The organism is Kaistia algarum (assembly GCF_026343945.1).
In the GTDB taxonomy this organism is placed as follows: Bacteria; Pseudomonadota; Alphaproteobacteria; order Rhizobiales; family Kaistiaceae; genus Kaistia; species Kaistia algarum.
In genome coordinates this window covers 1,850,429-1,963,052 of sequence record NZ_JAPKNJ010000001.1, presented here as the reverse complement: position 1 = coordinate 1,963,052, position 112,624 = coordinate 1,850,429, and the positions used below count along the sequence as shown (strand labels likewise).

Sequence of the window (112,624 nt, the reverse complement as noted above, 5' to 3'; positions counted from 1 at the left end):
CCCGTCCGGCGGATGGCGACAGCGAGGCCTGGCGGCCGGCCGAGGCCGCGGGCGGCGGCAGCCGCGTCCATGATTCGGTCGTGAACGTGCTGGGCAGCCGCATCCTCGGCGGCACCTATCGCCCCGGTGACATGCTGCCGCGCGAGGAAGAACTCTGCACCCTGCTGGGCGTCAGCCGCACCTCCATTCGCGAGGCGGTCAAGGTTCTGTCGGCCAAGGGTCTCGTCGAGGCAAGGCGCCGGGTCGGCGTGCGTGTGCTGCCGCGCGATGACTGGCGCCTGCTCGATCCCGTCGTGCTGAGCTGGCATCCCGATATCCAGAACGACACGGAGCTGGTCGCAGGCCTGCTGGAGGCGCGTCGCATCTTCGAGCCCGCCGCCGCCGAACTCGCAGCGCGGCGCGGCACCGGCTCGGATCTGGCGGCGATCGAAGCGGCGTTCAATGCGATGCGCGATTCGATCCCGCATGATCTCGAAGGCGTCTGCCGCGCCGACCTCGCCTTCCATCGCAGCCTGATCGGCGCCAGCCACAATGTCGTGTTGAAGGGGCTGGTTGGCATGCTGGAGGCGGCGCTCAGCGCCTCATTCCTGGTGACGAACCGGCTGATGGAGGCCCAGTCACGGGCGCTCGCCGCCCATCAAAGCGTGCTGGAGGCAATCCGCATGCGCGATACGGCTGGCGCGCGCGCGGCGATGAACCGCCTGCTCGACATCGCGGCCGACGATTTGCACGCCGGCTAGCGAAGGCGATGCCCCCAGCGGCGGACGAGGCATCCGTCCGGCCACGGCGGGGACGCTCAAGCGACGCCGTGAACCTCCGGCATTCCCCGCGCCGCCTTCAGCGCCTCCTGAAACGCCTTCGCGAAACTGTCGCGGTCGTCGGGGCCGAGGAAATCGCCGATGGCGAGCGCCTTGCCATGCGAGGTCAACGCCATGCGCATCACGCCCCATTCCGGGTGTCGATTGACCTCGAAGCGCGCCCAATAGGGGTTGAAGGCGAAGTCCTGCAGGCGCCCGTCCGGCGCGACGCGTCGCACGGTCAGGCTCTGCTGGGTCATCGTGACGATCTCCATCGCCCGGCCCGAATGATAGTTCATCCGGAAGGCGAACTGGATGGCGACGATGTCGAGGGCGAAGAAGACGGCGATCGGCCAATAGCCCATCGACCAGAACAGCAGCCCCCCTATAAAGCAGGTCGAGGCGATGAACATCAGCAGCAAGCCGAAGCCGCGCGGCGACAGCGAGCGGTGCGGCTTCAGCACGGCTTCGAAAAGGACATCCGGCGCAGGGTCCTGATTGCGATCGCTCATGACGGCAAAGTATAGAGGACTGATGGCGAAAGCGAAGACCCTTCCGACCGGAGCTCGCCGCCCCGGCCCTGCAAAAACGTCGCGGCGCGCGAGCCTGCTGTCGAAGGCCGAGATCGAGACCTTCTTTGCCCGCTTCGAGGCGCGCGACCCCGAGCCGAAGGGGGAACTGGAAAGCGTCAATCCGTTCACGCTGCTCGTCGCCGTCGTGCTCTCGGCGCAGGCGACCGACGCCGGCGTCAACAAGGCAACGCGCGCCCTGTTCGCGCTCGCCGACACGCCGGAAAAGATGGTGGCGCTCGGCGAAGATAGGATCCGCGACTTCATCAAGACGATCGGCCTCTTTCGCAACAAGGCGAAGAACGTCTACGCGCTGTCGCAACTGCTGATCGAGCGCCATGGCAGCGAAGTCCCACGCAGCCGCGAAGCGCTGGAGGCGCTACCCGGCGTCGGCCGCAAGACGGCCAATGTCGTCCTCAACATCGCCTTCGGCGACCCCACCATCGCCGTCGACACCCACATCTTCCGCGTCTCGAATCGGACGGGCCTGGCGCCGGGCAAGGACGTCGTGGTGGTCGAGGCGGGGCTGGAAAAGGTCGTGCCGAAGCCCTACCGCCTCCACGCGCATCACTGGCTGATCCTGCATGGAAGGTATGTCTGCAAAGCGCGGAAGCCGGACTGTGCGGTTTGTATCGTCCGGGATATTTGTCGGTGGGAGGGGAAGGTGGTGGGGTGAAGAGCGACGGTCTCCTTGAGCCCCCCCCTTGCGGGAGGGCCGAAAGTGCGCAAGCGGATTTGGGGAGGGGTCGCGGTGCTGGGCGTGGATCATTGCAGGCCCCGGCGGGCAGCCAGGCCGGTGCGAAAGCGACCCCTCCCCAATCCGGTTGCGCGGATTTGACCCTCCCGCAAGGGGAGGGTTGAAGGGGAGCGGGTGGTGAACTCTTGCGGCTCCAGACGGCAATACGATTGAACGGACGTCAGCTAACTTGCTTTCGATAGGCCCAACGCCAGACGGCGAAGCCGACAATGGCTCCCTGAACGGCGAGGAACAGGCCGGCTTCGGCAGCCGATTGCCAGCCAAGAATTGTCAGCCTCCCGCCCACAAACATCGCGTCAGACCCCCTGGCGTGATTATCCGCCAGCAGCCCGAACAACGCGAAGCCGACCGCAAAGCAAAGGCCGGCACCAAATAGAATGGCGGCGCGCGCATCCCGCCAATTCCGCCAGTGGAGAACGATCCAGATCGGCGCCGCGAGGAATGTCAGACCAAAAAGCCAGACGAAGGATGAGACCGTGAAGATATAGAAACCAAGGATGATATCGTTCACTGACACGGTGATGTCTCCGTGACCGAAGATTATCGACCAGGCCAGAACGCAAAGAGGAGACAATGCACCCCCGACCAGCGCGCCGAAGGCGAGCGCGGCGATGCTGCTGGCCGGATCCGTCCGGTAAACGATTCGCTCTGATCCTATGAGCGTCATTCCATGGCCGCGCCTCGATGAGCCTGCTGTGACGGATCGGAGCATAATCGAAGCGATCCTGGAATATTGCAGATTCAGACTCTCGCTTGAGCCAGCACCTTGAAGGCGGGTCGAAACCGCATGGCGGTTTCGGGGCGGGGTCAGCTTCGGCAAAGCCGAAGCCTCCTTGATGCCGGGGCCATAGACAAGCGGGAGCCCCCCGGATTCCCTCCCCCTTTCGGGGAGGGGCTGCGCAGCATAGTCGAAGCAATCTCGGAACTGCACGTCCCGCAGGTCTCTTACACACCTGGGCACATAACGAAGATCTGGCTGCGTCTCGGCGGTATCAGGCTGGGACTGCACCTTTTCGTGAGCGCATCAGATAGATAGCGCACGGCACGAGGATGACCGTCACCACCATGGAGACCGAGACGCCCCCGATGATCGCGCGCGCCAGCGGGGCATAGGATTCGCTTCCCGTGCCGAGCTTCAGCGCCATGGGCAGGAGCCCGGCCACGGTCGCCAGCGACGTCATCAGGATCGGCCTCATACGGGTCTTGACGCCCGCCAAGACTGCCTCGCGCAGGACGAGCCCCTGCCCGAGCAGCCGCGATGTGGCCTCCACGATCAGGATGCTGTCAGTCACCACGATGCCGATCATCATGATCACGCCCATGAGCGACATGATGTTGAGCGTGGTTCCCGTGAGCAGGAGCATCACGATCACCCCCGAGAGACCTGGCAGCACGGCGAGCAGGATGAACAGGGGATCGGTGAAGGAACGAAACTGCGCGACGAGCACGAGGTAGACGAGCAGGATGGCCAGCGCGATGCCCCATCCCAGCGAGGTGAAGGTTTCCTGCATCGTGGAGACCAGTCCCCGCATGACAACGCGCACGCCGGCCGGCGGCGGATTTTCCGCGATGAGCTGGTTGAGGGCGTGCGCCACTGGACCCAGCGCCTCGCCCTTGGTGGAGGCGTAGAGGTTGACGATGCGCTGAAGCTGGTAATGGTCGATCTCCGTGGGGCCTTCCAGCTTGGTGACGCTGGCCACGGAATCGAGGCGGACGGAAGCGCGGACGGGTATAGCCTTGAGGTCGTTGAGGTTGCGGACGCGGCCCTCGGGATACTGAACGCTCAGCAGATAGTCGATGCCGGTCGCCGGATCGATCCAGTAATTGGGCTGGATCATCGCGTTCGACACCAGCGCGGTCACCAAATTGCTGGTGGCATCCTTGGCGGTGACGCCCAGCATGCCGGACTGCGTGCGATCGACGGTCACCTGCAGGATCGGCGCCTCAAGGTCCTGGGGGATGATCATGTCGCCGATGCCGGGAATCGAGCGCGCCTTCGCCATGATCTTCTTGGCGTAGGCGAAGGCCGCTTTCTGGTCCTTGCCCGTGAACTGCAGGTCGATCGGCGCCGGCAGCCCCATGTTGAGAACGGAGTCCACGAGGCCGCCCGCCTGCAGATAGACGGAAAGCTCCGGAAGCTCGGCCGCGATCGCCTCCCGTGCAAGACCGAGGTACTCGTAGCTGCCGCGACGATGACCCTTGGCGAGGCTGACCTGTACGGTAGCCGTGTGCGAGCCCGAATTGCTGGTGTAGATCGCCGACAGATCGGCCGTGTTGCCGATGTTGGAGACGATCATGCCGAGGTCGGCGGCGGGCACGATCCGCCGGACGAGGAACTCGATCTTGGCAACCATCTTCTCGGTTTCCTCCACGCTGGTGCCGGGCTGCGCCTTCACGCTGACGACGAACTGCGACGGGTCGGTCCGGGGGAAATAGGAGGTCCCCAGAAAGGGGAGCAGCGCGAAACAGCCGACGCAGGCGAACAGGATCACCGCGACGACTGTCCGGGCACGGGTGAGAAGCTTGTCGAGGATACTTCCGAACCATTCGAGGAAGGCGCGGAAGACCCGGTCGAAGGAAGCCAGGAATCGTGCCCATAGCCGGGCGAGGCGGCCGCCTGTCTTCTCGCCGGCGGGAGCGCTCTTTATGAACAGCGCGCAGTAAAGCGGAACCACCGTCATCGCGACCAGGTAGGAGGCCGCAAGCGCGATGACGACGGCTGCGGCGAGGGAACCGAAGAAGTATCGGCTGACCCCGGCGAGCAGGGTCACAGGGAAGAAGACGATGCCTGTGGCCAGGGTCGCGGCCAGCACGGGCAAGGCAACCTCCTCGCCGCCCTTGATGGCGGCGGTCCCGGGATCGGCACCCTCCTCGAGGTGGCGGAAGATGTTCTCAAGCACCACGACGGAATTGTCGATGAGGCGCGAGAAGGCGAGCGCCAACCCGCCGAGCATCATGGAGTTCACCGTGCCGCCGGTCCATCCGATGATCATGAACGCCGCCAGCGCGGAGAGCGGAATCGAGAGGAAGACGGCAATGGTCGCCCGGACGTTGCCGAGGAAGACCAGGATCAGCATGACAGTCAGGGCGAGGCCGAGAATCCCCTCCTTCATCAGGGTTGCTATAGCGCCCGTGACAAAGGTGGACTGGTCGAAGACGACATTGGCCTTGAGGGAACGCGGCAGGCCGGTCAGATCCTCCACCGCCTTGCGAATGCCCTGCACCACCTCAATGGTGTTGGAATCGCCGCCCTGCTTGAGCACGGGAAGGTAGACCGAGCGTTGGCCGTTGATCCGGACGATGCTGGTCTGGATGGCCGCCCCGTCTTTCACCGCGGCGACATCCGCCACGATCACCTGCCCCGCCGGCAACGACTTCAACGGCGTCCGCCCAATCTCGGCCAGCGTATTGAGCTGCGAGTTCGCCTGGACGGTGTAGTCGATCGGGCCAATCGTCACGCTGCCCGCCGGCAGAATGGCGTTGGCGCCTTGCAGCGCCGTCACGACATCCATCGGGCTCAGCTGCCGCGATTCCAGCTTCATCGGGTCGACATAGACCATGATCTGCCGGTACTTGCCGCCGAAGGGCTGAGGGACCGAAGCCCCGGGCGCGCCGGCGACCTGGTTGCGGATGGAGAACTGGCCGAGGTCGCGCAGACGCGTCTCGTCGAGCCCCAGCCCGGAGAGCGTGATGAGGCAGACCGGCAGGGCGGAGGCGTCGAACTTCAGCACGACCGGAGGCAAAGTGCCGGCGGGTAGGCGCCGCAGGTTCGCCATGGCCAGGTTGGAGATCCCGCTGACCGCGCTATCGGCGTCGGTTCCGGGCTTGAACACGATCTTGATGAGGCTGACGCCGGGCAGGGAGCGGGACTCGATGCGGTCGATGCCACCGGCGAGCGTGAAGAACCGTTCGAACCGCCCGGTGATGCTCGCCTCGACCTGCTCGGGCGGCATGCCGGAATAGAAAGTAGCCACGACCACGACCGGGATCGGCGCCTCGGGGAACAGGTCCACGGGCATCCTGACCAGCGTCGTGATGCCCAAAACCACCAGCGCCAGGCACGCCACGAGCACAAGATACGGGTATCGGATAGCGAAGCGCGCCATGATGTCTATTCTCTGCCGCAGCGGCCGGGGGTTATTTTGCCGCGGGGTCTGGCAACTCGAGGGGAGCGACCTTCATGCCGGGCTCGAGTTCCGAGGCGTTGCCCAGCACGACCAGATCCGTGTCCGCGACACCGGACACGACTTGTATGAGGGACGGGGTCTCGACGCCCAGCTTCACGGGGCGCTGTTCCAGCAGGCCTGCCCCGGAGATGACCAGCACGCTCGGATCGTCGGGCGTCCGGATCGCCTGAACCGGAAGCGCCAGCGCGCCATTCGCCCGCTCAAGGGGGAAAGAGGCGATCGCGTAAAGACCCAGCGTGAGCGAGAGGTCGGGATTGGGTATGTCGACCTCGACATCCATCGTGCGGGTTGCGCTGGCGATCTGGTTGGAAGAGCGGGCGATCTTGCCCGTGATTTTGCGTTTCAAGACCGGGATGTCGATCTCGATCTCCTCGCCGATCCGGAATTTACCAAGCGCGGTCTCCGGAACGGGAAAGGAGGCCCGGAGAAAGTCGTCCTGCGCCAATGTCACCAGCGGCAGGCTCTGGGTGCTCGAATAGATGCCGGTCTGGACCAGCGTTCCCGTGTCGGCGTTGCGCTGGGTGATGACGCCCGAGAACGGCGCGAAAATGGACGTGTTGGAGACGTTCGGGGCGGAGGCTCCCGGCGCAGGGCTCCCGGGGGTCGCGGCCGCCGGCGTCGCGGTCGCGCCTTGCCCGGCGCCCATATCGGCGGACCCGAGCCCGCGGTTGGCGTCCTTGGCGGCCTGAAGCTGCCCTTCGAGGTTGATGACCTCCAGCGTGGCGATCAGGTCGCCGCCCTTGACGTGATCCCCGATGTCGACCCGGATATCCTTGACGTACCCCGCCACCAGCGAGTGAACCTGCACTTCCTGGCTGGGCATGAGGCTGCCCGTCACCTCGATGACCGAAGCGAGGTCCTTGCGCAGCGGGTGAACGACCGAGACGCTGGTAGCGGCGGGAGCCTCCTCCGGCCGCTCCGGTGCGCTCGGTAAAACGATGTACCCGACATACGCGAGGCATCCAAGAAGCGCCAGAACTACAAGACCCTTCATCAGGTCAACCTTGCCAACATCGAAGTGAGAGACAATCGGAGAACGCGCGGAGCGCTATCCTGCGGCGGCAGAATTAAACAAGCCGAATGTATTGTCCATCGCCTTCCAGCTTCGCCAAGGCACCGAAATCGATCGGATGGCTTGCCTTTTTGGCGCTCCGCTTCAGGGGCTTGGGTATCGGCATTTGATGGATCGTATCGAGGGCACAACCGTCCTGACCCCGATCTGGATCAATAGCCGCGCGCCATCGCCGCTGCGAAGATCGGGATCAGCAGGAAGATCGTCGCCTCGATGTGCAGATAACGGCGGACGCCGGATATTTCCGCCGCCGAGGGCAGGAAGCCTGGCTCGCGGGCCGCGCGCCGGTTCCAGGCGAGGATCGCGAGCGTCGGCTTGATCGACAGCAGCCCCACGATGAGAAAGGCAACCATCTTCGCCCAGAAGGAATGGCTTTCGACGTAATATTCATAGCCCTTCAGCCCGAAGAAGACGCGTGACACGCCGATGATCACGATCAGGCCGGCGACGATGCCATAGGCCATGTCGACCTTGGCGAGGCGGCGGAGACCGTCACGGGTGATGTCGCGCTTCAGCCAGACGAGCTCGACGGCGAGGATGGCGAAGAGGATGAAGATCAGCAGATGATGGGCAATCGCCAGCAGCAGATCGGTCAGCATGGGGGCTCCGGGGACACGCGTCTTGGAGCCGGAGACTAGGCGCTACAGCCAAGCGGCGATAGCGCTCAGACGCGAACCGGGTCGATCGGCCGCGATCCCGTAACGTATTTATGCAGATGCGTCATGAAGGCCGTGGCGAAGAGCGGAGTCAGCAGATTGACGATCGGGATCGCCAGAAACAGCGCGATGACGAAGCCACCGAGCATCACCGTCACCGCCTTCTCGCGCCGCAGCGCCCGCGCGCCCTCGACACCGACGAAACGAGCCGCGGCCGCTTCGAAGAATTCCCGCCCGAGCAGATAGCCATTGCCGATAAAGAAGGCGACGAGGTTGACGCCGGGGACGAGCAGCAGCACGAGACAGATGAGGTTGACGAGGATTACCGTCGCCGTGAAGCCGAGCGTGCCCAGGAGGCTGGCACCGAGCGAAAGGCCGCGCCCTGGCGGATCCTGCGGATAATGCTTCGCCTCGACGAGGCTCGCTATGTCGTCGGAGAACAGGCCGGCCATCAGCGCCGAGATCGGCGCGATCAGGAAGGCGAGCCCAACCAGGAAGCCGAGCCCCGAGACGATGGCGACTGAGGTCTCGATCCAGGGCTGGTCTGGCCAGGTGACGAAATGCGTTACGAGATATTGCAGACCGACCCAGGCGAGCACCAGCAGCAGCGCCGTCAGGCCGAGCGACTTCCACAGCACGGCGCGGAAGGGCGGCGTCAGGATCTCGGTGAGGGCAAGGAGGGCGGCGCTCAGCAAGGTTCATCTCCGGGAGCCGCCTCGGGATCGGACAGCGCCCCGGGATTTGGGCATGGAAAAGCCGTACCGCAAGGCCACAAAGCCACGCCGACGCAGTGCTTGGAATGGTTGCACGGCGAAGCACCCGCTGTATAGTCCGCCTCCGTCCCATCCTGCCGCCATGCGGCCCGCCTCGATCAGGAAACTCCATGACGGAAGCCCGCCACGACGTCCTCGGCATCGGCAATGCCATTGTCGACATCCTGGCGCGGGCGGAGGATGATTTCATCGTCGAGCAGAAATTGACCAAGGGCTCGATGCGGCTGGTCGACATGACCGAATCGAAGCGGCTCTACGAGGCGATGGGCCCGGCGATCGAGGCCTCGGGCGGCTCGGCCGGCAACACGATCGCCGGCATCGCCTCGCTCGGCGGCGCCTGCGCCTATGTCGGGAAGATCGCCGATGACGAGCTCGGTGCCGTCTATCGCCACGACATGCGGGCGATCGGCGCCCGCTTCGACGTGCCCGCGCTCGCCGCCGGAACGCTGCCGACCGCGCGCTCGATGATCTTCATCACGCCGGACGGCGAGCGGACGATGAACACCTATCTCGGCGCCTGCCATGCGCTGGGGCCGGACGATATCGACGAGGTGCTCGTTGCCGACACCAAGATCACCTATTTCGAAGGTTTTCTCTGGGACGCGCCGAGCGCCCGCGACGCCTTCCACAAGGCGGCGGGAATCGCCCACAAGGCCGGCCGGCAAGTGTCGCTGACGCTCTCCGATGCCTTCTGCGTCGACCGCTTCCGCACCGATTTCGGCCGCCTCCTGCGCGACGGCACGATCGACATCCTCTTTGCCAACGACGCCGAGCTGAAGGCGTTCTACGAGACGTCGAGCTTTGGCGCCGCGCTGGAGGCTCTGCGCTCGGAATGCCGGATCGCCGCGGTGACGGTCGGGGCCGAAGGCTCCTTCGTGGTGACGCCGGACGGCATCGAGCAGGTGCCGGCGACCGAGGTCGACCATGTCGTCGACACGACCGGCGCCGGCGATCTCTACGCTTCCGGCTTTCTTTACGGCGTCGCGCGCGGCTTTGAGTTGACGCAGGCAGCCGCGCTCGGCTCGCTGGTGGCGGCCGAAGTCATCACCCATGTCGGCCCGCGCCCGGCCGTCTCGCTGCTCGATCTCGCCCGCCAATCCGGCTATCCACTCTGAAATCCAACCTCGCGATTGACAAGCCGGCGGAGCACCCTTAAGCATCCGCCCCGAAGCCCAGATGGCGGAATTGGTAGACGCGCACGGTTCAGGTCCGTGTGACGCAAGTCGTGGAGGTTCGAGTCCTCTTCTGGGCACCATTTCCCTTACGCACCGTTGAAGTCCCTGATGTTTTCGGCATATCAGGGACTTAGTCCACCCCGACTGCTATACAGGGGTGCCAAACATGGTGCTGAGGATGGCCCGATCTACCAAACGTAACGGCTCTGCCAACAACCAGTTTGTCCGACGCGTTCCGGCCGATCTGGTGGCGCGAATGGCAGGCCGGAGCTTCCGGTTCAGCCTGCCGAGCGGCGAAGTTGGAACACCCGATATCGCGGTTCAAGCGAAGGCGGGAACGCTGATCGGCTTCTCGCTGCAAACCGCCGACAAATCCCTGACCAATCTGCGACATGCTGCCGTAGCGGCCCAAGTCGAGGCGCTGTTCAAGGCCGAGCGAACCGGGCCGGTCGAACTCTCGTTCAAGCAGATCCAAGCCCTCGCAGGAGTCGCCTATCGTCAACTCGTCTCGGCAAACGAGGACGAGCCGGGCCGTCCTCGGGATTGGCAACGGTTCCGAACGCTCTTAGGCGACGCTGCCGACTACCTTGATCCCGATGGCGACGGCAAAACGAGCCCGCGCTTCGATCCGAAGGCGGCTGAGCGCGCCTTGAAGTCGCTGTTCGACGCCGACGCTTTTCTGGCTTCGGAAGGCCTCCGTTTGAGCCCCAAGAGCCGGGCTGCCTTTGTCCAGGCCGTCGTTGCGGCGCTGTTCAAGGCCGCTGATCTGCTGAGCATCCGGGCGACCGGCGACTACAGTCCAGACCCGCATGTGACGCGCTATCCGGAATGGCAAGCGCCCGCGCCGGCTCCAGAACCCAAATCGAGCCAGGCCGTTCATCGGTCGCCCTCCGGCGCCGGAAACGTGACCCTGACAGGTCTTGTCGAGGGCTGGTGGATTGAGGCCAAGGCGACCGGGCGCAAGCCCAGCACGCATGAGAGCTACGCCAACACGATGGCGCGCTTCATCAAGCACCTCGGCCATGACGATGCGCTGAAGGTGACGCCCGAGGATGTGATTGCGTTCAAGGATGCCCGGCTGGCCGAGATCAACCCGAGGAACGGCAAGCCGATCTCGCCGAAGACCGTGAAGGGAAGCGATCTTGCGGGGCTGAAGGTCGTGTTCGACTGGGCTGTCGACAATCGGAAGCTCTGGAGCAACCCGGCCAAAGAGGTGACGCTGAAGATCGGCAAGACGAAGCGGATGCGCAATCCGGGCTTCACCGAGGAGGAGGCAACAACGATCCTCCGTCATGCCGCGAACCATCAACGCGGCGACGAGCGCGCGACCACGGCAGCCGCGAAACGCTGGGTTCCCTGGCTCTGCGCCTATACGGGCGGCCGTGTGGGCGAGCTGGCGCAGCTTCGGAAGCAGGATATCCGCCATGAGGCCGGCCGCTCGGTCATCCACATCACGCCTGATGCCGGGACCGTGAAGACGGACGAAGCGCGCGACGTGCCGCTCCACCCACATCTCGTCGAGCAAGGGTTTATCGACTTCGTCGACCGCGCGGAACCTGGTCCGTTGTTCCTGATCCCGGCCAAGGATGGCGATGTTCTCGGCCCCCTCCAGGGCCTCAAGAACCGTCTGGCCGAATTCGTGCGGCAGGTGGTGGCTGACCCGCGCGTCGCGCCGAACCATGGCTGGCGACATCGCTTCAAGAGCGTCTGCCGCGATGCCGGGATCGATCCGGGCGTGCGTGATGCCATCCAGGGCCATGCAGCGCGAACCGTGGCCGAGGCCTATGGCGAGGTTTCCATCACCGCCAAGGCCAACGCCATCGACAAGCTGCCGAGATACAAGATCGAAGGACCGCAGGATGCAGCGATTGCACCCGGCCCATCGACCGCCTAACAATTGCACGGGGGAGATTTCATGGCATCAGCGCAATCGAACAATGGCGGCGATCTCGGGTTCGAGGCTGAGCTGTTCAAGGCCGCCGACAAGCTGCGGGGCAATCTGGAGCCGTCCGAATACAAGCATGTCGCCCTCGGGCTGATCTTCCTCAAATACATCTCCGAGGCCTTCGAGGCGCAGCATGAGAAGCTCCAGGCGACGCCCTATGCCGATCCGGAGGACCCCGAGGAATATCTCGCCGCGCATGTGTTCTGGGTACCGCCCGAGGCGCGCTGGGCGCATCTCCAGGCGAACGCCAAGCGGCCCGAGATCAACTTCGTCGACGTCACCACCGGGCGCGAGCGCAAGGGCGACATTGGCGGGCTGATCGACAATGCCATGGAGGCCATCGAGCGGGCCAATGTGAAGGTCCTGAAGGACGTCCTGCCGAAGATCTATGGCCGGCCGCAACTCGACAGGACCATGCTGGGCGAACTGGTCGACCTCTTTTCCAATGTCGACATGAAGGCGAGCCATGGCGGGGCGCAGGACCTGCTCGGCCGCGCCTATGAATATTTCATCTCGCAGTTTGCCGGCGCCGAAGGACGGCGCGGCGGCGAGTTCTTCACGCCGCGTTCGGTGGTGCGGACCATCGTCGAGATGCTGGAGCCGACCAAGGGCCGTGTCTATGATCCCTGCTGCGGCTCGGGCGGGATGTTCGTGCAGTCCGAGACCTTCGTCGAGGTGCATCAGGGCCGGCGCAGCGACATCGCCATCTATGGCCAGGAGCGCAACCACACCACCTGGAAACTCTGCAAGATGAACCTCGCGGTGCGCGGCATCGACGCCGACATCGCCTGGAACAATGAGGGCTCGTTCCTTCGCGACGCCTTCCCGCAGCTGAAGTTCGACTATGTGATGGCGAACCCGCCCTTCAACGTGTCAGACTGGTGGCAGCCGCAGCTCGAAGGTGACGCGCGCTGGGCCTTCGGCACGCCGCCGCAGGGCAACGCCAATTTCGCCTGGCTGCAGCACATCCTCCACCACCTCGCCCCGCGCGGGACGGCGGGCGTGGTCCTCGCCAATGGCTCGATGTCGTCCCAGCAGTCCGGCGAGGGCGAGATCCGCAAGGCGATGGTCGAGCGCGACGTCGTCGATTGCATGGTCGCGCTGCCCGGCCAGCTCTTCTATTCGACCCAGATCCCGGCCTGCCTCTGGTTCCTGGCCCGCAACAAGAGCGCCAACGGCCACCGCGACCGGCGCGGCGAGATCCTGTTCATCGACGCTCGCAAGCTCGGCCGCATGGTGGACCGCACGCGGCGCGAGTTCTCGGCCGAGGATATCGCCAGGATCGCAGCGACCTATCATCGCTGGCGGAACAAGCCGGAGGCGAACGAGGCGGCTGGCGTCGAGCCCTATGCCGACGAACCGGGATTTTGTCGCTCGTCAACGCTGGAGGAGGTGCGCGGCCACGGCCATGTGCTGACGCCGGGGCGCTATGTCGGGGCTGAAGATGCGGAGGATGATGGCGTTTCGTTTGAGGAGCGGTTCGGGGCGCTGAGGGAGAAACTCACTGAGCAGTTCGCAGAGGGGGCTGCTTTGCAGGCCAAGATCGCTGTGGCCCTAAGCGGACTCCGGAAATGACCGCATTCCAGACTGTGCCGCTGAGCAAGGTAGCCAGGTTATTTTCTGGTGGAACGCCGCGCAAAACCCAGCCGAAACTTTGGGACGGCCGAGTGCCTTGGTTGACTCCCAAAGACATGGGACGGTGGACTGGCGAGACGGACCAGAGCGTTGCAACCGAAGCAATTGGCAACGGCACTCGGCTGGCTCCGGCTCACTCAAGCTTCGTTGCTGTTCGAGGGATGTCTCTGCACACCGAAATACGCGTGGTCTTTAGCGATACACCCCTCACCTTCAATCAGGACATCAAAGCCGTAGTCGCGAATAACGGAATCGATCCTCACTTTCTCTATTATGCCTTGTTGGCCAATAGAACTCAGCTACTCGAACGGGTGAGCGCAGCTGGCCATGGCACTGGTGTTCTCTCGACTGACCGTCTGGTGTCGCTGCCTATCCCGGATGTTCCCTTTGAAGAGCAGCAGATGCTCGCGAACCTCCTTATGGGCCTCGACGAGAAGATCGAGCTGAACCAGAGGTTGAACGAAGCGCTGGAGGCCATGGCGCAGGCGATCTTCCGCGACTGGTTCGTCGACTTCGGCCCCGTCCGCCGCAAGATCGAGGGCGCCACCGACCCGGTCGCCATCATGGGCGGCGTGACCACAGACCCCGCCCGAGCGGCTGAGCTTGCCGCGCTGTTCCCCGATGAACTTGGACTTGAGGGATTGCCGGAAGGTTGGGAATTACGACCACTCCGAGACAGTCTCGTGCTCCAGCGTGGATTTGACCTTCCGAAACCAGACCGGACCGACGGGGCCTATCCCGTTATCGCTGCAAGTGGCCCCAACGGAATGCATAACGAGTACAAAGTGCGGGCGCCCGGCGTGTGCACTGGACGAAGCGGGGTGTTAGGCAACGTCTTCTTAGTTCATCAGGATTTTTGGCCCCTCAATACCTCCCTTTGGGTCAAGGAGTTTCCTCGCTCAACGCCGATCTACGCATACCACCTGCTTCGAGGCCTGGACCTTCAGTCCTATAATGCGGGGTCCGCGGTGCCGACGCTCAATAGAAATCATGTGCACGAAGTGAATGTTGTCACGCCTCCGATGCCGGCTATCGCTCGGTTTGATGACCTCGCAGCGAGCCTGTACCAACTGGTAGACCACAATCTGTCCGAGAACCTTACCCTCGTCGACAGCCGCGACTATCTGCTGCCTCGATTGATGTCAGGCGAGGTGCGGATCTGGGAAGCAGAAGCACGAAAGCAGGCCGCAGAATGAACGCCGCCCTCTCCTCCGCTCGTGCCTGGTGTGTGCGCGCCGAAAGCGGGCGCTATGCAGAAGCATTTGTGCAGGGCGGCTATGTCGCCATTGGTTGGGGCGAAATTCCCGATCTGGCTGAGGACAAGGACCGGCAGAAGCTTGTCGAACGGTACCGACAGGCCTTCCCGGACCACAGCAATTATGTCGTTGGCCAGCAGACTGGGCAAATCGCGCGCTTCGTCATTGAGATGGCGGCTGGTGATCTCGTCATCACGCCAGACGCCAACACGGAACTGCTCCGGTGCGGGAGGGTCGAGGGTGCGTACTATTGGCAGCCTGACGATGCAGCCTGCCCCCTGCCGCATCGGCGCAGGGTGAACTGGTTCAAGAAACCTCTGATCCGCAGCAGTCTTTCCGTCCCGCTCCAGAACACGTTGCGCGCATCCCTGACCGTCTTCGGAATCTCGCAGGCGGATGAAGTGCTCTTGGCCACGGGGCAGGTCTCCGAGTTACCGCCTCGCGTTGCCGCAGCCTATGACCCCTATGGCGCAGTCCTCGAACAGGTACTGCGCCTCGATGACAAGGAGTTTGAAATCCTCGTCGGCCATCTTCTGACGGCCCTCGGTTTCGAAGGCTCCGAAGTCGTCGGGATGACGGGAGACGGGGGCGTGGATGCAACCGGCGAGCTGAATGCGTCCAACCTCGCCAAGGTGAAGATCTTCGTTCAGGCTAAGCGCTACAAGATTGGCAGCAAGATATCCGCCGGCACCGTTCGGGCGCTCCGCCAAGCCATTCCGTTCGGCGGGCAGGGCGCCTTCATCACGACGGCCGATTTCCAGAAACAAGCCTTGGAAGTTGCGGTCGAGTCGGGCTTTCCACGCATCGGCCTGATCAATGGCAGCCAGCTCGTCGACCTGCTCGTCGAGCACTGGGACGATATTCCAACTGAGTTTCAGGCGCGTCTCGGGCTCAAGCGAGGACTTGTTCTGGCGTGAGCGATTTGTGCGCGAGGCCCAGTCGCCGGAAGCACTGGAGCTGGAGGAGGCTTGCGAGTGAGCGTTGATCGAATGACTCTGAAGCGGGCCGTGGTGGGTGTGCTGGATGCAATTGCAAGTGAACACCCACTGCGCCACCAACCCAGTAAGGCGCGGCGTTACATCCTGGCGGCGCCCAGCGGTACGCCGCTTGAAATCATGTTCGAGCAAGACGTCGCTAGTCCGGTCAATTTGTGGATGGCGCTAAAGGCGGCCGGCCCACTGTCGTCGAAGGGCGCGGTTTCGATGGCATCATCTCTCCGAACAAGGACGGGGAGGCGCGGCAACGTCCTTTACGGTCGCCACAGTGCGCTGGAGCGGATGCCACAGCTTGGCGACGCGGACCTTGTGCGAATTTCTATCGACCGGTTTGAGGAGTTGGGGGTCGTTCTTGATCAGCTGTTCGCTGCGTCTGCCACACGCGTAGTCGTCTAGGAGGCTTGTAGCGGGGGCGATGAACGACTGGATTGACAACGGCTTCTCCGAGGACATCGTCGAGCATGCCGGGATCGAAGTCCTGAAGGAACTCGGCTGGTTCCATCTGCATGGCACCAGCATTGCCCCGGACGGGCCAGCGCCGCAGCGGCAAGCCTTTGCCGATGTCGTCCTGCTGCCGCGCCTGGAGCGCGCTCTGGAGGATCTGAACCCCGATGTTCCGGAGGCGGCGCGGAACGAGGCGATCCGACAGCTCCTGACCAGCCAGACGCCCTCGCTGGTCGAGGAAAACCGCCGCATCCATCAACTGATCGCCGATGGCATCGCGGTTGAATATCGCGGTTCCGACGGCCGCATCGCCTCGACCAAGGTCTGGCTCGTCGACTTCGCCGTTCCGGACGCCAATGACTGGCTCGTCGTCAACCAGTTCACCGTCGTCGAGGCCGGACAGAACCGCCGCGCCGATGTCGTGCTATTCGTCAATGGCCTGCCCTTGGCCGTGCTGGAGCTGAAGAATGCGGCTTCCGAGAACGCCAGCACGCACGGCGCCTTCAACCAGATCCAGACCTATATGAAGCGGATCCCGAGTCTCTTCCGCACCAATGGCGTGCTGGTGATCTCGGACGGCATCGAGGCGCGCATCGGCTCGCTGACGGCGGATTTCGAGCGCTTCATGCCCTGGCGGACGACGGACGGCGCGGACTTCGCCCATCGCGGCACGCCGGAACTCGACACGCTGCTGCGTGGCGTCTTCGAGAAGGGCAGGTTCCTGGCGCTGCTGCGCGATTTCACCGTCTTCGGCGACAGCGACAAGGGGCCGATCAAGATCCTTGCCGGCTATCACCAGTTCCACGGCGCGCGAAAGGCGCTGCACGAGGCGGTGGCGGCGACCCGGCCGGATGGCGACCGCAAGATTGGCGTGATCTGGCATACGCAGGGCTCGGGTAAGAGCCTCTTGATGGCCTTCTTCGCCGGCTTGGTGGTAAAGTCGTCGGAACTGGAAAACCCGACCATCGTCGTGCTGACGGATCGCAACGACCTCGACGACCAGCTCTTCTCGACCTTCGGCCTCTGCCGCGACCTAATCCGCCAGACGCCCGAGCAAGCCGAAACGCGGGAGGACCTCAAGCGGCTGCTCAATCGCAATGCGGGCGGCGTGATCTTCACCACCATCCAGAAATTCTCGCCCGAGCGCGGCGAGGAAGACTTCCCGGAGCTCTCCGGCCGGCGGAACATCATCGTCATGGCCGACGAGGCGCACCGGAGCCAGTACGGCTTCGACGCCAAACTCAACCAGCAGACCGGCGCGCGGCGCCACGGCTTCGCCCATTATATCCGGCAGGCGATGCCAAACGCATCCTTCATCGGCTTCACGGGCACGCCCATCGAGTCTGGCGATGTCAGCACGCCCGCCGTCTTCGGCGAATATATCGATATCTACGACATCAGCCGGGCGGTGGAGGACGGCGCCACCGTCCCGATCTATTACGAGAGCCGGCTCGCGCGGATCGAACTCGACGAGGACGAAAAGCCACTCATCGACGCCGAAATCGAGGCGATGGTCGAGGACGAGACGCTCACCGAAGCCGAGAAGGCCAAGGCAAAGTGGTCGACCGTCGAGGCGCTGGTAGGCTCGCACAAGCGGCTTTCGGAAGTTGCCGCCGACCTCGTGACGCATCTCGAAGCGCGCCTGGAGGCGCTCGACGGCAAGGCCATGGCGGTTTGCATGAGCCGCCGCATCTGCGTCGAACTCTACAATGAGATCGTGGCGCTGCGGCCGGACTGGCACTCCGAGGACGACAGCCAAGGCGCGATCAAGATCGTGATGACCGGGGCGGCCTCCGACCCGCTGAGCTGGCAACAGCATATCGGCAACAAGAAGCGCCGCGACGAACTGGCGAAGCGCGCGCGGGACCCGAACGACCCGCTGAAGCTGGTCATCGTCCGCGATATGTGGCTGACGGGCTTCGATGCCCCCTGTATGAACACGATGTACATCGACAAGCCGATGCGTGGACACGGGCTGATGCAGGCCATCGCACGCGTCAACCGCGTCTTCCGCGACAAGCCGGGCGGGCTCGTGGTCGACTATATCGGTATCGCCCAGAACCTGAAGGCGGCGCTCGGCCAATATACCCAGGCAGACCGCGAGCGGACCGGCATAGACGAGGAAGAGGCGGTTTCGGCCTTGATGGAGCGGTACGAGATCGTCCGGTCGATCTTCCACGGCTTCGATTATAGCGCCGGTATCACCGGCCAGCCGCTGCAACGCCTCGCCTGTCTGGCCGGCGCAGTGGACTGGGCCTTGAAGTGGGGCGAGCGCGAAGCGGCGAAGGCGGTCTCGCCAGAGGAGAAGAAGAAGGCGTTTCGTCGCTTCCAGGATCTGGTCCTGGAGCTGAGCAAGGCTTATGCGCTGGCCGGCGCCAGCCACGAGGCGCGCGCCATCCGCGACGAAGTGGGTTTCTTCCAGGCCGTTCGCGCGGCCATCGTGAAGAACAACGCCCATGGCAAACTTGGCATCGTGGGCAGGACGCTGGCGGTGCAACAGATCATCGACCGGGCCATCGCCTCGGCCGAGATCGTCGATATCCTCCAGGCGGCAGGCCTGAAGTCGCCCGACATCTCCATTCTATCCGACGAGTTCCTGCTCGAAGTGGCCGGCATGGAGAAGAAGAACCTCGCCCTCGACGCGCTTCGCAAGCTGCTAGCAGGTGAAATCCGGAGCCGCTCTCGGACGAACGTCGTGGAAAGCCGCGCTTTCTCCGAACGTCTCGAAGACGCCGTTGCGCGCTATCACGCAGGCGCGCTCTCGGCCGTCGAGATGATCCAGGAGCTGATTGCGCTCGCCAAGGACGTCCAGGCGGCCTATGCCCGCGGCGAAGAGAGCGGACTGTCGCCCGAGGAATTGGCCTTCTATGACGCGCTTGCGGAGCACGAGAAGGCCGTCGAGATCATGGGTAGCGAGGCGCTTCGTGTGATTGCGCACGAACTCGTCGAACAGCTCAGCAAGAATGCGACGGTCGACTGGCACCACCGCGAAAGCGCCCGAGCGCAGATGCGTATCCTGGTAAAGCGCATCCTACGCCGCTACGGCTATCCGCCGGATTTGTCCGACTTGGCCGTCCAGACCGTTCTGGCGCAGGCGGAAACGCTGTTGCGAGAGACGGCGTAGGCAGCAGCCTCGCGCCTATGCATATGCACGACCTAAGGGATGCACAGGCGCCCCCTCAGAAGTCCGGTTCCAATCCCTCGTCCTCTCGCTTGATCCTGTCGGCGTGGTGCTGCAGTTCGACCACCACGTCTGGCAGGTTCCGTCCGAAATAGATTGCGAGCGCGCGCCCGGCGATCTCCGGATTTCGTGACAGCTTGTTGGTGAACTCATGTGTGAGCCGGTCCGCATAGGCTTGGGCTTGTTGCTCCAGCCAATCATCGTGTGCGTCGGGGTCGAAAGGCTCATCACCAACACCGTTGGCGGCCTGTAGCGCCCTCCACCAGATATCGTAGTGGATCGCATCGACACCTAGCTTCTTTTTCGCTGTGCGCATGTTGGCGATGGTGCGCTCCGACACACTCGCCGCCTTGGCGGTCTCGGCCTTGGAGTACCCGCCCAACAGAACCAGCTTCCACGCATAGTTCTGCCGGGTTTGGCTATCCATCGGTAGCTTGGCCTTGCTGTTCGCGGCTCCAGCCGCCAATACGGCTTCCTCGACCGTGCCCGTGAATGTCTTGACCGGGATCAGTCCGTCGAACCCCGCCTGCTCATAGGCGAACATTCGGTGGTGGCCATCGATCAGATAGGGATCACTGCCGATCCACATTACCTCGACCGGCTCCAGCGCACCTTGGTTCTCCACAGCTCTCTTTAGGTCTTGGATGTGCTTCTCGTCGGTGCCATCCGAACCTCGTGGCTGGAACAATCCAGGAAGCGTCTTGATCGCATGCCAGGGTAGCTGATCGGGCAAATTCTCGGGCGAAGGCTGCTTGGCCTTCTCCTTCAACTCGGCCATGAGGCGCGAAGGTTCGAATACGTCGAGATTGTCGGCCGCCTCGGCCTCCATGGCCACGGCGGGTTCGGTCTGCGGCACGGCTTCTTCCATCACTGCAATTCCTTCATCGCTGCCGCGAGATCGCCGGCTCGGGCTTCGCGTTCCTTTCTGTCGCGCTCTTCAAGTCGCGCGAGGTGGACGCCAACACCACCAACGGCTTCGGCAATCCACTGTCCGATGATGGCCACGGACTTCGGCGGAATGTCCCGTTGGACACGCTTCAGGCGTCCGACGCTGCTGCCCGTCCATTCGGCTATATTCCCCTCCGAGAGCCCCCTTAGGCGGCGCACGAGCTGTGCCCTGAAGGCATCATCCGAGCGGAACCGCCTCGGGTCGTGATCTTGGAGAAGGAAGACCGCGAAGGCCGTCTCGATGAGATCGCGCGGCGAGAGCGTGTCCGCCAGCGCTGCCACCTGCTGAGCCGCAATCCGCTCATGACGGTTGCCCGGTAGGCCCCGCTGAGCCTGCGCGACGATGCCCCGCGCGTGGTCGGCAGCGGTCAGCCAACGGGCTTCGCAATGCGTCCAGGTGGCGTTCTCGGCATTCTTCTCGATGCGCGCGCGAACCAGCGCCACGAACGGCTTCAGCTCGGCCTTGGTGACGGCGCTCTGCTCAGGGTGCCCGTGGCGCCGCAGGTTGCTCTTGTGCGTCGGGCAGAAGAGGCCGTAGCGGGTCGTGCTCGCGGTGCATCCCGGCGCGCGACAGGGTCGGATCATGGGGCCTCAGGACGATTGCAGGATATTGGCATCCATCCCCGTGGAGACAGGCGCGAAAGGATCAAAAGCGGGGTGACGCCGTCGAGCAGCCCGACTAGACCGAGACCTCGGCTAGGGTCAATACCCGGTATCGGTGAGCGCTGTCGGGAGCGCTGGGCGGTGTTGCTGGCTGCGGCCAACGCCTTGGCCACATACATGCGCAGCAATGACACGTCGTCCGTGACCGTCCTTGTGGATATGGATGGAACCTCATCCGGCCATGCGGATCTGCGCCATGCATCCCCAAGGCAGCGGCGACACTCTTTCCCTTCCGGTTCACGAAGAAGGGCTGGCGGCCATCTCCCGCACGATCTTGTCGACCGTGCTGACGCCGATGCCGAGTTCCTTGGCAATCTTCACCTTGCCCTTGCCAGCCGCTCTCGCCTCCAGGACCTGGGCATGAACGCGCGACCACTCTGCGGCCTTCTTGCGGTCCTTCTCGGTGCCTCGCGCGGGCCTGCCGAGCTTGGTGCCGTTGGCCTTGGCGCGCGACAGTCCGGCATTGACGCGCTCGGTGATCATGGCGCGCTCGAACTCGGCGAACACTCCCATCATCTGGAACATCGCCTTGCCGGAGGATGTGGAGGTATCGAGGCCCTGGATGTGCAGGTAGAGGTCCACGCCCTTCTCGTGCAGATCCCGCAAGAGGCTGAGCAAATCCACCAGCGAGCGGCCGAGCCGGTCCACGCTCCAGGCGGCGACCAGGTCTACCTCGCGGCGGGTGACCGCCTTCATCATTGCGTCGAGCCCCGGCCGCTGGTCCCGACCCTTGGCGCCCGAAATACCGGCATCCTCGAACGTAGCCACGACCTCCCAGCCATGGCGCGCGGCCACGCCCTCCAGCTCCAGCCGCTGGTTCTCGACGGTCTGGCCCGAGGTGCTGACACGGAGATACAGGGCCACGCGCTTGGTCGTCTTCATCATCGGTCTCGTTCATCGGGAAGGGATGGCGGACGGTAGCGCCATGCCATACGAAAAACAAGTGATTATCGTATAATCTGGAAGGCCTCGACGGAGGCTCGGAATTGCTCGGCTTCGGCGTCTCGCTTTCTGAGGGGTTTTTCGTATCCCCCTGGCTCGACTTCCTCGCCTGAAGAGAGCGACACTCCTTCATCGAACGGGGGGAGTCGGATGCCGGAAACCAGCGTCTATGTCTTCTGTGTTGATGTCGGCAGTCCAAGGAACGTTGGCTGGGCGGACAACGAAGGCGAAACCGGTGGACCGGAGACATTTGCTGCCGCGCTATTCCGCGTCGCACTGCGTCTCCAGCGAGGCGAGTTGGTCGCGCTGGGCTTCGAAGCGCCGATTTGGACGCCGCGCCGCAGCGAGTTCGCCCGGATCACCTCAAGCCGCGGCGGCGCGGAACTCGTCCTCCGGCGGGCTTGGTCGGCCGGTGCGGGCTGCGGAGCGCTTGGCGCAGCGCTTGCCCTGATGCCTTGGTGCTTCTCTGCCTTGGCCGTCAATGGCGTCGTTCCCGCCACCACATCGGTGGAGCGATTTCGACAATGGAACTCGGGACTGTTCGTCTGGGAAGCGCTGGTGACTGGCGAGGCGAAAGGAACGGATCACCATCACGACGCATCATATGCCGTCGAGGCGTTCGTCAGCCGATTGGCCGACCTGCAGTCGGATGTTCCGGCCGAGCCGGCCATCAACCACGCTGCGGTGGCGCTCATGATCGCGGGCTTCCCCATCGCCCTCGAAGAACTCACGCAAGCTGGGCTGGTGATTGCCGCCGTCCCGAGGACTATCGCGATCCTCGGCGGCCATGCGCTGCAACCCGCTCCCGTTAGGACCGACCCGAAGGAGATGGAGGGGTAGGGACGGGGGGACAAGCTTCGAGTCCTGTCGAGGGCACCGTTCAGATTTTCGGCACGGAACAAAACGCTCCTTCCGTTTCCGCCATCGGCGGCCTCCGCTGCCGCAGCAAGCCGAGTTCGTTCGCGGGTTGCCGGCGCCCAACAGAACTGCTATACAACGCGGCGCGGACAGGCTTAATTCATCAGTTTTTTCAATAGCATGAGTGGGGATCTGCCCTTTCCTCTTCTGGGCACCATTCATTTTCTAGCGTCCTGATTTCTTTGGCGATTTCGGCAAAACGCCCGCACCCGAACGAAGGTGCGGGCGTTTTACGTTCTGGGATTGTCCCGGAAGCAGCGTCACCGCCGCGTCGAGGGACAGTTTCTTGCGCTCCGCCTTCTTTGTGTAGAGCGCGGCCATCTTGTTCGTCTTCCAACCGAAGATCGCCATGAGCTGGCGTTCCGACGCGCCGTTCTCGGCTGACCGGGTCGCGCCGGCCTTCCGAAGCCCGTGAGCGGCGCCCGGGCAGCCGGCGGCCGTGCAGGCCTTCCGAAACCAGTTGCCGAAGCTCTCTTTGACGAAGGGCGTGCCGTGAGCTGTCACGAGGAAGGCCAGGTCGCCCGTCTTCGTCCCATCGATCGATGCCTGCCGCGGCGGCAGCACGGGAATCGTGATCGCCTCGCTGTTCTTCTCGGCACGAAACTCAATGATGCCGTTGCGCACATGCTGCCGGCCGAGACGCACCACGTCGCCGCGACGGAGCCCGGTGTAGAGCAGCAGATCGAGTGCAAGGCGCTCCCGAGTGCCTAGCGGCCAATGCTGCTCGAAACGCTCGACCTCCTCCTCCGTCCAGGTGTGGAAGCCGTCGTCATCGTTCTCACCCTTCAGCAGCTTCACGCCGAGGGTCGGATCCTTGTCGACGAGCCCGCCCTGCTTCTCATCCGCCGCCCATTTGAAGAACGCCCGCATTGCCTTCAGGAAATTGTTGGCGGCGTGCGGGTGGTCCTTCCGACGCTCCCGCCCGGCGATGATCGTCTTGGCGGTGATTCGCGAAAGCGGCTCATCGCCAGCGGTTTCAACGACCTTGCGGAAGATGGCTTCATGCTGCCGGCGCGTCGCGTTGGAATAGCCTGCCCATGTCGAGCCCGCCCGATAGCGGTCGATCGCCCAGCGGAGCGTGCCGCGAGTGGCGCGACGATGCGCCGGCGCCGCCGACCCTTCCAGAGCCGCGCGATATTCCGCCCAGAATGCATCCGTGTCGTAGGGCTCCGCCAGCGGCGTGCGCAGCCCATGATCGCGGCGCACGTACCACTTGACCTTGCCGTGTCGCGAACGCTCGCGGTGCAAATAAGGCGGACGCTTCTTCATGCTGCGCCTCAAAGAACGATGGTCGAGCCATCGTCGTCGGTGGTATCCGGCGAAGATTGATGCGCCGGCGGCGTGATGCGGACGGGGACGATCGAGATGACGCCACCCGGCAAAATGTCGACGCGCCAGCCGTCTCCTGCCGCCTTGGCGGCGCGAAGGGCGCGGGAAACATCGGCCTGGACGAAGTTGGCGGCGCGGCGGGACATGGCGCCGCTACCCCGCGTTGCTCTGCCGGCAACGGCCGCTGGCAAAGTCGTTGAGGATGTCGAGCGGCGCGCGAATCGGCGAGGTGCGGCTGGGGTTGCTCTGGAAGGCGCCGGGCAGCTTGCCCTCATGGTGCAGCCGCCGAACGGTGCGCTCGGATAGATGCAAGCCGCAGTCCGCCAGGGCCTTGGTGATCGCGGGGATGCCGGAGACGATACGCCGATCAATGGCCATTTCTGCCGTTCCCTCTCTTCCTATCCGTTCATGCAACAGGATTGGTAAGGGCTACAGCATCTCCGTATTCGATCGGCGAAAGCACATTGCCTTGCGCATCTGTCTCGAATTCAACATGCACAAGTGCTCGCCCCGCCCGCTCGCCCATGGTCGAAGCTATCGCATTGAGATCGAGCACGATGACGGGCCCGGCATACTTGGCCTCGTTTGAAACTCCGCCGAAAGCCATGTCGAGGGATTCGTGCCAGACATGCGTTCCGTCAGCCCACCAGACGAAGAACCTCGCAGGGATGACGCGGCCATGGCCTCGCATGCGGAGGACCTGTCGGGCTAGATACTCGCCCTTTGCGGCCCAACCGCTTCCTAAGCCTTTCGGCAGTTCGATGCCGGCTGCCCCGAGGACGGCTTCGAGCAAACCCTCATCTTTGGCGCTCGGCGAGCGCTGAGCGGCAAGAGCCTGACGAACGTCTTCCGGATACCACTCGAAGGTCCGCAGGTGATCTCCCTCATAGGCATCCACCCACAGAAGCGCGTTCCAGAGGATACCGATTGCGCACCACTCAGCCACACCCCTCGAGTGAATCGGCCCGATACCGCGATCCGCAAGCAGCTTCATGACGAAGATTTCGGCGAGGGAGAAAGGATCGAAACGCGCGTGCCCTCCGACCACGGGAATAAAGCCACGGCGCCGCCAATCGCGCTGCATCATCGTGCTCAAGCCCGTGATCTTCTCAACTTCGGCCGGCGTGAAGGCGGTGAGGGTGTAAGAATGCATGGTGGTTCCCACGATCAATTGCGATGTAGATACCACGCTCTTAAAACCGCTGCAATCCCCACGTTCGCGTAGCATGACCTGTCTACACTGCTCGGGAGTTCGATTTCGCCGCAGCCGCGAGCATCTCCCCCTGCGTCAGGCGATAGCTCGGCGAGGTGTTGTCGACCCGGACCATGCGGTGGATTGCCAGCACAGCCTTCGCCGGAAAGCGAAGACGCAACTGTGGGTTGAACATCTCAACCTCGACCTCGGCAGGCGCGCCGGGATCGGGGGCGCGGCGATCGGCGATGAGGCGCTTCAACAGCACCTGGTGACCGCCGCGCGGCACCCAATCGCGGTGGAGGAAGAGCGCCACGAAATCGCCCGGCCGGACGGGCTCGCCTCGGCTGATCAGCACGCGGTCGCCATCCTTGACGACCGGATCGAGGCAACCGCCCTCGCCCGTCATGAAATATTGCGGCGGCAACAGCGCCGGCTCGATCGAGCTTCGGTTCGGCGCGCGGCACAGCGGGAAGATCGGCTCATCCTCGCTTGAGGCGTCACCGTCCTCTTCCAGCCATCCCTCGTCATCGCAGGCGGCGCCCTCGTCTTCGCAATCTTCCTCGCGGTCCTCGGTGTCGCCATGGCCGCCGGAAGGGCACCAGCCGAGCGACGGCTCGGATTCATCGCCATTCGCCTCGAGGTCGGGATCGCCGTCGATCTCGTCAAGCAGGCTGATCAGCCGGTCCATCTCGGCTTCGGCCTCGCGGCGCAGGGTGGCAAGAGCCGCGACGCCGCCGCGCATGCGGACAATCTCGTCAACCAGGAGCGGACGGGGCTGAAGGACAAGAGCGCGGGCCATCATGCGAGATCTCCGTCCAGCAGCGCGAAGACCGCCCGGAACATCGCCGCGATGGCGCCCTCGTTCGGCAGGCACGCGTCGTCGAATTCGGACTTGAAGGCTTCCATCGCGAGGCGGACGCCGTGCCGGGTCAGAGGCGCCGACGCGCCAAGCTCTTCATCGATCTCGTTGCAGCGGTCCCAGGCGGGAAGGGCGACTTCGTCCGGAATATTGCCCCCGATGGAGGATCCCGCCACAAGGCGGATAAGCGTCGCCCGCTCGCCGCAGAGGCGCGCCCAGGGGTCCGCGTCCATGTTGAGCTGGGCAAGGGCAGGACCGGCAGGGATCGGCGCCAGCGAGGCAGCGGCGACGGCTGGGAGGAGTTCGCGGCGGCTCAGCATGACCGAACCTCCCGCGCCTCGCTGGCTTCGGCCCCCGCCGTGGCGTCGATCGCCTGCAGGATATCCGCCAGCCCCTCGATCGCGTCCTCGACGCGCTGGCGCAAGCTCGTCGTCTCGACCATCTCGAACGTGCGGACATAGCTCGCCCGTTCGCGCAAATGCTTGTTCATGCGCGGCCTCATGTGGTAGAAAATCGTTGGCGCTAAACGAATAGCGTTGGCCTCAAGGATTTGTCAACGGAAATCGTGGATCAATGACGGAAAGCGTCTCTTTAGGCGTATCGCCAGCCCAATCTCGTGGCGCGAGGGGCCTCCTCGACTGGTCGCAGACCGCGCTGGCGGAGCGTGCCAATCTGAGCGAAAGCACGATCCGAGATTTCGAGAAGGGTCGACGCGTCCCAACGCTGAACAATCTGGCGGCGATTCGCCGTGCCCTTGAGGCCGCCGGCGTGATCTTCGTCGACGAGAATGGCGAAGGCCCGGGAGTGCGGCTTAGGAAAAGGGGAACCGCATAGCCATTCCGGCTTGAACACTATATACAGCGTTCTTTAAATATACGTTCCCGCAAAATTCAGCGTAGATACGGTATAACTCGGGGGGGCTACCCAATGTCTACCGAACAATCAGAAACAAGAACGATCATAACACTTTGCGATTACATCGACGATCAACTCGACAAATTGCTACATCTATCTTCTGGTGACAGAATAGAAGTCGATAATTTATATCTGTCTAATATATTTGGTATCGCTGACGATATAGACGAAATACTAGACATTGATTCTAACTGGTCAATTTTAAGGCGCGATATTAAACGGCACGCCTTGTACGGCGATGACGTCAGCGATAACTCAATAGCCGAGTGGGCCGCACTTTGTAGTCGCGCCTCCTTGTATTGGCAACAATTCTCTAGGTTGTATTCCGCTAGTGATGCTGCCGTTAATTCGTCCGAATCTATTTCTACAGAAACCCCTATAATAGATGGAAATACAAAACGCAGTTCAGTTAAGGTCGCCGGTAGTCGGTCTTCGGCATCGAGCAAAACCAGTTATGAGTCGAAGGGATTCAAACTTATGGGAGACCTCGCAAAATGCCTGTCCACCCATGAGGTCGGCCTCCTGAGGAAGCTCTGCTATGTGACGTATATCATCGAAGTATTGCGCGGCATACTGGATACCGCCTCGCAGTTCGTCCGTCTAGTCAACGTAAACTCCCGCAAATGATATAATTGACAAGAGTACAGCAAGTATGCGCCCCGGTGGCGAACGTGGTCTCACCTCCCCCGCCTACGGCTTTACCTCGTCCTCGCTAGTGTAGTCAGCTCAAGGGCTGGATGCGGTGCTGATTGCGGCCCGAACATCGCAGATCGCATAACCGGTGCCGCTTCGTAGGCGTAGGTTCCCCCCGATGGATATCGCGGCACGGGTCGCTCGCTGCCTGGCGCCGGCCGACAACCGGAGTGCCGACGCAAATTCAAATCTAGGAACGTCTTTCGGTCCGCATAGGGCGAACCAATCCTGCTTTACGAGCCAACCTTATCAGTCTCGTCCGTCAGATCCTCCACGTCATCATCCAAATCAAACCAGTCAAACTCTGAATATCTTCCCGATGATCGACCTTGTGTCATGGCCAGATATGGGCGATAGACGAAGGGAACCCAATAAGTCGTCTCTCCTTTTACGCGTCGTTCTTCGAAGAATCCGACGTCAACCAGCTCTTTGGCCGCTACCTCCGTCTCATCGATGCTCAGGGCCCACAAATCCGCCAAAGATGAAACCGTATGCTCAGTCTTCTGCTCGCGAAGAGCATCCACATACGGTCGCAGTCGCGGATATTCAGCAAATATTACTTTTGTAACGCGGTACTCAGATAGAGCGGGCATCGCTTCCTTGAAAGCGGTTCGATCGAACAAATATTCGCCTTCCGGTTCGATATCGCCACGCTCGATTCGTTTTGTCTGCACTTCGCTCAGCTTGTTCAAGAATAGGATCAGATCCCTTGGTTGCGTTTCATGACTTCCGTCAGCCGTTCGTCGAAGAAGCCAGTCAAGGGTCGTCGACTGTTTTTTGCCAACTTCAACTTGGTCTGGAAAAACTCTCTCAAAGAATTGATCCTGCAGATCCGACGACGAGAGTACATTGCTAACCGCGACATCGTACAGATCTATCACTTGCTTATTATTCAAGAGTCTTCTGACGATCAAATTTTTTAGAGATGGTTTGTCCCACTGTATATGTATATCTCTTGAAAAATGCGTAGCTTCTCGAAAACCGCCCTCCGTTATTCTTTTCCATATATCGGTGCGAAGAAATATTTTGGGTTTAATGCGCCCGAATGAGCGGATATCTCTGTAGGCGCGGAATAGCGATCTCAGTGCGTTGAATTCTAATTCAGATGCTTCATCGAATGCGACATCTAGGCGATCCAGCATTAGCCATACATCATAGCCGGCAGCATCAAACGCGTTGTTAGCAACTGACAACAGTTCGTCTACAGAAATTGTGCCTGCCTTCTGGGCAGCCATATCTGGTTCTTCGAAGACGATCTTGCCTGTGACCAAAGGGATGCCTGTTGAGGGGTCAACGGTAGCCGATCCTTCAATCGAACTGGGGCGGAACATTCGGGCAACATAACGTCTGACTGTTTTCAGCACGACGCCTAGTGCGGTCCTCTTCTCGGGAAGAAGATCGTGCTCTTTCAACGCCGAAACGAGCTCGCGTGATGCTGCATTATCGATTCCAAAATCGGCCACAACTCGGCCGAGCAGTGAAACAAAGTACAGCTTCCATATTCCCGCGAATTCTCGTTCGGTCGGTGGAGGGTCGCGCTCAAGATCTTTGAATGCCGGCGCCCCCTGCGGGTTTTCAGCAGCAATCACCAAGACACGTTTGTCGAATAAGTCGTCGTCATGATCCCGGATCAATACGTATAATGCGCTCTTCCCCGAACCCTTCGGGCCGTATATGATATCGATATCGCCGTTATATATTCGATTCCAAGCTTGCGTCTTGACGAAATAAGCTCGAAGAGTTTCTCTCTCCTCTTCGGCGACTTGATTGCCGAAGGATAGCTCCTTAAGGCAGCTGATTTTGGCGCCGGCTTTCATTTCGACCGTCCTTGATCTCCGACGCTTGATCCCGGGCAAATGCGATTGAGACGCGCCTGTCCTGCGTCCATTGAGTGTGTTGAGATATTGGGTCATCGTCAACCGTTGCTAGTTTTGAAGATGGTGGAATGGCTTTCTCAGAAATACGCCATCTCCCCAGACCACCCGTCCGCACTTTCATAGATCGAGTTTGACGAGCTGCCAGCAGCGCAGCGCGCCACGGCCATAGCCGTTGCCACGGCGCCGTCGATGCGGTCGCGGCTCTTGCCCTTGTGGAATGAGCGATTACCCGCCTTGTCGGTTTCCACGGCGATGTTGGCGAAGTTCCAGCGCAGCACGGGATGGCCGCCATGGCGGAGGTTGCGGCCGACGATCGCGCGCTCGAGTTCCTTGACCGCCGGCGCCATGGTCACCCAGCCTTGGCGCATCTCGACCACAGGAAGCCCATCCTCGCCGAGGTTCGCCATCATGTTGCGGGCGAGGTGCGGATCGAAGGCGATCTCCTGCACATCGAAGATTTCGCAAAGATCGCGGATTTTCGCCTCGACGGCGCGGAAGTCGACGACATTGCCCGGCGTCGCTGTGATGAAGCCGTCTTCGGCCCAGCCGGGATAGGGGACGCCGTCGCGATCGGCACGGCCGCGCAGATTGTCGGCCGGGCAGAAAAAGAACGGCCAGACGACATAGGCGCCTTCTCCGTCCTCCCAGCACGCGACGATGACGGTCAGGTCCGAGTTCGACGACAGATCGACGGCGAGCCAGCATGACCGATCCCGCATCTCGTCGAGGTCGACCGGATCGGCGCCCTCGTCATAGATCTGCATGTCGACAAAGGGATCGGCCGAGTGATCGAGCCAGACATTCAGGTGCAATTGCCGGAAGGCCTCGCGATCCGCCGGACGGCCTTCGGCCTCGCGCGCAAGCTGGCGAAGGCCCTCAATGTCGGGGAAGCCGTGCTCAAGGCCCGGATTGACGGCGTACCAGTTCGCCTCGTCGCGCCAGTCGGCATCGGCCGGCGTCTCGAACAGGATCGGCAGCGTCGCCGGATCGTCCTTCTCGCCGCGCGCCACCTGGCGAGCATAGTCGAAGACATCCCAGGCAACATTCTCCTGGCCGCGTCCGGCGGTCGAGATGACGACCATGAGCGAGCGCGGCACCTTGACGAGACCCGTGCGCAGAACGTCCCATAGATCCCGCTTCAGCCAGGCGTGCAGCTCGTCGGCAAGCACGAAGGAGGGCGTACCGCCATGCGCCCGGCCGGCGTCGCAGCTGATCGCCTTCAGGACCGAGCCGGTAAGCGGGTGCACCATGGAATGGCGATAGTCGGCGAAGCGCATGCGGCTGGCGATATGCTCGTCTTCCTGGACGATCCCGACCGCCTCGGCATAGGCGATACGCGCCTGTTCCCGGTCCGAGGCGGCGCAGATGACCTGGCCGCCGGCTATGCGCTCCGGTCCGATCGCGTGCAGCAGCGCCAGAGCCGCGCCGAGCGAGGTTTTGCGCCCGCCCCTTGGCAGAAGCATCGAGACGTTGCGGACGATCCGGCGCCCATCCGGATGACAAGGCCCGTAGATCCGCCGGACGATCCGCTCCTGCCACGGCAGGAGTTCGAAGGCATGATCGGGCAGGCGGCTTTTCGGGTGACGCAGCGCGCGCAGGAATCGAACGGCCCGCTCGCCATAGCCGAACGGGTCGTCGATCGGCGAACCGTCAGAAATCCACGCCAAAGAGCGACTGATTGCCGTCGTCACGATGATTGTCCCGGAGGGAGGGGCGCCCGCGACTGACGGGCGTAAGACCGAGTTCGGCCGCGAGGCGCAGCGCCGTGCTCATCGCCTCCGCCTGCATCACCGCAGCGGGGTGGCGCTTGGGCAAGCCGCCATTCTGGGGATAGATCACGGGTCCTTTCTCGATCAGGATGGCTTGCAGGTCGCGCACTTGACCCATGGCGACGCAGTAGGCCTCGACGGATCCGAGGTCCGCCCCGTTCAGGCGCCCGCGCGCAACGAGGTCCGGAACGGCACGGCGCCATTCGTCGGCCGCGCTCTCACCGATCCATTCCGGCGGGTCCGGTATCTGTTTCAAATCGCCATTGTCGACGGCGAGATAGGGCTTCACGCCGCGCATCTAAAAGCTCCATTCCCGGTACTCGCAGACGATCGCCTGGAACGAGATCGGCATCTCGGCGAGGGAGACATCCATGGCAACGGTCGCCCGGTTCTCGAACCAGGTCGTCACCAGTTGCAGCACGGCCTCTTTCAGTGCCGGCGGCACCGGATCCTGATCCACGCCGCCGAATGTGTCGGCGACGGCATAGCCGAGCATGCGCTCGAGCTGGTTTCCGGCCGCCTCGATCTTCGCCGTGATCAGATCGTCATCGTCGTCGAAATCGACGCGAAGGTGTTGCTTGGCTTCCTCAAGAGTGACGATCACGCTAGGCCTCCTGTCGGAGCGGTTGCGCGGGCGCAGGCTGGCGCTCCCACCAGGCCCGCGCAAGATCGATCAACTGGTTTTCCTTGCCGTAGCGGCGCGGGTCTGACTGGATCCGGCGGATACACTCCTCGAGCGGCGTGGCGAGAAGAACGATCCGGCCGCCGAGTTTGCGGCGCCAGGTCTCGCGATCCTCGGGATCGGCCGCCGAGACGATGAAAAAACACCGATCGTGCAGATGATCGTCGGCGAGCGAGCGCAGCAGACGGTTGCGCTCGTCGAGCGCCTTGGCCGTCAGAGAGGTGACGGGGTTTCTCCCAGCCTGGCTTGCCAGGCGATCGCGGATCACGTCGAAATCGATGACCAGATCTCGCGGGTTGGAATGGATCTCGACATAGGCCGCTTTGCCTGCGCCCGGCGGGCCGCAGACGATGATGACAGGGATACGCGAGGGACGGATGCCAAATGGCATGGCGCGCGCCCGTGCAGCCGCGCTGCCGCGATGTTCCAGCGATTGCTTCCGGCTCGAATGACAATGGGCGCAGAGCGGCATCCAATTACCGCTATCCCAAAACAATTCCTGATCGCCACGATGCGGAACGACATGGTCGACGATCGTCGCCGGCTTGCCGCAAGCCTTGCCGTCGACGACGAATTCGCAATGCGGGCGACGGCTAAGGAACGTGGCGCGCGCCTTGTCCCAACGGCTGTCATAGCCGCGCTCGCGCGCCGGCAAGCGACGGGCGTCGTGGCGGGTCCGCCGAGCTTCTGCTTGCTTGCGCTCACACGGGCAAGGCTCGCCAGAGGCGATCCTGTACCCGCATCCACAGATCCTCGGCGGCTTCATCGGCATCAGTACAACCCCACAAGAGCGGGCCAGTCGGTATCCAAGAGTAGATTTTCGCCGGCTTCATCCGGCGCACTGTTGAAGCTGACCACACGCTTGATCCGAAAATGACGGATCGTCGCTTCTTCACCTCTGAGATCGAGAAGGACGGGGCTTTCATTCTCGGCGAAAACGGCGGTCAGGACCCCACCAACATTGACCCACACCGCACGCGTAGGCGGAAACTCTCCCAGTTGATCCGTGAGCGGAACGGTCCGCACGAACGGACTGTCGAGGCCCAGGCTGTAGCTCGCAAACGCGTCGGTCACGATCAGGCTACCGGCTTGGCGCGGGCGTGACCCTTGATCACCAGCGCGGCGATCGGCGTTCCGGTGCCGTGGGTACCCGAGAAATCGGCGAGGAGCTTGAGGTACCGCTTGTTGCCGACATAGCCGATCTTGGTCACATCGGCAGCTGCATGCGCCGTCTTCAGCGATTTGATGATGCCGCCGGAGATGCCGCTGACGCCCTGCACGTCGGCATCGGTCACCGCCGCATAGGTCACGTCATCGTCCGAATCGGTGAGCACGAACTCGATCTTGTTCGTGCCGGAGAAGGTGATGCCGCCGGCGCCGATATGCAGCGACAGCACGGCGCTGTCGAAGCCGAGAAGATCGATGGCAGCCGGCGTATTGTCGGCAGCATAGACGGCGGGATCGATCGCGTTGACGATCCCGAGATTGGAAGCGAGGTCGCGCATGTCGTGGTCTCCTGTGTGGTTGCGCGGGATCGTCCGAGAAGCAACCCCTTACGAGGTCGCCATCTTCAGCTTGCGGAATTTCGACGCCTGCAGCACGGCACCGCCGACACGGCGGGTCGCATGGATCCGGGTCACGCCCTTGGTGGCGAGCAGATAGGGGTTCACCAGGATCGACAGGCTGAGGCGGTCGACGACCCGATATCCGGAGAAATCGCCGTACATGACGGGGAACGCACCCGAGGCGATGTCGTCCATGTCCACCATCTCGACCACGGGACGGCCCAGGATCGTCTCCGGCTGGCCGGCCTGATAGCTCGGCTGCCAGCGGTAGTTGCCCTGGCCGTCCTTCAGCTTGCGGATATAGGCGAGCGTCGTACCGTTCATCGCCCAGGAGCCGACGTTGCGGTACTGCGCCGGCAGGGCATAGAGCAGGGAAATCAGAGGATCGGTCGCCAGGACCGTCGCATGGCCGTTCGCCGTATAGGCGATGTCGGCATTCACCATCAGGCCTTCCGGCGCCAGGATGCCGTTGCCATTGACGAAGGCCGCGCCCTCCTTCTTGCCGAAATCCTCCGCGAGCGCTTGGTTGACCTCGGCCTCGGCCTGGCCGGCGCTATCAGCGAGCAGCTGGTTGGATATATCGACATAGGTCGTGAGCATGCGGACGGGAATGTCCGCCTGGCCGAAGGTGACGGCGCTCTCCGGCTGGTCGTCGATCTCGCCTTCCCACTGGGAATTAGTGATGCCGGTCCGCTTCGGGTACTTGACCGAGGGCGCGCCCGTCGAGCGGACGGAGGCGATCGTCCGCACCGACGAGACGAGCGTCAGCTCGCGCACGAACTCGGTGCTCATCTCGGCCGGCGCCAGATAGCCGCCGCCTGGATCGCTCGATACGGTCAGAGCCTTCAGCTCATCCTGCGGCGCGCCATTGCCATGACGCAGATAGGCGCCGAAGGCCTTGCGCTCGACGGTTGGCTCGGTCGGCTTGTCCTCGCCGGTGCCGGGGCGGTTCATCTTCGCCTCGATCTTGTCGAGACGCTCGACCAGCTTCGGGTCGAGACCCTTGCCCTCGACAGCCTTCAGGCGATCGTCGACTGTCTTGGTCAGGTCAGCGATCGACTTCGTGACGATCGCGACCGGATCGTCTTCCTCGCCCTTCAATTCGATGGCGCCGGCGAGAAGGGCGCGCTGAGACACATGCTGCATGTCAGCCTCCGGTGAGCGCCGTCGTGGCGCGGTTGATGAGCGCGGCGAGGCGAAGCGCATCGGCCGCGGATTTCGCGCTGGTGACCCGGGCGCCGGGATGCATGGGGACCGTGACAAGCGAGACCTCGAACAGTTCGAGCGCCTTGATCGTCCGCCCGCCGCCGGGGCGGGCATCGGCCTTCTTCGTCAGGAAGCCGATCGAGAGGCCGCGCACGGCACCGGCCTTGACGAGGGCGAACACCTCGCGGGCGCGCGCCACCTCGTCGACGAGGAGCTTGCCCTCAACATGGAAGCCGTCTGCCTTCTCGTTCGCCGTGTCCCAGGTGCCCACGGGGTCGCTCATGTCGTGGCCGAACAGCATCGGGATCGGGAGTGCGACCTTGGCGAAGGCGCCCGGCTCAATCACATCGCCGATCCGATCGGGCGTGCCGAACTTCCACGCGATGCCGCGAATGGCGCCGGCATCGTCGGCCGCGATCTTGGTCTCGATGAAGAGGCGGTCCATCAGGCGAGCCCCACAAGCGAGCCGCGAGCGGGCGGCCGAGGAGGCGCGCGGGCTGGTGCGCTGGCTGCGGCCCGACTATCAGATCCCGAAGCTCGGCGCCAAGATCGCCAAGCCGCAGGGCGAGCAGGTCGAGGCGGATTTTGCCATCGTCGAAGCGGAGGGCGGGCTCAAATGGCCCGCCGACGCCTTCAATCAGATCCGCATCGTGCGCGAGGTCCTGGCCAAGGCGCCGGCGCCAGCCGCGCCCGAGGCGATCGCCGCCGCCTTCCCCGGCCGCGTCACCGACAAGCGCAAGGCGCGCGTACAGCAGGTTCTCGACACGCTGGTCGTCACCGGCGCCGCCCGCACCGGCCAGATCGACGGTGCCACGCGCTATTTCGTGCCGCGATAGGCCCGGCCGCGGCTGCGGCGACGCCGCTGGCGGCCTTGATCCAGATCATCGACTTGGCGCCCGGCCGGGAGCAGAATGGACCTTGGCGGAACGGGGGGTTCGTCTCGCGCCGGGCGCGAAAGAGAAGGGGAATGGAGGCTGAAGCCGCGACGTTGGGCGCATCGCTGGGGCAGCGCGCGCGGCGGCTCGGCTTGAACGTGGGAGGTCGACTATGAGAGTTGCCATCCTGGCGCTCGCCATGCTTGGCGCGCTTGCCGGCACCGCCTTGGGGCAGGAGGCGGCCGCGCCGCCGCCCGGCGCGCCGGACGCGACGCGCGCCATCGACGGCGTGATGCTGCCACCCTATCCGAAGCCGTTCGGCGGCGAAATCAACCTGAACGCGATCGAGTCGAAGCCATTTTGGCAGCCGCAGATCGTGCCGCCCAAGGGCGCGCCGAACATTTTGCTGATCATGACCGACGATGTCGGCTTCGCGGCGCCGTCGACCTTCGGCGGCGTCATCCCGACGCCGGCGCTCGACCGCATCGCCAATCAAGGCCTGCGCTACACGAATTTCCACTCGACCTCGCTCTGCTCGCCGACCCGCGCCGCGCTGATCACCGGCCGCAACCATCATTCGGTCGGCTTCGGCGTCATCTCGGAGGCCGCCAGCGGCTTCCCCGGCTATGACAGCATCATCGGCAAGGACAACGCCACGATCGCCCGCATCCTGCAGGGCCATGGCTATCGCACCTCCTGGTTCGGCAAGGACCACAACACGCCGACCTGGACGGCGAGCCAGGCCGGGCCGTTCGATCAGTGGCCGACCGGCATGGGCTTCGATTATTTCTATGGTTTCGTCGGTGGCGATGCGAGCCAGTGGGAGCCCAACCTCTTCCGCAACACGACGGCGATCGAGCCTTTCCTGGGTCATCCCGGCTGGAACCTCACCACGGCGATGGCCGATGACGCGATCCATTGGATGAACCAGCTGAACGACATCAACCCCGATCTGCCATTCTTCGTCTATTACGTGCCCGGCGGGACGCATGCGCCGCATCATCCGACGCCCGAATGGGTCGACAAGATCCATTCCATGCATCTCTTCGACAGGGGCTGGAATGCGCTCCGCGACGAGATCTTCGCCAATCAGAAGAAACTCGGCGTCATACCCCAGGACGCCGCGCTGACCCCCTGGCCGGACAATTGGCTGAAGCAGTGGGACAAGACGACGGATGAGGAGAAGAAGCTCTATATCCGTCAGGCTGAAGTCTATGCCGCCTATCTAGCCTATACCGACCATGAGATCGGCCGCGTGATCCAGTCCGTGCAGGACATGGGCAAGCTCGACAATACGCTGATCATCTACATCTCGGGCGACAACGGCGCTTCCGCCGAAGGTTCGCCCAACGGCACGCCGAGCGAAGTGCTGCAGTTCAACGGCATCGAGCTGCCCGTCGCCGAGCAGATGAAGTTCTACGACGCCTGGGGCACCCAGTTCGCCTATAATCACATGGCGGTTCCGTGGGCTTGGGCGTTCGACACGCCGTTCAAATGGACCAAGCAGGTACCGTCCTTCTTCGGCGGCACGCGTCAGGGCATGGCCATTTCCTGGCCCGGCCACATCACCGATCAGGGCGGCATCCGTACGCAGTTCCACCACGTCATCGATATCGTGCCGACGCTTCTCGATGTCACCGGCATCCGCGCACCCGACGTCGTCGACGGCATCGCCCAGAAACCGATCGAAGGCGTCAGCATGACGTACACCTTCGACAAGAAGAACGCCGACGCTCCGACGACGCATCCCGTCCAATATTTCGAGATGATGGGGCTGCAGGGACTCTACAGCAATGGCTGGATGCTGAGCGCGGTTCCGAAGCGCCCGCCGTGGGAACTGGTCGGCACGGCGATCGAGAACCCGGCGTCGGCGTTCACCTTCGAGCTCTATGACGTCAACCACGACTGGACCCAGAACAACGACGTCGCGGCGCAGAATCCCGCCAAGGTCGCGGAGATGACCAAGCAGATGTTCGGCGAGTTCGCCAAATATCAGGTTCTGCCGCTCGACGCCTCGGTCGCGACCCGCATGGTTACGCCCCGGCCCTCCGTCTCGGGCGGGCGCCGCGTGTTCAACTTCTCCGGCCTACCGGTGACCGGCCTGCCGCGCGGTACCGGTCCCGACCTGCTGAACACGTCCTATACGATCACGGCCGATGTCGACGTCCCCGCGGGCGGCGCCGAAGGCATGATCGTGACGCGTGGCGGCCGCTTCGGCGGCTACGGCCTCTACCTGCTCAAGGGCAAGCCGGTGTTCACCTGGAACCTGCTCGATCTGAAACGGATCAAGTGGACGGACGACACGGCGCTGACGCCGGGCAAGCACGAACTCGTCTACGATTTCAAATATGACGGTCTCGGCTTCGCCACGCTGGCCTTCAACCAGATGAGCGGGCTCGGCCACGGCGGCACCGGCACGCTGTCGGTCGACGGCAAGGTCGTCTCGACGCAGACCATGGACCACACCGTGCCGCTGACGCTGCCCTGGGACGAGTCGTTCGACATCGGCAGGGACACGGCGACCCCGGTCGACGACACCGACTACCAGGTGCCGTTCGCCTTCACCGGCACCATCGACAAGCTGACCATTGCCGTCGACCCGCCGGTACTCACCCCGGCCGACCAGCAGAAGCTGCTGGAGGCCGAGCGCAACGCCGCCTCGGGCCAATAGCGAGCATCGCCTCCTGTGGCGAAACGAAGGGCGCCGGCTCACACCGGCGCCCTTTGTCTATGCGGGCGGCACTGTTATGAGAAAGCTGGCGGCTGATCCTCCAGCCGCCTAAACGACAAGTCCGGTCCACCCTGCCTCTGGCTGCCGACCGGCGCGGGGGAGTGATGCGCAAGATCCTTGTCATCGGCATCGGCGCCGGCAATCCCGACTTCCTGACCGTGCAGGCTATCGAGGCGATGAACCGCGCCGACGTCTTCTTCCTGCCCGACAAGGGCAGCGAGAAGGCCGAATTGCGCCAGCTCCGGCTCGACATGCTGGCGCGCTTCCGGCGCGGCGATAGCCATCGCTTCGTCGATATCGTCATGCCGAAGCGGGCGAAGAGCGAAGACTATCGGGGCAACGTCGACACCTGGCATGCGGCGATCGCGAGCGCCTATGGCGAGGCGATCACCGCCGCGCTGGCCGAAGGCGAGACCGGCGCTCTGCTCGTCTGGGGCGATCCGGCGCTCTATGATTCGTCGCTGCGCATCCTGGAGCGGATCGAAGCCGGCGGCCTCGATCTGGAAGTCGAGGTGATCCCCGGTATATCCAGCATCCAGGCGCTGGCGGCGCGACACCGCATTGCGCTCAACCGCATCGGCGAACCGGTGCTGCTGACGACCGGGCGGCGGCTCGCGGAGGCCATTCCCGACGAAGATTGCGTCGTGCTGCTCGACGGCGAGGCGACGTTCACGCGGCCCGGTATTGAGGATCGCGACTTGTTCTGGGGCGCCTATCTCGGCACGCCGGACGAGGTCGTCATCTCCGGCCGCGCCGGCGACGTGGCGGCTTCGATCGCCGAGCTGCGCGCCAGGCTCCGCGCCGAAAAAGGCTGGATCATGGACGCCTATCTGCTGCGCCGGGCGAAGGACAACGGATCCGGCTGAACGGCAGGTGCGTAAAATTCTCAATCGGCCGATTGACAGGGCTGATATTTGTGGGTAAATTTCCCACGTACCGAGCGATCTGTCAGGCGCGTTATTTTCGCCAAATCGCTCGCCACTACAAGCCCGCCGGTAGCCCCACCGTCGTGGTTTGCAGCGGGCGTCCTGGGATGACCGGTCTAGGCATCACAGGACGCCTGTTCGCATTCAGCACCGTCAGTCCGAAATCTCGACCACCGCCTCGATCTCGACGGTCATGCCGCCGGGCAGCGAGCCCATGCCGACCGAGGAGCGCGCATGGCGGCCCTTGTCGCCGAAGACTTCGACGAACAGATCCGAGCAGCCATTGATCACGGCCGGCATGTCGCCGAATTCCGGTGTGCAATTGACCATGCCGAGCACCTTGCCGACCCTGACGACGCGGTCGAGATCGCCAAGTCCCTGCTTCATCGCCGCGATCAGATAGAGCCCGGTCAGCCGCGCCAGCTTGTAGCCCTCTTCCACGCTGACCTCGCGGCCGAGCTTGCCCTTGGCGTTTTCTCCGCTTTCCAGCAGCGGTCCCTGCCCGCACAGAAAGAGCAGATTGCCCATGCGCGCGGCGGGCAGATAGGAACCGACCGGCTGGGGAACGGTCGGCAGGACGATGCCGAGCTCGGCGAGGCGCTGTTCGATGATCATGCAAGGATGTTCCCGTTGGAAGGCGATAGCCGAGATTGCCCGCGATCGGCGCGCCGTTCCAGAGCGGATATCAGAGCGGTATGGCACTCACCGCCACGTCGACTTCAAGCGCCAGCGGATCGCTCGCATCGCCGATGAAGCCGCCGGAAATCGGCAGCGCCTGCGCCGCCGTCCGCGTTGCGCCGACGCGCACGAGATTGGCGCCGGCGAGAAGCCCGTTGGTCGGGTCATATTCGATCCAGCCGGCGCCCGGCAGATAGACGCTGCACCAGGCATGGGTCGAACCGCCGCCGCGAGTCGTGCCGCTCGTGTCGTCATAGAGATAGCCGGTGACGAAGCGGGCGGCGATCTCAAGCGACCGCAGCGCGCCGATCATGAGCACGGCGAAGTCGCGGCAGGTGCCGGTGCCGAGCCTCAAGGTCTCGGCCGCCGTCTGCGTCCCTTCCTCGTAGCGCGCGCTGTAGCCGATCTCGGCCTGGATCGCATGCGTCATCGCTTCGATCAGCGCCAGCGTCCCGGCGGCGCCATGCTCGCGGGCAAAGCGCTGTCCGAAAGCCGCAACCGCGCCATCCGGATCGGCGCCCGCTGGCTCGACGAGACGGCCGAGATCGGCGAGTTCGTCGGCCGAATAGGCGAAGGGAAAATGCTCCGCCGCCGGATCGAGGCTGTAGAGGGGCGCTGGCGCGCCGTCGGGATGATGGATCAGATCGAGCGTCGAGACGATCGAAAGGCGATCCGTTCGCAGATCCTCGGGCCATTCGAGAAAGCCGATGGAATTGTTGAACACATCATGCGCCCAGAGAATACGTGACGGCGTCGGCTCGACGACCAGGCTCGATTCCACCAGCCGCAGATCATGACTGTCATCCGGCCGCAGCATCAGCCGATGCCGGGTGAGGCCGACGGGGTTGCGGTAAGTATAGACGGTGGAATGGACGATGCGGATGCGTGCCATGAGGAGGTTGTAGCAGGTGGTCGAGGAACATGGCAGTCAGGGCCGAACAAGCGGTTCGAAGATGTGTTTCGAATTCTTTCGGCAGCTCCACACGCGACGCCGTCACGGTGTTTGCCCCATCGTCATGCCGTTGTCGGAAGGTGAGATCCGCGACCACCAGAGCGCCCGCTTCGGGCTGGATGTCTCCCCGCCGGCCAAGACTGTCATTTCCGATTGCGGCTAAGACGGCGCCTGGTCCCGGCAGGCGCTCGCAGCCAGGGATATCAACCCCCGCATCCCGCCGAGCCAAAGCCGGAAAATCCCACCAGCGGCACAAGGTCGAGAACCGCTTAAGTGAAGATGGCGGTCTGCGATATGATCAACCGTCTGGGTCTCAACGGGCCGGATGGGTGAAAAACGGCGCCCGCCGGGGGGCGGGCGCCGTCATCCTCGAAGGCCAAGGGTCGAAGTGGGGCTCACTGGGCGCTCGGCACTCTGGAGGACACGGTCTCCATCACGCGCTCCAGATTGAAGCTCCCCGGCTTCTGGCGCGGCGGGAAGTCGCGGAAGCTCTGCAGCCAGGCGCCGACATAGGCTCCGGCCGGGGCGATGGCGAACATGCGGTCCATGTACCAGCGCTGATAGCCCATCGCGTTCTCCTCCTCCGCCCGCTCGAACGGGTCCATGCGGAGATTGGTAAGGAGCGGCGCGCGCAGCTGCTTGAACGGGTCCTGCCAGACACGAAGTCCGAGCGCGTCCTGCTCAAGGAAGGTGACCTTCCAATTGTCGTAGCGCAGGGCCGCGACGCTGCCGTCATCCGTCCAATAGATGAATTCTTTGCGCGGCCATGCCGCCTCGCCCTTCAGCGCGGGCGCGAGATCATAGCCATCGAGATGGACCTTGTAGCTGCGCGCCCCGATGGTCTCGCCCTTGAGCAGTTGCTGCTTGGCGTCGGGATTGCCAGCAGCGGCGACGAGCGTTGGCAGCATGTCCTCATGGGCAGTGATATCGTTGACCACAGTGCCGGGCTTGATGACGCCGGGCCAGCGGATCACGGACGGCACGCGGTAGCCACCTTCCCAGTTGGTGTTCTTCTCGCCGCGGAACATGGTCGTGCCGCCATCGGGCCAGGTGAAGGTCTCGGCGCCATTGTCGGTCGAGTACATCACGATCGTGTTGTCCTCGATGCCGAGCTTCTTCAACTCGGCCAGGAGTTCGCCGACCATGCCGTCATGCTCGACCATGCCATCCGCATAGATGCCGAGGCCCGTCTTGCCCTCCGAGGACGGCTTCAGATGGGTGAAGACGTGCATGCGGGTCGAGTTCCACCAGACGAAGAACGGCTTGCCGTCCTGGTGGGACTTGTTCATGAACTCGATCGCCGACTTGGTGACCTCCTCGTCGACCGTCTCCATGCGTTTGCGGGTCAGTGGGCCGGTGTCGATGATCTTCTGGGTTCCATCCGGAAGCGCCCAGGAGTGAATGACGCCGCGCGGTCCGAACTTGGCCTTGAAGGCGGGGTCCTTCGGATAGTCGACGTTCTCCGGTTCCTCCTCGGCGTTCAGGTGGTATAGATTGCCGAAGAATTCGTCGAAGCCATTGTTGGTCGGCAGCATCTCGTCGCGGTCGCCCAGATGGTTCTTGCCGAACTGGCCGGTCGCGTAGCCGAGCGGCTTCAGGAGGGTCGCGATGGTCGGGTCGGCGGTCTGCATCCCTTCCGGCGCCCCCGGCAGGCCCACCTTGGTCAGGCCGGTGCGGATCGGCGACTGGCCGGTGATGAACGCTGCCCGACCGGCTGTGCAGCTCTGCTGGCCGTACCAGTCGGTGAACAGCGCGCCTTCCTTGGCAATACTGTCGATATTGGGCGTCTTGTAGCCCATCATGCCGTTATTGTAGGCGCTGACGTTGAAGCCGCCGATGTCGTCGCCCCAGATCACCAATATATTGGGTTTCTTGACCGTCTCTGCTGCAAAGGCCACGCTGCCCGATAGAAATAAGGTCGCCGTACAAAGCGAGACCAGCGCTTTCGACTTCCAGGCCATATTGTCCCTCCCGATTATCTACTGTCGCGCGATTGCGCCGCGCCCAGATTGCGATCAGACTGAACTATAGAAATGCGGTCGTCCAATACCATTGGCGGTATCGGACCATAACAGCGTGTTATCGTGCACTCGATTAGACATCTGGAACTGATCCGCGCGCTCGCCGAGCACCGGCATTTCGGGCGTGCCGCCACGGCACTCGGCGTGTCGCAGCCGGCGCTGACGCGCAGTCTCAAATATCTGGAGGACGATCTCGGCGTGCCGCTCTTCGACCGCGACGGGGTCACGCCGACCTTGTTCGGCCGGATCATCCTGCGGCATGGCGAGCGGGTGATCGACGAATTTGCCGGGATGATGCGCGAGATCGCGCTCGCCAAGGGGCTGGAAATCGGCGACCTCACGATCGTCGCCGGGCCCTATGCGGCGGAGATTTCCGGGCAACAGGCGATCGGCAGGTTATCCTCGCTCTATCCGGGGCTCGCGGTCCGTCTCGACATCGTCGACTGGACCCGCGCCGTCGAGGACGTCGCCGCCGGAAGAGCCGACCTGGCGCTCGCCGAGATCGCGGAGGCGAGCCAGCAGCTCCAATTGGAGGTCGAACCGCTGTCGACCCGGCCGCTGCGCTTCTACTGCGCCAACAGCCATCCCCTGGCGGCGCGGCTTGCGCTGACGCTCGACGATCTTCTGGACTATCCCTGGGTCGGGCCGACGACGCCGGCCCGGATCAGCGCGGCCTTGCCGCGAACCGAGGGCCATTTCGGCACGTTCGATCTCGTGCGCGATCGCTTCCTGCCGCGGATCACGGTCGAAACCTTTACAGCGGCCCGCAACATCATCGCCTCGGGGATTGGCCTCGGCGCCGCCGCGCCGCTTCAGATTCGCCGCGAGGTCGAACTCGGCCAGCTGATCATCCTTCCTGTCGACGTTCCCTGGCTGCGGCTCAATTACGGTTTCATCACCCGCCGAGGGCGCTCGCGCTCGCCGGCAGCGACCGCCTATATGGCGATCGTTCGGGAAATCGAGCGCGAGATTGCCGCTGGCGAGACGGACCGGTTCGCCTCAGCCGGCATTCGCGGGGGCCAGAAAGCGCTGGAACACGAAGCCGCGCCTGTCGCCCGCCGTCACCTCGCACCAGCCCTTGCAGCCGACGATGGTGACATCGGTCCCGGCTGAAAGAACGCCGATCACCGGCGCGCCATTGTCGGGATTGCTGCGCAGCTTGACGCTGCTGGTGATCTTGGCTGGTCCGGCGCCCATCGTGCCGAGGCTGCGCTTGACCGGTTCCGGCGCAGCTCCCGGGACCGTGGTCTGCACATCGGCGGAAGCGAGCCGCTCGGGAGCGGGTGCGGCAGCCGGGGCGTCAACTTCGGGAAGCCCAAGCGCCGAACGCGTCGCCGCTTCAGGCAGTGAGCCGAGATCGCCGCGCGGGCTGGCATCGCTTGCTGCAATAGGTTCGGGATTGGCAGCGGAGCTGCGGACGGGCGCCGCCGGCTCCTTCGGTGCCGCTATCGTCTCGGCCGGAGCCCGATCCTCAGCTTTAGCGACGGTGGGCGCCGGTGCGGCGGCCTCGGGCTCGATTGCGGGGGCAGCGACCTGCTCGGACGCTGGTTCGAGGGTGGATGCAGCGGCCGCTACATTGGCCGTCGATGCCGGCTCGGTGTTGTCATGGGCCGTGACCGACTGCACCGTCATGAAGGCGCCGCCCCCGGCCAGCGCCACGAGGGCCGCGCCGACGATCAAGCTGCTCTGCAGGCGACGTCCCGCCGGCTCGCGTCGCTCCGGCGGGCGGGCGGTTGCTCGCCGCGACCGTTTGTCGGCGTTGCCGTCTGCCGTCGGCAGGGGAGATGTGGGACGGAGGATCCACTCCTCGTGGCTCTCTTCGGTCGGGCGCTTCGGCGCGGGCTGGCGGATGCTGTCCATCAAGCGCTGCAGCGCCTCGGCATCGACCGTCTCTTCCTCATTGGCAGGCGGCTCAAGCTCGTTGCGGGCCGGCGGCTCGGCTTCGAGCATGGCGGAAACGGAGTGCAGATTGGCCATCAGCGCCGCTTCGAGCTCAGAGACGAGCTCGTCGAGCGAGGCCGTCGCCGTTTCATCGGGCTCCGCTGGATTGGGCGCCGGCGCCGTCCCGTCGCGTTCGGCTCGTTCTGGACGAGCAAAAGGATTGGTCGGAGCGGCTTGCCGCGTTTCGGCCGCGCGCCGCGGCGCGTCGAAGTATTCGGTTGATTTTTCGCGCTCTGCGAACTGGACGGAGTGTTTCATGAGATCGCTCTCTATTTGACCTAGACCGTATTGCCCCGCCGCCGCTTTGGTATCCGCGTGAATATCTCCCATTAACGATTTATAAAATCGAGCGTTATTCCATCGGAGCCAAGTCGACGCTTAGGTTGTCGAGCCAGCTCGCTACGCATACCGTGGGCTTTATGCACACGAATTGCGGCGAGACTTTGCCGCGCCGGCGGAGCGAGCCGACGGACTGTCGTAGATCGTCGTTATGCTTTTGAAAGATAAGGCGTCAGCGGCGGATCGCCGTGAGGGTGCGACGCGTAAAAAAATAGACCGGCAGGCCGGAAATCAGCACCAGCAGCGCTGCAAAGGGCGCCGCGGCGGCATAGGCGCCGTCATTGGTATGCGACCAGACCTCGGTCGCCAGCGTCGAGACGCCGGTGGGCGCCAGGATCAGCGTGGCGGTCAGTTCCCGCATCAGTTCCAGCGCCACGAGGGCCAGTGCCGCGCCGAGACCCGGCGCCAGCGCCGGGAGCGTCACGCTGACGAAGGCGGCGATCGGCCCGCGACCCAGCGTACGCGCCACCTCCTCGATTTCGCGCGGGACGAGCTCGGCCGAAGCGCGGATCGCCGACTGGGCCAGCGGCAGGAACAGGATGGCGTAGGCAGCAAACAGGACCCAAGCGGTCTGGTAGATCGCCGGAAAGAGCCGGATGGCGAAATAGACCAGAGCCAGCGCGACGACGAGACCCGGCAGGCCATGGACGACATAGGGCAGGCGGTCGGCGATGCGCACGAAGAGGCCGCGGCTCTTGAGGCTCAGAAGCACGAGCGGCAGCGCGACCAGCGTCGTCACGAAGGTTCCGGCGATGGCGAGCGACAAAGAGCCGCCCAGTGCCGGCAGGATCGTATCGATGCCGCGCCCCGCCGAGAGGCCGACGATCAGCCAATAGACCAGGCGGCCGAAGGGCACGCCAAGCGACAGCACAGTCAGCGCGACAAGACCCAGAAGCGCAACCGGTGCGAGACGGCCAAGCGGCACGGGCGAGCGCTGCCGCGCCGTGTTGCGCCCGACCTTGGAAACGCGCTGGCCGCGCCGCAGCGCGATCTCGCCCAGCACCACCGGCAGGCAGAGCAGCATCAGGACGGCCGAGAGCACCGCCGCGGTCGCATTGTCGAATTGCAGTTCATATTGCTGGAAGATCGCCGTCGTCAGCGTCTGCACGCGCAGCATGGCAAGCGCGCCGAATTCCGACAGCATATGCGCCGCAACCAGCAGCGCGCCGCCGCCGAGCGCCGGCAGGGCGCGGGGCAACACGACGGCGAGAAAGGTGCGGCGGCCATTGCGGCCGAGCGAGCGCGAGACCTCCTCCATCGCTGGATCCATCGAGCGCAGGGCTGCGGCGAGCGGCAGATAGATCAGCGGAAAGCTCTCCAGAGTCAGGATCAATATGGCGCCGCCGAGCCCCTGGAATTCCGAGCCGAGCGACTTCCAGGCGAAGCTGGCGACGAAGGCAGGCATGGCGAGGGGAAGCGACAGGGCGATGCGCCAGATCGCCCTGCCCGGCAACGCGCAGCGCTCCGTCAGCCAAGCCCCTGTAAAGCCGATCACCGCGGAAAGGCCGGTGACGGCAAAGGTCAATACCGTCGTGTTCCAGAAGAGGAGAGCTGTGCGCGGCCGGACGAGTTCCGCGCCGATCGCATACCAGCCGGCGCTCCAGGATCGCAGCACGACATAGACGATCGGCAGCAGGATCAGCGCCGTCGGGACGAGCGCCGCCATGACCAGCAGCAGCGGCGGCCGTCCGAGGGCGATGCGCCGCGCCGATCGTGGCGCCCCGCCGGCAAGTCCCGAACCGATATCGCCGAGCGCGTCACTCAAGCGAGGCCCGCCTCCCGGAGCAGGTCGAGCGCCGCCTCCGCGTCGCCAAGCTGATCGGGCGTCACCGGTGCCGGGTCGAGCCCGGCAAAGGGCGCGAGCGGGAAGGGCGAGGTGACGCCGGGTCGGAGCGGATATTCGGCGATCGCTTCCACGATGGTCTTCTGCCCCTCTTCGCTCACCATGAAGGCGACGAAGCGCTGCGCGGCTTCCGCGTTCTTCGCGCTCTTCAGGACGCCCGCACCGGAGACGGTAACGAGCGTGCCTGGATCGCCGCGGCCAATATTGTAGATCGCCGAGTTCATGTCGGCCTCGCCGATCTCGCGGGCGAGCGCATACCAATAGTAGTTGTTACTGAGCGCGACAGCGATATCGCCGCCCTCGACGGCTTCGACGGCGGCCGAATCCGAATTATAGACCTCGCCGAAATCGCGCAGCCCCTTCAGCCAGGCGAGCGCCGCGTCACGGCCCTTGAGGATCATCACGGCCATGATCTGCTGCTGGAAGGCGCCGGAATTCGGCGCATAGGCGACCTTGCCCTTCCAGGCTTCCGTCGCGAAATCGAGCACGGAAGGCGGCAGCGCGGCGGCGTCGATCATCGACTTGTTGTAGACGACGACGCGGCAGCGTGCCGTGGCGCCAATCCAGGTGCCGTCCTTGGCCGAGAAGATGGCCGGCACCTGCTGGAGCGTCTCGGGATCGAGCGGCGCCAGCAGGCCGCGCCGGGCGGTCGCGACAAGGGAGGGGCTCTCCTCCGACCAGAACAGATCGGCGGGGGAGTGAGCGCCCTCCTCCACGATCTGGCTGGCGAGCTGGGCGCTGTTGCCATGGCGGACCGTCACCTCGATGCCGGTCGACTTGGTGAAGGCGGCGATCAGCGCCTCGACGGGCGGGCGATGCTGGCCATTATAGAGCGCGAGCGGCGCGCTGTCGGCGCGGGCGGGGCGGGGAAGGCCCGAGACCAAGGCCAGTCCGCCAGCGCCCGCCGTCAGCAGGAACCGGCGCCGCGTGACGTCATACATTGGAATAACTCTAAGTGATTATTACCGATTTCTGATCCGAACACATATGAGGACGGCACGATCTGTCAATGACGCAGGTCAATATTGCCGCCGTCAGCCCCCGGTGAAATCGTCTCAGGCGCGGATACAAAGCCCCTCGGGATCGTAGAGCGGATCCAGATGGACTTCGGCGGCGACGCGTTCGCCGGCAACTTCCAGCTCAAAGCGGCCGGAGAGAACGAAATCGCGGTCGACGCCCGCGGCGCGGCGGACATAGCCATAACCGATCGGCTTGCCGACCGTATAGCCATAGCCGCCCGAGGCGAGCCAGCCGACCCGCTCGCCATTCCGGTAGATCGTCTCGCGCCCGAGGAGGACGATGTCGGGATCCTCCGTGGTGAAGGCGGCGAGCAGGCGTGGCAGCGGCTTGGCGGCCTGCGCTTCCAGCGCCGCGCGGCCGAGGAAGGGAACCGGCTTCTTCAATTTGACGAACATGCCGAGCCCGGCGACGAGCGGCGAATGGTCCGGCCCGATCTCGGCGCCCCAGGCGCGGTAGCCCTTTTCCAGCCGCAGCGATTCGATCGCGCGGTAGCCGGCGAGCTTCAGGCCCAGCGGCCGGCCGGTCTCGATCAGCGCATCATAGAGCGTCAGCGCGAATTCGGCCGGTACATGCAGCTCCCAGCCGAGTTCGCCGACATAGGTGACGCGTAGCGCGAGGACCGGACAGCCCGCGATGGAAAGGCGCCGGGCACGGGCGAAGGGAAAGGCAGTGTGCGAGATGTCGTCGCGCGTCAGCTTCGAAAGGATGTCGCGCGCCCTCGGTCCCATCAACACCAGGGTCGCGTTCTGCGACGTGATGTCGGTGAGCCGCGCGTCGAGCCTTTCGGGGATGTTCGATGATATCCAGTGGAAATCATGCGTCGCAAAGCCTGTGCCGGTGACGACGTAATAGCGGTCCGGCGCCAGGCGGGCGACGGTCAGGTCGGCCTCGATGCCGCCGGCCGCGTTCAGCATCTGCGTATAGACGAGATGGCCGACGGGCTTGGCCACGTCGTTGGCGGCGATCCAGGCAAGTGCAGACTCGGCATCGCGCCCCGTGAGTTCGAACTTCGCGAAGGAACTCTGGTCGAACAGCACGGCGGCCTCACGCGCGGCGCGATGCTCGCGCCCGACCGCCTCGAACCAGTTCTGCCGGCCATAGGTATAATGGTCCTCGGGCGTCTCGCCCGCGCCAATATCTGCGAACCAGTTGGCGCGCTCGAAGCCGAGCTTCTCACCGAAGCACGCGCCTTCCGCCTTGATCCGGTCATAGAGCGGCAAGCGGCGTAGCGGCCTGCCGCTTTCAAACTCCTCGAATGGCCAGGCCATGGTGTAGTGCCGTGCATAGGCTTCGAGCGTCCGCGAGCGGATCCAGGAAAGGTCGTGGTGATTGCGGCCGAAACGACGGATGTCGACCGGCCAGAGATCGAAGGGCGGCCGGCCCTTGGCGACCCATTCGGCCAGCGCCATGCCGGCGCCGCCGCCCGACGCGATGCCGAAGGCGTTGAAGCCGGCGCCGACGAACACGCCCTTCACCTCCGGCGCCTCGCCGAGGATGAAATTGCCGTCGGGCGTGAAGCTCTCGGGGCCGTTGATGAACTGGCGGATGCCGACCTCGCCGAGCGCTGGCACCCGGCCCAGCGCCTGTTCGAGAAGCGGCTCGAAATGGTCGAGATCGTTGTCGAGCAGCTGGAATTCGAAGTTAGCCGGCAGAGGATCGACGTCCCAGAGCTTCGGGTTCGGCTCGTAGCCGCCCATGACGAGGCCGCCAACTTCCTCCTTCCAATAGGTGAGGCGGTCAGGATCGCGGAGCGTCGGCAGGCCCGGTGTCACCCCCGGTACCGGCTCGGAGATCAGATATTGGTGCTGGACCGAGACGAGCGGGATATTGACGCCGGCAATACGGCCCAGTTCGCGCGACCATTGCCCGGCGCAGATCACGACCTTGCCGCAGGCAACGAGCCCCTGGTCGGTTTCCACCGCCGTGACGCGCCCGTCCTCGATCCGAATGCCGGTGACGGCGACGCCCTCGCGGATGATAGCGCCCTTCATGCGGGCGCCCTTGGCGAGGGCTGCCGAAATGTCGGAAGGCGAGACCTGGCCGTCGGTCGGCAGGAAGGCGGCGCCGATGACGTCCTCAACCTGCATGATCGGCCAGAGATCCTGCGCCTCCTTCGGCGACAGCAACTCCATCTCCAGGCCGAAGGAGCGCGCCGTCGTCGCCTGCCGCTTCACCTCGGTCCAGCGCTCTTCATTGCAGGCGAGCCGCAATCCGCCATTGCGCTTCCAGCCGGTCGCCTGCCCGGTCTCGGCCTCCAGCCGGTCATAGAGCGCGACGGAATAGCCGAGAAGCTGCGTGATGTTGGCCGAGGTGCGCAGTTGGCCGACGAGCCCGGCGGCATGCCAGGTCGAGCCGGAGGTGAGCTTGCCGCGCTCCAGCAGCAGCACTTCGCTCTCGCCCATGGCGGCGAGGTGATAGGCGACGGAACAGCCGACGATGCCGCCGCCGATGACGACGATCCGGGCCTCGGAGGGAATTTCACTCATGAAGGATTGGCCTCAGCGGTCCAGCGCGTCGAATGCGGCGAGCGCCACGTCGAAGCGGCGCAGATTCTCTTGGGTGTAGGCGGCATAGTCGAAATGGAGCGTCGAATGGATCTCGGACACCATGCTCCACATGCTCTCGCGCAGCAGCGACGCCGCCGTCATAGCCGCAGCCTTGTGCCGAAGCGATTCGTCGACGGGGCGCTCGAAATAGAGTTCGAGCAGTTGCTCGGTCTCGGCCGGCAGGAAGGAATTGTTGGAAGCGAGCCCACCGAGGTCGAAGAGCGGCGAATTGAAGCCGGCATAATCCCAGTCGACCAGCCAGATCCGCATCCCGTCATCGATGAAATTGGCGGCGAGCAGGTCGTTATGGCCAAAGACGAGTTCGATCGGCCCGACCGCGACCTCCAGCCGGTCGGCAGCGTCGAGCAGGCGGACCAGCATCGGCAGATGGTAGCTTTCGCCATCCTCCAGCGTGTGGGTGTAGTCGCGGATCACCTGGAACGGCCAGAACATCGGGGCCGGCCCGCGAAAGAAGCGCGGTATGTCGCGATGGGTATGGCGGATGAGCCGCACCAGTCGTTCGAGGTTGCGCGGATCCCTTATGTCCTCGGGGGTGAGCGTCCGGCCCTCGATGAAATCCATGACCAGGGCGCCGGGCTCATGATGATAGACGATCGGCGATATGCCGGCGGCCGCCGCGGCCTGGCTGGCGGCAAGCTCGATCGAGCGGACGATGCCATGCTCGGGAATATCGCCGCCGACGCGGACGACATAGCGGCGGCCATCATCCTCGACGATGAAATTCGTGTTGGTGAGGCCACCCGGCAGGGGCTCAGGGTCGACCGGCCGGCTCCAGCAGGCGAGGCCCGCGGCAAAGGCCTTCGGATCGGGAGGCAGCATCATCGGCGGATCATCCGGTGGCAGGGCTGCAGCCGGAGAACTCCGCCGCGCCTCCACTCAATCCGCTGTTCGGAATCTATGCAAGTGGTCGGTGCGGAGAGGGGGTGCCCGGGGGTCTCGGTTGAATCCCCCTCTCCGTCCGATTCTCGCTGACTACGCAAAACCTGAAGGTCAGCTTGGTAACCCTGTCGCAATCCCCTTGCCACGCGCAAAGGCTCCCCATGTCGCTAGATGCGGAGGTAAGACGATTCCGAAACCGCAATATGTAGAACTTGTTAAGAGCTGATTCACGAAGCGCGCATTGCATTCTGCAACAGGAATTGCAGACTGCGAGACCGCTTATTCCGCGGCGAGGACAACCGATCGGCCAGCGCGGGCCGGCGGCAGAGCAAGCCACCCATCTAGGAAGGCATCGAGAAAGGCCGAACTCTGTGCGTCGTAGAGCGCACGCCCCTCCAGGTGGTGATGGCGCGGCTGGGCTCCCGGCTGGCCGAAGCGCTCGGCGCCGCGCGTGGTCCAGCGATGCATCATGGCGAGCGTCAGTTCGATGTGGAACTGGAAGGCGAAGGCTGACGATCCGTAGCGGAAGGCCTGGTTGGGAAAAAGCTCGCTCGTGGCCAGAAGTTCGGCTCCGGCGGGAATCTCGAAGCCCTCGCCGTGCCACTGATAGACCTTCTCCGGCCACGGACAGAGTTCGCTTCCCGCTTTCGTCGGGTGAAGGGGGTAGTAGCCGATCTCGACCAGGCCATCCTCGCGGCGGCCGACCCGGGCGCCGAGATGACGGGCCAGCATCTGGGCACCAAGGCATATGCCGAGAAAAGGCGCCTGCTCGGCCAAAGGCACGGCAAGCCAGTCGATTTCGCGGCGGACGAAGTCCTCGTCGTCATTGGCGCTCATCGGCCCGCCGAAAATGATGGCGCCTGCATGATCGACCAGAGTCGTCGGCAGGGGATCGCCGAACCGGGGGCGGCGAATGTCCAGGCGGTGCCCTCGCGCCTCGATCCGCTGTCCGACGCGGCCGGGTGTCGAGTGCTCCTGATGCAGGACGATCAGGACGGGGAGCTTGCGGGGTGCGTTGCGCGGCAACATGGCGAGAAACTTAACGCAAATATCGCGCCAGACACAAATGGTCGCGCCGGCCGCGTCTCAGGCGTCCTTGACGGCCTGGCTGCGCACGTCCTGCTTGAGGCGGATGCGGTCGCGGTTCGAAATGCCGAGCAGATCGGCAACTCGCCAGATCGCATTGTCCTCGAATTCGTGCAACTCGCCGTCACGATAGACGAGATCCCACATCATCGCGACGACGCGCTCGCGCTCGGCGAGTTCGAGCCGATCCTTCAACAGGCTGGTGAAGCGGTAAAGGTCGACCGCCTCCTGGTCGGCCGTCTCGGCGTCGCGGACAAGCTCATCCGTCTCCTCATCATCCAGCGCGTAAAGCGATTTCAGGAGACCATGCAGGCGTACGCGCTCGCTCTCATCCACGGATCCGTCCACGGCGATGACGTGATAAAGCAGCGCCGCGGCCGCGAGGCGGTGATCGTCCTCGCGAAAATGCCGTGTCTGGCTGTCGCCGCCGAAATCGGCCAGGAGATTGCGAAGGGCCTTGAACATGGAAATCTCCGGATCGCGATCCGGAGCGAACCGGTCGCAGCCACTTCAAGCGGCGTCGAATGCTGGAACGATAGGGGGCTAGCGGAGGCCTTGACCAATCGGAGGGCTCGAAGCGCTCTCCACACCGCGAGGCTTAACTTTGATCGCCATAGGCCCTCTTGAATGGAGGATTGACGATCTATCTCTTTGTTTTCGCATCAGATTATGCAGAACTCGGGCCGGCTTGCCAGCCTCAAGATCCAACCCCGTCAACCGGGTCGGAAGGCCGGCCGACCGCAGAGCCGCCGCGAATGTCGGCCCCAAAAATAAACCGCCGGCACAAGGCCGGCGGTGGGACTAAACTTCAATCGAATAACCTTTTGTCCGGACCAAAACGCGCCCGAACTCATAAATTACCAACACAACTACGAAGACGACAACTTTTAGTACATTTCTAACCAACATCCGGAAACGTTCAACAGAACCCCACCGGACGAAGCAATTATTAACGCCTTCCGACTAGTAGCGCAAGAGGGGTATTGGCTTCGCGAACCAATGCCCTCGCCGGAAGGACGGCCCGGCACGACAAAATCGCGCCAGGCCGAAATTCCAGCGTCGGAATCAGCGACGTCGCATCGCTCCACCGCGAAACGGCGTCTTCGTCGAGGGCGGCGCGACCGAGTCGCCCTTGTGCCGGAAGACCAGCCGTGCACGATCGAGATCGTATGGCGTCATCTCGACCGTGACGCGGTCACCCGCCAGGGTCTTGATTCGGTTCTTCTTCATCCGGCCCGCCGTATAGGCGACGACGACATGCCCGTTCTCGAGTTCAACCCGGAACTTCGCGTCGGGTAAAACCTCGACGACCGTTCCCTCGAATTCGAGCGCTTCTTCCTTCGCCATGGGGTTCCTCAGGAGACCTTCAGATTCGTCGCCGACGTCTTGCCGCGGCGATCCGTCTCGAGCTCATAGGAAATCTTGGCGCCATCGCGCAGCGTCGACAGACCAGCACGCTCAACTGCGCTGATGTGAACGAACACGTCCTGACCGCCCTGGTCGGGCTGGATGAATCCATAGCCCTTCGTCGCATTGAACCACTTCACCGTACCCGTCGCCATGGAAATCTCCTTCAGTCTGGCGGTAGAGAACTTTGCCGTCGACGACCCCGTCGTCAAGCGGCGCGGCGGCGTTGTTGACCTCGCCACCGGTTTTTCTTGCTCTTTTCTTGCATCGGCTGCCCTTCCCGAGCCGAAAGCTCGCCGCGCGGACTATCTTTCGCGGGGCGGGCGACCGGGATGGAAGGCCTGAAATTCGTCGCGACTTCGGGGATCGGACGGCGAATCAGCCGTTCGATCGCCTTCAGCCGCGCAGTTTCGCCAGCGTCAAAGAGGGAGTAGGCCATGCCGCTGCGACCAGCCCGGGCCGTCCGTCCGATGCGATGGACATAGGCCTCCGGCTCGTCCGGCAGGTCGAAGTTGACGACATGAGTGATATCGGCGACGTCGATGCCGCGTGCCGCTATGTCTGTCGCCACGAGAACCCGAAGGCTCCCGTCCTTGAAGCCCGCGAGCGCCTTCTGACGGGCGCCCTGGGACTTGTTTCCATGCAGGGCGAGCGTCGCGACGCCGCCCCTTGCAAGATGCTCCGCGACGCGGTCGGCGCCGTGCTTGGTGCGGGTGAAGACGATCACCCGCTCCATGGCGGCGTCCGACAGCAGGTCGATGAGGAAGTGGCGCTTGTCGGCTGTCGCGACGCGGTAGAGCTTCTGCTCGATGCGCTCGACCGTCACGACTTCGGGGGTCACCTCGACGCGGATCGGCTCCTTGAGGAGCTTGCGTGAGAGCTGGGCGACCTCGTCGGGCATGGTCGCCGAAAACAGCAGCGTCTGCCGCTGGGCCGGGAGCATGGCGACGATCTTCATGACGTCGCGGACGAAGCCCATATCGAGCATGCGATCCGCCTCGTCGAGGACGAGATGGGCGACGCGGTCGAGCCGGATCGCCTTCGCCTGGATATGGTCGAGCAGTCGGCCCGGCGTCGCAACCAGAATGTCGACGCCCTTCTCCATGGCGCGGATCTGCGGCTGATGGCCGACGCCGCCGAAGACGAGCGCATGACGAATGCCGAGGAACTTCGCGAACTTGCGCAGTTCGACATCGATCTGGATCGCGAGTTCGCGGGTCGGGGCCAGGATGAGCGCGCGGGCGCTCTTGGCTTCGAGACCGTCCGCACGCTTGGAAAGGTGCTGGAGGAGCGGCAAGCCGAACGCCGCCGTCTTGCCGGTTCCTGTCTGGGCGATGCCCAGCATGTCGCGACCTTCGAGCAGTGCCGGAATGGCTTGGGCCTGGATCGGCGTTGGCACGACCATGCCCGCCGCGGCTAGAGCACGCAGCAGCGGTTCGGCAAGAGCCAAATCCGCAAAATTATTCGATGGATTCAAGAAAAATAGCCTAATTTCGCAAGCGCCATCCGGCACCTGAACTGAAGTCGTGACCCACGCGCGAAGGAGTCAGAGGACGGCGTCGTGCCCCGCAAGTTGCGGGCTCGAACCATGGACAGTGTCGCATGGAGCATGCGCGATCACGATGATCATCCTTCGCTATATGCGGGGTCGTGTACGAAAAATCAAATGAAAACTCGTCACGGAACGTGAATGACGCTCCCGTGACGGTTGAATCACGATGCTCGCATAAATATTGCCCGGAAGGACAATTGTATGCGCCGCTAAATTGTGCATTCTGCCGCCGTCGCGATCGCATCGGCCATGACAATCACAACCCATCCCACCGCTTCTACCCGCGGCGGCCGACGGCTTTCCCCGAGGATGGCCGGCATCGGCCTGATGCTGCTTGGCATTTTCATCTTCTCGGCCAATGACGCGCTTGGCAAGTGGCTGGTTGACACCTATTCCGTGGGTGCAGTCCTGCTGTTCCGCTCGCTGGCGGCGATGATCGCGCTCGTGCCGTTCCTTCATCGCGATGGCGGTATCGCCGCACTGCGCCGCGCGCCACGCCCCGGCCTGCAAGTCTTCCGCATCGTGCTGGCGACCACGGAGGTGGCGATGTTCTACGCCTCCGTCCGCTATCTGCCGCTCGCCGACGTCATGACGTTCTACCTCGCCTCGCCGGTATTCGTTGCGGCCCTGTCGGCGCTGGTGCTGAAGGAGAAGATCGATCGCGGCCGGTGGATCGCGATTCTGGTCGGCTTCGTCGGCGTGATCGTCGTGCTGAAACCGTCCGCCGCGAGCCTCTCCTGGCCGGCGGTCATCGCCATGACCGGCAGCTTTCTCTATTCGGTGCTGATGATTGTGACGCGTCAGCTGCGCGGTTCGCCCGACAGCACGCTGCTCGCCTTCTCGACCGGAGCTGCGCTCATCGCTGGCCTCATCCTCGCGCCCCTCGACTGGGTGACGCCGACCCTGACGGATTTCGGCCTGCTGTCGATGGTCGGCATCGCGGCCATGATCGCCGCGTTCTGCGTCAATCGTTCGCTGAAGCTCGCCCCGGCCTCGGTCGTCGTCCCCTACCAATATACGATGCTGCTCTGGGCCGTGGTGTTCGGCTACATCTTCTTCGGCGACCATCCCGAATTGCATGTGCTGGTCGGTGCCGCGATCGTCGTCGCCTCGGGTCTGTACATCCTCATTCAGGAGCGCCGCGTGGGCACGCCCGAGGGCGAAAGCGTGGCTGAGGAAGTCGGCTCGACGCTCAACGCGCAGCCCTGAGCGACGTCGCCCGGCTCCGGTCGGCGGTCATCCCGCGAGGAAGAGAAGACAGATCGCCCCCAATGCGACGATGGCGCCGACGGTGCCGAAGACGAGCATGTAACGAAGCCGATGCGGCGCGACCGCCTGGCGGGCCTCGACGGTATCGAGCTTCTGGCTGGCGTTGATATCGGCAGTCCGCTTGGTCGCGAATTCGGTCATGGCATCTCTCCTTCTCTGGAAGGGAAATGCGCGGGACGGCAAAAGTTTCCGCCTCGCCTTCCTGCCAATCGGCTAGCTGCGATCGTTTGTCCTATCGATGACGGTATAATCCGTCTCGATGATCACCCCGTCCGTGCCGTGACGAGGCGGCGGCTCGGGAGCAGCGGCTGTCGGCATCTCCACTCCCGCCCGGCGGAACAGAGCACGCAGGATCCGGCCACGGAAGAGATAGGCGACGAGTCCGATTGGAATCAGCACCAGCAGCAGGCTTACGGAGAGGATCAGCGCCGAGGCGAGGATCACGATGCCGGCGACCGCGGCGGCCACGAGCCGCAAGCGATCCTTCCAGCTCGATCGTGCCGGACCTGAAATGAAATATGCGCGGTAAATCGCCATCGGCCTCATCCTTCCCCAACGGCCAAGATGTGGCGATGTTGGTTCAATGACGCAAGTCCTGACGACGGGGGCGGACATTCGGGCCATCAGCCCGGCGCGTTGTCCGGCCCAAAAGCTTCGTCAATCGGCGTCTATCCCACCCGCGCCGCGGCTCTTCCGGACGTCTTGGCGGCGTAGAGCCCGCTATCAGCCCGGTTTCGCCAGTCATCGACAGCCTCGCTCGCCGACAATGTCGCGACGCCGACGCTGACGGTCAGTCTTCCGCGCCGTGGATGCGGGATGTCGGCATCCGCGAGCTCCTCCAGCAAGCGCCGCGCGACTGTCTCGGCGCCGACGGCGTCGGTGCCCGAGAGCAGAACGGCGAACTCCTCGCCGCCGACGCGCGCAACGAGGTCTTCGGGGCGTCTGGCGAATGGCGAGAGAAAGTCGGCAAAGGTTGCAAGCGCCCTGTCGCCGGCATGATGTCCAAGCGAGTCGTTCACCTCCTTGAAGTGATCGAGGTCCAGCATCAGCAGCGACACCTCTTCGCCTGTGCGGCGGGCGCGACGCCATGCGCGCTGCAACGTCTCATCGAACATTCGCCGATTGGCGAGCCCGGTCAGCGCGTCGGTATTGCTGATCCGGCGAAGCTCGGCGTTTCGCTTCGCAAGAATCATCTCATGGCTCGAAATCGCGGCGAGATCGCAAAGTATGTCCGTGCTGAACTCGGGAGGCGCTCCCGGATCCGAGCGCAATATGCAGAGCGATCCGACGATATGATCGTGCTCGCCGCGCAAGGGGACGCTCGCATAGAAGCGCCAGGGCATGTCGCCAGCGAGCGGATGCCCCGCCAGTTCCGGCGCCGTGCGCATGTCGTCGATGACGAGTTCGGTGCCCGAGGAGACCACCAGGGTACAAACGCTTCGGTCTCGTTCGATGAAATCATGAAGGTCGGCCGACGTCTTGGCCTTCATCCATTGATGCGTGCCATCGATGAAGCTGAGAAATGCAACGTCAGCTCCATAGAAGCGTGCAGCGAGCCGTGCGATGCGGTCGAAACGTTCTTCGGGAAGCGAATCGAGAAGACCCAGGTTGTTGAGCTCGGCAAGTCGCGCGCCCTCGTTTGGCGGCGGTTCAGGCGGGGTCCACATCGGCGATCACAGGGCAAGAGAATTCCTGCGGGGCAACATCACAGCTATCGCTGGCCCTGTGAAGGGCGTGCGTTCGCTATTCCTTCGAGGCCGCTGGACATTCGACCGCCTACAGCTCGCAGCCAGAAACGACAAGGCCGCCCGAAAGGCGGCCAGTCTGCGTCAATGGAATGATCTGAGGAGGACTGGTGGAGCCAATCGGAATCGAACCGACGACCTCTTGAATGCCATTCAAGCGCTCTCCCAACTGAGCTATGGCCCCTTCCGTCCAGTACCGGGGGATGGGAACCCCCGGCGCGGCGCGATCTTTAGGCTGCGCCTTTTTGCAAATCAAGTGGCAATCTCGGGATTGCCACCAAGCCGCCAAAGCAGCTGTGGAAGCTTTTAGACTTCCTCGTCGTCGACGCCGCCGATGATGTCGGCCACGTCGTCGCCCTCTTCCTCTTCTTCCTCGATGAAGACGTCGCCGTCGTCCTCGATCACGACGTCCTCGTCGTCGGCATCCGGGTCCACGACCTCGGCGCCACCGGCGGCCTCGGTGTCGGCTTCCTCGAGGCTAATGAACTCGGCCGTCTCCGCGACCTCATCCTCAGCCTCTTCCTCCTCGACTTCCTTCGTGGCCGGCCGGGCGCGAACCGGGCCGCTTTCGAAGAAAGAACGCGGGTAGGAATTGCCCGTATAGGGCGAGACGATGGGATCTTTGTTCAGGTCGTAGAACTTCTTCCCCGTCTCGGGGTCGATCCGCTTTGTGCCGAGTTCAGCTTTCGCCACGTCGTGCCTCGTCGGTTTGAAAGAGCCGGGCTCCCATAATGACTTGGAAAGGCGCTGTCAAAAACAATTCATATGCGAGGCCGCGCGGATTCTCGCGGCCGAAGGCCGGAAAGGCACAACGGGTCTCCCGAATGCCGCTCCAAGGTGGCGGGTCGGCGCGCGTCATGCTATCGGACGGCCGCCCGCCGATCGCTCGTTCCGGCGGTGGCGCGTCGTAGCCTTCACCGGCTTTCGCGGCCTCGGGGAGCCTGATCCATGTCTTCCACCACCGGGTTTTCCACCACCGCCGATGCCGGGCCGCTGACGGCTTCGGCCTCGGGTCCGCTGACTGGGACGATCCGCGTTCCCGGCGACAAGTCGATCTCGCACCGAGCGTTGATGTTGGGGGCGCTGGCGATCGGCGAGACCGTGATCGAGGGGCTGCTCGAAGGCGAGGACGTGCTGGCGACCGCCGCAGCCATGCGGGCCTTCGGTGCCAGCGTGACGCGGACCGGAACCGGCGTCTGGGTGGTCAAGGGCGTCGGCGTGGGCGGCTTCCTGGAGCCAGAAGATGTCATCGACTATGGCAATGCCGGCACTGGCGTACGGCTCGCCATGGGCCTCGCAGGCAGTCAGGCGATCGCGGTCACCTTCACGGGCGACGCCTCGCTGCGCCGCCGGCCGATGGGCCGCATCCTCGATCCGCTGCGCCGCATGGGCGTTCAGGTCTTGGCGCGCTCGCAGGGTCGCCTGCCGCTGACGATCAGGGGGCCGGATGTGGCGCTGCCGATCGAATATCGCGTTCCCGTCCCTTCGGCGCAGGTGAAATCGGCCGTGCTTCTTGCCGGGCTCAACACGCCGGGCGTCACCACGGTCATCGAGCCGGTGATGACGCGCGACCATACCGAGCGCATGCTCGCGGCCTTCGGTGCCGGCATCGAGATCGACAAGGGCGAGGATGGCGAGCGAATCATCCGTGTCGAGGGACGGCTGGATCTGAAAGCGCAGGCGATCCGGGTGCCGGGTGATCCGAGTTCTGCAGCCTTTCCGATGGTCGCGGCGCTGATCGTCGAGGGCTCCGACATCACGATCGAATCGGTCCTGCTCAACCCGATGCGCAACGGCCTCATCGAGACGCTTATCGAGATGGGCGGCGACATCATGATCGACAATCGCCGTACGGTCGGCGGCGAAAGCGTCGGCGATATCCGCGTCCGTTCGAGCCGCCTCAAGGGCGTCGTCGTGCCGCCGGAGCGGGCGCCTTCCATGATCGACGAATATCCGGTGTTGGCGATCGCCGCCGCCTTCGCGGAGGGCCGGACGGTGATGGAGGGGCTGGGCGAGCTGCGCGTCAAGGAATCGGATCGCCTGTCCGCCATGGCGGCCGGCCTCTCGGCGAACGGCATCCTGTGCGAGGAGGGGCCGGAATCGCTGGTCCTCACCGGCGGCGCCGTCGTGGCAGGCGGCGGCAGCGTGAAAACCCATCTCGACCACCGGATCGCCATGAGCTTCCTCGTGCTCGGTCTCGCGTCCGGGCAGGGCGTGACGATCGACGACGCCGCGCCGATAGCGACGAGCTTTCCCGAATTCTCAACCCTCATGACCGGCCTCGGGGCGCGGTTCGAGGCCATGGAGCCGACTGCCAGATGATCATCGCCATTGATGGGCCCGCGGCGGCGGGAAAAGGCACGATCGCGCTCCGCCTCGCCGAGCACTATCGGCTGAACCACCTCGACACCGGCCTCCTCTATCGCGCGATCGGTCGCAAGATGGCCGATGCCGGGCTCGATCTCGACGATGCCGACCTGGCCGGCACGGTCGCGCGGGCGCTCGATCCGGCCGATCTGGGGCATGCGGATCTGCGTGGCCGCGAGGCGGGCGAACTTGCCTCGCGCGTCGCCATCCATCCGCCGGTCCGCGCGGCGCTCATCGATTTCCAGCGCGATTTCGCCGCCCGCCCGCCGGGGGCCGTGCTGGATGGACGCGACATCGGCACGGCGATCTGCCCGGGCGCCGAGGTCAAGATCTTCGTCACCGCATCGCCCGAGGTGAGGGCGCGCCGCCGCAGCGACGAACTCATCGCCAAGGGGCGCGAGGCGGCCTATGAGCGGATCCTCGCCGAGATCCGCGAGCGCGACGCCCGCGATTCCGGGAGGGCCGCGGCGCCGCTGCAGATGGCACCCGACGCCGCGCTGCTCGATACGAGCGATCTCGGTATCGACGAGGCCTTCCGGGCGGCGATGGCGATCGTCGAGGCAAAACGGCGCTGAATTTGCCCTGTTTCGAGGCTGAAACGCGCCTTTTTGCGCCATTTCTGCCTTGCTGTACAGCGAGCGAGGCTATATAGAGCCCCAATTCCGACGGACCATCGTCCGGCGTCTCTTCGGGGACGCTGTGGGAGGCCGCAGTCGGATGAAGCATCGAGTCCCGATCCGGAAGCGTCGGTCCGCCGAATTCGGCAGCCGCCATCCGCCCTTCAGAAGGGCCGGATCGCCTGGCAGGGCCGGGTCTCGATATCGCAACACGAACCGCCGACGCACGCCAGCAATGGCATCAGGAGATTTTATGGCTCAAACCAACCCGTCCCGCGAAGACTTTGCGTCGCTGCTCGAGGAATCCTTCCAGAAGGAAGACCTCTATGAGGGCAGCGTCGTCAAGGGCACCGTCGTTGCGATCGAGAAGGATCTCGCCGTCATCGACGTCGGTCTGAAGACCGAAGGCCGCGTGGCGCTCAAGGAATTTGCCGGCCCCGGCCGTGACCAGCCGATCAAGGTCGGCGACGTCGTCGAAGTCTATCTGGAGCGCGTCGAGAATGCGCTCGGCGAAGCCGTTCTCTCGCGCGACAAGGCGCGCCGCGAGGAGAGCTGGATCCGCCTCGAGGAGCAGTTCAACAAGAAGGAGAAGGTCACCGGCGTGATCTTCAACCAGGTCAAGGGCGGCTTCACGGTCGACCTCGACGGCGCCGTGGCGTTCCTGCCGCGCAGCCAGGTCGATATCCGTCCGGTGCGCGACGTCGGTCCGCTGATGCACACGCCGCAGCCCTTCGAAATCTTGAAGATGGACAAGCGCCGCGGCAACATCGTCGTCTCGCGCCGTACTGTCCTCGAAGAGACCCGCGCCGAGCAGCGTTCCGAGCTGGTCCAGAGCCTCGAAGAGGGTCAGATCATCGAGGGCGTCGTCAAGAACATCACCGATTACGGTGCGTTTGTTGACCTTGGCGGTATCGACGGCCTGCTGCATGTCACCGACATCGCGTGGCGCCGCATCAACCATCCGACCGAAGTGCTCTCGATCGGCCAGACCGTTCGCGTCCAGATCATCCGCGTCAACCACGAGACGCATCGCATCTCGCTGGGCATGAAGCAGCTCGAGGCTGATCCCTGGGCCGGCATCGAGGCGAAGTACCCGGTTGGCGTCAAGTTCACCGGCCGCGTCACGAACATCACCGATTACGGCGCGTTCGTGGAGCTGGAGCCGGGCATCGAAGGCCTCATCCACGTCTCCGAGATGTCCTGGACGAAGAAGAACGTCCATCCCGGCAAGATCGTCTCCACCTCGCAGGAAGTCGAAGTCGTCATCCTCGAGGTCGATCCGGTCAAGCGTCGCATCTCGCTCGGCCTCAAGCAGACCCTGCAGAATCCGTGGGAAGCCTTCGCCGAGAAGTATCCGATCGGCGCCGTTGTTGAGGGCGAGGTCAAGAACAAGACCGAGTTCGGTCTGTTCATCGGTCTCGATGGCGATGTCGACGGCATGGTCCACCTCTCGGACCTCGACTGGAACCGTCCGGGCGAGCAGGTCATCGACGAGTACAACCGCGGCGACATGGTCAAGGCGCAGGTGCTCGACGTCGACATCGAGAAGGAGCGCATCTCGCTCGGCATCAAGCAGGTCGGCGGCGATCCCTTCGTCGAAGCTTCCGGCGACATCCGCAAGGGTGCTGTCGTTACCTGCGAGATCCTCGCGGTCAACGAAGGCGGCCTCGAAGTCCGGATCGCCGATTCGGATCTGACCACCTTCATCCGTCGCGCCGATCTGGCCCGCGATCGGTCCGAGCAGCGTCCGGAGCGGTTCGCTCCCGGCGAGAAGGTTGACGCCCGCGTCACCAATTTCGACAAGAAGGCCCGCAAGGTCTCCGTCTCGATCAAGGCGCTCGAAATCGCCGAAGAGAAGGAAGCCGTCGCGCAGTTCGGCTCGTCGGATTCGGGTGCTTCGCTCGGCGACATCCTCGGCGCAGCGCTCAAGGCTCGCCAGAGCGACGAATAATCCTTTCCGTCCAACGACGGTTCGGTAACGAAACGCCCCGGCTTGTCCGGGGCGTTTTGCGTTTGAGGCGGGTTTTTCCAATTCGGCCAATCGCTTGCCGCCGCGCTGGTTTGATTTCGCGACCCAAAGCGGCTAACCCCATGGTTGAGGGGCGACTGGCTTAGGAGATCCGAGCGGCATGGACGCGGACCAGATCATCGATCGACGACGGCTGAAGCGGAAGCTTGTCTTCTGGCGCGTCGTCGGCCTCCTCGCTTTGGTTGCGGCGGTGGCGATCGGAGCCGTGCTCGCCATCGGGCCGGAGCGGATCGGCGAGCGTTCCAATCCGCATGTCGCCCGCATCGCCATCAACGGCTTCATCGCCGATGACCGGGCCCAGCTGGAACTGATCGACCGGCTCGCCAAGAACGATGCCGTCAAGGCCGTGCTCATCTCGATCGATTCGCCGGGCGGCGCCACCGTTGGCGGCGAGGCGCTCTATGATGCGCTGCGCGAACTGGCGCAGAAGAAGCCGACGGTCGCCTCGATCAAGACGCTGGGAGCTTCGGCGGCCTATATGGCGGCGATCGCGACGGACCACATTGTCGCCTATAAAAGCTCCATCACCGGATCGATCGGCGTCCTGTTCCAGTCGCCGGAGGTCTCCGAGGCGATGGCGAAGCTCGGTATCAAGCTTACCGAGGTGAAGTCCTCGCCACTCAAGGCCTCGCCCTCGCCGTTCGAGCCGGCTTCGCCCGAGGCGATCGCCGTGATCCAATCGCTGATCGGCGATACCTATGGCTGGTTCGTCGACATCGTCGCCGAGCGGCGCAAGCTGGATCGGCCGACCGCGCTCCGCCTTGCGGATGGGCGCGTCTATTCGGGCCGCCAGGCCCTTGCCGCCGGGCTCATCGACGAGGTGGGCGGCGAGGAGGCGGCCATTGCGTGGCTGGTCAAGGAGCGGGGCATCGCCTCCGATCTTCGGATTGTCGAATGGAAGAAGGAGGAGCCGTCTTCGAGCTTCTCCTTCGCCGAGGCGACCGTGCTGCTTCTCGCCAGACAGGTCGGTCTCGACCCGGCTTCCGCCGCTGGCGGCCTCGCCCGCTTTCTGCCGCAGAGACTGAACCTTGACGGTCTGCAATCGGTTTGGCAGGCTCCGGCGGCTTTTGAGGACGCGGAGGGGACTGCGCGATGATCAAGTCAGAACTCGTGCAGAAGATCGCCGAGCAGAATCCGCATCTTTATCAACGCGATGTCGAGCACATCGTGAACTCGATACTCGACGAGATCGTCGATGCTCTGGCCCGGGGCGACAGGGTCGAGCTGCGCGGCTTCGGTGCCTTCTCGGTCAAGAACCGCCCGGCGCGCCAGGGCCGGAACCCGCGTACGGGCACAAAGGTTGATGTGACGGAGAAATTCGTGCCCTTCTTCAAGACGGGCAAGGAAATGCGGGAGCGCCTGAACGACGCCTGACCCGCGTTCGTAAAGAGCGAAGTGGACCCCGGTTCGCGCCGCGATAGCGCGGCCCCACGGAGCGCTGAGACCCTTTCGCGATTCCATGATGCGCCGGATGGTTCCAGCGGGAGCGATCGATGAGACGTCTGATAGCTGCTATCATCCTGATTCCGCTGGCCATTGTGGTCGTGGCTCTTTCTGTGGCCAATCGCCATCCAGTCATCCTTTCGCTGGACCCCTTCAACGGCGAGGCACCGGCGGTAGCCATGGCGCTGCCGCTCTATGTCGTCTTCTTCGCGGCCCTCGCTCTGGGCGTACTTATCGGGGGTGTCGCCGTCTGGCTCGGGCAGTCGCATTGGCGTAGCCAGGCACGGCGGCTGAAGCGGGAGACGGCGAGCGTCCGCCGCGAGAATGAGGCCTTCAAGGCGGTGCGCAGCAGCCCTGCCACCGCATTGGCCATACCGCGCCGCGGCGCCGCCTGAACATTGTGCGGGTCATTCCAGCTGAGAGGATCGACGCCACCTTCGACCGTGTGGAGCTGGTCGAGACCTTGCGCGCAGCCTTCTGCGCGCCTGCGGAGACGCCGACCCGCCATCACCACACGATCCCACGGAAGGATGGCGACGCCACGCTGCTGCTGATGCCGGCCTTTGACGGCGAGACGGAAGCGGGTTTCGGCCATGTCGGCGTCAAGATCGTCTCGGTGTTTCCCGGCAACGCAGCCCGGGGCGCTGCGACGGTGCAGGGCGTCTATCTGCTTTTCTCCGGCGAGACCGGAGCGCCGCTGGCGCTGATCGATGGGCCGCGCCTGACGCTATGGCGAACGGCCGCCGCCTCGGCGCTCGCGGCGGACTATCTTGCCCGTCCGGATGCCTCGCATCTCGTCATGATCGGCGCCGGCGCGGTGGCCGCCCACCTCGTCGAGGCACACGCCGCCTCGCGCCCGATCGAGCGCGTCTCGATCTGGAGCCGGCGGCCCGAACAGGCGGAGGCGCTGGCTGCACGGTTGACGCAGCCGCGCCTCGTGGTCAAGCCTGTCGACGACCTCGAAGCCGCCGTAGCCGAGGCCGACATCGTCTCGGCGGCGACCCTGTCGAAGGTGCCGCTCGTCCGGGGTGCGCTTCTGAGACCCGGCACCCATGTCGATCTGGTCGGCGGCTTCACGCCTTCCATGCGCGAGGCCGACGATGATGCCATGCGCCGCGCCCGGGTCTATGTCGACACGTTCGATGGCGCGCTGGCCGAGGCCGGCGACATTGTAGGTCCGATCGCGTCCGGCGTTCTGACGCGGGAGGCGATCATGGGCGACCTCTTCTCGCTGGCGCGGGGGGAGAGCGAAGGTCGGCGCAATGCTGAGGAGATTACGCTCTTCAAGTCCGTCGGCACGGCGCTCGAGGATCTCGCAGCTGCGGCCCATCTCTGGCGCCGGATCGGCTGATCCCGCTCCGCTTCGGGCACATCATGCCGTGCGTAGTTCCTCGTCCAGCGTCCGCGGGGGAAACGGTCGGAACGTCATGGCGATGAGGAAAGCGCCCAGTCCGAGCCCGAACGAGGTCAGGTAAAGCCCGCCATAGCTGCCGGTGACGTCGAAGATCCAGCCGCCCAGCGTCGGGCCGAGCGCCATGCCGAGTGCGCCGGCCATTCCCGTGCCGCCCATCAGCGTGCCCATGATGCGCATGGGGAAATTCTCGCGCAGCAGAACCGCATAGAGCGGCATAATGCCCGCATAGATGAAGCCGAAGACAGCGGCGACGGCATAGAACTCACCGAGGTCCCGGGCGAAGAAATAGGCGAGCGCGCCGAATGCCTGCGCCAGCAGGCCGGCGACCAGAACCCGCTTGGCGCCGAAGCGGTCGCCGGCCACGCCGAAGCCGATGCGGCCGAACATGCCGGCGATTCCCTCGACCGAATAGATCGACACGGCCGCGATGGCCGTTATGCCGCAGATCTCGGCATAACTGACCGTGTGAAAGATCGGCCCGGAATGGGTGGCGCAGCAGAAGAAATTGGTCAGCACCAGAACGACGAACGGCACCGAGGTCACGGCGGCACGCACGCTCATCGCGGCCGGCGGCGCGTCGATCTCGTCGCTCGGGTGCGGCGTCGATACTGGCGGCCGGCGCAGGAAGAAGGCGAGCGGGATCGTCGTCACGGCGACGATCACCGAAAGGATCGAGAGCACGGTGCGCCAGTCATGGCTTGAAACCAGCCAGGCGGCGAGGGGCGACATGGTCACCGGGGCGAGGCCGATGCCGGCGGAGACCAGCGATACGGCGAGGCTGCGCTGCGTTTCGAACCAGCCGGTAACGGTCGCCATCATGGGCGCGAAGAAGGCAGCGACCGCCCCGCCCACCATCACGCCGAAGAAAAGCTGGAACAGCAGGAGGCTCGGCGCGTGACCGGCAAGCCAGAGGCTCAGGGCGAACAGCGCGGCGCCGGTCATCACCACCGGCCGCGCGCCGAAGCGATCCGAGAGCGCCCCCCACACCATCGAAGTCAGTGCCATGGACAGGAACCCGATGGTCATCGCCCCCGAAATACCGGTGCGCGACCAGCCCGTCGCCTCGGTCATCGGCGTCAGCAACACGGGCAGCGAGAACATCGCCCCCATGGCGACGCAGCCCATCAGGCCGCCGACCGCGACGATCACCCAGCGATAGGGGTGTTGCTGCATCGTCTCTTCTCCCATCGACCGTGCGGAGCCTGTACTGCACAAGCCCCGCGGCGTCCCGTCACATTGCCTCTCAAACGATAATTTGATATCAAACGATAATGTCGACGACAAGCCCCTCTCTCGAAGTTGCGCCGGCCCTGCCGCTTGCCGCTGTCCATGAAGTGCGGGATCGGTGCCTCTGTCTTGCCGCGCAGCGGGCGGCGCGACTGCTGGCGCAGCGGTTCGATCGGCTATTCGCCCCGCTTGGGATCACCAATGGCCATTTCTCCATTCTGGTCGCCCTCAGCGGCGGCTGGAAACCCCGGCTCGGCGAGCTGGCGGCATTCCTGGCGATGGACAAGGCGACACTGACGGCGGCGGTCCGCGTCCTGGAGCGGCGCGGGCTGGTCATTGTGCGTCCGGACGACGGCGACGCGCGCATCCGCCGCCCGTCGCTGACCGAAATCGGCCGCGAGACGGTCGGCCGGGCGGTTCCGCTCTGGCGGGAAGAGCACGCGCGCCTTGAGGCAGGGCTCGATGCGGCGGACGTCGCCTCTGCCACTCGCCTCCTGTCCCGGCTCGGATAGGCCCGGACCGTTGGACTTCCCGGCGCTTTCGTGGCAAAGGGTGCCCATGCTCAGGATGCAGAATTCATGTCCGTGATCGTCAAAATCTGCGGCCTCTCGACCGAGGAGACGCTCGATGCCGCGCTAGGCGCCGGCGCCGACATGGTCGGTTTCGTCTTCTTCGCCAGGAGCCCGCGCTTCGTCTCGCCGGAACGCGCCCAGGAACTGGCCGCACGGGTGCGCGGCCGGGCGGAGATCGTCGCGCTCACCGTCGATATGACCGAGGAGGCGCTTGCCGAGATCGTCGCGACGGTTCGTCCCGACTGGCTGCAACTGCATGGCCAGGAGACCCCGGAAACGGTCGCCTCGGTGCAGGATCGCTTCGGTCTCGGCGTGTTGAAGGCGATCGGCATTTCCGGGCCGGCCGATCTTGCAGCGATCGCCGCTCATGCGCACGTCGCCGACCGCCTGCTTCTCGATGCCAAGCCGCCGAAGGGAGCCGTCCTGCCGGGCGGAAACGGCCTCGCCTTCGACTGGAGCCTTCTGGACGAACTGGATCCGGACCTTAGCTATATGCTCTCGGGTGGGCTTGACGCCGGCAACGTCGCCGAGGCCCTAGCCCGAACGCATGCGATCGGCGTCGATGTTTCGTCCGGCGTGGAGAGTGTTCCGGGGATCAAGGATCCGGAGCAAATCCGCGCCTTCGTGGCCGCAGCGCGCGGCGCCAGCCTTCAAGCCGAAACCAGCCGGGCCGCCGGCCTGAGGATTCCGACGTGACCGCACCTGTCCTTCCCAATTCCTTCGCCACCGGCCCCGACGATCGCGGCTTCTTCGGCATTTATGGCGGCCGCTTCGTCGCCGAGACGCTGATGCCACTGATCCTGGAGCTGGAGGCGGCCTATCTCTCGGCCAAGGACGATCCGGCCTTCCAGGCCGAACTCGCCTCGCTGTCGAACCACTATGCCGGCCGGCCCTCGAAGCTCTATTTCGCCGAAGGCCTCACCAGGCATCTCGGCGGCGCGCGCATCTTCTTCAAGCGCGAGGACCTCAATCACACCGGCAGCCACAAGATCAACAACTGCCTGGGCCAGATCCTGCTGGCGAAGCGGATGGGCAAGACGCGCATCATCGCCGAGACCGGCGCCGGCCAGCACGGCGTCGCTTCTGCTACGGTTTCGGCCCGCTTCGGCCTGCCCTGCGTCGTCTATATGGGCGCGACCGACGTGGAACGGCAGGCGCCGAACGTCTTCCGCATGAAGCTGCTCGGCGCGACGGTGAACCCGGTCACCGCCGGCAACGGCACGCTGAAGGACGCCATGAACGAGGCGCTCCGCGACTGGGTGACCAATGTCGAGGACACCTATTACATGATCGGCACGGCGGCCGGCCCGCATCCCTATCCGGAAATGGTGCGCGACTTCCAGTCGGTGATCGGCCGCGAGGCGCGGGCGCAGATGATGGAGCAGGAGGGTCGCCTGCCGGATCTCGTGATCGCTGCCGTCGGCGGTGGCTCGAATGCCATCGGCATCTTCCACCCCTTCCTCGACGACAAGGACGTCGCGATCGTGGGCGTCGAGGCCGGCGGCCATGGACTGGCCGTCGACAACGGCCATGCCGCCTCGATGAGTGGCGGTCGTCCGGGCGTGCTTCATGGCAACCGCACCTATCTGCTGCAGGATTCCGACGGCCAGATCCTCGAGGGGCATTCGGTTTCGGCCGGCCTCGATTATCCCGGGGTCGGTCCAGAGCACTCGTGGCTGCGCGACACGGGCCGCGTTTCCTATGTCCCGATCGTGGACGACGAGGCGATCGCCGCCTTCCAGCTCTGCACGCGCACCGAGGGCATCATCCCGGCGCTGGAATCGGCCCACGCCATCGCGGAAGCCGTCAAGCGCGCCCCCGGCATGGCCGAGGATGACATCATCCTCGTCAATCTCTCGGGCCGCGGCGACAAGGACGTCCACACCGTCGGCAAGATCTTGGGGATGGATGTTTGAATCGGGCGCGTGGCCGAACCTTCCCCGCGCGCCTTCCCCGTCTTGACGCCATCCTCCATCGAGCCTAGGCCGAATGCCATGACCGAAACCCGCATCGACCGTCGTTTTGCCGCGCTCAAGTCCGAGGGCCGGCCGGCGCTTGTGACCTTCATGACGGCCGGCGATCCCGATCCGGCAACCACGCTGGCGCTGCTCCATGCGCTGCCGGCCGCCGGCGCCGACGTCATCGAGCTCGGCATGCCCTTCTCCGATCCGATGGCCGATGGTCTGGCGATCCAGGCCGCCGGGCTGCGCGCGTTGAAGGGCGGGCAGACGCTCAACAAGACGCTCGATCTGGTGCGCGAATTTCGCAAGAGCGACGACGCGACGCCGATCGTGCTCATGGGCTACTACAACCCGATCTATTCGCATGGCTCCGAAGCCTTCGTTCGCGACGCGAAGGCGGCTGGCGTGGACGGTCTGATCATCGTCGACCTGCCGCCGGAGGCCGATGATGAGCTCTGCATCCCGGCGCTCGCGGCCGGGCTCAATTTCATCCGCCTCGCCACCCCGACGACGGATGACCAACGCCTGCCGATGGTGCTCCGCAACACCTCCGGTTTCGTCTATTACGTCTCGATCAATGGCATCACTGGCTCAGCCGCGCCGGATGCGAGCCGCGTCGCAGAATCGGTTGCGCGCATCAAGCGCCATACCCATCTGCCTGTCGCGGTCGGCTTTGGCGTTCGCACGGCCGAGCAGGCTGCCGCCATAGGCGCCAATGCCGATGGCGTCGTCGTTGGTTCGGCCATTGTCGCGGCGATCGCCGCCTCACTGGACGACGAGGGCAGGGCAACGGCGGCGACCGTGCCGGCCGTCGTCAATCTCGTATCCTCGCTCGCCTCGGGCGTTGCCAGCGTGCGCCGGTCCGCCGCGGCCTGAAGAAGAGGGTTTTTCGCATGAGCTGGATCAACGACGTCGTTCGTCCGAAGATCAAGAGCCTCCTGAACAAGCGGGAAGTCCCGGAGAACCTCTGGGTCAAATGTCCCGAGACGGGCGAGATGGTGTTCCATCGCGACCTTGAGGCCAATCACTACGTGATCCCGAATTCGGGCTATCACATGCGGATGACCGCCCCGAAGCGGCTCAACTATTTCTTCGATGAGGGGAAATACGAGTCGATCGCGGTTCCCGATGTGGCGGTCGATCCACTGAAGTTCCGCGACGAGCGTCGCTATACGGACCGCCTCAAGGATGCGCGCACCAAGACCGGATTGCAGGACGCGGTCGTCGTCGGCGCCGGCTTCGTCGAGGGCGTGCCGCTTGTCGCGGCGGTGCAGGATTTCGATTTCATGGGCGGCTCGCTCGGCATGGCGGCCGGCGAGGCCGTGATTGCCGGCATGGAAGCGGCGCTGCAGCGCCAGCAGCCCTTCATCATGTTCGCGGCCTCCGGCGGCGCCCGCATGCAGGAAGGCATCCTGTCGCTGATGCAGCTTCCCCGCACGACGGCGGCGGTGATCGCGCTGCGCGAGGCGCGGCTTCCCTATATCGTCGTCCTCACCAATCCGACGACCGGCGGTGTCACGGCGTCCTATGCCATGCTGGGCGATATTCATATCGCCGAGCCGGGCGCGCTGATCGGCTTTGCCGGCCCGCGCGTCATCGAGCAGACGATCCGCGAGAAGCTGCCGCCGGGCTTCCAGCGTTCCGAATATCTCTATGATCACGGCATGGTCGACATGGTCGTCCATCGCCATCAGCTCCGCGCGACCATCGCCCGGCTCTGCGGCCTGCTCGGGCCGAAGGCAGCCAGGCTGCCGGCGATCGCCGGCCAGCGCCATGACGAGGTCGCGCTGGCGTCGTAGTCCGCTGCTATCTTCCGCCGGGCGGCGCCACCGCTGTCCGGGCTCGACCGTCTTTTCTGCATGAAACTACCGATCGGCGGGCGCCCGCCCGTCGCCGAGAGCGTTTCCCATGGTTACCAGTACCGTCGTCCTGCAGCGGCTCTTCCAGCTCCATCCCAAGGAGATCGATCTATCGCTCGATCGCCTGGAGCCGCTTCTGGAAAAGCTCGGCCATCCGGAAGAGCGTCTGGGGACGGTGTTCCACATCGCCGGAACCAACGGCAAAGGCTCGGTGACGGCCTTTCTGCGCGCGATGCTGGAGGCCTCGGGTCGGACCGTCCACGTCTATACCTCGCCCCATCTCGTGCGCTTTCACGAGCGCATCCGTCTGGGCCAGCCCGGCGGCGGTCGCTTTGTGAGCGAGGAGGAACTCGTCGCGACGTTGCTCGAACTCGAACGCGTCAATGACGGCGCGCCGATCACCCATTTCGAGATCACGACGGCCGCGGCGCTCAAGCTCTTCGCCGACCATCCGGCGGATGTGACGCTGCTCGAAGTCGGGCTCGGGGGGCGGTTCGACGCCACCAACGTCATCCGCTTGCCAGAAGTTTCGGTGATCACGTCGATCTCGCTCGACCATGAGAGATTCTTCGGCGATCGGTTGGAGGATATCGCTGGCGAGAAGGCCGGCATCATCAAGCGCGGCCGGCCGGTCGTTACCTCGCCTCAGGTGGCGCCCGTTCTCGGCGTGATCGAGGCGAAGGCCGCCCGGCTTGGCGCGCCGCTCTTCGTCGGCAATCAGGATTGGATCGCCCATTCCGAGCGGGGCCGTCTCGTCTTTCAGGACGAGGACGGGTTGCTCGACCTGCCGCCGCCCCGCCTTCCCGGCCGCCATCAATTCGTCAATGCCGGTGCCGCCATCGCGGCGCTGCGCCGGTCCTCGCTCGCCATCCCGACGGCCGCGATCGAAACGGGTCTGACGAGCGTTGAATGGCCGGCGCGCATGCAGCGGCTTGCGAGCGGCAAGCTCGTCGATCTCGCCCCGGCGGGCGCCGAGATCTGGCTCGATGGCGGCCACAATCCGGGCGCCGGCGCGGTGATCTCGGAAGCCATGGCCGATCTGGAGGAGCGCGTGCCGAGGCCGCTCTACATGATCGTGGGCATGCTGCAGACCAAGGATCCCGTTGGCTTCTTCCGTCCCTTCGCGGGCCTCGCCAGCCACGTCTTCACCGTGCCGATCGAGAGCTCCGATGCCGGGCGGGATCCGGTGGAGCTCGTCGGCGCGGCCATGGCGGCCGGCCTTGAGGCGGAAGCGGTGGCGAATGTCGCCGCCGCCTTCGAAAAGCTTCGCCGCCTGCTGCCGCCCGGCACCGTGCCGCGCATCCTGATCTGCGGCTCGCTCTATCTTGCCGGTACGGTGCTGGAAGCCAACGGCACGCCGCCACGCTGAAACGAAAACGGGGCCCGAAGGCCCCGAATCCAGTCGGCTGTTCCGAAGCGATCAGATCGCGTTCTTGATCCAGTCGGCGAGGCGATTCTTCGGCGCCGCGCCGACCTGGATCGCAGCCGGTTCGCCATCCTTGAACAGGATCAGCGTCGGGATCGAGCGAACGCCATAGCGCACGGCGATGTTCGGATTCTCGTCGATGTTCAGCTTGGCGATCGTGACCTTGCCGCCCATCTCGGCCTGAATCTCTTCGAGAGCCGGGGCGATCATGCGGCACGGGCCGCACCACTCGGCCCAGAAATCGACCACGACCGGGCCGGTAGCACCGAGAACGTCGGTGTCGAAAGAACTGTCGGTGACTTTGGCGGTTGCCATAGAAGACTCGCTAGCAGCTTGAGGAAGTTGATCCGAACGTAGGTATCGCCTCCCGCGCGGTCAAGCGCTGGTATGTCACGTCGCGGTGATGCGCGAAATGCACGCATCGAGCCGCTCCGGCGGGACCGGAATAAGCGTAGGGCCCTCGGTAAAGAGGAGAGCCGCCTCGATCCGGCGCTCCGGATAGAGATCCGCCAGCAAGGCGCGATAGAGCGCCATCTGGGCGATATAGGACGGCGCGAGCGCGTCATCGGCGCTCGCGGGCGGACGGCTGGTCTTGAAGTCGACTAGCAGGACGCGGTCCGGCAGGATCGAAAGCCGGTCGATCCGTCCGGACACCTCTGCGTGGCCGGACTCCGTCGCGATGAAGCCAGCCAGCGGCACTTCGGCGCGGCTTCCGGCGACGAAGACGGGAGCGAAGGCCGGGTCCGCCAGGATGGCACCGAGCGCGGCGACCAGGGCCATGCGGGCGTCCTCCGGCCAATCGGTGGCCTGGCCCAGAAAGTCCGCAGCCACGGCGCTTCGACGTTCCGGCGGGTGCTCGGGCAGGGCCTGGAGAAGGCGATGCACGATCCGCCCTCGCTCGGCCGCGCGCTTCATGGCCTCGGCTCTGCCCGCCGATGGTGCCGGCCGGAACGGATCCGGCTCGGCCTCGGCGAAGCCGGCCGCGGAGGACGGGGCCAGCCGGCGTCGGGCGGGCGTCGCCGGGGGCGGCCTGGCGATCCAGTCGGGGAGCGGCGTCCCATGAAAGGTCGCGACAGTCTCGTCGACCAGAGCAGCCGGACTGGCCGTCCAGTCGGCGCGCCATTCGAGGGCCTCGAACCGATCCGCGCCCAAGGCGACCTCGCTCCTGCGGGCCTCGGTTTCGAGCGCCTGCAAGACGAGGTCCTGCCAGAGCACCTCGCTGCCGGGGGCCGATCTGGCCGTGCCGCATACGATGAGACGGTCGCGGGCGCGGGTGAGCCCGACATAGAGCAGGCGGCGATATTCCTCGCGCGCCTTGTCGCGCAGCCGTTCCAGCGTGGCTTCGATCGTACGCGGCCGTGGCGCGCCGGGCGCAACCCAGACCAGTGGGGCGCCCTCGGCCTCGTCGGGATCGTCGGCGAGCGCCACGATCTTCGGATCATGGCTGGGATGGACCGGCTTGGAACCGGTATCGACCAGGAAGACGATCTCGGCTTCAAGCCCCTTGGCGCCATGCACGGTCATGACGCGGATCTCGTCGCGGGCGAGATCGGCGTCGCGCTTGATCTGCGTCGCCGCCGCCCGCATCCACTGCGTGAAGCCCTGCAGCGTCGGCACGTCCACGCCTTCATGGGCGAGAGCCTGGGCGAGGAACTCCTGCAGCACATCATCCGCTTCCGGCCCCAGCCGAGCGAGGAAGCGGCGCCTTCCGCCGTCCGGGCCCAGAATCCGGGCGAAGAAGTCATAGGGCCGCAGATAATCCGCCCGGCCTCGCCAATCCTGGAGCCGCTCGGCCGCCTCGACGAACGGACCATCGGTCGCCGCGCGCAACGCCTTCCAGAGCGAGCCGCGGCGGCCATGGGCGATCGCGAACAGCGCCTCTTCCGAAAGGCCGATCAGCGGGCTCTTCAGCAGGGCGGCAAGCGATAGATCGTCCTCCGGCTGCAATACGAAATCGGCGAGCGCGAGCAGATCAAGCACGGCGATATGGCTGGCGAGCGCCAGGCGGTCGGCGCCGGCGACAGGGAGGCCGGCGGATTTCAGCGCGCGGTTGATCGCGTCGGTCTGGGCGCCGCGCTTGCGCGTCAGCACCAATATGCCGCCGGGGCGGATCGGCTTACCGGTGGCCTCGATCCTTTCGCCCGCATCCAGCCATTGGCGGATGGTCGAGGCGATCCGGGTGGCGAGCCGCACTTCGGGGCTCGCCTCATCCAGCCGGTCGAGCGGCTGATGCCATTCGTCCGGCTCCTCCCGCTTCTCGGCGACGATCGGCGGCCAGACCGTGACGCGGCCAGGCTCGCCCCGCCGGGCCGCCTGGTGCACGGTCGGCTGCGGATCGCGGGTGAGGCCGGTATGGGCGATCGGCGCGGCGAAGACGCGGTCGACGGCGGCGAGCACGTCGGCGGTCGAGCGGAAGGAGAGGTTCAGCTCCAGCGCGGAGAACGGCAGCTCGACTTCCTGGGCCCGGCGGGCGAACTGGTCGCGCTGGCGCGAGAAGAAGGCGGGAACCGCGCCCTGGAAGGAATAGATCGACTGCTTCTCGTCGCCGACCGCGAACAGGGTACGCCGGCGTGGGTCGCTGCCTTCGCCGGCAAAAAACTCGGAGACCAGTTCGCCGATCACCTGCCACTGGCGCGGGCTGGTGTCCTGTGCCTCGTCGACGAGGATGTGGTCGAGCCCGCGGTCGAGCTTGTAGTGCACCCAGGCGCTAGCGCCCGAGCGGGTCAGCAATTCGGCAGTGCGCACGATTAGGTCCTGGAAGTCGAGCGCGCCGCGCAGAAGCTTTGCCGACTCATAGAAGCGCAGCACCGCCTCGCCGACGATCATCAGCGCCGTGGTCGCTTCGAAGGCGGTGGCAGTGGCTATGCGGTCGAGCAAGGTCTCGATTCGCTCACGCTCGGCCGAAAGGGCCTCTTCAAGACTCGGCCAGGCGTCGAATACTGCCTTCGGGGCCAAATAGGCGAGCGATAGCAACTCCTTGCCATCCGATTTCGTCAGAAAGCGGAGCCAGGCCTCGGCGCGGCCCGCAACATCCCCCGCGTGGAGGAAGGCTTGCAGTGGCTCAGCGCGCGGTCGATGCCGCGTGCCGGCCGACGCAAGCTGCTCGGCAAGGCGGGCGATTTCGCCGTCGCTAAGTGGCACCCCCTCGGCGATCGCCAAAGTGAAATGCTCCGCGTCGTCGTCCGGTCCCAGATCCAGCGCCTGGCGCAGGGCGGCAAGCGCCGCCTCCAGCGATCCGGACCGCGCGATGAATTCCGCCATCGCGTCGCGCTTCTCGATGATGCCGGCCAGCGCTTCCTCGATGCCGCTGTCGCTGGCTGCCTCCAGCACGCGGGAGAAGGCCTGGCCGAGCAGGCCATCCGGTGCTGACGACGCCGTCTCAATCATATCGCGGCGGGCGCGCTCGATCAGGATCGCCGCCTCGCGCTCGTCAAGCACCTCGAACGAGCCGGCGACATTGGCCTCCAGCGGAAACTGGTGCAGCAGCCTTTCGCAGAAGGCGTGGATGGTCTGGATCTTGAGCCCGCCCGGTGTCTCCAGCGCCTCGGCGAAGAGCCGCCGCGCCTTCACCCGCTCGATGGCGTCGGTGTGGCCCTGATAATCTGTGAGTTCCGCGTCGAGCGCCGCATCGTCGAGCCGTGTCCAGCCGGCGAGGATGCCGAAGACGCGGCTCGCCATTTCCGCCGCCGCCGCCTTGGTGAAGGTCAGGCAGAGGATCGAGCCGGGATTGGCTCCGGAAAGCAGCAATCGGACGACGCGCCGCGCCAGGACATAGGTCTTGCCCGAGCCGGCATTGGCCGACACCCAGGCCGATGCGGCGGGGTCGGTCGCCTGCTGCTGGACGCGTTTCGTATGGGCGTCGACGGCGATCATGCCTCGCCCTCGCCGTCTTCGCCGAGCGCCCATTCGGAGACGCGGGCGAGATGATCATAGGGGCTTTCGAAGCGGGTCTCGAACATTGGCCGCGCCCGCGAGACATAGGCGCGCGCCGGATCGGCATAGGCGGTGATGAGCGCTGCCAGCCGTTCCGCCGCCTCGGCGCCGAGTTCGTCGGGCGAACGGTCGCGCACGGCCGAGCGGAAGGGCTCGCCTTTCCCGACCGAACCGAGGCCGATCCAGCCGAGCGTCGCGACCGAGGCGCCGGCGGGAATATTGGGAAAGCCGCCAGCGCGGGCCATCGCCACTTCCAGCGCCAATTGCGGGGCGAGCCCGGTCGAAAGCTGCTTGGCCGAGGGCGGGTTGCCGGTCTTGAAATCGAGAATCTCGACGGCCCCGTCGCGGCGCAGGTCGATGCGGTCGGCCCGGCCGACCAGCCGGAAGCCGTCCGGCAACGTCCAGGCGCCACCGATCTCGGCATGGCGCGCGGCAATCTCGCCGCGCTCCGCCTCCCAGGCGATGAACCAGTCGGCAATGGCCAGGAAGCGTGGCCACCAGAGCGCATGGATGGCCGGATAGGGCTCGATTGGCACAAAGGCGAGCCGGCCCTGTTCGATCAACGCGGCGAGCGCCCGCTCATCATAGGGGCCAGACCATGATTTGCCGAATTCGCCCAGCGCCTCATGGATCAGCGTGCCGCGCATTGCCGCATCCGGCACAACGTCAAGTGGATCGAGCGGCTGCAGCTTCAGCACCCGCCTTGCGTAGATGGCATAGGGGTCGCGGACCAGAGTCTCGATCTCGGTCACGGAAAGCTGCCGCGGCCGGGCGGCCAGCGGCGGCCTCGGCTCCGGCCGGCGGATCGAGCGCACCATCTCGGCGGTGTCGAGCGCCCGGGCCCATTCGACATAGACATGGCCGCGCCGGGTCAGCGCCGCGCTGGGCTCGGGGCCAAGCCGGGCCGCGAGGCGCTGCAGCCAGCGCGCCGGCACGGTCGGCGTGCCGCCCCGGCGCTCGGCCCGCGTCACCACGACGTCGGGTGTCGCCAGGGCGCTCGCGAAATCATGCGCAGAGAGGCCGAGACGGCGTTCGGGTGCTTCGAGGCCGAAGGCAAGCCGCATCGAGCGCGACAGCCAGGGGTCGGTGCGCGCCTCGCTCGGCCAGATGCCCTCGTCGAGCCCGGCCAGCACGATGCGGTCGACCGATTGCAGGCGGGCCTCCAGCGTGCCCCAGATGAAAACGCGGCCGTCCGCAATTGGCGGGCCGGCAACCGCGACGGCAGCCATGGCGGCGTCGACGAGCGGCAGATATTCGAAGCCGCGCAGAAGAAGCTCGCCCGCCGCCTCGCTGGTCAGTCCTTCGAGCAGCGCTTCGAGCGCGCCGCCGGCAGGGCCGGTCCATACCGATTCGGTGGCCGCTTCGTCGGCCGAGACTTCCTTGAGCGCGCCGAGGAGTGCCGCGGTCAGCGCCGAGACGGACAGGCGGTCTCGCTGCAGGAGGCTCGCCTTCAGCGGCATCAGCGCCGCGACGAGCCGCGTGATGAGTTCGCCAGCCGGCTCGTGGAATTCCTCGGGCAGGTCGAGCGCCGCAAACTCGGCTTCCAGCCGGGCCAGCCCGCCGGGCAGAGGTCGGCCGCGGAAGAGATGCAAATCGAGGATCTCGGCGGCGCGGCGGCAGCGGGCGCGCTCCATGCCGAAATGGGCGAGCGGATGCTTGGCGAGCGCCAGCAGGTCGAGCGGAGCGCCGTCGGAAGCCGCCGCCGCGAGCACCAGCCGCGCCAGCACGCCCGGCGGCGCGGTCGATAGGGGCCGCCCGGCGGAATCGTCGACGGCGATGCCGAAGCGCGCCAGCTCGATCGCGACCCGGCCGGCAATGCGGCGGTCTGGCGTTACCAGCGCTGCCGTGGCGCCCGGCGTCTCCACCGTCTCGCGCAAGGCCAGCGCGATGGCGACGGCCTCTTCCTGCTCGGTTCGGGCGACTAGGAGCGCCATGCCCTTCGTAGCCTCGGGGTCGGCGGCGCCGGAACTGGCCCAGGCTTCCGTCGTGGCCGCCGGGCGGAAGACCTCGGAAATCAGCCGTCGCCGGGCCGTTACGGCTTGAACTGGTGCGCCAAGCGCCTCGACCTCCCGCCGCGCAATCCCGATGGCCGCCAGAAGCTGCCGCAGGCCATATTGCGGATGGGCCGGTGCGCTCTCCGCTAGATCGGGACCGCCGATCGCGTTCCAGCCGATCTCGTCCAGCTGCTGGTCGAGATCGGGCAGAATGACCGCGCCGCGCGGCAGGCGCGCGATGGTGGCGAGCAGATGGGCCGTCGCGGGAATGGAGCCGGTCGAACCGGCGGCGAGCACGATACGGTTCCCAGCGGTCGCCTTGAGCCTCGCCGCCTCGGCCCGGATGAGCCGGTCGCGGCGCGCGGACGGGTCGGCGCGGCCCTTCTCAGCCAGGATGGCCGGCCAGGCCTCGGCGACGATCTTCAGGAAATCGAGCGAAATTTGCCAGTAGCGTGCGAGGTTCTCCGGGACAAGATTGTCGAGCCGCCGCCAGTCCACGCCGGCCGTTTCGACATCGTCGATCAGCCGCGCGAGGTCCCCGGCGAGATGAAAGGCATCGGCGGCCGAAGCGGGGATGAGCGGCGTCCCCGGGCCAGAGAGGCCGAGCAGATCGCGGCGGAGCGCGCCCGACCAGGCGGCGGTGAGCCGGGCGAGCGTCAGTTGGCGGTCGAGCGGCGTGAAGGCGGCCGGCAGGACGAGGCGATCGGCCGGCGTTTCGAAGGGCTGGAGCAGCAGATCGGCCTCGTCGACATCGCCGATCGGCCGGATTTCCGGCAGGATCGCGGTGCGGCCGGCGGAACGCTCGAGGATCGCTTCATGCAGCGCCCGCGCGGCGCGCCGGGTCGGCAGGAAGATGACGACATCGGCCAGCGCCAGCGGATCGTCGCCGAGCCCGCCGAAGCGGCCCGAGAGCAGTGCGTCCGTGAGTGTCGGCAGGAAAGGGAGGCCGGCGGGGATCGAAAAGACATGGGGCAGTTCCCGCGCCATCGTCCTCAGGCTGCGCTTTCCCGGACCGAGGCCTCCGCGTCGCGGATCGCCTCCGGCGTACCGACATGCAGCCAGATACCGTCCATGCGCACGCCGAAGAGGCGTCCGGCCTCGATCGCCCGGTCGAACAGCAGGTTCAGCGAAAAGGCACCGGAAGGCGCACCGTCGAACAGGCGCGGCGAGAGGATCGCGGCGCCGGAATAGACGAAGGGCGCAATGGTCCGCTCGGCGCGGCGTGCGAGGCTGCCGTCCTTTTCCATCACGAAATCGCCGGCGCCCGGATAGCCGATGGATGCGACGGTCGGTGCCAGCATCAACAGCGCATCCATGCGCGCATCGTCCCAGGCCCCGGCCAGCCAATCGAGATTGGGACGCGGCCCCTCGATCCAGAAGCTGTCGGAATTCATCACATAGAAGGGTTGGTCGCCAAGCAGAGGCAGGGCCTTGTTGATGCCGCCGCCGGTCTCCAGCAATTCGCCCCGCTCATCCGAGATCACGACATGGGGACGTTCGCGCCGCCTCAGATGCGCTTCGACGAGATGGGCGAGATAATGGACATTGACCACGGCAGTCTCGACGCCGGCGCGGGCGAGGCGGTCGAGCGCGTGATCCAGCAGCGGCCGGCCGGCAACTTCGACCAGGGGCTTCGGCACGGTCGCCGTCACGGGGCGCATGCGCTTGCCGATGCCGGCGGCGAGGACCATGCCCCGCTTCGGACCAGCGGGCTTGCGAAAAGGGATAGGCGCACTCATCGAACGCTCTTTTTCTTCGTCGTCTCAAGGGCTCCCGGATGGAGCCGATTTGTCATCATACGGTAAATAGGACTCATACCAGAGCGCGAGGTCCGACAGAACCGGATGTTGGAAATTGCGCCGAAGGTAATCCCATACACGGGGAATGTGACGGAGATATTGGGGCTTTCCGGAGGCGGCGAGGCGAGCGAACCCGCCCAGAACCTTGGTCGTGCGCTGCGCCCCTGAAATCGCATAGGCCTCGGCAAAGGCGACCTCGTCGAAGGCGCCGAGCGCATGGCGACGTGCGACATAGCGGGCCTTCAGCGCACTTTCGAAGCCCGGCGCTACGGCGACGCGGACATCCTGGCCGAGCGAGGCGACGTCATAGGCGCTGGCGCCGATCATCGCGTCCTGATGGTCGAGGATGCCGATCCGCGCCGTGCCATGGCGATGCGGCAGGAAGAGGAGGTTCGGCGAATGATAGTCGCGCAGCAGCCAGCTCTTCTCGGTCCTGTCGAGACGCTGGAAAAGCTGTTGCCAGATCGATGCGAACGCAGCCTCGGCCTCGTTGGAAAGCGTGACCCCGAGCAGTGGCGCATACCAGCGAATCGCCAAATCGGCCTCGATGGCGAAGGCGGCGACGTCGAAGCGCGGGAGACGATAATCCGTCCCGTCCGGCAGCTTCCAATGCCTTGCCCGAGGTACGGCATGGATCTCCGCGAGTACCTCGACCGCCAGCGCATAGCGCTCGAAATCGGGTTCGCCGGCCTTCAGGAGGCTCTCGCTGCCGAGATCTTCCAGGAGCAGCAGTCCATCGCCCATATCGGCGGCGAAGATCGCGGGGGCGGAGAAGCCGGCGGCGCGGATCGCCTCATCCATGGCGATGAAGGGACGGACATCGATGGCGCGGTGGGCGACCTCGTCATAGGTGCCGCCGCCCGGAAGCGGCGGTCCGGGCGCACGGGCCGGCGCATTCATGAGCACCGCGCTCTCGCCCGCGCCGAAGGTCTCGGGGCGAGAGATACGCTCATAGGCCCGCGTCGAGGCATCGCCCTGCAGATGGCGCCGTGCGGCGCCCGGCCAGCCCGAGCGATCGAGGAAGCAGCGGACGGAGAGCGTACGGGCAATCCGCTCCGGCCAGTCGCCTGGTGTATCGATCGTCGCAACGCGGCCCTCGCCCTCGTCTTCGAGACGGATGCGGAGCGCGCCGGCCGGCAGCATCGAACCGCCGCGCTCGGGCCATTCGACCAGCGCCGCGCCAAGGCCGAGCGCCTCGTCGAGGCCGAGTTCGTCGATCTCGCCGGCGTCGGCGATGCGGTAGAGATCAAAATGGGAAAGCGTCAGGCGCAGCGGATAGGATTGCACCAGCGTGAAGGTCGGGCTGGGCACGTCGAGCGTTTCGTCGTCGGCAACCGCGCGGATCAACGATCGCGCCAGGGTCGATTTTCCAGCACCCAGATCGCCCGAGAGCAGGACCAGATCGCCGGGCTTCAGGATCGCCGCGATGTCCTCGCCGAGGCGGCGTGTGGCAGCCTCATCGGCCAGTGCCAGGCGAAGGATCGCGCCGCTCATTCCGCGGCTTCAGCCATCGTCGCCGGGCGGGTCGGCAAGCGGACGGTGACGGTCGTGCCGCGGCCTTCCTCCGAATCGATCGCGACGGTGCCGCCATGCAGCTCGACGAAGCTCTTGACGATGGCAAGGCCCAGCCCCGCACCGCCCCGGGCTGCGCCCGATGTCCGGCTCTCGAAGCGGTCGAATACCTGACGGATGAACTCCGGCGAGATGCCAGGGCCTTCGTCGGCGACGGTGAATTCGACGGCCGCGCCATTGCGCTTGGCCGTGAGCACGACGCGGCTGTCGGTCGGCGAGAAGCCGACGGCATTGGACAGGAGATTGTAGAGGATCTGGCGGACGCGCTTCTCGTCGCCGACGAACGAGCCGATATCTGGCGCGATGCTCGTCTCCAGGCGGATGCGCGATTCGACCAGCCTATCGCGCACGCCTTCCGTCGCCGCAGAGATCGTCGCCGCGACGTCGACATCGCCAAGTTCGAGCGCGATGATCCCGGCATCGACGGTGGCGAGGTCGAGAATGTCGTTGACGATGGCGAGCAGCGCGCCGCTTGAGGAGAGGATGTAGCCGGTATATTCGCGCTGCTTGTCGTTGAGCGGGCCGACGCCGTCGTCGGAAAGTAGCTGCGTGAAGCCGATGATGTTGGTGAGCGGCGAGCGCAGCTCATAGGACACATGCTGGATGAAGGCGTTCTTGAGCCCGTCCGCCGCCTCCAGCGCCTCGTTCTTCTCGGTCAGCGCCCGGGCGACGCGCACCGAATCGCTGACATCGACGAAGGTGACCATGGTCTGGCCGTTCGGCAGCGGGATGGTGGCATAGTCGAGCATATGCCCGTCGCGACGCTCCATGCGCCCACTGCGGGCGGCGCGCCGGTCGCCGACCCCGATCACGTCGGCGGTCAGATTGGCCCAATCCGCCGGCTGGTCGTGGAAGCGTCGGCAGGCACGCACGATCTCGCCGACATGCGGCCGATCGGCCAGGAAATCGGCGCCGAGCTGCCAGATCTCGGCGAAGGCGGGATTGTTGAGGCGCAGCCTTCCGTCGGATCCGAAGACGACGACGCCTTCCGAGAGATGGTCGAGCGTCTCGCCCTGGACCTGGATCAGCGCATTGTAGCGGCTTTCAAGGTCGAGTCGTTCCGTGACGTTCTCGTAGATCCACGTCATGCCGCCTTGCGGATGCGGATTGGAGAGCACGCGCAGCGTCTGTCCGTCCGGCAGATGCCACCAATGTTCACGGGTGTCGACCGATTGATAGGCTGCGAGCAATTCCTTGCGCCAACTCTTGAAATCGGCCTGCTCGGGCAGTCGGCGGCCGGCACGCATCGCGTCCAGCACCGCGCTTTCATCCGGCATGGCGGCCAGGAAGGCGTCGTCGAGGCCGAACAGCGAGCGGAAGGCGGCATTGTAGGACCGCAGCCGCCGGTCGGCGCCGAAGATCGCCACCGCGGTCGCCAACTGATCGAGCGTGCGCGCATGGAATTCGACGAGGCGCCGCATCGTGCTCTGCAGCGTCTCAAGTTCCGTGACGTCGACGGCGATGCCGGCACTGCCGGCCTCGGACACGACATCGACGACATCGAAGGCCCGCCTGGCGCCGGCGACAACGATCGGCAATCGGCCCGAGAAGAAGGGCCCGGCGGCATGGGCGCGGATGATCGCCTGGCGTCCGGCTGTGTCGAGCAGCTCGGCGCCTCGCTCGGCGGCGTCCTCGGGATCGGGCGCCTCGACCGCGCGGGCAAAGGCGGCGTTCACCCATTCGAGCCGGCCATCGCGATTGCGGATCCAGGCTGGCATGTCTGCCGCCTCGAACAGCGCTCGCATGGCGCCGACCTCGAGGGAAAGGCGGCGATGGCGCGATTCCAGCTCGGCGAGCGTCAGACGGTCGCCGGTCAGGTCGCGGAAGCGGGCGACGGCGCGGCCGGCGGATGTGCGCCCCGTCACTTCGACGACCGTCCCGCTTCGCGTGTCGAGCGCCAGCGTGAATGTCTCGCCGCGTCCGCGCAACCGCTCGATCGCGGCGTCGAGGCGCGAGGCCGAGGCCGGCGGCAGCCAGGTGCCGAAGGCCAGGAAATTCGACCGGTCGACCGGCGCACCGCAAATCTCCGGCAGGCGTCCCATGACCAAAGGCGCCTCGCCGGCGCCACTCCAGGCGACGAGGCGCTGATCGTCGACATCGACGAGAGCCTCGGCCCGGTCGGCCGCAGAGCGAAGGTCAGCGAGGCGAAGGCGGAGCGCCGCGTTGTCGCGCTCGGCTCTACGGCGGGCTCGCAGCACCACGACGACGCTTAGGATCGAGAACAGGACGACGCCGAGGCTGGCGGACAGTGCCACGACGCCGGACGGCCCGGAGAGAGCTGTGGACGAGAGCGCGTCGGCGGCCGAGGCGGTCGATCCGGGTATGAAAAGGAGCGAGGAAGCGAGCATCGGAGAGCCGAGCGCCGTCCGAATCCTCGTCGATTTCCTGCGATGCCAAAGCATGCAACAGGCCTTTCCGCCGTCAGAGCTATTGAGATCAAGCCGCTTCCTATGCCGATCACAAACTCCGGCTACGCGCGAATCACCCTAATGTAGCGGCTTGGGGAATCACCTGGGAAGTCGATCGGTCCGAGAAAAAGATCGACGGTAGGATCATCACGAGCCGATCGATTGTCGGCCGACTATGGTTAATCATTCGTAAAGACTAAATATCAATATACAGTGTATCAGAATAGATAAACCACTATGGATAGATTGGCGCGCGGCGCTGATCCAAAATGGCTCTTGAGGTGCGGCGGAGCGACGCCGGCCCATCGGCCGGCGCCGTCCTGGCAGCTTACGCGACCATGCCCGGCGCGGCGTTGACAACCTCGTCGTCGACATAGGCCGAGAACTTCTCGAAGTTCTTCAGGAACATGCCGACGAGCCGCGCCGCCTGCGCATCATAGCCGGCCTTGTCCTGCCAGGTCTTGCGCGGATGCAGGAGATGCGGCTCGACACCGGCGACGTCCGTGGGAACCTGGAAGCCGAAGGTGCGGTCGAGATAGAACCGGCCCTGGTCGAGCGATCCATCAAGGGCCGCGGCGAGCAGCGTACGGGTCGCCTTGATCGGCATCCGCCGTCCGGTGCCGTAGGCGCCGCCGGTCCAGCCGGTATTAACCAGCCAGCAGGAGACGCCGTGCTCGGCGATGAGTTCGCGCAGCAGATTGCCATATTCGGCCGGATGACGCGGCATGAACGGGGCGCCGAAGCAGGTCGAGAACGTCGCCTGCGGCTCGCTCACGCCCTTCTCGGTTCCCGCGACCTTGGCCGTGTAGCCGGAGAGGAAATGATACATGGCCTGCGCCGGGGTCAGCCGAGCGATCGGCGGCATCACGCCGAAGGCATCGGCCGTCAGCATGACGATGACCTTCGGGTGGCCGCCGCGGCCCGTATCGCTGGCATTCGGGATGAAGTCGAGCGGATAGGCGGCGCGGGTGTTCTCGGTCTTCGACGCATCGTCAAAGTCGGGAACGCGGGTAACCGGGGCGAGCGGCACGTTTTCGAGTACCGTCCCGAAGCGCTTGGTGGTCGCATAGATCTCCGGCTCGGCCTCGGCCGAGAGGCGGATCGTCTTGGCGTAGCAGCCGCCTTCGAAGTTGAAGACACCCTGCGGACCCCAGCCATGCTCGTCGTCGCCGATGAGCGTGCGCGCGGGATCGGCCGAAAGCGTCGTCTTGCCCGTGCCGGAAAGGCCGAAGAACACGGCCGTGTCGCCCTCGGGGCCGATATTGGCCGAGCAGTGCATCGGCATGACGCCCTTCGCCGGCAGGGTGAAGTTCAGATAGGTGAAGACGGCTTTCTTGATCTCGCCGGCATAGGAGGTTCCGGCGACCAGCACGATGCCGCGGGAGAAATCGCAGGCGATCATCGTCTCGGTGCGGGCGCCGTGGCGCTCGGCGCTCGCCTTGAAGCTGGGCAGGTCGAGAATGGTCAGCTTCGGCACGAAGGTCTTCAGCGCCGCGACATCCGGACGGATCAGGAGATTGCGGATGAAGAGCGAATGCCAGGCCTTCTCGGTGAAGACGCGCACATTGACGCGCTCGGTCGGATCGGCGCCGCCGAAAAGGTCCTGCGCGAACAGTTCGCGATTGGCCGCATGCGACAGCATATCGGCATAGAGCGTATCGAAATGCGCCGCGGACAGCGGCTTGTTGTTGTCCCACCAGACAGTCGCCTCGGTGGCGGCGTCGCGCACGATGAACTTGTCCTGCGGCGAACGGCCGGTATGGACGCCGGTCTCGACCGTCAGCGCGCCATCGGCGGTCAGGCGACCCTCGCCGCGGCGCAATGACTGTTCATAGAGCTCGGGCGCCCCGTAGTTCCAATAGAGACCGGCAAGCCACTTCAGGCCGAAGCGATCGGCGCCGAAAGAAGGATTGAAAATGCCGTTCTCGGTCACAGTATATTCTCCTCGGTAAGGACGCCGGCGGACGGGTCCTCGCTACGGGCGATGCGATACGGATTTCCCGATCGCGCGGGCGCTCGGCCCAGCTCCGGAACCTAGGGTGGCCAAGGATTTTTTCGCAAGCAGAACAATGGGGTACCCAGCCTCGGCAGCCCATAAAATCGATTGAATCGGGTGCGACCAAGCAACGCGGTTAAGCGTCTGGATTGTTTGGTTTCCAAATAAAAGCAAACAGATCGCAATCCGCGTCGAATATTGCGAGGTGGCTTTTCTTGGCCTCAGGCGCGTTCCCGCGCCTCCTTGGCGAAGTTCTTGAGATAGCCGCCGGCCTCCGCGACGGTTCGGGCGCGCGCGGGATAGTCAAGGCGCGCCCTCTTTTCCGAAAAGGCCAGATCGATGCCGTCCGGATCGCTGCCGGTCATGCGCCAGTTCGCGGGCTCCAGCCCGAGCAGTTTGACGGCATAGAAGCCGATCGCGTCGGCGTGGTCCGCGTTCATATGCTCGACGACCATCTTTTCGCCCGCCAGCACGTCGCCGCAATCCGAATGGTCGGGCAGAAGCTCGTCGGGGGCAATCGCAACGATCCGGCCGAATCCGGCGACGAGATGGGAGCCGGAGACCTCGAAGCGGTAGGTGTGGAAGTCGGCGAAGCTCGTGGTGCTGTCGCCATGCATCTGCTGGTAGCGCCAGAGCGCCGCTTCGTCGTCCGTCGGCGCCAGCCGGCCCGTCAGGGTAAGCCGCGAGCCGGCAAGCGGGTTGCCGCTCTCGCCGCCGGGGGCAACGAAAAGCAGCGAGGCGCGCGGATCGCGCTTCAGGTTTTTCGCATGGACGGCGAGATCGGAAAGCGACAGCACCGGACGAAGGTCCGGCATCGTGGCAAAGGTCACGAGGCTGACAAACGGGGCGCCGGTCTCGTCGAGCGTCCCCAGGCTGGCGGAGCGCGCATTCCGGATCACCGACCGGGCCGTCGCTATTGCGTCGAACGAGGTCTCGTCTGCCATGTCTAATCCACCTTTCGCGCCGCTCGAATCCTAAATGATGACTGTTATAATCATCATTTTTATCGGTGGGTCCAGCGTCGCCATGGCGTCGATCGTGGATATCCTATAGGGTCAATGCCACATTTTCCGCGTATTCCTGCGACCTTAACGCGGTTGCCGGCCGTGTTGGCCGGATTCTCGTCCACGTGGCCGAGAAGAGCAGCGTAGCGGAACAACCGCCGGGAGACGTCATTTCATGCCGACGATTGCCCTCGTCGATGATGATCGCAACATTCTTGCGTCTGTATCCATCGCGCTCGAATCGGAAGGCTACCGTGTCCAGACTTATACGGACGGTGCTTCCGCGCTGGATGGCTTTCAGCAAAGTCTTCCCGATCTTGCCATCCTCGACATCAAGATGCCGCGTATGGACGGGATGGAGCTTCTGCGCCGCCTGCGCCAGCGCACGGATCTTCCCGTCATCTTCCTGACCTCGAAGGATGACGAGATCGACGAATTGTTCGGCCTGAAGATGGGCGCCGACGACTTCATCAAGAAGCCGTTCTCGCAGCGCCTTCTGGTCGAGCGGGTCAAGGCGGTGCTCCGCCGCTTCCAGCCGCGCGACGCGGCGCCTGTGCCCGGCAAGGTGCCGGACGCGGCGAAGAATCTCGATCGTGGTGCTCTCTCCATGGATCAGGAACGCCATACCTGCACCTGGAACGGCGAGCCGGTGACGCTCACGGTGACGGAGTTCCTGATTCTCTACGCCCTCGCCCAGCGCCCTGGGGTGGTGAAGAGCCGCAATGCGCTGATGGACGCCGCCTATGACGATCAGGTCTATGTGGACGACCGGACCATCGATAGCCATATCAAGCGCCTGAGGAAGAAGTTCAAAGCCGTCGACGACGATTTCGACATGATCGAGACGCTCTACGGCGTCGGCTACCGCTTCAAGGAAGCGTGACGGGCCGATCGCGGGAACGGATGGAGGAATGACGGCGAGCCTCGACGAGCAGCTTCCCGTCCGCAATCCGCCGCGGCGCTTGCGGCTGCGGCTGTGGCGGCGTCTCGGCGCGCGCATGCTGCGCTCGGTCGGGCCGCATCTCTTTTCGAGCCTGACGCGGCGGATCGTCGTCCTTAACCTCGCGGCGCTGATCGTTCTCGTCTCCGGCATCCTGTATCTGAACCAGTTCCGCGCCGGCCTGATCGACGCGCGGCTCGAGAGCCTTCTGACGCAGGGCGAGATCATCGCCGGGGCGATCGCCGCTTCGGCGAGCGTCGAGACCAACACCATCACGATCGATCCCGACAAGCTGCTGGAACAGCAGGCCGGTGAAAACCTGGCGCCGGGCCTCAATCAAGTCGAGGGTCTCGATTTCCCGATCAATCCGGAACGCGTGGCGCCGGTGTTGCGGCGCCTGATCTCGCCGACGCGCACGCGCGCCCGCATCTATGACCGCGACGGCAGCCTGATCCTCGATTCCTCCAATCTCTATTCCCGCGGCCAGGTGCTGCGCTTCGACCTCCCGGCGACGGCGGAGGACGAGCCGGCCCTGTTCGATCGCATCTGGGAATGGGTGAAGATCCATCTGCAGCGCGATGATCTGCCGATCTATCACGAACTCGCGGGCCTCTCCGGCAAGGACTATCCGGAGGTCGCGACGGCCCTTGTCGGCAGTCCGTCCTCGATCGTGCGCATTACCGAGCGCGGCGAACTGATCGTGTCCGTCGCCGTGCCGATCCAGCGCTATCGATCGGTGCTCGGGGTGCTGCTGCTCTCGACCCAGGGCGGCGATATCGATGCGATCGTTCACGCCGAGCGCATGGCGATCGTGCGCGTCTTCCTGGTCTCGGCAGCCGTCGTCGTCGTCCTGTCGATCCTGCTGGCCGGCACCATCGCCGCGCCGCTCCGCCGCCTCGCCGATGCGGCCGACCGCGTACGCCGCGGCGCCTCCTCGCGCCCGCAGATCCCCGACTATTCGAGCCGGCAGGACGAGATCGGCCATCTTTCGGTGGCGCTACGCGAGATGACGCAGGCGCTCTTCAACCGCATCGAGGCGATCGAGAGCTTCGCGGCCGATGTCAGTCACGAACTGAAGAACCCGCTGACATCGCTTCGCAGCGCCGTGGAGACGCTGCCGCTCGCCAAGACGGCGGCGTCGAAGGCACGGCTCAACGAGATCATCCAGCATGACGTCCAGCGGCTGAACCGCTTGATCAGCGACATCTCCGACGCCTCGCGCCTCGATGCCGAGCTGGCCCGCCAGGACGCGCTGCCGGTGGATGTCGCGAAGATTGCCGATGCGGTGGTCTCGATCGCGCGCGAAATCGCATCGCCGGAAGGGCCGCAGATCCGCCTCGAGGTTGCCAAGGCGGAGACGCCCGATGCCTATGTCGTGCTCGGCCATGACGGGCGCCTCGGCCAGGTCTTCACCAACCTTCTCGACAATGCCCGCTCCTTCACGCCGAAAGAGGGCCATGTCCGGGTCAGCGTGAAGCGCAGCGGCGCCTTCGTCGATATCGTCGTCGAGGATGACGGGCCGGGAATCGGCGCCGACCAGATCGAGCGCATCTTCGAGCGCTTCTATACCGATCGCCCCGAGCAGGAGGCGTTCGGGCAGAATTCCGGCCTTGGCCTTTCCATTTCCAAGCAGATCGTCGAGGCCCATCGCGGCCGCATCTGGGCGGAGAATGTGGGTCGCTCCGGGGCCGAGAAAGGCTTGGCGCATGGCGCGCGCTTCACCGTGCGCCTGCCGGCGGCGTCGGCCTGACACCATGGGACAAACGCCAAAAGCCTTACCGGCGACGGTCCATGCCTCGGCAATTCAAGTCGAGGGGCGCGGCGTGCTGGTGCGGGGCCAGAGCGGCAGCGGCAAGTCGTCGCTCGTCCTCGCCCTGCTCATCGCCGGTCGGGACGACTGCCGCCTGATCGCCGACGACCGCGTCGTCCTGGCCGCTGAGGCGGGCCGGCTTTTCGCGTCGCCGCCGGAGCCGCTGGCTGGCCTGATCGAGGTGCGTGGCCAGGGGATCCTTCGCCAACCCTATCTATCTTCAGCGGAAATCGGTCTCGTCGTCGACCTGCAGCCCGTCGAACTCTGTTCCCGCTTGCCATCGGCGGCAGCGGCGGAAATCGAGATTGAAGGGGTCCGCCTCAGGCGCATGGCCTTGCCGATCGGGCAGGCCGATGGCTGGGTGCGGGTGTTGGCCGCCATCCGCTTTCCGGCGGTTCCAGTTTAGGATGACTGAAAAATCCATGATCCACGCGCCCGCTTTTTTCTTGCGTTGCGGCATCGTTCGGTCAAGATGCGGAGCCGTTCGGCGGGCCTCCACCCGCCCTGCTACCGGAAAGGTCCGGCTTCGGACAGCCATTCGGCCCGCAGGGCGTCGAGCAACGAGAACAACAGGTAATCGAAGGGCATGATCGGGCTCGTCCTTGTCACCCACGGCCAGCTCGCCACCGAGTTCCGCGCCGCCCTGGAGCACGTCGTCGGCCGCCAGAGCCAGATCGAGACGATCGCGATCGGTCCGGAGGACGATATGGAGCGCCGGCGTCAGGACATCGTCGATGCCGTCAAAGGCGTCGATGACGGCAGCGGCGTCATCCTGCTCACCGACATGTTCGGCGGCACCCCGTCCAACCTCGCCATATCGGTGATGGAAGCCGGCCGCATCGAGGTCATCGCCGGCGTCAATCTGCCAATGCTTATCAAGCTCGCCAGCGTGCGCGGGGAGAAGCCGCTGCAGGCGGCCATCCAGGGCGCTCAGGAGGCGGGACGCAAATATATCAATGTCGCCAGCCAGGTTCTGGCGGGCCAATGAGCGCGACGATGACGGACGACGCCGCACTCTGCCGCGACCTCCCCATCATCAACCGCCGCGGCCTGCACGCCCGTGCCTCGGCCAAATTCGTTCAATGCGCCGACAGCTTCGATGCGGTCATCACCGTCTCGAAGGACCAGAACATGGTCGGCGGCACCTCGATCATGGGCCTGATGATGCTCGCCGCCGGCATCGGCTCCTCCATCCGCGTCACCGCGGAAGGCCCGCAGGCCCAGGAAGCCCTCGACGCGATCGAGAAGCTCCTCGCCGACAAGTTCGGCGAGGAGGAGTAACCCTTCTTTCTTGAACCTTCCCTCAAGGGGAGGGTTCAAGCGGAGCGTGGCACCGGAACGCGAAGCTGCACTCCATCACATAAAGATATCTTTATATCCTGATTGCCGCCGTCCTCTCCCTCCGCTATAAGCGCTGCCAACGCTCAAGCGACAAGGAGATGCGGCTCATGGCCAAGGTGCACGACTACGCGATCAAGGATATTGGACTCGCCGATTGGGGCCGCAAGGAACTGTCGATCGCCGAGACCGAGATGCCGGGGCTCATGAGCGTTCGCGCCGAGTTCGGTCCGACGCAGCCGCTGAAGGGCGCGCGCATCGCCGGTTCGCTGCATATGACGATCCAGACGGGCGTGTTGATCGAGACGCTGAAGGCGCTCGGCGCCGATGTCCGCTGGGCCTCCTGCAACATCTATTCGACGCAGGACCACGCCGCGGCGGCGATCGCTGCTTCCGGTACGCCGGTCTTCGCCATCAAGGGCGAGAGCCTCGTCGACTATTGGGATTATACGCACCGCATCTTCGAATGGGCCGATGGCGGCGTTCCGAACATGATCCTCGACGATGGCGGCGACGCCACGGTGCTCATCCATCTCGGCCAGCGCGCCGAGGATGGCGACACCGCCTTCCTGGAACAGCCGGAGAATGAGGAAGAGGAAGTCCTCTTCGCCTCGATCAAGAAACGCCTCGGCACCCATCCAGGCTGGTACGGCAAGATCGCCAGATCGATCAAGGGCGTCACCGAGGAGACGACCACCGGCGTGCATCGCCTCTACGAGATGCAGAAGCAGGGCAAGCTGCTCTGGCCGGCCATCAACGTCAACGATTCGGTCACCAAGTCGAAATTCGACAATCTCTATGGTTGCCGCGAATCGCTGGTCGACGGCATCCGTCGCGGCACCGACGTCATGATGTCGGGCAAGGTCGCCATGGTCGCCGGCTTCGGCGATGTCGGCAAGGGCTCGGCCGCCTCGCTGCGCCAGGCCGGCTGCCGCGTCATGGTTTCGGAAGTCGATCCGATCTGCGCCCTGCAGGCGGCGATGGAAGGCTATGAGGTCACGACCATGGAAGATGCGGCGCCGCGCGCCGACATCTTCGTCACGGCCACCGGCAATGTCGATGTCATCACGATCGAGCATATGCGGGCCATGAAGGACCGCGCGATCGTCTGCAACATCGGCCATTTCGACAGCGAGATTCAGATCGCCGCGCTGCGGAACCTGAAGTGGAACAACGTCAAGCCGCAGGTCGACGAGATCGAGTTCGCCAGCGGCAAGCGCATCATCCTTCTGTCGGAAGGGCGCCTGGTCAATCTCGGCAATGCCACCGGTCATCCGAGCTTCGTCATGTCGGCGTCCTTCACCAACCAGACGCTGGCACAGATCGAACTCTGGACCAAGCCCGGCCATTATGAGCGCAAGGTCTACACGCTACCGAAATATCTCGACGAGAAGGTCGCGGCGCTGCATCTGGCCAAGATCGGCGTCAAGCTGACCAAGCTGTCGGAGAAGCAGTCGTCCTATATCGGCGTCGCCGAAACGGGTCCGTTCAAGCCGGAACATTACCGCTACTGAGCGGGGGCTTCCGAGCCGGAATAGTAATGGGGCCGTCCGAGAGGGCGGCCCTTTTTTCGTCGTGGCCCGGGTGCAGCGTCGTGGAGCTGGTCTGGAAAGAAGCCTCGTGCAAGATTCGGGTGTCGTCGTCGACGCCGGCTTCCTAGATTGGCAACGTAGACACGGGACACGACGCCAATGCTGAACATCCCCGCCGCCCTTGCCGCCTGCGAGCCCATGCCGCTCCTGACGCCGGAGGCCGATTACGAGATCGTCCGCCGCGCCATCGAGTTTCTGTCGGAACGCTGGCGTGAGCAGCCGTCGCTGGAGCGCGTGGCCAAGCATGTCGGCATGAACCCGCTGTCGCTGCAGAAGCTGTTCACGCGCTGGTGCGGCCTGTCGCCGAAGGCCTTCATCCAGGCCCTGACCCTCGACCATGCCCGTGCCCTGCTCGCCGCCGATGCGTCGATCCTCGATACGAGCTACGAGGTCGGCCTTTCGGGGCCGGGCCGGCTGCATGACCTCTTCGTCACCCATGAGGCGATGAGCCCGGGCGCCTACAAGGCGCGCGGCGAGGGCGTCATCATGAAATGGGGTTTTCATGGCTCGCCCTTCGGCTATGCGCTGATCATGGTCTCGGACCGCGGCCTCGCCGGACTCGCCTTCGCCGATCCGGGCGAGGAGCGCGCGGCGCTGCTCGACATGCAAAGCCGCTTCCCCTGCGCGACCTATGAGGAAGACCAGCAGGCGACGGCGCCCTACGCGGCACGCATCTTCGAGCCCTCGCGCTGGCGCGAGGATACGCCGCTCCGGATCGTGTTGATCGGCTCGGATTTCGAGGTGCGGGTGTGGGAGACGCTTCTGTCCGTGCCGCTCGGCCATGCCGCGACCTATTCGCAGATCGCCGAGAAGGTGGCGAACCCCAAGGCGGCGCGGGCGGTGGGTGCCGCGGTCGGGCGAAACCCGATCTCCTTCGTCGTGCCCTGTCACCGCATCCTCGGCAAGTCTGGCGCGCTGACCGGCTATCATTGGGGCCTGACGCGCAAGCGCGCCATCCTCGGCTGGGAGCAGGGCGTCGTCAGCCAGCCGGCGGAGGGCGACGAGGCTTGATCGCGGCAGCGCTTCGATCGTAAAGCCGGGCGGTCACCTTCGTTCAGGGGTCGCCCGGGAAATAGTCATGACAGCGCGCCATCTCTTTATCTTGGGGCTGGGCTATTCGGCCAGCGCCTTCGTGCGGCGGGTCCGGGGCGACTATGCCTCGATCGGCGGCACGGTGCGTTCGGCGGAAAAGGCAAGGCGGCTGCGCGCCGAGGGGATCGATGCGCTGGTCTTCGACGGAGTGACGCCGAGCCCAGCCATCGGCGAGGCGGTTCGCCGCGCCACGCATCTCGTTCAATCCATCGCGCCGGACTCGAGCGGCGATTCCGCGCTGCGGCTCTATCGCGACGCCATCCTCGCCGCGCCCGATCTCGCCTGGATAGGATATCTTTCCACGGTTGGTGTCTATGGCGATCAGGGCGGCGGCTGGGCCGACGAGGCAAGCCCGCCCAATGCCGTCTCCGAGCGGGCGCGCAACCGCGTCGAGGCCGAGGCCGCATGGACCGCGCTCGGCGAGGAGAAGGCCATTCCCGTCGGTCTTTTCCGCTTGGCCGGCATCTATGGGCCGGGCCGCAACACCTTCGTCAACTTGGCTGAGGGAACCGCGCGCCGGCTGGTCAAGCCAGGGCAGGTGTTCAACCGTATCCATGTCGACGATATCGCCGCCGTGCTGGAAGCGGCGGCCGATCAGCGTGCGGGCGGTATCTTCAACGTCACCGACAACGAGCCCGCGCCGCCGCAGGACGTCGTCGCCTTCGCAGCGAGCCTCGCCGGCTATCCGCCGCTGCCGGATATCCCCTTCGAGAACGCCCAGCTCTCGCCGATGGCGCGATCCTTCTATGCCGACAACAAGCGCATCGCCAATGGCGCGCTCAAGTCCCGGCTTGGGGTGGAGCTGAAATATCCGACCTATCGCGATGCTCTGAGCGCGCTGTGGGACAGCGGAAGCTGGCGAGGTTAGCCCCCATAGCGCTCCGTGCGGATCGTCTCCGGGGCAAGCCCGGCCGCGATGGCAAGGTCCGACGCGGCGCCGACAAAGGGATTGGAACCGCAGATATAGGTGATCCAGGAGGTCTCCTCGGCAATCGCCTCCAGAATTCGGTCGGCGTCGATGCGGCCGAAATGGAGGCCGGGCCGGGCCGATTCACGGGTCAGGTTCACGATCAGGCGGAAATTGCGGTCCTTGTCGCGGCGGTGGAACAGTTCCTCGCGCCAGATGAGATCGTCATAGCGCCGCGCTGAATAGATGAGCACAGCCGGGATCTCCGGCGCGACAATGGCGCGGTGGCGCAGCATCGACATGAGCGGCACCAGCCCCGAGCCCCCGCCGATCAGGAGAATGGGGCCCCCGATCGAGACGTCCCATATGAAATGACCGCCGATCGGCCCTCTGAGCTCGATCGTATCGCCGACCTCCACCACCTCATGGAAGAAGGGCGAGACCTCGCCATTGCGCATTTCCTCGATCGCGAGTTCGATCGTGCCGCTTCCATCCGGTGCGGAACCGATTGAATAGGAACGCTGGGCAGAATAGCCGTCAGGAGCGGTCAGGCGGACATCGACATGCTGGCCGGCGCGGAAGCCGCCCCACCGCTCGGGACGCAGGCGGAACGATTTTACAGTCGGCGTCTGGGCCTCGATCGCCTCGACGACAGCGCTTTGCCATTCGAGCCGCCGGGGCCGTGCGGATGCATCCAACAGGGGCTCAGTCACCGGTGAAACGCTGCTCGCGCCACGGGTCGCCATACATGTGATAGCCGCGAAGCTCCCAGAATCCGGCCTCGTCGCGCTTGGTGAACTGCAATCCGGTCAGCCATTTGGCCGACTTCCAGAAATAGAGATGCGGCACCAGCAGCCTCGCCGGCCCGCCATGGTCCGCTGTGATCGGCTGGCCCTCATATGCCGTCGCCACCATCGCCTTGCCGCCGACGAGATCGGCCGTCGGCACATTGGTGGTGTAGCCGTCATGGCCATGGGCGAGCGTCCATTCGGTCGGCGCCTCGATCCCCGCCTCGGCGAGAATGTCGTCGATCATCACGCCGCTCCAGGCGGTGTTGAACTTCGACCATTTGGTGACGCAATGAATGTCGCGCGTCAGCTTCACATGCGGCAGCTTCGCGAATTCATCCCAGTTCCACGTCGCGACCGGCTTCACGCCGTCCTTGATCGTGAACGACCACTTGTCGAGCGCGACATGTGGCGTCGGCCCGGCCGAGAGGACCGGAAAATCCTCGGTCAGATATTGTCCGGGCGGCAGGCGGTTGCCGATTTCGTCGGTCGGCCGCCTGCCGACAAATCCGCGCGTCGCCATCGTCTTCTCCTATTCGCGTGGGGCACTGTCAGGCGATCGTCGCGACCGCCGATAGCATCTTGTCGAGATCCTCCGGCCGCGAAAGGCGGTGGCCGGCATCCTTGATCAGCGTCAGCACGACATCGTCCTGCGCCAGATGCGAGACCAGATCCACCGCGTGGCTCCAGGGAACCTCCTCGTCGAGGACGCCTTGAATGATATGGACGGGCGCGCCGATGGCAATGGGTCCGCCGCCAAGAAGATGGCGTTTGCCATCCTCTATCAGCCGTTTTGTGATGACATAGGGCCGCTCGGAATAGGCGCTCGGCAACCGCCAGCGCCCGGTTGTCTCCAGCTCGGCGCGAGCCTCGGCGCTCATATGCGGCAGGATGAGATCCTGCGTCATGTCGATGGCGGGGGCGAGCAGCACCAGCCCCGCGATCCGTCCGCCCTGCGCGCGGGCATCGGCCAGCGCCAGCAGCACGGCGATCCAGCCGCCCATCGACGAGCCGACCAGGATCTGCGGGCCCTTGGCGACGTCGCCCAGCACCGTCGCCGCCTCTTCCAGCCAGCGCGAGATCGTGCCGTCCTCGACGTTTCCGCCCGATTGGCCGTGGCCGGAATAGTCGAACCGGATCATCGCCCGGCCGGTGCGCTCGGCGAAGGCGTCCAGTGCCTCGGCCTTGGCGCCCCGCATGTCGGACATGAAGCCGCCGAGAAAGAATATCTCGGGGCCTTCGCCCTCGCGGCGCAGGAACGCGACCTGCCGCGCATCCACCCCGCTTCCCACCGTCAGCTCACCTTGGAAAGGCGCCATAGGATCCCCATCTTCACGTTTCGTGGCGTTTCGCGCGGAAAACCATGCTTGCGGTTGACTTTCGCGACTCATTCGCTGATTTTCAACGACATGTTCGGGCAGGCTGAGCCCCGAACCGGCCGGTGATAACCTCGCGTCAAGGACGTCGGGGCTGCTCGTGTCGGTTTTGTGGCCGTTTCGGCCTTGCCTTCGATCCATCGTGAGAGGAGTCTCTTCCATTCGTCGTCCCTTCAAAGCGCCGCTGCCCACCAAGGACGGGCCGCGTATCAACCGCGAAATCCGCGGAATCCGTGATGTCCAGCTGATCGACCAGGACGGCCAGAACGTAGGGCCCACGCCGCTCGATGAAGCGCTGGCCATGGCGGCAGAGGCCGGACTCGACCTTGTCGAGATCTCGCCCAATGCCGAACCCCCGGTCTGCAAGATCCTCGATTTCGGCCGCTTCAAATACCAGTCGCAGAAAAAGGCCAACGAGGCCCGCAAGAAGCAGAAGATCGTCGAGGTCAAAGAGATCAAGATGCGCCCTGCCATCGACGATCACGACTATGACGTGAAGATGAAGGCGATCAAGCGCTTCTTCGAGGAAGGCGACAAGGTCAAGCTGACCCTGCGCTTCCGCGGCCGCGAGATGGCGCACCAACATCTCGGCATGAAGCTTCTGGAGCGCGTCCGCGACGAGACGGCCGAGATCTCCAAGGTCGAAGCCGAGCCGAAGCTTGAGGGCCGCCAGATGATCATGGTGCTGGCGCCGCGCTGACCCGGGCTCGCTGTTCGCTTTGCGATCCGGCTGTTTTCAGCCGGCTATCCAGCATTGTGCTTGTGCTGAAGGGCGGCGGCGGTTATAACGCCGCCGTTTCCGAGCCGCCCGGCGAGAGGAACGCCATTCCGGCGATTTCTCCGGGCATGCCGTGTCGGCTCACGAAGGCTTCCATGCCGAAGACGCCGCCGCACCACCCGTTTGACGACGGGCGGATCGGCGGATTTATCTTTCGGCGCAGATCTAAGGATATGCAAAATGCCCAAGTTGAAGACCAAGAGCGGAGCGAAGAAGCGCTTCAAGCTCACGGCCACCGGCAAGGTGAAGACGGCTCAGGCCGGCAAGCGGCACGGGATGATCAAGCGTTCCGCCAAGTTCATCCGCAATGCGCGTGGCACCACGACGCTTTCGGATGCGGATGCCAAGATCATCAAGCAGTTCCTGAACGGCTGAACGCCCCTTACCGGAGAATTGAATCATGTCGCGAGTTAAGCGCGGCGTTGCCGCGCACGCCAAGCATAAGAAGGTCCTCAAGAGGGCCAAGGGCTTCTACGGCCGCCGCAAGAATACGATCCGTACGGCCAAGGCCGCGGTCGACAAGGCTGCCCAGTACGCGTTCCGTGACCGCAAGGCCAAGAAGCGCTCCTTCCGTGGTCTCTGGATCCAGCGCATCAACGCTGCCGTCCGTGAGGTGACTGAGGGCCTGACCTACAGCCGGTTTATCGACGGCCTCGCCAAGGCTGGTATCGAGGTCGACCGCAAGGTGCTGGCCGAGCTCGCGATCAGCGAGCCCGCGGCCTTCAAGGCGCTGGTCGATCAGGCTGAAGGCGCGCTCAAGGCCGCCTGACGCCCGGGCCGCCCTGTCAGGGCGGCCGCACCGGACTTTCCGGGGCCGGAACGAGCCTCTCCGTCGCTGCGGCTTGCCGTGGCGCGGGGCGTTTCCGGTGGATCCGGCGAGCTTTCCTCATCGGATCCGTTGTCACTGATCCGGCGCCAGCGGCGCCGCTGAGGGGGTTCCGATGTCCGATCTGGACACGCTCGAGCGTGAATTGCGCGGCGCCATCGACGCGGCCGCCGACGAGCCCGCGATCGAGGCCGTGCGCATTGCCGCGCTCGGCAAGAAGGGTTCCGTTTCCGAGCGTCTAAAGGGCCTCGGCACCATGACGCCGGAAGAGCGCAAGGTCATGGGACCGGCGCTCAACGGCCTGCGTGACCGCATCGCCGAAGCGCTTGTGATCCGCCGCGCCGCGCTGAAATCGGCGGGCCTCGCCGCCCGACTCGCTGCCGAGACGGTCGATGTGACGCTGCCCGTCCGGACGGGCGGCCTGGAGACCGGCCGGATCCATCCGGTGAGCCAGGTCATCGACGAGATCACCGCGATCTTCGGCGATCTCGGCTTCTCCGTCGCCGAGGGCCCGGACATCGAGACGGACCACTATAATTTCACGGCGTTGAACTTCCCCGTCGGCCATCCGGCGCGGGAAATGCACGACACTTTCTTCTTCAATCCGGACGAGAACGGCGAGCGTCTGCTGCTGCGCACGCACACCTCACCTGTGCAGATGCGCGCCATGGAGCAGCTGAAGCCGCCGATCCGCATCATCGCGCCCGGCCGCACCTACCGCATGGACAGCGACCAGACCCACACGCCGATGTTCCATCAGGTCGAGGGGCTGGTCATCGACCGGACGAGCCATATCGGCCATCTGAAATGGCTGCTCGAAGCCTTCTGCCGTGCTTTCTTCGAAGTCGAGAAGGTCGAGATGCGCATGCGGCCGTCCTTCTTCCCCTTCACCGAGCCGTCGATGGAGGTGGATATTCGCTGCCGCCGCATCGGCAACGAGGTTCGCTTCGGCGAGGGCGACGACTGGCTGGAGATTCTCGGCTGCGGCATGGTTCATCCGAACGTGATCCGTTTCGCTGGCCTCGATCCGGACAAATATCAGGGCTTCGCCTTCGGCATGGGCATCGACCGCATCGCCATGCTGAAATATGGCATGTCCGATCTCCGCGCCTTCTTTGACGCCGATCTCCGCTGGCTGTCCCATTACGGCTTCCGCCCGCTGGATATTCCAAGCCTCGTGAGCGGTTTGAGTTCGTAAGGAGAGCGACATGAAATTCACCCTCTCCTGGCTCAAGGAACATCTCGACACCGAGGCTTCCGTCGACGCGATCGCCGAGGGGTTGACGCGGATCGGGCTGGAGGTCGAGGGCGTCGAGGACAAGGCGAAGCAACTCGCGCCGTTCACGATCGCCTATGTCGTCTCGGCCGTTCAGCACCCCAATGCCGACCGGCTGCGCGTCTGCATGGTCGATACGGGCTCGGGCGAGCCGGTGCAGGTCGTCTGCGGCGCCCCGAATGCGCGCACCGGCATGAAGAGCGTGTTCTCGCCCGCCGGCACCTATATTCCCGGCAAGAACATCACGCTTGCTGTCGGCACGATCCGCGGCGTCGAGAGCCACGGCATGCTGTGCTCGGCCGCGGAGCTCGAGCTTTCCGAGGATCATGACGGCATCATCGACCTTCCGGACGACGCGCCGGTTGGCACACCCTATGCCGAGTGGGCCGGTCTCGCCGATCCGGTTATCGACATCGCGATCACGCCCAACCGCTCCGATTGCCTCGGTGTCTACGGCGTCGCGCGGGATCTGGCCGCCGCTGGCCTTGGAACCCTGAAGGACGGCGCGGTCACTCCCGTCGCCGGGACGTTCCCCTGTCCCGTCGGCGTGACGCTCGATTTCGGTGATACGCCCTCGCTCTGCCCGGCCTTCGGCCTACGCCTCGTGCGCGGCGTGAAGAACGGCCCTTCACCGGATTGGCTGCAAGCCAAGCTGCGTGCCATCGGGCTGCGCCCGATCAACGCGCTGGTCGACATCACCAATTATCTGACCTTCGATCGCGGCCGGCCGCTGCATGTCTTCGACGCGGCCAAGGTCCACGGCCATCTCACCGTGCGACGTGCCCGCGACGGTGAGGGCCTGCTGGCGCTGGACGGGCGGACCTATGCCCTCGATCCGTCGATGTGCGTCATCGCCGACGATCATGGCGTCGAATCGCTCGCCGGCATTATGGGTGGCGAGGCCTCGGGCTGTTCCGAAGATACCGTCGACGTCTTGATCGAATCGGCGCTGTGGGAGCCGCTGGCCATCGCGCAGACCGGTCGCAAGCTCGGCATCAATTCCGATGCGCGCTACCGTTTCGAGCGCGGCGTCGACCCGGCCTTCATGCTGCCGGGCCTGGAGCTTGCGACCAAGCTGGTGCTCGACCTTTGCGGTGGGACGCCGAGCGACATCGTCGTCGCCGGCACGGTGCCGCAGCCGCATCGTTCGGTCGCCTTCCCGATCGCCGAGGTGAAGCGCCTTGCCGGCATCGATCCGAGCGAGGACGAGATCCGCGCCGTGTTGACGGCGCTGGGTTTTGGTCTTTCCGGTTCGGCTCCGGTCCTGACGGCCGTGGCGCCGTCCTGGCGGCCTGATATCGACGGCAAGGCGGACCTCGTCGAGGAGGTGATGCGCATCGTCGGCGTCGACCGCGTGCCCTCAACGCCGCTGCCGAAGTCTGATGACGTGACGCGTCCGGTGCTGACGCTGCTGCAGGGCCGCACGCGCCGCGCCAAGCGCATCCTCGCCGCGCGGGGGCTCGTCGAGGCCGTGACCTGGTCCTTCGTTGCCAAGCGGGCCGCGGAAGCCTTCGGCGGCGGCGCTCCCGCGCTGGCGCTGGCCAATCCGATCTCGACCGACATGTCCGACATGCGGCCGAGCCTGCTGCCGGGTCTGCTGTTGGCGGTCCAGCGCAATGCCGATCGCGGCCATGACGATGCGGCGCTATTCGAGGTCGGGCAGGCCTTCCGGGGCACGCGGCCATCCGACCAGATCATCGCAGCCTCCGGCGTTCGCCGCGGCACAGCAGGCGTTTCGGCCGCAGGTCGTCACTGGCAGGGCAAGGCGGCACCGGTCGGCGTCTTCGACGTCAAGGCCGATGCGCTGGCACTGCTCGACTCGCTCGGCGCAGCGGTCGACCGGATGCAGATCGTTCCCGGCGGGCCGGCCTGGTTCCATCCCGGGCGGTCGGCGACGATCCAGCTCGGGCCGCAGAACGTCATCGGCTGGTTCGGCGAATTCCACCCCGCGACGCTGGAAATCCTCGACATCGAAGGACCGGTGGCGGGCTTCGAGATCGTGCTGGGCGCGATTCCCGCGCCCAAGAGTCGCCCGACCCGCACCAAGCCGGCGATCGACCTGACCTCGCTGCAGCCGGTCCGGCGCGACTTCGCCTTCGTGGTCGAGCGTTCGGTCGAGTCGGCGAAGATCGTCAGGGCGGCGCAGTCTGCCGACAAGAACCTCATCGCGGCGGCGAGCATATTCGATCTGTTCGAGGGTCCGTCGATTGGCGCCGACAAGAAGTCGGTGGCGATCGAGGTGACGCTTCAGCCGAGCGAGCGGACCTTGACCGAGGAGGAGATCGACCTGGTCTCGAAGAAGATCATCGTCCAGGTTGCCAAGGCGACCGGTGGGGTGCTGCGGGCCTGATGGGCCCTTGAGAAGACGGCGGACCCGGAATCGGGCCCGGCGGCATACCGTGACTAACCGCGCGGAGACCCCTTCGCACGGTTCTTACGAAACGGGTGCTTGGAATGCCGCGCTATGAAATCCACGGCCATGCGATCATTTCCGACAATGATTGCATCGCCGGTCCGGACGGGCGAATGCCGGATTCGCTGCGCAACGAGACCGACTGGAACTACTTCCAGCTGGAGCTCGATCGGGCGGTCCTGACCGTTCTGGGACGAGGAGGCCACGAGGCCCATCCCAATTCGCGCGGGCGCCGCCGCCTCGTGGTTTCTTCCCGCGTCGATGGGATTGAGCATCGGCCGGATGCCTGGTGGTGGAACCCCGGCCAGGCCTCGCTTGGCGAGGTATTGCGGATTGTGGCCCCGGAAGGCGGTCTGATCGCCGTGCCGGGCGGGCGGCGGGTCAACGATCTTTTCCTGTCCCTCGGCTTCGACGCCTTCCACCTGGTGCGCAAGCGCGGCGTCGTCATCCCGAAGGGCGTGCCAGTGTTCACACGCGTCTGGGTGGCGGGTTCAGCGGAGCGGCTGCTGGCCAGCCACGGCCTTCATCCCGCGACAAGCCGGGACCTCGATCCGGCGGCCCGCGTCTCGCTCACCATCTGGACGAGGTAAGCGAGCCGCGGCCGCGAGGCAGCCTCAATGCAGGCTGACAGCCTCGAGATCGTTCTCGCGGGCGTTCATCACGATCGCCTCGCGACTATCCGAAATCATCAGCGGCGAGCCGGCCGCGTCGAGCAAGGCCCAGAAGTTCTGGCCGGGCTGGACGGCGGGGGCGTTGGGGAAGAACTGGCGGATCTCGTCCGACGACACCGGTCGGACGAACGCGATCTGTCCGTTGCCGAGGCCGGCGAAATTCTCGGGCGTCATGACGTTGCGGGGTTCTGACATAGTTGTCTCCTCGATTGAGCGAGAAAGGGATCGGCGGTCAGTCGCGCGCCGCGATCTCAATTCTTCGGATGATACGCTCGGGCGTCGGCCGGGCTAGGTCGATGGCGAGCAGCCCATCCTTCAGTTCGGCAGAAACGATTTCGATGCCATCGGCGAGGACGAAGGTCTTCTGGAACTGCCGCGCCGCGATGCCGCGATGCAGGTAGATCCGCTCGCGATCGTCGACCTGACGGCCGCGAATGACGAGCTGGTTCTCCTCGACCGTCACATCCAGCGATTCACGAGAGAAACCCGCGACCGCCAGGGTAATGCGAAGGCATTCGTCGTTTGTATCGGTCTTGGCGATCCGCTCGATATTATAGGGCGGATAGCCGTCACCAGACGCCTTGGCGACGCGGTCGAGCACGCGCTCGATCTCGTCGAACCCCAGAAGCAGCGGGCTGGAAAAGCCCGAAACACGCGACATCACAAAGTCCTTCCACCAAGCGACCTTGTCTACGGACCCTATAGGAGGCATCCGGCGGAACGTTTCCGCTTCATCTATATGGTCCGTGCGGACCGGCCTTCAAGAAGCCTCCGACACGGGCCGTTCCCATGTTCCAGAGGACTCGGATCGGAACAATGCGTCGAGTACGGCCATGTTCGCGATCGCGTCATCAATGCCGAAATGCCAGGGACCTGTGCCCGCCACGGCGCGGGAGAACGCCTCCGCCTGCAGGGCATATTGATCGACCGGCGGCAGCGCGATCGTCTCGCCGGGATGGCCGGGGCCGTGCGTATCGATCGTAATGTGAGCCGCCTCGTCGGTCGGCGCAGAAAACGGTGTCGGCATCTCGATCCGGCCGCTGGTTCCCACGATGGCGATGCGCTGGTGACGGAAGGTCTGCGTGGAGACGGTCGCCGACAGCTGCCGTCCCTCGCCGAAATCTGCGAGAAAGCTCGCTGCCCGGTCGGTGCCCATGGCCGGATCGCGGTCGATCAGCGCCAGGACGCGGATCGGTTCGGCGCGAAAGAGGAACCGCGCGGCGGCGACGACATAGCAGCCGATGTCCAGCAGCGCACCACCGCCGGTCTCGACTCGGTTGCGGATATTGGCCGGATCGACATTCAGGAACGAGAAGAAGCCCTGCACCAGACGCAGCGGTCCGATCCGGTCGGCGTCGAGGAGGCGTCGCACCTCGTGCCATTGCGGATGATGGCGAAACATGAAGGCCTCGGCGACGTGCAGCCCTCGGGCCGCCGGCCTGATGGCGGCGATCTCCTCCCGGTTCACGCCCATGGGCTTCTCGCAGAGCACATGCTTGCCCTTCTCAAGAGCCGCGCGGACGGTCACCGCATGGAGATGGTTGGGCAGGGCGTTATAGATGACGTCGATTTCGGGATCGTCCAGCAGCTCGTTGTAGGAGCCGTAGGCGCGGGCGATTCCGAAGGCGTCGGCAAAGCCGCGGGCGTTCTCCAGGGAGCGCGAGGCCACCGCGACGACTTCCGTCGAGGCGCTCTTCAGCAGGGCCGGGACCACGCGCTGCCGCGCGATCCGGGCGGTGCTGAGCACCCCCCAGCGGATGGGACGCGGCGCCGGTTCACCCTCGAGTTTCATCATCCTGCGCTCCTCTGCGTCGTCGCGACCATTCGACCTGTGTCCAGCGTCATTGCAGAAATGAGCGCGCTTCGCTAGGACGGCTGCGAAACCGGAGCGAGGACGCGAGAACCATGACGATCCGACTGCATCGCGGCGACCTGCCCGATCTTTCGCGCTACGACAATTCCGTGGCGATCGATACCGAGACGCTCGGTCTGAACCCGCATCGCGACAGGCTCTGTGTCGTGCAGCTTTCGCCCGGCGACGGCACGGCCGACGTCGTGCAGATTGCGCCTGGCCAGACGACGGCGCCCAACCTGATCCGCTTGCTCACCGATCCCACCATTGTAAAGATCTTCCATTTCGCGCGCTTCGACGTTGCAGTGCTCGGCAAGACCTTCGGCATCACGGTCGCCCCCGTCTATTGCACCAAGATCGCGTCCCGCCTGACGCGCACCTATACGGACCGGCACGGGCTCAAGGATCTGGTCAAGGAGATGCTCGACGTCGATCTCTCGAAGCAGCAGCAAAGTTCCGACTGGGCGGCCGAGACGCTGACGGATGCACAGCTGACCTATGCCGCCTCCGACGTGCTTTATCTCCACGCGCTGAAGAGCCGGCTCGACGAGCGCCTCGCTCGGGAAGGGCGGATCGGGCTCGCTGATTCCTGTTTCCGCTTCTTGCCGACGCGCGCCGCGCTGGATCTTGCAGGCTGGGCCGAAGAGGACATATTCGCCCACTCGTGAGGGTGATGGTCGTCAATCTTCCACAATCGTGTAGGTTAGTGCGTCGCAATATCCGGAGCTCGAATGGTCTCCTTGGACGAATCGCAGAACGCCTATGAAGACGAAGCGTGGCTGGAGCAGTCGCGCGCCGAAATCGCGGCGCGCTATGCGTCGGCTCGGCGCCACACGATGCTTGTCCGTTTCCTGAAATATGCTTTGCCGCTGGCGAGCATCGTTGGCGTCGTCGCGTTCTTTCTCGTTGCCTACATCCTGCCGGAAGGCGTACCGGGCTTCTCCGCCTCGTCCATCGACCTGACGAGCAATTCGATCGTCATGCAGAACCCGCATGTCTCTGGCTTTCTGAGTGGCGGGCGCACCTATGAAATTCGTGCCGACCGCGCCGAGCAGTCGCTGGAGAACACGAAGGTCGTGACTCTGAGCAATATCGCGGCGACCATCGGTTTCGGCGACGGCCAGTCGGCCAAGATACTTGCCCGCACCGGCACCTATTATTCGGACAAGCAGCGCATCGTCCTGACCGACAAGATCACGCTCAACACGACGACGGGCATAACGGGCGAGCTGCAATCGGCCGACATCGACATGACGGCCGGCACGATGACCACCGACCAGCCGATCGATTTCCAGTCCCAGGGCAGCCGGATCCGCGCCGAGCGCGTTCGCGTTGCTGACAAGGGAGAGCGGATATCGTTCACAAACGGTGTTAAAGTGACCTATTCCGTCCCTGACGAATCGAAAACCAAATCGGCCGCTCCTTCCCGGTGAACGAATGACACGATCGAAGCCGACCCCCCGCCTGATACTAGCCCTTTGCCTCGCCGTGCCGTTGATGACGGGCCTGGCCGCTGCCCAGACCACGGGCGAGATGTTCAAGGGTTTCAAGTCCAATTCGGACGGACCCGTGAATGTCGAGGCCGATGCCCTCGAAGTCGCCCAGAAGGACGGCCAGAGGATCTCGACCTTCAGCGGCAATGTCACGGTGACCCGGGGCGACTCCGTGCTGAAAGCCGGAAAGATCGCCATCTATTCGACCGACGAGAAGGCCAGTCCCGCGGCAGCGGCGGCGGCCGCCACGGCGGCGAAAACGGCGGCCAAGCTGAGCGGCGGCGCCGATACGGGCCTACCGGGCGCCGGCAGCTTCACGCGCATCGAGGCGAGCGGAAAAGTCTATGTCAATTCCGGCGACCAGACGGCGACCGGCGACACCGCCGTCGTCGACATGGTCGGCAAGACGGTGACGCTCGCCGGCAATGTCGTGCTGAGCCAGGGCCCGAACGTCATAACCGGCAACAAGCTCGTCTGGGACATGGAGACGGGCAAGGCCCGTATCGATCAGAAGGCGGGCGGGCGTATTCGCGGCGTGTTCACGCCAGGGTCGACGCCTGGTGCTCCCGGCACGCCGGACGCCGCCGCGGCGCCGAAACCGTGACGCGCTGCGTCTTGCGCCAGAGCGCGGCTCGGGAGGTTCGCTGACATGTCCGGCTTTTTCTCCGGCCGCAAGGCGAAGCAAGTCGAATTCGAGGCTGGCGACGAGCCGCAGGCGACCCGCTACGCGCCCGATGCCGGCGGGCCGGGCTGGCTGGTCGCGCACGGGCTCGGCAAGAGCTACCGTCGGCGGCGGGTCGTCTATTCGGCGAGCCTTGCGGTGGCGCGCGGCGAGGCCGTCGGCCTGCTGGGGCCGAACGGCGCCGGCAAGACCACGATCTTCTATATGATCACCGGCCTCGTGCAGGCCGATCAGGGCCGCATCGAGCTTGACGGCCATGACGTCACGCAATTGCCCATGTACCGCCGCGCCCGGCTCGGCATCGGCTATCTGCCGCAGGAGACGTCGATCTTTCGCGGCCTGACGGTCGAGCAGAACATCCGCGCCGTGCTCGAAGTGGTCGAGCCGGATCGCGACAAGCGCGAGGAGGAACTCGATTCCCTTCTCGAGGAATTCCACATTTCGCATCTGCGCCAGTCGCCGGCGATCGCGCTTTCCGGTGGCGAGCGGCGGCGCTGCGAGATTGCCCGGGCGCTGGCCAGCCGCCCCGCCTTCATGCTGCTCGACGAGCCCTTCGCGGGCATCGATCCGATCGCGGTCGGCGACATCCAGGCCCTCGTCCGCCATTTGACGGCGCGTGGCATCGGCGTGCTGATCACCGACCACAATGTGCGCGAGACGCTGGGTCTCATCGACCGCGCCTATATCATCCATTCGGGCGAAGTGCTCATGGAAGGGCGCCCGCACGACATCGTGGCGAGCCCGGAAGTCCGCCGTCTTTATCTCGGCGAGCAGTTTACGCTTTGAAGCCGGCGCGCCTTACGGTACCAAGGAATGGCGACAAGCAATTCCTGGACCAACCGTAGGGCCTGACCGCGTATCCATGTCCTTATCGCCTAAGCTCGAGTTTCGGCAGACCCAGTCGCTGGTGATGACGCCGCAGCTGATGCAGGCCATCAAGCTGCTCCAGCTTTCCAATCTCGATCTCGTTTCCTATGTCGACGCCGAACTGGAGCGCAACCCGCTGCTGGAGCGTGACGAGCGCGATGAGCAGGGTGACATCGCCGCGCCGTCCGAGCGGGTCTCGGACCTGGCCGAGCAGCAGGCGACGAGCCTTGATGTTGCCGAGGACCGTCCTGATTGGCTGGAGACGCGGCTTGAGGTGTCCCCCGACGCGATCGCCGAGCGGCTCGATACCGACCTGTCCAATGTCTTCCCGGACGATCACGGCCGGGCCTCCGGCGAGGCCGCGCCTGCGCCGTCGGGAGATCCCTGGGCCACGACCGGCACGCGCTCCTCCGCCGTATCGGAGGACTACAATCTCGAGGCTTTCGTCGCGGAGGAGAAGTCCCTCGCCGATATTCTCGGCGATCAGCTCGGTCTTGCCATCGGCGATGCGAAGCTGCGGTTGATCGGCTACGCGTTGATCGACGAGGTAGATGCCGCCGGTTACATGCGCGGTGATCTCGGCGCGATCGCTGATCGGCTCGGTGCCGATATTGCCACGGTGGAGCAGGTGCTCGCCGTGCTGCAGGGCTTCGAGCCCGCCGGCATCTGCGCTCGCGACCTGCCGGAATGTCTCGCCCTCCAGCTTGCCGAGCGCAACCGCTACGATCCGTCCATGGCGGCGCTGATTGCCCATCTCGACCTCGTCGCGCGGCGCGACTTTCCCGCGCTCCGGCGCCTGTGCGGCGTCGATGACGAGGATCTGGCTGAAATGTTGGCCGAATTGCGCGCGCTCAATCCGAAGCCGGGTGCGCGCTTCGGCTCGGCGCCGATGCAGCCGATCGTCCCCGACGTCGTCGTTCGCCCGGCACCCGACGGCAGCTGGCTGATCGAGCTCAACACCGACACGCTGCCGCGCGTTCTCGTCAACCAGAGCTACTATTCCAAGGTCGTCCGCGGCACGAAGGATACGGAGCGCGCCTATCTGGTCGACTGCCTGCAGACGGCCAACTGGCTGGTGAAGAGCCTCGACCAGCGCGCCAAGACGATTCTGAAGGTCGCGACCGAGATCGTCCGCCAGCAGGACGCGTTTCTGGCCCATGGCGTGCGCCATCTGCGCCCGCTCAATCTGAAGACCATTGCCGAGGCGATCGGCATGCATGAATCGACCGTTTCGCGCGTTACGTCGAACAAATATATGGCGACACCGCGCGGCATCTTCGAACTCAAATATTTCTTCACCTCGGCGATCGCCTCCTCGGAGGGCGGCGAGGCGCATTCGGCCGAGGCGGTGCGCCACCGGATTCGCACGCTGATCGAGGCCGAGAGCGCCGACGACATTCTCTCCGACGATACCTTGGTCAAGATGCTGCGCGATTCCGGCGTCGACATCGCCCGCCGCACGGTCGCGAAATATCGTGAGGCGCTGCGCATTCCGTCCTCGGTTCAGCGTCGGCGCGAGAAGCAATCCGACCCTGCCCTGATGCGTTGACCGGTCCTTCGGCGCTGCCTCCCGTCAGATCGGGCCTTGCCTTCCGTCTCGCAAATGCCCAGCTTGCCTATAGGCGGCGCCCGCTTCCTTGACTTCGCGGACGGCCGCTCATAGAAGGGCGCGGCGCCGCAAGGCGTGCTCGGCCCGGCGCTCCGCGTCGGAGGCCGGAACGGCGATGAGCCGGCGGGTCCGGTTGGTGTCGCGCTCGACGGAGGGGTCCGAAACAGGGGCCGCTTCGGATCGCAACGACGACCAAGAGGTACGGGATCCATGTCTCTGCGCATTTCGGGCAAGAACATCGAGATCGGTGACGCCTATCGCGTCCATGTGGAAAGCCGCATCGGCGCGACGCTCGCGAAATATTTCGACGGCGGCTTTTCCGGCCGCGTCGTGCTGGAGCGTGACGGCGCCGGCTACCGTGTGGATTGCGCGCTGCATCTCGACAGCGGCGTCGACCTGAAGTCCGAGGGCCGCGGCCACGATATCTACCCGACCTTCGATCAGGCGGCCGAGCGCATCGACAAGCAGCTCCGACGCTACAAGCGGCGCCTCAAGGACCACCACCACGAGCAGAAGAATGGCGCCGATGCCAGCTATGTGGTGCTGGCTGCAACGCCAGAGGACGATGAGGAAATCGAACTCGACTATGCACCGGTGGTGATCGCCGAGGAATCGACGCGCCTGAAGACCCTTTCGGTCTCCAGCGCCGTCATGGCGATGGATCTTACCGACGCGCCGGTCATTGTCTTCCGGCATGCGGCGCATGGCGGCGTCAACGTCGTCTATCGCCGGCAAGATGGAAATATTGGGTGGATCGATCCGGCTTCGGCCGGCAAAGGGGATTCCGTCGACCGCTGATTCCGCCTAAGCTCGTCCGCAACGCCGCCGCGCAAGCACCCGCGCGGCGGACGGCGAGTCTCGGATCAGAGGCATGAACGAGGCGTATCGAACCAAGTCATGGACCTTAGCGACCTGATCACCCCGGACTCGATCGTTCCGGCGCTGAAAGCCAATGGCAAGAAGCAGGCTCTGCAGGAGTTGGCGGAAAAAGCCGCCATTCTTACGGGCCTCGACGAGCGCCAGATCTACGACACGCTGCTGCAGCGCGAGCGTCTCGGTTCGACCGGCGTGGGGAATGGCATTGCTATCCCCCATGGCAAGCTGGCGGGGCTCGCCCGGATCCGGGGTGTCTTCGCCCACCTCGCCAAGCCCATCGAATTCGATGCTCTCGACGACCAGCCGGTCGACCTGATCTTCCTGCTGCTGGCACCCGAAAGCGCCGGCGCCGATCATCTGAAGGCGCTGGCCCGCATCGCGCGCATGCTGCGTGAGCCGGGACTTGCCGCCAAGCTGCGGGCCTCAACCGACGCTAGCGCGCTCTATGCCGTCCTGACCGCCAGCGCGACGGCCTCCAACGCGGCTTGACCTTCAGCGCCAAAGCGGCTTCCCTTTCGCGGTGCAAACGCGCGCCTACGGGGAAACGATGAAGGCGAGGCTCGCATTACCGCTCCTGCTCGTTATGTCCGTGGCCGGGTCGCTCTCGGCCGTGGCCGAGCCGACGCTCGACGCCTTTCGCGGCGTCGCATCCGGCGAGGGCCGCTTCAAAAGCGCGCTGATCGGCCTCGATCGCGGCTTCACCGTGACGACGATTGGACGCCAGTCCGGCGCGGTCTTCGTCCTCGACCAGCAATTCCGTTTCGACAATGGCGAGATCGACCGGCGCGTCTGGCGCTTTCGCCGGATCGCGCCGGGCCGCTATGCCGGAACGCGCAAGGATGTCGTCGGCGAGGCGGTGGTGAAGGTCGATGGCGGGCGCATCACCATGGCCTATGACGTCGTCGTACCGCGCAAGGATGGCTCGCGGCTGACGCTGCATTTCGAGGACAGTGTTTCGCGGCAGGGACCGCGCACGGTCCTCA

The 112,624-nt window shown here is 64.9% G+C and carries 108 protein-coding genes and 2 tRNA genes (2 of these 110 cut by a window edge); 52 read left to right on the top strand and 58 right to left on the bottom strand.

From position 1 onward, the window contains the following. Positions 1-740: the 3' portion of a FadR/GntR family transcriptional regulator gene (locus OSH05_RS09530; RefSeq protein ID WP_266352137.1), read on the top strand. It extends 7 nt beyond the left edge of the window; the window shows 740 of its 747 coding nt (coding positions 8-747); the start codon falls outside the window, past its left edge; the stop codon is at positions 738-740. Between the two features lie 56 nt (positions 741-796). Here OSH05_RS09530 and OSH05_RS09525 read toward each other — a convergent pair whose 3' ends face one another. Next, entirely contained in the window at positions 797-1,309 is a 513-nt protein-coding gene (locus tag OSH05_RS09525) for a DUF2244 domain-containing protein (RefSeq protein ID WP_266352136.1), read from the bottom strand. Positions 1,310-1,331: 22 nt separating this feature from the next. Here OSH05_RS09525 and nth point away from each other — a divergent pair, with 22 nt between their 5' ends. Further along, entirely contained in the window at positions 1,332-2,042 is a 711-nt protein-coding gene (gene nth, locus OSH05_RS09520) for an endonuclease III (RefSeq protein WP_104219427.1), read from the top strand. Positions 2,043-2,283: 241 nt separating this feature from the next. Here the strand turns inward: nth and OSH05_RS09515 are convergent, their stop codons facing one another. From OSH05_RS09515 to OSH05_RS09495, 5 genes are all read right to left on the bottom strand, one after another. Then, positions 2,284-2,790 (bottom strand): hypothetical protein, encoded by a 507-nt coding sequence (locus tag OSH05_RS09515; protein WP_133163117.1) that lies wholly within the window; start codon positions 2,788-2,790, stop codon positions 2,284-2,286. A 325-nt stretch (positions 2,791-3,115) separates the two neighbouring features. Further along, positions 3,116-6,229 carry an efflux RND transporter permease subunit gene (locus tag OSH05_RS09510; RefSeq protein ID WP_104219429.1) on the bottom strand — a complete coding sequence of 1,038 codons (3,114 nt, stop codon included), beginning with the start codon at positions 6,227-6,229 and terminating at the stop codon, positions 3,116-3,118. Positions 6,230-6,260: 31 nt separating this feature from the next. Further along, positions 6,261-7,304 (bottom strand): efflux RND transporter periplasmic adaptor subunit, encoded by a 1,044-nt coding sequence (locus tag OSH05_RS09505; RefSeq protein ID WP_104219430.1) that lies wholly within the window; start codon positions 7,302-7,304, stop codon positions 6,261-6,263. 230 nt (positions 7,305-7,534) lie between these two features. Then, positions 7,535-7,981, bottom strand: coding sequence for a DUF2214 family protein (locus tag OSH05_RS09500; protein ID WP_104219431.1), 447 nt, complete (start codon positions 7,979-7,981; stop codon positions 7,535-7,537). A gap of 65 nt (positions 7,982-8,046) precedes the next feature. Beyond that, positions 8,047-8,733, bottom strand: coding sequence for a sulfate transporter family protein (locus tag OSH05_RS09495; protein ID WP_104219432.1), 687 nt, complete (start codon positions 8,731-8,733; stop codon positions 8,047-8,049). Positions 8,734-8,921: 188 nt separating this feature from the next. Between OSH05_RS09495 and OSH05_RS09490 the strand changes: the two genes are divergently transcribed. From OSH05_RS09490 to OSH05_RS09455, 8 genes are all read left to right on the top strand, one after another. Then, positions 8,922-9,926 (top strand): adenosine kinase, encoded by a 1,005-nt coding sequence (locus OSH05_RS09490; protein ID WP_104219433.1) that lies wholly within the window; start codon positions 8,922-8,924, stop codon positions 9,924-9,926. Positions 9,927-9,981: 55 nt separating this feature from the next. Continuing rightward, positions 9,982-10,066: transfer RNA gene (locus tag OSH05_RS09485), tRNA-Leu, on the top strand. Between the two features lie 176 nt (positions 10,067-10,242). Beyond that, complete coding sequence (locus OSH05_RS09480; RefSeq protein ID WP_266352135.1) at positions 10,243-11,880, top strand: site-specific integrase; 1,638 nt, start codon at positions 10,243-10,245, stop codon at positions 11,878-11,880. Positions 11,881-11,901: 21 nt separating this feature from the next. Then, positions 11,902-13,506, top strand: coding sequence for a class I SAM-dependent DNA methyltransferase (locus OSH05_RS09475; RefSeq protein ID WP_104219435.1), 1,605 nt, complete (start codon positions 11,902-11,904; stop codon positions 13,504-13,506). Beyond that, the gene (locus OSH05_RS09470; protein WP_104219436.1) at positions 13,503-14,762 is read left to right on the top strand and encodes a restriction endonuclease subunit S; all 1,260 of its coding nucleotides are present in this window, start codon (positions 13,503-13,505) and stop codon (positions 14,760-14,762) included. The genes OSH05_RS09475 and OSH05_RS09470 overlap by 4 nt, the downstream gene beginning before the upstream one ends. Then, positions 14,759-15,739 (top strand): restriction endonuclease, encoded by a 981-nt coding sequence (locus OSH05_RS09465; protein ID WP_104219437.1) that lies wholly within the window; start codon positions 14,759-14,761, stop codon positions 15,737-15,739. Before OSH05_RS09470 ends, OSH05_RS09465 begins: the two co-directional genes overlap by 4 nt. Positions 15,740-15,796: 57 nt before the next feature. Next, positions 15,797-16,213 (top strand): hypothetical protein, encoded by a 417-nt coding sequence (locus OSH05_RS09460; protein ID WP_133163118.1) that lies wholly within the window; start codon positions 15,797-15,799, stop codon positions 16,211-16,213. A 19-nt stretch (positions 16,214-16,232) separates the two neighbouring features. Further along, positions 16,233-19,385 carry a type I restriction endonuclease subunit R gene (locus OSH05_RS09455; RefSeq protein WP_104219439.1) on the top strand — a complete coding sequence of 1,051 codons (3,153 nt, stop codon included), beginning with the start codon at positions 16,233-16,235 and terminating at the stop codon, positions 19,383-19,385. Between the two features lie 55 nt (positions 19,386-19,440). Here the strand turns inward: OSH05_RS09455 and OSH05_RS09450 are convergent, their stop codons facing one another. From OSH05_RS09450 to OSH05_RS09440, 3 genes are all read right to left on the bottom strand, one after another. Continuing rightward, positions 19,441-20,310, bottom strand: a complete 870-nt coding sequence (locus tag OSH05_RS09450) for a ParB/RepB/Spo0J family partition protein (RefSeq protein WP_266352134.1) — start codon at positions 20,308-20,310, stop codon at positions 19,441-19,443. Beyond that, positions 20,310-20,975 (bottom strand): hypothetical protein, encoded by a 666-nt coding sequence (locus OSH05_RS09445; RefSeq protein ID WP_104219440.1) that lies wholly within the window; start codon positions 20,973-20,975, stop codon positions 20,310-20,312. The genes OSH05_RS09450 and OSH05_RS09445 overlap by 1 nt, the downstream gene beginning before the upstream one ends. A 315-nt stretch (positions 20,976-21,290) precedes the next feature. Next, complete coding sequence (locus tag OSH05_RS09440) at positions 21,291-21,935, bottom strand: recombinase family protein (protein ID WP_266352133.1); 645 nt, start codon at positions 21,933-21,935, stop codon at positions 21,291-21,293. A 210-nt stretch (positions 21,936-22,145) separates the two neighbouring features. On the opposite strand from OSH05_RS09440, the gene OSH05_RS09435 reads away from it, so the two are divergent. Further along, a complete protein-coding gene (locus tag OSH05_RS09435) occupies positions 22,146-22,835 on the top strand; it encodes a hypothetical protein (protein ID WP_104219442.1) in 690 nt (229 codons plus the stop codon). Between the two features lie 243 nt (positions 22,836-23,078). Here OSH05_RS09435 and OSH05_RS09430 read toward each other — a convergent pair whose 3' ends face one another. The 7 genes from OSH05_RS09430 to OSH05_RS09400 all read right to left on the bottom strand — a co-directional run bounded on the left by OSH05_RS09430 (position 23,079) and on the right by OSH05_RS09400 (position 26,786). Further along, positions 23,079-24,182, bottom strand: coding sequence for a tyrosine-type recombinase/integrase (locus OSH05_RS09430; RefSeq protein WP_104219443.1), 1,104 nt, complete (start codon positions 24,180-24,182; stop codon positions 23,079-23,081). 8 nt (positions 24,183-24,190) lie between these two features. Next, positions 24,191-24,388 carry a hypothetical protein gene (locus OSH05_RS09425; RefSeq protein ID WP_104219444.1) on the bottom strand — a complete coding sequence of 66 codons (198 nt, stop codon included), beginning with the start codon at positions 24,386-24,388 and terminating at the stop codon, positions 24,191-24,193. A gap of 7 nt (positions 24,389-24,395) precedes the next feature. Next, entirely contained in the window at positions 24,396-24,620 is a 225-nt protein-coding gene (locus OSH05_RS09420; protein WP_104219445.1) for a hypothetical protein, read from the bottom strand. A gap of 28 nt (positions 24,621-24,648) precedes the next feature. After that, a complete protein-coding gene (locus tag OSH05_RS09415) occupies positions 24,649-25,395 on the bottom strand; it encodes a MerR family transcriptional regulator (protein ID WP_104219446.1) in 747 nt (248 codons plus the stop codon). Positions 25,396-25,477: 82 nt separating this feature from the next. Further along, entirely contained in the window at positions 25,478-26,239 is a 762-nt protein-coding gene (locus OSH05_RS09410) for a S24/S26 family peptidase (RefSeq protein ID WP_104219447.1), read from the bottom strand. Next, positions 26,236-26,616 carry a hypothetical protein gene (locus OSH05_RS09405; RefSeq protein ID WP_104219448.1) on the bottom strand — a complete coding sequence of 127 codons (381 nt, stop codon included), beginning with the start codon at positions 26,614-26,616 and terminating at the stop codon, positions 26,236-26,238. The genes OSH05_RS09410 and OSH05_RS09405 overlap by 4 nt, the downstream gene beginning before the upstream one ends. Beyond that, positions 26,610-26,786 carry a hypothetical protein gene (locus OSH05_RS09400; protein WP_165801602.1) on the bottom strand — a complete coding sequence of 59 codons (177 nt, stop codon included), beginning with the start codon at positions 26,784-26,786 and terminating at the stop codon, positions 26,610-26,612. Before OSH05_RS09400 ends, OSH05_RS09405 begins: the two co-directional genes overlap by 7 nt. Positions 26,787-26,869: 83 nt before the next feature. Between OSH05_RS09400 and OSH05_RS09395 the strand changes: the two genes are divergently transcribed. Next, positions 26,870-27,130, top strand: a complete 261-nt coding sequence (locus OSH05_RS09395; protein WP_104219450.1) for a helix-turn-helix domain-containing protein — start codon at positions 26,870-26,872, stop codon at positions 27,128-27,130. A 1,007-nt stretch (positions 27,131-28,137) separates the two neighbouring features. On the opposite strand, the gene OSH05_RS09390 is transcribed toward OSH05_RS09395, so the two are convergent. From OSH05_RS09390 to OSH05_RS09345, 9 genes are all read right to left on the bottom strand, one after another. Further along, complete coding sequence (locus OSH05_RS09390; RefSeq protein ID WP_104219451.1) at positions 28,138-29,721, bottom strand: P-loop ATPase, Sll1717 family; 1,584 nt, start codon at positions 29,719-29,721, stop codon at positions 28,138-28,140. 137 nt (positions 29,722-29,858) lie between these two features. After that, positions 29,859-31,472, bottom strand: coding sequence for a terminase large subunit (locus OSH05_RS09385; protein ID WP_266352132.1), 1,614 nt, complete (start codon positions 31,470-31,472; stop codon positions 29,859-29,861). Next, positions 31,432-31,848: a phage terminase small subunit P27 family gene (locus OSH05_RS09380; RefSeq protein WP_104219452.1), complete on the bottom strand. Its 417-nt coding sequence runs from the start codon at positions 31,846-31,848 to the stop codon at positions 31,432-31,434. Before OSH05_RS09380 ends, OSH05_RS09385 begins: the two co-directional genes overlap by 41 nt. Further along, complete coding sequence (locus OSH05_RS09375) at positions 31,849-32,154, bottom strand: head-tail connector protein (RefSeq protein WP_104219453.1); 306 nt, start codon at positions 32,152-32,154, stop codon at positions 31,849-31,851. 1 nt (position 32,155) lies between these two features. Further along, positions 32,156-32,887, bottom strand: a complete 732-nt coding sequence (locus OSH05_RS25130; protein ID WP_323181418.1) for an AAA family ATPase — start codon at positions 32,885-32,887, stop codon at positions 32,156-32,158. Positions 32,888-33,003: 116 nt separating this feature from the next. After that, on the bottom strand, positions 33,004-33,306 hold the full coding sequence (locus tag OSH05_RS09360; RefSeq protein WP_104219455.1) for a hypothetical protein: 303 nt from the start codon (positions 33,304-33,306) through the stop codon (positions 33,004-33,006). A gap of 2 nt (positions 33,307-33,308) precedes the next feature. Then, a complete protein-coding gene (locus tag OSH05_RS09355; protein ID WP_104219456.1) occupies positions 33,309-33,737 on the bottom strand; it encodes a hypothetical protein in 429 nt (142 codons plus the stop codon). Positions 33,738-33,785: 48 nt separating this feature from the next. Continuing rightward, on the bottom strand, positions 33,786-34,943 hold the full coding sequence (locus OSH05_RS09350) for a phage major capsid protein (RefSeq protein WP_104219457.1): 1,158 nt from the start codon (positions 34,941-34,943) through the stop codon (positions 33,786-33,788). A gap of 1 nt (position 34,944) precedes the next feature. Continuing rightward, complete coding sequence (locus OSH05_RS09345; protein ID WP_104219458.1) at positions 34,945-35,448, bottom strand: HK97 family phage prohead protease; 504 nt, start codon at positions 35,446-35,448, stop codon at positions 34,945-34,947. Positions 35,449-35,503: 55 nt separating this feature from the next. On the opposite strand from OSH05_RS09345, the gene OSH05_RS09340 reads away from it, so the two are divergent. The 3 genes from OSH05_RS09340 (at position 35,504) to cobF (ending at position 39,475) form a co-directional block, all read left to right on the top strand. Beyond that, a complete protein-coding gene (locus OSH05_RS09340) occupies positions 35,504-35,839 on the top strand; it encodes a hypothetical protein (RefSeq protein ID WP_104219459.1) in 336 nt (111 codons plus the stop codon). Positions 35,840-36,050: 211 nt separating this feature from the next. Next, the gene (locus OSH05_RS09335; RefSeq protein WP_104219460.1) at positions 36,051-38,549 is read left to right on the top strand and encodes an arylsulfatase; all 2,499 of its coding nucleotides are present in this window, start codon (positions 36,051-36,053) and stop codon (positions 38,547-38,549) included. A gap of 164 nt (positions 38,550-38,713) precedes the next feature. After that, a complete protein-coding gene (gene cobF, locus OSH05_RS09330; protein WP_104219461.1) occupies positions 38,714-39,475 on the top strand; it encodes a precorrin-6A synthase (deacetylating) in 762 nt (253 codons plus the stop codon). Positions 39,476-39,688: 213 nt separating this feature from the next. Here cobF and OSH05_RS09325 read toward each other — a convergent pair whose 3' ends face one another. The 3 genes from OSH05_RS09325 to OSH05_RS09315 form a co-directional block, all read right to left on the bottom strand. Further along, positions 39,689-40,150, bottom strand: coding sequence for a RidA family protein (locus OSH05_RS09325; protein ID WP_104219462.1), 462 nt, complete (start codon positions 40,148-40,150; stop codon positions 39,689-39,691). Positions 40,151-40,220: 70 nt separating this feature from the next. Beyond that, on the bottom strand, positions 40,221-41,105 hold the full coding sequence (locus tag OSH05_RS09320) for a transglutaminase family protein (RefSeq protein WP_104219463.1): 885 nt from the start codon (positions 41,103-41,105) through the stop codon (positions 40,221-40,223). A gap of 455 nt (positions 41,106-41,560) precedes the next feature. Beyond that, a complete protein-coding gene (locus tag OSH05_RS09315) occupies positions 41,561-43,126 on the bottom strand; it encodes an arylsulfatase (protein ID WP_104219464.1) in 1,566 nt (521 codons plus the stop codon). A 123-nt stretch (positions 43,127-43,249) separates the two neighbouring features. On the opposite strand from OSH05_RS09315, the gene OSH05_RS09310 reads away from it, so the two are divergent. Next, the gene (locus OSH05_RS09310; protein WP_104219465.1) at positions 43,250-44,299 is read left to right on the top strand and encodes a LysR family transcriptional regulator; all 1,050 of its coding nucleotides are present in this window, start codon (positions 43,250-43,252) and stop codon (positions 44,297-44,299) included. Here the strand turns inward: OSH05_RS09310 and OSH05_RS09305 are convergent. From OSH05_RS09305 to OSH05_RS09260, 10 genes are all read right to left on the bottom strand, one after another. After that, complete coding sequence (locus OSH05_RS09305) at positions 44,186-45,385, bottom strand: SH3 domain-containing protein (RefSeq protein WP_165801603.1); 1,200 nt, start codon at positions 45,383-45,385, stop codon at positions 44,186-44,188. The two genes, OSH05_RS09310 and OSH05_RS09305, sit on opposite strands and share 114 nt — an antisense overlap. Positions 45,386-45,638: 253 nt before the next feature. Continuing rightward, complete coding sequence (locus OSH05_RS09300) at positions 45,639-47,231, bottom strand: ABC transporter permease (RefSeq protein ID WP_266352131.1); 1,593 nt, start codon at positions 47,229-47,231, stop codon at positions 45,639-45,641. Next, positions 47,228-48,250: an extracellular solute-binding protein gene (locus OSH05_RS09295; RefSeq protein ID WP_104219467.1), complete on the bottom strand. Its 1,023-nt coding sequence runs from the start codon at positions 48,248-48,250 to the stop codon at positions 47,228-47,230. The genes OSH05_RS09300 and OSH05_RS09295 overlap by 4 nt, the downstream gene beginning before the upstream one ends. 114 nt (positions 48,251-48,364) lie before the next feature. Further along, the gene (locus OSH05_RS09290; RefSeq protein WP_104219468.1) at positions 48,365-50,815 is read right to left on the bottom strand and encodes a GcvT family protein; all 2,451 of its coding nucleotides are present in this window, start codon (positions 50,813-50,815) and stop codon (positions 48,365-48,367) included. A 12-nt stretch (positions 50,816-50,827) separates the two neighbouring features. Beyond that, entirely contained in the window at positions 50,828-51,712 is an 885-nt protein-coding gene (locus OSH05_RS09285; RefSeq protein ID WP_407660387.1) for a phosphotransferase, read from the bottom strand. Between the two features lie 342 nt (positions 51,713-52,054). Beyond that, the gene (locus tag OSH05_RS09280) at positions 52,055-52,804 is read right to left on the bottom strand and encodes a glutamine amidotransferase (protein ID WP_104219470.1); all 750 of its coding nucleotides are present in this window, start codon (positions 52,802-52,804) and stop codon (positions 52,055-52,057) included. A gap of 57 nt (positions 52,805-52,861) precedes the next feature. Then, positions 52,862-53,326 (bottom strand): tellurite resistance TerB family protein, encoded by a 465-nt coding sequence (locus OSH05_RS09275; RefSeq protein WP_104219471.1) that lies wholly within the window; start codon positions 53,324-53,326, stop codon positions 52,862-52,864. A 600-nt stretch (positions 53,327-53,926) separates the two neighbouring features. After that, on the bottom strand, positions 53,927-54,208 hold the full coding sequence (infA, locus tag OSH05_RS09270) for a translation initiation factor IF-1 (protein ID WP_104219472.1): 282 nt from the start codon (positions 54,206-54,208) through the stop codon (positions 53,927-53,929). An 8-nt stretch (positions 54,209-54,216) separates the two neighbouring features. Beyond that, on the bottom strand, positions 54,217-54,423 hold the full coding sequence (locus OSH05_RS09265) for a cold-shock protein (protein WP_073053266.1): 207 nt from the start codon (positions 54,421-54,423) through the stop codon (positions 54,217-54,219). A gap of 53 nt (positions 54,424-54,476) precedes the next feature. Continuing rightward, positions 54,477-55,745, bottom strand: a complete 1,269-nt coding sequence (locus OSH05_RS09260) for a DEAD/DEAH box helicase (protein WP_266352130.1) — start codon at positions 55,743-55,745, stop codon at positions 54,477-54,479. Between the two features lie 324 nt (positions 55,746-56,069). Between OSH05_RS09260 and OSH05_RS09255 the strand changes: the two genes are divergently transcribed. After that, entirely contained in the window at positions 56,070-57,029 is a 960-nt protein-coding gene (locus OSH05_RS09255) for a DMT family transporter (RefSeq protein WP_266352129.1), read from the top strand. A 27-nt stretch (positions 57,030-57,056) separates the two neighbouring features. Here OSH05_RS09255 and OSH05_RS09250 read toward each other — a convergent pair whose 3' ends face one another. From OSH05_RS09250 to OSH05_RS09230, 5 genes are all read right to left on the bottom strand, one after another. Beyond that, on the bottom strand, positions 57,057-57,230 hold the full coding sequence (locus tag OSH05_RS09250; protein WP_165801604.1) for a hypothetical protein: 174 nt from the start codon (positions 57,228-57,230) through the stop codon (positions 57,057-57,059). Between the two features lie 72 nt (positions 57,231-57,302). Next, the gene (locus OSH05_RS09245) at positions 57,303-57,626 is read right to left on the bottom strand and encodes a hypothetical protein (protein WP_104219473.1); all 324 of its coding nucleotides are present in this window, start codon (positions 57,624-57,626) and stop codon (positions 57,303-57,305) included. Positions 57,627-57,757: 131 nt separating this feature from the next. Beyond that, entirely contained in the window at positions 57,758-58,756 is a 999-nt protein-coding gene (locus tag OSH05_RS09240) for a GGDEF domain-containing protein (RefSeq protein WP_104219474.1), read from the bottom strand. Positions 58,757-58,942: 186 nt separating this feature from the next. Next, positions 58,943-59,018: transfer RNA gene (locus OSH05_RS09235), tRNA-Ala, on the bottom strand. 122 nt (positions 59,019-59,140) lie between these two features. Then, positions 59,141-59,527, bottom strand: a complete 387-nt coding sequence (locus tag OSH05_RS09230; RefSeq protein ID WP_104219475.1) for a TIGR02300 family protein — start codon at positions 59,525-59,527, stop codon at positions 59,141-59,143. Between the two features lie 255 nt (positions 59,528-59,782). On the opposite strand from OSH05_RS09230, the gene aroA reads away from it, so the two are divergent. The 7 genes from aroA to lhpI all read left to right on the top strand — a co-directional run bounded on the left by aroA (position 59,783) and on the right by lhpI (position 66,641). Then, positions 59,783-61,156 (top strand): 3-phosphoshikimate 1-carboxyvinyltransferase, encoded by a 1,374-nt coding sequence (gene aroA, locus OSH05_RS09225; protein WP_104219476.1) that lies wholly within the window; start codon positions 59,783-59,785, stop codon positions 61,154-61,156. Further along, a complete protein-coding gene (gene cmk / locus OSH05_RS09220) occupies positions 61,153-61,776 on the top strand; it encodes a (d)CMP kinase (RefSeq protein WP_104219477.1) in 624 nt (207 codons plus the stop codon). Before aroA ends, cmk begins: the two co-directional genes overlap by 4 nt. Positions 61,777-62,071: 295 nt before the next feature. Further along, complete coding sequence (gene rpsA, locus OSH05_RS09215; protein WP_104219478.1) at positions 62,072-63,769, top strand: 30S ribosomal protein S1; 1,698 nt, start codon at positions 62,072-62,074, stop codon at positions 63,767-63,769. A gap of 178 nt (positions 63,770-63,947) precedes the next feature. Next, on the top strand, positions 63,948-64,943 hold the full coding sequence (sppA, locus tag OSH05_RS09210) for a signal peptide peptidase SppA (protein WP_104219479.1): 996 nt from the start codon (positions 63,948-63,950) through the stop codon (positions 64,941-64,943). Continuing rightward, the gene (ihfB, locus tag OSH05_RS09205; RefSeq protein WP_104219480.1) at positions 64,940-65,221 is read left to right on the top strand and encodes an integration host factor subunit beta; all 282 of its coding nucleotides are present in this window, start codon (positions 64,940-64,942) and stop codon (positions 65,219-65,221) included. Before sppA ends, ihfB begins: the two co-directional genes overlap by 4 nt. A 119-nt stretch (positions 65,222-65,340) precedes the next feature. After that, positions 65,341-65,685, top strand: coding sequence for a lipopolysaccharide assembly protein LapA domain-containing protein (locus tag OSH05_RS09200; RefSeq protein ID WP_104219481.1), 345 nt, complete (start codon positions 65,341-65,343; stop codon positions 65,683-65,685). A 5-nt stretch (positions 65,686-65,690) separates the two neighbouring features. Beyond that, positions 65,691-66,641 carry a bifunctional Delta(1)-pyrroline-2-carboxylate/Delta(1)-piperideine-2-carboxylate reductase gene (gene lhpI, locus OSH05_RS09195; RefSeq protein WP_104219482.1) on the top strand — a complete coding sequence of 317 codons (951 nt, stop codon included), beginning with the start codon at positions 65,691-65,693 and terminating at the stop codon, positions 66,639-66,641. Positions 66,642-66,662: 21 nt separating this feature from the next. Here lhpI and OSH05_RS09190 read toward each other — a convergent pair whose 3' ends face one another. After that, a complete protein-coding gene (locus OSH05_RS09190) occupies positions 66,663-67,877 on the bottom strand; it encodes an MFS transporter (RefSeq protein ID WP_104219483.1) in 1,215 nt (404 codons plus the stop codon). 98 nt (positions 67,878-67,975) lie between these two features. On the opposite strand from OSH05_RS09190, the gene OSH05_RS09185 reads away from it, so the two are divergent. The 6 genes from OSH05_RS09185 to OSH05_RS09160 all read left to right on the top strand — a co-directional run bounded on the left by OSH05_RS09185 (position 67,976) and on the right by OSH05_RS09160 (position 73,692). Beyond that, on the top strand, positions 67,976-68,443 hold the full coding sequence (locus tag OSH05_RS09185) for a MarR family winged helix-turn-helix transcriptional regulator (RefSeq protein WP_104219484.1): 468 nt from the start codon (positions 67,976-67,978) through the stop codon (positions 68,441-68,443). Positions 68,444-68,509: 66 nt separating this feature from the next. Then, the gene (locus OSH05_RS09180) at positions 68,510-69,199 is read left to right on the top strand and encodes a phosphoribosylanthranilate isomerase (protein ID WP_104219485.1); all 690 of its coding nucleotides are present in this window, start codon (positions 68,510-68,512) and stop codon (positions 69,197-69,199) included. After that, entirely contained in the window at positions 69,196-70,419 is a 1,224-nt protein-coding gene (gene trpB / locus OSH05_RS09175; RefSeq protein WP_104219486.1) for a tryptophan synthase subunit beta, read from the top strand. Before OSH05_RS09180 ends, trpB begins: the two co-directional genes overlap by 4 nt. A 78-nt stretch (positions 70,420-70,497) precedes the next feature. Beyond that, entirely contained in the window at positions 70,498-71,340 is an 843-nt protein-coding gene (gene trpA / locus OSH05_RS09170; protein WP_104219487.1) for a tryptophan synthase subunit alpha, read from the top strand. 17 nt (positions 71,341-71,357) lie between these two features. Continuing rightward, entirely contained in the window at positions 71,358-72,263 is a 906-nt protein-coding gene (gene accD / locus OSH05_RS09165; protein ID WP_104219488.1) for an acetyl-CoA carboxylase, carboxyltransferase subunit beta, read from the top strand. Positions 72,264-72,372: 109 nt separating this feature from the next. Next, complete coding sequence (locus OSH05_RS09160; protein WP_104219489.1) at positions 72,373-73,692, top strand: bifunctional folylpolyglutamate synthase/dihydrofolate synthase; 1,320 nt, start codon at positions 72,373-72,375, stop codon at positions 73,690-73,692. 51 nt (positions 73,693-73,743) lie between these two features. Here the strand turns inward: OSH05_RS09160 and trxA are convergent, their stop codons facing one another. The 8 genes from trxA to OSH05_RS09120 form a co-directional block, all read right to left on the bottom strand. After that, complete coding sequence (trxA, locus tag OSH05_RS09155) at positions 73,744-74,064, bottom strand: thioredoxin TrxA (protein WP_104219490.1); 321 nt, start codon at positions 74,062-74,064, stop codon at positions 73,744-73,746. 75 nt (positions 74,065-74,139) lie between these two features. Further along, positions 74,140-77,622 carry a double-strand break repair helicase AddA gene (addA, locus tag OSH05_RS09150; RefSeq protein WP_165801605.1) on the bottom strand — a complete coding sequence of 1,161 codons (3,483 nt, stop codon included), beginning with the start codon at positions 77,620-77,622 and terminating at the stop codon, positions 74,140-74,142. Next, entirely contained in the window at positions 77,619-80,663 is a 3,045-nt protein-coding gene (gene addB, locus OSH05_RS09145; RefSeq protein WP_104219492.1) for a double-strand break repair protein AddB, read from the bottom strand. The genes addA and addB overlap by 4 nt, the downstream gene beginning before the upstream one ends. 5 nt (positions 80,664-80,668) lie before the next feature. After that, a complete protein-coding gene (locus tag OSH05_RS09140; RefSeq protein WP_104219493.1) occupies positions 80,669-81,415 on the bottom strand; it encodes a nucleotidyltransferase family protein in 747 nt (248 codons plus the stop codon). 24 nt (positions 81,416-81,439) lie between these two features. Beyond that, complete coding sequence (gene tsaE, locus OSH05_RS09135) at positions 81,440-82,969, bottom strand: tRNA (adenosine(37)-N6)-threonylcarbamoyltransferase complex ATPase subunit type 1 TsaE (protein WP_104219494.1); 1,530 nt, start codon at positions 82,967-82,969, stop codon at positions 81,440-81,442. Further along, positions 82,966-85,395, bottom strand: a complete 2,430-nt coding sequence (locus tag OSH05_RS09130; protein ID WP_104219495.1) for a PAS domain-containing sensor histidine kinase — start codon at positions 85,393-85,395, stop codon at positions 82,966-82,968. The genes tsaE and OSH05_RS09130 overlap by 4 nt, the downstream gene beginning before the upstream one ends. Before the next feature lie 388 nt (positions 85,396-85,783). Beyond that, positions 85,784-87,388 carry a phosphoenolpyruvate carboxykinase gene (locus OSH05_RS09125; protein WP_104219496.1) on the bottom strand — a complete coding sequence of 535 codons (1,605 nt, stop codon included), beginning with the start codon at positions 87,386-87,388 and terminating at the stop codon, positions 85,784-85,786. Between the two features lie 284 nt (positions 87,389-87,672). Continuing rightward, entirely contained in the window at positions 87,673-88,395 is a 723-nt protein-coding gene (locus tag OSH05_RS09120; RefSeq protein WP_104219497.1) for a HugZ family pyridoxamine 5'-phosphate oxidase, read from the bottom strand. Between the two features lie 235 nt (positions 88,396-88,630). Between OSH05_RS09120 and OSH05_RS09115 the strand changes: the two genes are divergently transcribed. From OSH05_RS09115 to OSH05_RS09080, 8 genes are all read left to right on the top strand, one after another. After that, positions 88,631-89,338 carry a response regulator transcription factor gene (locus tag OSH05_RS09115; protein WP_104219498.1) on the top strand — a complete coding sequence of 236 codons (708 nt, stop codon included), beginning with the start codon at positions 88,631-88,633 and terminating at the stop codon, positions 89,336-89,338. A gap of 28 nt (positions 89,339-89,366) precedes the next feature. Next, positions 89,367-91,145: a sensor histidine kinase gene (locus tag OSH05_RS09110; RefSeq protein WP_104219499.1), complete on the top strand. Its 1,779-nt coding sequence runs from the start codon at positions 89,367-89,369 to the stop codon at positions 91,143-91,145. Between the two features lie 4 nt (positions 91,146-91,149). Beyond that, positions 91,150-91,611 carry an HPr kinase/phosphorylase gene (locus OSH05_RS09105; protein WP_104219500.1) on the top strand — a complete coding sequence of 154 codons (462 nt, stop codon included), beginning with the start codon at positions 91,150-91,152 and terminating at the stop codon, positions 91,609-91,611. Positions 91,612-91,791: 180 nt separating this feature from the next. After that, the gene (locus OSH05_RS09100; RefSeq protein WP_104219501.1) at positions 91,792-92,193 is read left to right on the top strand and encodes a PTS sugar transporter subunit IIA; all 402 of its coding nucleotides are present in this window, start codon (positions 91,792-91,794) and stop codon (positions 92,191-92,193) included. An 8-nt stretch (positions 92,194-92,201) separates the two neighbouring features. Next, positions 92,202-92,486: an HPr family phosphocarrier protein gene (locus OSH05_RS09095; RefSeq protein ID WP_207778756.1), complete on the top strand. Its 285-nt coding sequence runs from the start codon at positions 92,202-92,204 to the stop codon at positions 92,484-92,486. 167 nt (positions 92,487-92,653) lie between these two features. Then, a complete protein-coding gene (gene ahcY, locus OSH05_RS09090; protein ID WP_104219503.1) occupies positions 92,654-94,057 on the top strand; it encodes an adenosylhomocysteinase in 1,404 nt (467 codons plus the stop codon). 177 nt (positions 94,058-94,234) lie between these two features. Beyond that, the gene (locus OSH05_RS09085; RefSeq protein ID WP_104219504.1) at positions 94,235-95,146 is read left to right on the top strand and encodes a methylated-DNA--[protein]-cysteine S-methyltransferase; all 912 of its coding nucleotides are present in this window, start codon (positions 94,235-94,237) and stop codon (positions 95,144-95,146) included. 67 nt (positions 95,147-95,213) lie between these two features. Continuing rightward, complete coding sequence (locus OSH05_RS09080; RefSeq protein WP_104219505.1) at positions 95,214-96,095, top strand: SDR family oxidoreductase; 882 nt, start codon at positions 95,214-95,216, stop codon at positions 96,093-96,095. Here OSH05_RS09080 and OSH05_RS09075 read toward each other — a convergent pair. From OSH05_RS09075 to OSH05_RS09065, 3 genes are read right to left on the bottom strand one after another with little or no spacing between them, the layout of a single operon-like run. Then, positions 96,092-96,835, bottom strand: coding sequence for an FAD-binding oxidoreductase (locus OSH05_RS09075; RefSeq protein ID WP_266352370.1), 744 nt, complete (start codon positions 96,833-96,835; stop codon positions 96,092-96,094). The genes OSH05_RS09080 and OSH05_RS09075 overlap by 4 nt on opposite strands. 4 nt (positions 96,836-96,839) lie before the next feature. Further along, positions 96,840-97,445 (bottom strand): sulfite oxidase-like oxidoreductase, encoded by a 606-nt coding sequence (locus OSH05_RS09070; RefSeq protein ID WP_104219507.1) that lies wholly within the window; start codon positions 97,443-97,445, stop codon positions 96,840-96,842. Positions 97,446-97,473: 28 nt separating this feature from the next. Then, positions 97,474-98,241: an alpha/beta hydrolase gene (locus OSH05_RS09065; protein ID WP_104219508.1), complete on the bottom strand. Its 768-nt coding sequence runs from the start codon at positions 98,239-98,241 to the stop codon at positions 97,474-97,476. A 217-nt stretch (positions 98,242-98,458) separates the two neighbouring features. Between OSH05_RS09065 and infC the strand changes: the two genes are divergently transcribed. The 6 genes from infC to OSH05_RS09035 all read left to right on the top strand — a co-directional run bounded on the left by infC (position 98,459) and on the right by OSH05_RS09035 (position 104,181). Beyond that, positions 98,459-98,998, top strand: a complete 540-nt coding sequence (infC, locus tag OSH05_RS09060) for a translation initiation factor IF-3 (protein WP_104219591.1) — start codon at positions 98,459-98,461, stop codon at positions 98,996-98,998. Positions 98,999-99,256: 258 nt separating this feature from the next. Then, positions 99,257-99,451 (top strand): 50S ribosomal protein L35, encoded by a 195-nt coding sequence (gene rpmI / locus OSH05_RS09055; protein WP_104219509.1) that lies wholly within the window; start codon positions 99,257-99,259, stop codon positions 99,449-99,451. 25 nt (positions 99,452-99,476) lie between these two features. After that, on the top strand, positions 99,477-99,845 hold the full coding sequence (rplT, locus tag OSH05_RS09050; RefSeq protein WP_104219510.1) for a 50S ribosomal protein L20: 369 nt from the start codon (positions 99,477-99,479) through the stop codon (positions 99,843-99,845). 172 nt (positions 99,846-100,017) lie between these two features. Continuing rightward, on the top strand, positions 100,018-101,100 hold the full coding sequence (pheS, locus tag OSH05_RS09045) for a phenylalanine--tRNA ligase subunit alpha (RefSeq protein ID WP_104219511.1): 1,083 nt from the start codon (positions 100,018-100,020) through the stop codon (positions 101,098-101,100). 10 nt (positions 101,101-101,110) lie between these two features. Further along, positions 101,111-103,528 (top strand): phenylalanine--tRNA ligase subunit beta, encoded by a 2,418-nt coding sequence (gene pheT / locus OSH05_RS09040; RefSeq protein WP_104219512.1) that lies wholly within the window; start codon positions 101,111-101,113, stop codon positions 103,526-103,528. 104 nt (positions 103,529-103,632) lie between these two features. Further along, positions 103,633-104,181, top strand: coding sequence for a hypothetical protein (locus tag OSH05_RS09035; RefSeq protein ID WP_104219513.1), 549 nt, complete (start codon positions 103,633-103,635; stop codon positions 104,179-104,181). A gap of 24 nt (positions 104,182-104,205) precedes the next feature. On the opposite strand, the gene OSH05_RS09030 is transcribed toward OSH05_RS09035, so the two are convergent. From OSH05_RS09030 to OSH05_RS09020, 3 genes are all read right to left on the bottom strand, one after another. Further along, a complete protein-coding gene (locus OSH05_RS09030; RefSeq protein ID WP_266352128.1) occupies positions 104,206-104,457 on the bottom strand; it encodes a BQ00720 family protein in 252 nt (83 codons plus the stop codon). Between the two features lie 37 nt (positions 104,458-104,494). After that, a complete protein-coding gene (locus OSH05_RS09025) occupies positions 104,495-104,923 on the bottom strand; it encodes an Hsp20 family protein (protein ID WP_104219514.1) in 429 nt (142 codons plus the stop codon). A gap of 99 nt (positions 104,924-105,022) precedes the next feature. Then, on the bottom strand, positions 105,023-106,057 hold the full coding sequence (locus tag OSH05_RS09020) for a Gfo/Idh/MocA family protein (RefSeq protein ID WP_104219515.1): 1,035 nt from the start codon (positions 106,055-106,057) through the stop codon (positions 105,023-105,025). Positions 106,058-106,167: 110 nt separating this feature from the next. On the opposite strand from OSH05_RS09020, the gene OSH05_RS09015 reads away from it, so the two are divergent. From OSH05_RS09015 to OSH05_RS08980, 8 genes are all read left to right on the top strand, one after another. Beyond that, positions 106,168-106,782: a ribonuclease D gene (locus OSH05_RS09015; protein ID WP_104219516.1), complete on the top strand. Its 615-nt coding sequence runs from the start codon at positions 106,168-106,170 to the stop codon at positions 106,780-106,782. A gap of 63 nt (positions 106,783-106,845) precedes the next feature. Then, the gene (lptC, locus tag OSH05_RS09010) at positions 106,846-107,547 is read left to right on the top strand and encodes an LPS export ABC transporter periplasmic protein LptC (RefSeq protein ID WP_104219517.1); all 702 of its coding nucleotides are present in this window, start codon (positions 106,846-106,848) and stop codon (positions 107,545-107,547) included. A gap of 4 nt (positions 107,548-107,551) precedes the next feature. After that, a complete protein-coding gene (locus OSH05_RS09005) occupies positions 107,552-108,211 on the top strand; it encodes an LptA/OstA family protein (RefSeq protein WP_104219518.1) in 660 nt (219 codons plus the stop codon). Between the two features lie 45 nt (positions 108,212-108,256). After that, a complete protein-coding gene (lptB, locus tag OSH05_RS09000; protein ID WP_266352127.1) occupies positions 108,257-109,075 on the top strand; it encodes an LPS export ABC transporter ATP-binding protein in 819 nt (272 codons plus the stop codon). Positions 109,076-109,151: 76 nt separating this feature from the next. Beyond that, positions 109,152-110,705, top strand: coding sequence for an RNA polymerase factor sigma-54 (gene rpoN, locus OSH05_RS08995; RefSeq protein ID WP_104219519.1), 1,554 nt, complete (start codon positions 109,152-109,154; stop codon positions 110,703-110,705). A gap of 270 nt (positions 110,706-110,975) precedes the next feature. Continuing rightward, on the top strand, positions 110,976-111,563 hold the full coding sequence (gene hpf / locus OSH05_RS08990; RefSeq protein WP_104219520.1) for a ribosome hibernation-promoting factor, HPF/YfiA family: 588 nt from the start codon (positions 110,976-110,978) through the stop codon (positions 111,561-111,563). 99 nt (positions 111,564-111,662) lie between these two features. Beyond that, positions 111,663-112,130, top strand: coding sequence for a PTS IIA-like nitrogen regulatory protein PtsN (gene ptsN, locus OSH05_RS08985; RefSeq protein ID WP_104219521.1), 468 nt, complete (start codon positions 111,663-111,665; stop codon positions 112,128-112,130). 58 nt (positions 112,131-112,188) lie between these two features. Beyond that, positions 112,189-112,624, top strand: partial view of a DUF3833 family protein gene (locus OSH05_RS08980; RefSeq protein ID WP_104219522.1) — the 5' portion only. The gene runs 68 nt beyond the window's last position; only the first 436 of its 504 coding nucleotides appear in the window; it begins with the start codon at positions 112,189-112,191; its stop codon lies beyond the right edge, outside the window.

Bases quoted from the DNA above. Each gene is read 5' to 3' on its own strand.
- OSH05_RS09525 (WP_266352136.1), bottom strand. From the start codon at position 1,309: ATGAGCGATCGCAATCAGGACCCTGCGCCGGATGTCCTTTTCGAAGCC.
- nth (WP_104219427.1), top strand. From the start codon at position 1,332: ATGGCGAAAGCGAAGACCCTTCCGACCGGAGCTCGCCGCCCCGGCCCT.
- OSH05_RS09515 (WP_133163117.1), bottom strand. From the start codon at position 2,790: ATGACGCTCATAGGATCAGAGCGAATCGTTTACCGGACGGATCCGGCC.
- OSH05_RS09510 (WP_104219429.1), bottom strand. From the start codon at position 6,229: ATGGCGCGCTTCGCTATCCGATACCCGTATCTTGTGCTCGTGGCGTGC.
- OSH05_RS09505 (WP_104219430.1), bottom strand. From the start codon at position 7,304: ATGAAGGGTCTTGTAGTTCTGGCGCTTCTTGGATGCCTCGCGTATGTC.
- OSH05_RS09500 (WP_104219431.1), bottom strand. From the start codon at position 7,981: ATGCTGACCGATCTGCTGCTGGCGATTGCCCATCATCTGCTGATCTTC.
- OSH05_RS09490 (WP_104219433.1), top strand. From the start codon at position 8,922: ATGACGGAAGCCCGCCACGACGTCCTCGGCATCGGCAATGCCATTGTC.
- OSH05_RS09480 (WP_266352135.1), top strand. From the start codon at position 10,243: ATGGCAGGCCGGAGCTTCCGGTTCAGCCTGCCGAGCGGCGAAGTTGGA.
- OSH05_RS09475 (WP_104219435.1), top strand. From the start codon at position 11,902: ATGGCATCAGCGCAATCGAACAATGGCGGCGATCTCGGGTTCGAGGCT.
- OSH05_RS09470 (WP_104219436.1), top strand. From the start codon at position 13,503: ATGACCGCATTCCAGACTGTGCCGCTGAGCAAGGTAGCCAGGTTATTT.
- OSH05_RS09465 (WP_104219437.1), top strand. From the start codon at position 14,759: ATGAACGCCGCCCTCTCCTCCGCTCGTGCCTGGTGTGTGCGCGCCGAA.
- OSH05_RS09455 (WP_104219439.1), top strand. From the start codon at position 16,233: ATGAACGACTGGATTGACAACGGCTTCTCCGAGGACATCGTCGAGCAT.
- OSH05_RS09450 (WP_266352134.1), bottom strand. From the start codon at position 20,310: ATGGAAGAAGCCGTGCCGCAGACCGAACCCGCCGTGGCCATGGAGGCC.
- OSH05_RS09445 (WP_104219440.1), bottom strand. From the start codon at position 20,975: ATGATCCGACCCTGTCGCGCGCCGGGATGCACCGCGAGCACGACCCGC.
- OSH05_RS09440 (WP_266352133.1), bottom strand. From the start codon at position 21,935: ATGAAGACGACCAAGCGCGTGGCCCTGTATCTCCGTGTCAGCACCTCG.
- OSH05_RS09435 (WP_104219442.1), top strand. From the start codon at position 22,146: ATGCCGGAAACCAGCGTCTATGTCTTCTGTGTTGATGTCGGCAGTCCA.
- OSH05_RS09430 (WP_104219443.1), bottom strand. From the start codon at position 24,182: ATGAAGAAGCGTCCGCCTTATTTGCACCGCGAGCGTTCGCGACACGGC.
- OSH05_RS09425 (WP_104219444.1), bottom strand. From the start codon at position 24,388: ATGTCCCGCCGCGCCGCCAACTTCGTCCAGGCCGATGTTTCCCGCGCC.
- OSH05_RS09420 (WP_104219445.1), bottom strand. From the start codon at position 24,620: ATGGCCATTGATCGGCGTATCGTCTCCGGCATCCCCGCGATCACCAAG.
- OSH05_RS09415 (WP_104219446.1), bottom strand. From the start codon at position 25,395: ATGCATTCTTACACCCTCACCGCCTTCACGCCGGCCGAAGTTGAGAAG.
- OSH05_RS09410 (WP_104219447.1), bottom strand. From the start codon at position 26,239: ATGATGGCCCGCGCTCTTGTCCTTCAGCCCCGTCCGCTCCTGGTTGAC.
- OSH05_RS09405 (WP_104219448.1), bottom strand. From the start codon at position 26,616: ATGCTGAGCCGCCGCGAACTCCTCCCAGCCGTCGCCGCTGCCTCGCTG.
- OSH05_RS09400 (WP_165801602.1), bottom strand. From the start codon at position 26,786: ATGAACAAGCATTTGCGCGAACGGGCGAGCTATGTCCGCACGTTCGAG.
- OSH05_RS09395 (WP_104219450.1), top strand. From the start codon at position 26,870: ATGACGGAAAGCGTCTCTTTAGGCGTATCGCCAGCCCAATCTCGTGGC.
- OSH05_RS09390 (WP_104219451.1), bottom strand. From the start codon at position 29,721: ATGAAAGCCGGCGCCAAAATCAGCTGCCTTAAGGAGCTATCCTTCGGC.
- OSH05_RS09380 (WP_104219452.1), bottom strand. From the start codon at position 31,848: ATGCGCGGCGTGAAGCCCTATCTCGCCGTCGACAATGGCGATTTGAAA.
- OSH05_RS09355 (WP_104219456.1), bottom strand. From the start codon at position 33,737: ATGCGCGACCTCGCTTCCAATCTCGGGATCGTCAACGCGATCGATCCC.
- OSH05_RS09350 (WP_104219457.1), bottom strand. From the start codon at position 34,943: ATGCAGCATGTGTCTCAGCGCGCCCTTCTCGCCGGCGCCATCGAATTG.
- OSH05_RS09345 (WP_104219458.1), bottom strand. From the start codon at position 35,448: ATGGACCGCCTCTTCATCGAGACCAAGATCGCGGCCGACGATGCCGGC.
- OSH05_RS09335 (WP_104219460.1), top strand. From the start codon at position 36,051: ATGAGAGTTGCCATCCTGGCGCTCGCCATGCTTGGCGCGCTTGCCGGC.
- cobF (WP_104219461.1), top strand. From the start codon at position 38,714: ATGCGCAAGATCCTTGTCATCGGCATCGGCGCCGGCAATCCCGACTTC.
- OSH05_RS09325 (WP_104219462.1), bottom strand. From the start codon at position 40,150: ATGATCATCGAACAGCGCCTCGCCGAGCTCGGCATCGTCCTGCCGACC.
- OSH05_RS09320 (WP_104219463.1), bottom strand. From the start codon at position 41,105: ATGGCACGCATCCGCATCGTCCATTCCACCGTCTATACTTACCGCAAC.
- OSH05_RS09315 (WP_104219464.1), bottom strand. From the start codon at position 43,126: ATGGCCTGGAAGTCGAAAGCGCTGGTCTCGCTTTGTACGGCGACCTTA.
- OSH05_RS09305 (WP_165801603.1), bottom strand. From the start codon at position 45,385: ATGAAACACTCCGTCCAGTTCGCAGAGCGCGAAAAATCAACCGAATAC.
- OSH05_RS09295 (WP_104219467.1), bottom strand. From the start codon at position 48,250: ATGTATGACGTCACGCGGCGCCGGTTCCTGCTGACGGCGGGCGCTGGC.
- OSH05_RS09290 (WP_104219468.1), bottom strand. From the start codon at position 50,815: ATGAGTGAAATTCCCTCCGAGGCCCGGATCGTCGTCATCGGCGGCGGC.
- OSH05_RS09280 (WP_104219470.1), bottom strand. From the start codon at position 52,804: ATGTTGCCGCGCAACGCACCCCGCAAGCTCCCCGTCCTGATCGTCCTG.
- OSH05_RS09275 (WP_104219471.1), bottom strand. From the start codon at position 53,326: ATGTTCAAGGCCCTTCGCAATCTCCTGGCCGATTTCGGCGGCGACAGC.
- infA (WP_104219472.1), bottom strand. From the start codon at position 54,208: ATGGCGAAGGAAGAAGCGCTCGAATTCGAGGGAACGGTCGTCGAGGTT.
- OSH05_RS09265 (WP_073053266.1), bottom strand. From the start codon at position 54,423: ATGGCGACGGGTACGGTGAAGTGGTTCAATGCGACGAAGGGCTATGGA.
- OSH05_RS09255 (WP_266352129.1), top strand. From the start codon at position 56,070: ATGACAATCACAACCCATCCCACCGCTTCTACCCGCGGCGGCCGACGG.
- OSH05_RS09250 (WP_165801604.1), bottom strand. From the start codon at position 57,230: ATGACCGAATTCGCGACCAAGCGGACTGCCGATATCAACGCCAGCCAG.
- OSH05_RS09245 (WP_104219473.1), bottom strand. From the start codon at position 57,626: ATGGCGATTTACCGCGCATATTTCATTTCAGGTCCGGCACGATCGAGC.
- OSH05_RS09240 (WP_104219474.1), bottom strand. From the start codon at position 58,756: ATGTGGACCCCGCCTGAACCGCCGCCAAACGAGGGCGCGCGACTTGCC.
- aroA (WP_104219476.1), top strand. From the start codon at position 59,783: ATGTCTTCCACCACCGGGTTTTCCACCACCGCCGATGCCGGGCCGCTG.
- cmk (WP_104219477.1), top strand. From the start codon at position 61,153: ATGATCATCGCCATTGATGGGCCCGCGGCGGCGGGAAAAGGCACGATC.
- rpsA (WP_104219478.1), top strand. From the start codon at position 62,072: ATGGCTCAAACCAACCCGTCCCGCGAAGACTTTGCGTCGCTGCTCGAG.
- sppA (WP_104219479.1), top strand. From the start codon at position 63,948: ATGGACGCGGACCAGATCATCGATCGACGACGGCTGAAGCGGAAGCTT.
- ihfB (WP_104219480.1), top strand. From the start codon at position 64,940: ATGATCAAGTCAGAACTCGTGCAGAAGATCGCCGAGCAGAATCCGCAT.
- OSH05_RS09200 (WP_104219481.1), top strand. From the start codon at position 65,341: ATGAGACGTCTGATAGCTGCTATCATCCTGATTCCGCTGGCCATTGTG.
- OSH05_RS09190 (WP_104219483.1), bottom strand. From the start codon at position 67,877: ATGCAGCAACACCCCTATCGCTGGGTGATCGTCGCGGTCGGCGGCCTG.
- OSH05_RS09185 (WP_104219484.1), top strand. From the start codon at position 67,976: ATGTCGACGACAAGCCCCTCTCTCGAAGTTGCGCCGGCCCTGCCGCTT.
- OSH05_RS09180 (WP_104219485.1), top strand. From the start codon at position 68,510: ATGTCCGTGATCGTCAAAATCTGCGGCCTCTCGACCGAGGAGACGCTC.
- trpA (WP_104219487.1), top strand. From the start codon at position 70,498: ATGACCGAAACCCGCATCGACCGTCGTTTTGCCGCGCTCAAGTCCGAG.
- accD (WP_104219488.1), top strand. From the start codon at position 71,358: ATGAGCTGGATCAACGACGTCGTTCGTCCGAAGATCAAGAGCCTCCTG.
- OSH05_RS09160 (WP_104219489.1), top strand. From the start codon at position 72,373: ATGGTTACCAGTACCGTCGTCCTGCAGCGGCTCTTCCAGCTCCATCCC.
- trxA (WP_104219490.1), bottom strand. From the start codon at position 74,064: ATGGCAACCGCCAAAGTCACCGACAGTTCTTTCGACACCGACGTTCTC.
- addA (WP_165801605.1), bottom strand. From the start codon at position 77,622: ATGATCGCCGTCGACGCCCATACGAAACGCGTCCAGCAGCAGGCGACC.
- addB (WP_104219492.1), bottom strand. From the start codon at position 80,663: ATGGCGCGGGAACTGCCCCATGTCTTTTCGATCCCCGCCGGCCTCCCT.
- OSH05_RS09140 (WP_104219493.1), bottom strand. From the start codon at position 81,415: ATGAGTGCGCCTATCCCTTTTCGCAAGCCCGCTGGTCCGAAGCGGGGC.
- tsaE (WP_104219494.1), bottom strand. From the start codon at position 82,969: ATGAGCGGCGCGATCCTTCGCCTGGCACTGGCCGATGAGGCTGCCACA.
- OSH05_RS09130 (WP_104219495.1), bottom strand. From the start codon at position 85,395: ATGCTCGCTTCCTCGCTCCTTTTCATACCCGGATCGACCGCCTCGGCC.
- OSH05_RS09120 (WP_104219497.1), bottom strand. From the start codon at position 88,395: ATGGCAGACGAGACCTCGTTCGACGCAATAGCGACGGCCCGGTCGGTG.
- OSH05_RS09115 (WP_104219498.1), top strand. From the start codon at position 88,631: ATGCCGACGATTGCCCTCGTCGATGATGATCGCAACATTCTTGCGTCT.
- OSH05_RS09110 (WP_104219499.1), top strand. From the start codon at position 89,367: ATGACGGCGAGCCTCGACGAGCAGCTTCCCGTCCGCAATCCGCCGCGG.
- OSH05_RS09105 (WP_104219500.1), top strand. From the start codon at position 91,150: ATGGGACAAACGCCAAAAGCCTTACCGGCGACGGTCCATGCCTCGGCA.
- OSH05_RS09100 (WP_104219501.1), top strand. From the start codon at position 91,792: ATGATCGGGCTCGTCCTTGTCACCCACGGCCAGCTCGCCACCGAGTTC.
- OSH05_RS09095 (WP_207778756.1), top strand. From the start codon at position 92,202: ATGACGGACGACGCCGCACTCTGCCGCGACCTCCCCATCATCAACCGC.
- ahcY (WP_104219503.1), top strand. From the start codon at position 92,654: ATGGCCAAGGTGCACGACTACGCGATCAAGGATATTGGACTCGCCGAT.
- OSH05_RS09085 (WP_104219504.1), top strand. From the start codon at position 94,235: ATGCTGAACATCCCCGCCGCCCTTGCCGCCTGCGAGCCCATGCCGCTC.
- OSH05_RS09080 (WP_104219505.1), top strand. From the start codon at position 95,214: ATGACAGCGCGCCATCTCTTTATCTTGGGGCTGGGCTATTCGGCCAGC.
- OSH05_RS09070 (WP_104219507.1), bottom strand. From the start codon at position 97,445: ATGGCGACGCGCGGATTTGTCGGCAGGCGGCCGACCGACGAAATCGGC.
- OSH05_RS09065 (WP_104219508.1), bottom strand. From the start codon at position 98,241: ATGGCGCCTTTCCAAGGTGAGCTGACGGTGGGAAGCGGGGTGGATGCG.
- rpmI (WP_104219509.1), top strand. From the start codon at position 99,257: ATGCCCAAGTTGAAGACCAAGAGCGGAGCGAAGAAGCGCTTCAAGCTC.
- rplT (WP_104219510.1), top strand. From the start codon at position 99,477: ATGTCGCGAGTTAAGCGCGGCGTTGCCGCGCACGCCAAGCATAAGAAG.
- pheS (WP_104219511.1), top strand. From the start codon at position 100,018: ATGTCCGATCTGGACACGCTCGAGCGTGAATTGCGCGGCGCCATCGAC.
- pheT (WP_104219512.1), top strand. From the start codon at position 101,111: ATGAAATTCACCCTCTCCTGGCTCAAGGAACATCTCGACACCGAGGCT.
- OSH05_RS09035 (WP_104219513.1), top strand. From the start codon at position 103,633: ATGCCGCGCTATGAAATCCACGGCCATGCGATCATTTCCGACAATGAT.
- OSH05_RS09030 (WP_266352128.1), bottom strand. From the start codon at position 104,457: ATGTCAGAACCCCGCAACGTCATGACGCCCGAGAATTTCGCCGGCCTC.
- OSH05_RS09025 (WP_104219514.1), bottom strand. From the start codon at position 104,923: ATGTCGCGTGTTTCGGGCTTTTCCAGCCCGCTGCTTCTGGGGTTCGAC.
- OSH05_RS09020 (WP_104219515.1), bottom strand. From the start codon at position 106,057: ATGATGAAACTCGAGGGTGAACCGGCGCCGCGTCCCATCCGCTGGGGG.
- OSH05_RS09015 (WP_104219516.1), top strand. From the start codon at position 106,168: ATGACGATCCGACTGCATCGCGGCGACCTGCCCGATCTTTCGCGCTAC.
- lptC (WP_104219517.1), top strand. From the start codon at position 106,846: ATGGTCTCCTTGGACGAATCGCAGAACGCCTATGAAGACGAAGCGTGG.
- OSH05_RS09005 (WP_104219518.1), top strand. From the start codon at position 107,552: ATGACACGATCGAAGCCGACCCCCCGCCTGATACTAGCCCTTTGCCTC.
- lptB (WP_266352127.1), top strand. From the start codon at position 108,257: ATGTCCGGCTTTTTCTCCGGCCGCAAGGCGAAGCAAGTCGAATTCGAG.
- rpoN (WP_104219519.1), top strand. From the start codon at position 109,152: ATGTCCTTATCGCCTAAGCTCGAGTTTCGGCAGACCCAGTCGCTGGTG.
- hpf (WP_104219520.1), top strand. From the start codon at position 110,976: ATGTCTCTGCGCATTTCGGGCAAGAACATCGAGATCGGTGACGCCTAT.
- ptsN (WP_104219521.1), top strand. From the start codon at position 111,663: ATGGACCTTAGCGACCTGATCACCCCGGACTCGATCGTTCCGGCGCTG.